This window comes from Tatumella ptyseos ATCC 33301 (genome assembly GCF_000735525.1).
Lineage (GTDB): Bacteria > Pseudomonadota > Gammaproteobacteria > Enterobacterales > Enterobacteriaceae > Tatumella > Tatumella ptyseos.
This window is the reverse complement of sequence record NZ_JMPR01000004.1, coordinates 173,015-288,357: the sequence shown is the minus strand read 5'-3', so window position 1 is coordinate 288,357 and position 115,343 is coordinate 173,015. Positions and strand designations below refer to the sequence as shown.

Sequence of the window (115,343 nt, the reverse complement as noted above, 5' to 3'; positions counted from 1 at the left end):
ATTCTTTAAACGGTTTATTCATGTTCAGGGCCCTTCCGGGTGGCATCGGTGCGGGGTTACAGGGTGGCCAGCTTTCTGCCGACAGAGTACCAAGTATAGCCAGCGATTTTTCTGCGCGGGGAAGGCGGGAACGTAAAGAAATGTGTTTGCCATGAGTTATCACTGCAGAGAGGAAAGGCTTGTGTTATTTTCGCTCAACGGTCAGCGGGATGCTGATATTATCTTATTCTGGATCGGTTTCAGTCACCGGGAGCACAGGGATGCGTTCAACGACACGGCTTACCGCACTCATTACTTTTGTCAGTATGCTGGCGATGTTATTGATGTTATTCGGCTGTATCGCCAGTTTTCTCTGGCTCAATAAACAGCGTATTGAGCATCAGTTTAACACGCTTGCGACTTCTATTGATCAGGCGCTTTTTGTTCGCCCCCCTTCGGAAATGACACGATGGCTGCGTGGAGTGATGCCGGTTGTCAATATTGAGCGACTTGAATTATATGACGGAAAACATGCTGTCATTAATCTTTCCCGTCATGAGTTCCCACTGGTTGAAGCTACCCCCAACCATTTTTACCATTTTTCCACCGGGTTACTGCACCATCCTTCCCTGACGTTACGTATTACTATCCTGAACCCTGTCCAGACCTGGCTTGTGTCGTTTGCCGGCATTTCTACTTTTATCGTCATGGGGGTCGTTGTACTGGTGATGTCTGCGCTCTTATTGTTGCTGCATTTCTGGCTGGATCGGCAGTCTTCAGGGATGGGGTTACTGGAAGCCAGAAGTCAGCGGATTTTACTGGGTGATCGCACTAAAGCATTAACTCCTGAGATAACTGAGTGGCCGCCGAAAGTGAGTCAGGCGATTGATACACTTTTACAGGAGATAGAACAGGCCGGGGTTCAACGTGTGCGGATAGATACCCTGATCCGTGAATTTGCGTCGCTGGATACCGAAAGCGGGCTTAATAACCGCCTTTTCTTTAACAGTCGTTTCGCCACTTTACTTGATCCGCAGGAAGAGGCCGCAGAGCATGGCTGTATTATGATGCTTCGCTTCACCGGGACAGAGGGGGTTTCGGCAGCGAATGAAGCAGAGCGAAATAATCAGCGGCTGTTTGAGTTTGTTCATAGTGTGTCAGCGCTGATCAGTTGTTACCCCGGGGCATTGCTGGCCCGGTATTTTCAGAATGATTTCACCGTGTTATTGCCTCATCGATCGCTCAAAGAAGCCGAGGGGATCGCGGCAAAACTGGTGACTGCCGCGGAAGCCTCTGCACCGTTCGGAGTCTATAATAAAGACGATTTTGTGCATATTGCGATCAGTGACTGGCAGCGTGGCCAGAGTATGGCACAGGTGATGGAGCGGCTGGATCTGGCAATGCGCAGGGCGACGCTTCTTGGCAGCAATAACTGGGCAATAGAAGAAAGCCCTCACCTGAAGCCGGACCGTGGCAGTGTTCGCTGGCGGACCTTACTGGAAAGTACCTATCAGCGAGGTGGCCCGTTACTCCTGCAAAAAGCAGTCACTGACTGGCAAGGGCAGATACATCACCGGGTATTACAGGGGCGTATTAAGGATAAGGATCAATCCATTCTGCCCGCAGAATATATGCCAGTGGTCTGTGATATAGGAATGGCTGCACTCTGGGATCGCCAGTTTCTGACCCGGGGGTTTTTGCTGGCAGCAGAAAGCGGGACGGGCGACTGGTCGTTTCCGTTAACGATAGATGCCTTGTTACAACGCCCTTTTGCGAAATGGCTCTACAAAATGCTATTACAGATACCTCGCTCTAAAAGAAAAAATTTTTTATTTGAACTTGCTGAGGCAGATGTGTGTCAACACATCGACCGGTTATTTACCGTATTGCATGACCTGCGGGCCTTCGGTTGCCGGATTATTATCAGTCAGGCGGGTCAGACCCTGGTCAGTAGTGCCTATCTGTCACGGATTAAAGCAGAGGTCATCAAACTGGATAGCGGACTGGTACGCAATATTGAACGCTGTCCGGAGAATCAATTACTGGTGAGTAGCCTGGTTGAGAGTTGTCATGCGGTATCAACGTTAGTATTCGCTACCGGTGTCAGAACGCGTGAAGAGTGGATGATGCTGATTAATTTAGGTGTTAGCGGTGGACAAGGCGATTTTATTGCGCCACCCTTACCGGCATAAATTTATGCGAAATGATTCCGGCTGGAAAAGGCCGCAGGAAATACAGTGAAACACAGGCGAACCGGGTTTCATGAGGGATTATCTGGCTGTCTTTTCAGAGTCTGTCTGCTTGAAAAGCAGGCTATAAATGTTAGATTTTGTTTCCGTTAGCGATTTACGTAAAAAATGGCTGGCGGAAAAATGTCGGGTTTACAGTGCTGTGATGATGCTTGCAATAAATCATGCTGGCATAAATGTACAATTGTTTGTTTTTTCACCGAAGCAGAATGTTGTTGCGCCTTGTGGCGGCTTCGTGTGGTTGGTAAAGTAAGCGGATTTTATTTTCCGCCCCCAGCTTGCAGGATTACCCCTTAGATATGTTTAAAAAATTTCGTGGCATGTTTTCCAATGACTTGTCCATTGACCTGGGTACCGCCAATACCCTGATTTATGTAAAAGGGCAAGGCATCGTGCTGAACGAGCCTTCTGTGGTCGCTATCCGTCAGGATCGTGCCGGCTCTCCGAAGAGTGTTGCTGCCGTCGGCCAGGAAGCTAAGCAAATGCTGGGTCGTACGCCTGGTAATATTGCCGCTATCCGCCCGATGAAAGATGGTGTGATTGCTGACTTTTTCGTCACTGAAAAAATGTTACAGCACTTTATTAAACAGGTACACAGTAACAGTTTTATGCGCCCGAGTCCGCGCGTACTGGTTTGTGTCCCGGTGGGTGCGACTCAGGTTGAGCGTCGTGCCATTCGTGAATCCGCACTGGGTGCGGGTGCGCGTGAAGTTTTCCTTATCGAAGAACCTATGGCTGCCGCTATCGGTGCCGGATTACCGGTTTCTGAAGCCACCGGCTCAATGGTGGTTGATATCGGTGGCGGTACGACTGAAGTGGCAGTGATCTCTCTGAACGGCGTGGTCTACTCATCTTCTGTACGTATCGGCGGTGATCGCTTTGATGAAGCTATTATCAATTATGTGCGCCGTAACTATGGTTCATTAATTGGTGAAGCTACGGCTGAACGCATTAAACACGGGATAGGGTCTGCCTATCCGGGTGATGAAGTGCTGGAAATTGAAGTTCGTGGCAGAAACCTGGCTGAAGGTGTTCCTCGCGGGTTTACGCTGAACTCCAATGAAATACTGGAAGCATTGCAGGAGCCTCTCACCGGTATCGTCAGTGCGGTAATGGTTGCCCTGGAACAGTGCCCACCGGAACTGGCTTCTGATATTTCAGAACGCGGTATGGTATTAACCGGCGGGGGAGCGTTATTACGTAATCTCGAACGTTTACTGATGGAAGAAACCGGCATTCCTGTGGTCGTCGCTGAAGATCCTTTAACCTGCGTAGCCCGTGGCGGCGGTAAAGCGTTAGAGATGATCGATATGCATGGCGGGGATCTCTTCAGCGAAGAGTGATAGTCCGGCCGTACCCTGAGCTTTTTACCGGCTACGCTGAATAGCCGGATATTGCTGTCTGAACACCCAATGATGACGTGTCCAGCCTAAGGGAGTGCAGGCTAAACGCACTCCCTTAATATTTGTTGAGGAACACGCAGGATTTATGAAGCCGATTTTTCGCAGAGGTCCGTCTCTGCAGTTACGCTTAGTTTTAGCAGTGGTTGCCGCGATAGCCATTATCATTGCCGATAGTCGTCTGGGAGCTTTCCGCGAGATCCGTAGCTACCTGGATACTTCTGTAAGCCCGTTTTACTTTCTGGCAGATGGACCCGGACGCTTTCTGGATAGTGCTGCTGAAACATTTGCGTCGCGGAAAATGCTGGAACAGCAGAATACGGCATTGCGCCGTGAACTGATGCTGAAAGAGAGTCAGTTGTTGCTGTTGGGACAGTACAAGCAGGAAAATATTCGCTTGCGGGAATTACTGGGGTCACCGTTACGTCCCGGTGAACGTAAAATGATTACTCAGGTAATCTCTGCGGGGGCAGATCCTTACAGTGATCAGGTCATCATTGATCGTGGCAGCGATAATGGCGTCTATGAAGGGCAGCCGGTGATCAGCGAAAAAGGCGTGGTGGGTCAGGTGGTCTCTGTGGGGAAATTTACCAGTCGCGTCATGCTGATTTGTGATGCCTCCCATGCATTACCCGTGCAGGTATTGCGTAACGATGTCCGCGCCATAGCTTCAGGTGCCGGATGTGCTGAAAATCTGCAGCTGGAAAATATCTCCGGCAATCCGGATATCCGGGTCGGCGATGTGCTGGTCAGTTCCGGTTTGGGGGGGCGTTTTCCGGAAGGCTATCCGGTAGGTGTGGTTTCTTCGGTGTCTGTAGATACCCGTAGTGCAGCGACAATTATTCAGGCGAAACCTGCAGCGGGTTTACAACGCCTGCGTTATCTTCTGCTTCTCTGGAACAGTAATACGACTGACGGCACCCATATTTCACCCGAAGCCGTACATCAGGCCGCTGATGAACGACTCATGCAGGTGATGCCACAGGTTTTACCGCCAGCAGGCGAGGCCGGTCGGGTAGAGGGGAATAACGACCCCGCTGCCCCCACGTCTTCTGCTCATGGAGAACGTCCTTGACTAGTCATTACAGGAGTCAGGGGCGTTGGATTATCTGGTTATCCTTTCTGGTAGCTCTTATCCTTGAAGTCATGCCATGGCCGGATCAGTTTTATATGTTCCGGCCTTCCTGGCTATTGCTGATCCTGCTGTACTGGGTATTGGCTTTACCGCATAGGGTCAATGTCGGTACTGCTTTTTTCCTTGGGGCGGTAATGGATCTGATCGTCGGGTCTACACTGGGAGTGCGGGCACTGGCACTCAGCCTGGTGGCTTATCTGGTGGCTTATAAATTTCAACTGTTCCGCAATCTTGCCCTGTGGCAGCAAGCTTGCATGGTGACCGTCTTATCACTTTTTGTTGATGTGGTGGTATTCTGGGCAGAATTTATGGTCAGCGATGTCTCTTTCCGGCCGGAGATTTTCTGGGGCGGTATCGTTAATGGTATTCTCTGGCCGTGGCTGTATTTGCTGATGCGGAAAATTCGTCATCAGTTTGCCATTCAGTAAGGATGATTATGCCCGACTTATATCTGGCTTCCGGTTCACCCCGCCGACAGGAATTACTCGCTCAGGCAGGATTGCGTTTTGAACGTCTGATAACGACGGTCGAAGAGTCCAGACACCCGGGCGAGACGGCAGAAGCGTATGTTTGCCGCCTGTCGTTAGATAAAGCACTGGCAGGTGTGCGTATCGCACCGACCGATTTACCGGTGATCGGTGCGGATACGATTGTGGTTGCTGACGGCGAGGTCCTTGAAAAACCTGCCAATGAAGCGCATGCACGGCAGATGCTGACAACGCTGTCAGGAAAAACGCATCAGGTAATGACCGCGGTGACGGTGGCAAGCCGTAAGGGAACCGTCACCGAAAATGTTATTACCCATGTCACCTTCCGTGAGCTGAGTTCTGCCGATATTGAGAGTTATATTGCCAGCGGTGAACCTATGGACAAAGCCGGTGCTTACGGGATCCAGGGAAAAGGCGGGCGTTTTGTTCGTCGTATTGATGGCAGCTTCTATGCTGTCGTCGGACTCCCGCTGGTTGAAACAGAAGAGCTGCTCGCCCGGTTACAGGTGTTAACGGCGGAAAAGGAGCAGTATGACCACTGAATTACTTGTGAATGTCACCCCTTCTGAAACCCGTGTCGCCTATATTGATGGCGGGATCCTGCAAGAGATCCATATCGAAAGAGAGTCCAGACGGGGCATTGCCGGTAACATTTATAAAGGCCGGGTCAGCCGTGTCTTGCCCGGTATGCAGGCTGCTTTCGTCGATATTGGTCTGGATAAGGCTGCATTCCTTCACGCCTCTGATATTGTCCCTCATACTGAATGTGTGGCGGGGGATGAACAAAAGAAATTCCATGTCCGTGATATCGCTGAACTGGTCCGTCAGGGCCAGGATCTGATGGTTCAGGTGGTGAAAGATCCTTTGGGGACCAAGGGCGCCAGACTGACCACCGATATTACGTTACCTTCCCGTTATCTGGTTTTTATGCCGGGAGCCTCGCATGTGGGCGTTTCCCAGCGTATTGAAAGTGAAAAAGAACGGAACCGGCTGAAAAAAGTCGTTGCAGATTACTGTGACGAAAATGGCGGATTTATTATTCGTACTGCTGCCGAAGGTATCGGTGAAACTGAACTGGCACAGGATGCCGCATTTCTGAAACGGCTTTGGGGCAAAGTCTCAGAGCGTAAAAAACGTCATCAGACACGCTCGCTGTTATATGGTGAGCTGGCACTGGCACAGCGGGTACTACGCGATTTTGTGGAAGCAGAATTAGATCGCATCCGGATAGATTCCCGTCAGACCTATGAATTGCTGCTCGGGTTCACGGCAGAATATATGCCGGAAATGACACAAAAACTTGAGCTCTATACCGGCAAACAGCCAATTTTTGATCTATTCGACGTTGAAAACGAAATTCAGCGGGCGCTCGACCGTAAGGTCGAACTCAAGTCTGGCGGCTATCTGATCATCGATCAGACGGAAGCAATGACCACCATTGATATCAATACCGGGGCCTTTGTTGGTCACAGAAACCTGGATGAGACGATTTTCAATACCAATATTGAAGCGACCCAGGCGATTGCCCGCCAGCTGAGATTACGTAACCTCGGGGGGATCATCATCATCGACTTTATTGATATGGCGAATGATGACCACCGCCGTCGTGTTTTACACTCTCTGGAAAATGTATTAAGTAAAGATCGGGTGAAAACCGGGATCCATGGCTTTTCGGCGTTGGGGCTGGTGGAAATGACCCGTAAGCGAACCCGTGAAAGTCTGGAACATGTGCTGTGCGGCGGTTGTCCTACCTGTAGCGGACGCGGAACAGTAAAAACCGTTGAAACCGTTTGTTATGAGATTATGCGTGAGATTGTGCGCGTGCATCACGCCTATGATACTGACAGCTTTCTGGTGTATACCTCGCAGGCCGTGGGAGATGCTCTCAAAGGAGAAGAATCCCACGCACTGGCCGAACTGGAAATATTCATCGGTAAGCAGGTAAAAATCCATGCTGAGCCGTTATATATCCAGGAACAATTTGATGTGGTCATGATGTAAGGACTTACCCCTGTCGCTGTACCCGGAGGATTATCAGGATGATGATCCCGGGTTCAGCTATAATATGCATCAGAGCTTTTACTGCTGGCACCGGCTTGCCCTACCGGGGTTATTACTGAATTAATCAAGGAGAAGTGTGTGAGGCGTTTGCCCGGGATCTTGTCGCTGATAGCCGCTACGCTTATCGTTATCGTTGCTCTGCTTATCAGTGGATTACGACTCCTGATGCCGCATATGAATGAGTACCGTACAGAAATTCTGTCGGCGGTCTCTTCTCTGAGTGGCACCTCCCTCCATGCTGATGAACTCACCGGTCGCTGGGAGAATTTTGGCCCGGTGGTTGAGATCCGCGGTCTGCAAAGTACCCTTGGCGACGGTACGACCCTCGGGGTTTTCCATGTCCGGCTGGCGCTGGACGTCTGGCAGTCATTACTGCACGCCCGGTTACAGTTCCGCGATCTGACCTTCTGGCAATTACAGCTGTCGACCCGTACCTTACCCCGGTCTTCTTCCGGATCCCGTCAGTCGCTGGGCCTCGGCCAGGTAGAAAATCTCTTTCTCCACCGCTTTGACCACTTTATTTTGCGGGACAGCCAGATAAGCTTCCCGTCGCTGTCAGGACAGCAGGTTCACTTAGCTATCCCGCAACTGACCTGGTTTAATGAGGGTAAACGTCATCGTGCTGAAGGTGAAGTCAGCCTGAGCAGTATCACTGGCCAGCATGGCGTCGTTCAGGTCAGGCTGGACCTGAACGATCTTAACGGCATGATTGATACCGGCAGAGTCTGGTTACAGGCAGATAGCGTCGATGCGAAACCCTGGCTGGGGCGCTGGATGAAAGATAACACCACACTCCGTACTGCCGATTTCAGCCTGAAGGCCTGGGTCAACCTGAAAGCCGGGGTGCCGGACTCCGGGGATCTGTTACTCACCAAAGGCACTGCCCGCTGGCAGGCAGGTCAGGATCCGCACCAGCTTACTGTCGATAATCTTACCGCACATCTGTTCCGTACAGGTAAAGGCTGGGCGCTGACTATTCCGCGGACCGGGCTTGCAACAGACGACATTCCCTGGCCGCAAGGCTCACTCTCCTTCTACTGGCAACCGGAACAGAATAATTTACTGCGCGCAGCAGAGACCTCCGAAATTCGTCTGCGGGCGACCCGGCTGGATTTACAACGGATCGCGCCGCTGGTACCGCTACTGGCACCGCTGGCCCCCGGACTGGCCGAACAATGGCGCGTTCTGCAGCCTGAAGGGAATATAGACAGCCTGGCGATCGACTTTTCCTTACCGTACCCTCAGCAGAGCCGCTTTCTCGCCAGCTGGCACAACCTGAGCTGGCAGGCGACACAAGCGCTGCCTGCCGTCAGTGATCTTTCCGGCAAAGGCAGCGGCAGTTTTGACCAGGGAGAAATCAACCTGTCAGCCGGCCCGCAGGATCTGGCGGTCGGGGATACCTTTAAAGCTCCTCTGGAAATGCAGGGCGTTACCGGTACCTTCCGCTGGGATACCCGGAACGGTGATCTGTTATTGTCCGGAGAGAATGTGATCGCCAGTGCACGATCGCTGAAAGCGGCAGGTAACTTCCGTTATCAGCAGCGAAAAGGAGGCCAGCCACGTCTGGATATCCTTGCCGGCATGGACGTGACCGATGCCGGGGATGCCTGGCGATATTTCCCTCACCATCTGATGGGGAAAGGTCTGACGGATTATCTGAGTGGTGCAATCAAAGGGGGACAAACCCGTAATGCGACGCTGATTTTTGCCGGTAACCCGCACAACTTTCCGTTCCGTCACCATGACGGAGTGTTTCAGGTCTATGTTCCGCTGCGTGACGCCACCTATGCTTTTCAGCCGGACTGGCCAGCTCTGCAGCACCTGGATATTGACCTGAATTTCGTCAATGACGGCTTATGGATGAAAGCGGCCCATGCCCGGCTGGGTAACGCGGTGGCTGAGAACCTGACGGCTGATATCACTGACTATCGTCAGGAAAAGTTAATTATCAACGGCGATGTCAGTGGGAGCGGCCAGGACATTCATGACTATTTCCGTCAGACGCCGCTGGCTAAATCCCTGGCGGCAACGCTCGCACAATTACAGATCCAGGGAAACGTCGCCGGTCATCTCAACCTGGATATTCCGCTGGATGGCAAACAGGTGACAGCGACCGGGGATGTCAGACTGAACAATAATGGTCTCTATATCAAGCCTCTAAAAACCCGGCTGACAAATATGAACGGCCGGTTCCGGTATCAGAATGGTGCCCTGGACAGTGATACTCTGCATGCCCAATGGTATGGACAACCGGTCGAATTCACGTTCAATACCCGTGAGCAGGAAAAAGACTTTGCGGTTAATATTGCACTGCAGTCGCAATGGAACCCTGCGGCCTTGAAATTACTCCCGGCGTCACTGCGCTCACGACTGAGCGGGAAATTACCGTGGCAGGGGAAGGTCAGTATCAGCCTGCCGTATCACGGGGGCGCTGATTATCAGGTCGCGATACAGGGAGATGCAAAGGATGTAAGTAGTCACTTACCATCGCCGCTTTTGAAAGATTCAGGCAGTGCATTTCCGTTTGAGATTAATGTCAAAGGGGACTTAAAAAGTTTCCTGCTCAGTGGCCGCGCCGGTAAGGACCAGAGATTTATCAGTCGCTGGTTGCTTGAGCCGGAGTTCCGGCTGGATAGAGGACAGTGGCAGGACCAGACCACGAAGCTGCCAGCACTTCCGGATTCCCCCTCCATGATACTGAACCTGCCGGCGCTACAGGGTGAAGAGTGGCTGGCGTTATTTGGCGGAAATCATTCTGATAACAATGCGTTGAAAACGTCCGGAGAGCCGTTTGAACTGCCCGGAAATATCACTCTGCATACACCCTCACTGGCGCTGGGTGGCCAGAACTGGAACGACCTGACGGTATTACTGTCACGGAGTGTGGATGGTGCGACACGGGTGACGGCAAACGGTAAAGAAATTCGGGGCCAGTTACAAATAAACCCGAACCGTCCGTGGCAACTGAATCTCGACTACCTGTACTACAATCCACAGTGGCCGGCCGGGAACAACATCTCTTCACCATCGACCACGACACAGAAATACAGTTTTGCACAATGGCCGGCATTGCAACTGCAATGTCATCAGTGCTGGTTTGCCGGTCAGAACGTCGGAAAAGTTTCCGCACGTTTAACGCCCTCTCGTGAAAAGTTAGTGCTTACTGATGGGTTGCTGGACTCCGCATATACACATCTGAAAGTCAGCGGTGAATGGGATCAGTCAGGTACGCATTCCCGTACCTCTCTGAAGGGGGAAATTACCAGTGACAACATCAGCCGGACATTACAGTGGTTCGGTGTGACTTCTCCTGTGCAGAGCGCACCAGTGAAACTGGACTATGATCTTCACTGGCAGAAGGCCCCCTGGCAGCCGGATCTGCCGACCCTCAGTGGTCTGCTGAAACTGGAAACCGGTAAAGGAGATATCACCAGTGTCAATACCGGGACAGCCGGACAGCTGTTGCGCCTGGTCAGTGTGGATGCCTTGCTGCGTAAATTACGTTTCGATTTCAGAGATACCTTCAGCAATAAAGGGTTCTATTTTGACTCGATCAAAGGGACCGCCTGGATTGAAAAAGGGGTATTACGTACCGATAATCTGTTTATTGACGGGTTGGAAGCCGATATCACGATGCAGGGGAATGCGGATTTTGTTCGCCGTCGGCTCAATCTGAATGCCAGTGTCGCACCTGAATTGTCAGCGTCTGTGGGTGTGGCGACGGCATTTGTCATTAATCCCGTGGTCGGGGCGGCCGTGTTTGCCGCAAGTAAGGCCCTGGCCCCGTTATGGAATAAAATCTCCCTGCTGCGTTACCATATTGGCGGAACCCTGGATGACCCGCAAATCCATGAGATACTCCGCAAACCCCGGACTGATAAATGATGTCTGAATTGACGGCATCACGGAATTACAGCAGGCTATAGCTAAACGCGATAATACGAGTGAGAAACGATGACACTGAATCTGGTAAGTGAGCAGTTACTGACTGCCAATAATATTACACAGCAGGATATTTCTTCCCTGTTAGGCCAGCTTTCAGAACGCCGTCTGGATTATGCCGATCTCTATTTCCAGTCGAGCTACCATGAATCATGGGGTCTGGAAGACAGCATTATTAAAGAAGGCTCATGGAATATTGACCAGGGTGTGGGTATCAGGGCTATCAGCGGCGAGAAAACAGGATTCGCGTATGCTGACCAGCTAACGCTGAATGCCCTTCAGCAAAGTGCTGAAGCTGCCCGCAGCATTGTGCGTGAATCCGGTAACGGACAAGTGAAAACGCTGGCCGCGGTGAACCATAAGCCGTTGTATGCGGCAGTTAACCCGCTGGATAGCCTGAGCCGTGAGGATAAAATCACCCTTCTGCACCGTGTTGATAAAGTTGCACGTGCACAGGACTCTCGTGTACAGGAAGTCAGTGTCAGTCTGACAGGTATCTATGAGCAGGTACTGGTCGCAGCAACCGACGGAACGTTCGCGGCAGATATTCGCCCTCTGGTCCGCTTATCTGTCAGTGTGCTGGTGGAGGATCACGGTAAACGTGAACGGGGTGCCAGCGGCGGGGGCGCGCGTACCGGGTATGAGTTCTTCCTGGCCGATGAAGAGGGTGAAGTCCGGGCTGATGCCTGGGCGAAAGAAGCTGTGCGCATGGCTCTGGTCAATTTGTCTGCGGTTGCGGCTCCGGCAGGAACTTTGCCGGTAGTACTGGGTGCGGGCTGGCCGGGAGTTCTTCTGCATGAAGCTGTAGGTCATGGGCTGGAAGGGGATTTTAACCGCCGCGGGACCTCGGTCTTCAGTGGACAGATGGGGCAAAAAGTGGCGTCTGATCTGTGTACGGTCGTGGATGATGGTACGCTGTCCGGACTGCGCGGCTCTCTGGCAATCGATGATGAAGGTGTACCGGGTCAGTACAATGTCTTGATCGAAAACGGCGTGCTGAAAGGTTATATGCAGGATAAGCTGAACGCCCGTCTGATGGGGGTTCCGCCGACCGGAAATGGTCGTCGTGAATCTTATGCACATCTGCCAATGCCCCGGATGACCAACACTTACATGCTGGGCGGCCAGTCAACGCCACAGGAGATTATCGAAAGTGTTGAATATGGCTTATATGCACCGAATTTCGGTGGAGGCCAGGTCGATATTACCTCCGGTAAATTTGTTTTCTCAACTTCTGAAGCTTATCTGATCGAAAAAGGGAAAATTACTTCGCCGGTGAAAGGGGCGACGCTGATAGGTTCAGGTATTGAAGCAATGCAGCAGATTTCTATGGTCGGTAATGATCTTGCGCTGGATAAAGGTGTGGGTGTGTGTGGTAAAGACGGACAGAGTGTCCCTGTCGGTGTCGGTCAGCCGACATTGAAGCTGGATAAACTCACGGTCGGTGGTACCGCCTGATCTTCTGCAGTATCTGAGTACGCACCGTCAGTCACGGGGGTGCGTACTAATTTCTTGCCCGGTTTTCCTGATATTTTTTTGCCATTTCACTGAAATATTCGGTCAGATAATCAATACAGACCTGAACCTTGAGCGGTAGCTTATTCCTTTCCGTATAGAGTGCGTACACCGGGCGTGGTTTCGCATGATACTGCGGGTAAAGGATCTCAATTTCACCGCGGTTAATCTCATCCAGTATCCACATTAACGGCACATAAGCGATGCCTGAGCCCGCTTTCAGCCAGCCAATCAGTGTCAGTGGATCATTTGTGGCAAAACGCCCCTTCGGTGTCAGTGTCAGCGTCTGCCCGTCCGGTGAAACCAGCTCAAATTCATTGTAGGGATACACACTATATTCCAGCCACGCAAAACTTTCTAACTCCTCCGGACGGCCGGGTAACTCATGCAGTCCCGGAAAATGCCTTGAGGCACACAGCACCATTGGCATACTTCCCAGGCGCCGGGAAAAGAGTGCGGAATTTTCCAGAGTACCGGAGCGGATCACCAGGTCCAGTCCATGAGCTATCAAATCAGGCGCAGGGTTACCGGTAATAAGATTGACGCTCAGACCGGGGTAATCATGCAGCAGCTGAGCGGTCATCGGCGAAAGGACATTCTGCGCCATGGTTGTGGTACTGCCGATGCGCAGCATACCGATAGGGGTATTATTAAAGGCGTAGAGCTGCTCATGGACCTGATTAGCTTCATGCAGCATGCGTCGGCAGCCCTGATAATAGATCCTGCCGGCTTCGGTCAGGCCGATACTCCGTGTACTTCGGTTAAGAAGTTTAACCTGAAGCTCATCCTCCAGCTTTGCGATTGTCTGGCTCACAGAAGATACGCTAAGGTGTAATTGCCGTGCTGCTGCAGTGAAAGAACCGAGATCGACAACTTTCACAAAAACAGACATTCCTTTCAATCTTTCCATTATTAACTCTGGCTTAAAAGTGATTTGCGTCACATTTTGTAGAAAACTAACTATCAGACACGTTACTATAGTCTGATCGCATCGATAATTTTGTGCTGCAGTAACGTCTGAAAATTATACAAAATCGCTTTTGTTGACATATGCTTGTGGTTCACCCGCCATCAGGTCGAGTTCATCCTGATGTTGATGGCCGTGATCATCAGGTATCCGAGTGCCTTTTGATTTATGGTCTTGATTCTAAAGGATTTTTAATGAGTGTTCACCCGGTACTAGTCGTTTTCGGGCTATCGTTTCCGCCCGTTTTCGTTGAACTCATTCTGTCACTGCTGTTGTTCTGGGTGGTGAAAAGAATTCTGACGCCCACCGGTATTTATGACCTGGTCTGGCATCCTTCACTTTTTAATACGGCTCTTTATTGCTGTGTCTTTTATCTTGTTTCCAGTTTAATGGTCTGAGGTTTCAGTGAAAACGCTTTAAAAAAAGTCGCACGTTATGCGATAACCCTGATCCTGGTGGCCGTTGCCATCGTGATTGTTTTTCGCGCCTGGGTCTACTACACCGAATCGCCGTGGACAAGGGACGCTAAATTTGCCGCCGATGTCGTGGCGATTTCTCCTGACGTCACCGGGCTCATCACTGATGTCAAAGTGCATGATAACCAGTTCGTGAAAAAAGGCGACACGTTGTTTGAAATTGACCGTCCACGCTTCCAGGAAGCGCTGGATGAAGCGCAGGCGAATGTTGACTATTACCAGTCGGTCGTGGACGAGAAGCGCCGCGAAGCCGCACGTCGTAACCAGTTGGGTGCCGTTGCGTTGTCGAAAGAAGCGGTAGAACAGGCAAATAACACTCTGCAAACCAGCGAGCAGCAACTGGCTCAGGCGAAAGCTGCCCGTGATTTAGCGCAGATTGATTTAACCCGTACGGATGTCAGGGCGCCGGCAGATGGCTGGGTGACTAACCTGACGGTGTATGGCGGAGAATTTATCAGCCGTGGCTCTGTGGCTGTGGCGTTGGTGAAGGCTCGCACATTCTATGTCATTGCCTATATGGAAGAAACCAAACTCAGTGGTGTTAAACCGGGTTACCGGGCAGAAATTACTCCGCTGGGTAGCAATACCGTCCTGCGAGGATCCGTCGACAGTATTGCCGCCGGGGTGACGAACAGTAGCAGCAGTGTTGACTCCAAGGGCATGGCGACGGTCGATTCTAACCTGGAGTGGGTCCGTCTGGCACAGCGTGTTCCGGTGCGTATTCATCTGGATGTGCAACCTGGCAATCGTTTCCCGGCAGGGACGACGGCGACGGTTGTGGTTACCGGAGATAAAGACCGGCCTGATGAAAAACCCTCTCCGGCGACAGATTTACTGAACCGACTACGTGAGTTTGGTTGATTGTGGGGGCGGTGATTCAGTTTTTACGTTTCCCGGTTAAGCTGACATTTGCCGTCTTACTGGCACTGATGCTGGGGTTCTTCTGTAATTTAGAAACTCCGCGTTGGGCGGTAATGACGGCAGCGATTGTAGCAGGCGGACAAGCGTTTGCTACCGGCGGAGACCCTTACTCCGGGGCTCTGCGGCATCGGGGAATATTAAGGGTCATCGGTACCTTCCTTGGGTGCATTGCAGCGCTGACTATCATGATCTTCACTGCCCGCGCGCCCGTCGTTATGTTGATGTTGTGTTGTCTGTGGGCCGGAATTTGTGTCTGGCTCTCTTCGCTGATGCGTGCTGAGAATGCCTATGCATTAGGGCTGGCCGGTTACACCGCCTTAATTATCATGGTGACGGTCGCGGCCAATGGTTCACTGGCACTGGTTCCTCGTTTTGCGGTTGAGCGTTGCAGTGAAATCAGCATCGGGATTTTTTGTGTGATCCTGGCCGATATAATCTTTTCTCCCCGTTCGATTAAGAAAGTGATCGACCATGAAACCGAATCGTTACTGATAGCTCAGTACCAGCTGCTGCAGATTTGTGTCAGGCAGGCGGATAAAGAAGAACTGGATAAAGCCTGGGGCGCATTAGTCCGTCGTACCACTGCGCTGGGGGGAATGCGTCAGCAACTAAGAATGGAATCGACTCACTGGCATCGTTCCGGTCGCCGGATGAAGATGCTCAATACACTTTCTTTGACCATGATAACCCAGGCTGCAGAAACCTTTCTAATCAGCACCACCCGGCAAGAGTATATCCCTTCTGAATTTTATGAGGTGATCAACCGTGATGTCAGTAACTTTTCTGAACTGTATCAGCAGTTGAAAGCGTTACGGCGTCTGGTGACATTAACGGGGAACCGCCAGGTGCCGGAAACGATCAGCACATGGATAGGTGCCGCCAGTGAATATCTGGTGTTACTGAAAGGGCTGAAAACGAATGCCAGGATCAGCCATATTGAAGAAGCTATCCTGCAACGTGAAATTGTTGTGCATGTGCGTTCTGCCGAGACGCATCCGGCGATGATAAACGGGATCCGTACCTTTGTTGCTACTGCACTGGGGTCACTTTTCTGGCTCTATTCCGGCTGGAATGCCGGCAGTGCCTGTATGGTGATGCTGGCGGTTGTGACCGCATTAGCCATGCGATTGCCCAATCCACTGATGCTGGCAAAAGATTTTCTGTACGGTATGTCAGTGGCCGTTCCGCTCGGAGCACTGTATTACATGTTCCTGCTACCAGGGACACAACAAAGCATTTTTCTGCTCTGTCTTATCATGGGCAGTATGGCTTTTGTTGCCGGTATTTTTATTCAGCGTCGGCAGTTGGGTACTCTTGGTGCATTTGTCGGTACGCTAAATATTCTGGTTTTGAGTAATCCGATGGATTTCGGTATTAATACTTTCCTTGATAGTGCACTGGGGCAGGTTATTGGCTGTTTCCTGGCGATGATGGTGATTTTACTTATCCGGGATAAATCTAAAGCCCGTACCGGAAGAAAAATTCTTAATCGCTTTATTTATGCTGCGGTATCGGCATTGACGACGGATCCTGAAAGGCGCCGGGAAAATCATCTGCCGGCACTCTATCAGCAGTTATTCCTGCTGCTTAACCTTTTCCCGGATGATATTAATAAATATCGTCTGGCATTAACGCTGATTATTAGCCATCAACGTTTGCGAAAGGCAAATATCCCGCCTGCGGCTGAGTTATCTGAATTCCATCGCAGATTGCGACATACCGGAGACAGAGTTATTTCATCACATAATGATGAGAAGCGGAGCCATTATTACAATCAGCTATTACAGGAACTGGAAATTTACCAGCAGAAGCTTCATGAGCACTCGGTGCCGGTTTCTGTGATCGAGCCGGTGCACCGTCTGGAGGACATCCTGATACGCTACCGAAACACATTGATTAACCTGTAATTAAAGAAGGCTACGTCATGTCATACATCCGGAAGAGGTTTGACGACTGACGATTAGGACAAATAAAAAAAGCCCCCGAAAGGGGGCTGAAATGACATTTTTCAGGGGATAGAACTTCTTTCCGGGAAGGCCCGGTCGTTATAATATTATTCTTATCTTATGGTCCGGAACCGGTATAACAGTCTGCAGACTGTCACCTTAATAAGGCTGACGGAGAACTAACGTTACCGCAGCGATTAGCCTTATTTTTTTTCGTCGTAATTATCCTGTTATCAGGAAAGAGTATTTTGCAGTCATTGCCTTACATGGAAAGTTACTGTGTTATTTAAAAACTACTGCAGTCGCGTGATAATTACCATTCATATAGTTTTCGGTAATTTCATACGCACGGGCACCCATTGCATCAGCTTTGCTATTTAATTGTTGATTAATATCTGACGGTGCCGAATTAATGCCACTGACGGTGATAACCCCGATGGAGTGCATACCTTGTGCCTGCTCGCTATTAATTGATTGTGCAGCAGATGCGGTAAATGAAAGAACAGTTAATACACCCATCATAGCCAGTCCGGCTTTTATACTCACGATTGATTCCTCAGTTAATAATTTTCAATTTTTTGTGATGTTGATCACGGAAAGCATTATAGTACTGGTAACCTGGGAAATTAATACATTGCTAATAATACTTTGGTTGAATGTAACCGTTTACTTGATATTTTTTATAACAAATTCAACTAACAGATGAATATTATTTAACCTTTGACTTTTTTTTGTCACTACAAACAACAGGATGCAACGATTTGTCATTTTGTGCTATTTCCTCTGCTCCTTCATTTTTGTTTCATTATTGTGATGTTTTATGCTGCGGGAATGCGGGAATGCGGGAATGCGGGAATGCGGGAATGCGGGAATGCCCCTGCCGCTATGACAGTGGCGGCAGGGAAGTGGTGTGCTGTATTAAAGTTCCTGCTCGAATAATGTCAGGATAGCATCATAGAGTTTCTTCACGGTGAACCCCCGGGACGGAGTAATGAAGATAGTGTCATCACCCGCGATGGTACCCAGGATCCCTTCGGCTTTACCTAATGAATCCAGCAACCGCGCTATCAACTGTGCAGCACCGGGACTGGTATGAATGACGACCAGTGCATCATTGAAATCGATATCCAGAACCAGGTTCTTTAACGGGCTGGTCGTGGTGGGTACCCCGAGTTCGGCAGGCAGGCAGTACACCATCTCCATTTTCGCATTACGGGTACGAACGGCTCCAAACTTGGTCAGCATCCGCGACACTTTAGACTGGTTAATATTATTAAAGCCTTCGTCCTGAAGCGCAGTAACAATCTCGCCCTGTGAACTAAACTTTTCTTCTTTCAGCAGGGCCTTGAATGCCCTGATTAAATCTTCCTGTTTAGAAGCGATTCGCATAGGCTACCATTTTTTATATGAGTGGAAATCCGTAAAAGGGTTACATTATTATGCATGCTGATGAATTTTTATGCAATGCGTAACCTGTTATCCAGCCCTGGTGTGAGCAGGGCGCGGATTTTATCAAAGAATCCAGAATAGTCCAAATCGCTATTTAACTCTGTACCCCTGGTTATTTATGTTGTTCATCTTTTTTTTGCGGTGTTTACGTCTTTTCCGCTCTTCAGAGGAAGGGCTGGCGACCACGGCAAAGAGATTCACTGGCGGGGGATCAACAGGACATGACTGACCGTCAGGGATTATTCATCGGAAGATCAGAAGATTACTGTCTCCGGGGGCAGGATCCCCGCGGCAACTGATGGCTGTAAGAGTGTTTCAGGACGGAAATAAGAACCGGCAGCGGATACCTGTTTCGTTCTCCGTGCCAGTTCGCTTTGTCCTGCTTAGTTGTCGTGAGGGAATTCCTGAATCGTCACCGGCAAGGTCAGCTTTTTATCATTACGTAATACCTGCACCTGTATCACCGAACCCGGCCTGATTTCCGCGACCTGGTCCATGGTTTCCTGAGCCGATAACGCAGGCTTTCCGTTCACACTGAGCAACAGGTCGTTAGGCTGGATACCTGCCTTTTCGGCCGGTCCGCCGGGGGCGACTTCACTGACCACCAGTCCCTGAATTTTATCCAGACTTGTCCCCTGGGTATGGAAAGCCGGGATTTCGCGGGCCGTGATCCCGATAAAGCCCCGGATCACCCGACCATAACGAATAAGTTTATCCATAATCTTGGTCGCCAGCGCGGTAGGAATAGCAAAACCAATGCCTTCAGGCGTCTCACCGTCGCTGCTTTTATCAAAGGTCAGGGTATTGATACCCACCAGTTCGCCCTGCGAGTTAATGAGTGCGCCACCGGAGTTACCCTGATTGATGGAGGCATCGGTCTGTAAGAAATTCTGGCGGCCTGACGAACTCAGCCCGACCCGGCCGGTGGCACTGATAATTCCCTGAGTCACGGTTTGTCCCAGATTATAAGGGTTACCGATGGCCATCACGACGTCACCGACATGCGCGATGCGTTTGGTATTAATCGGGATCACGGGCAGGTTAGAGGCGGAAATTTTCAGCACGGCCAGATCGGTCATCGCGTCTGAGCCCACCAGAGTCGCTTCATAAAACCGGCCATCCTGCAGAGCAACAATAATTTGTCCGGCGTTATTGATCACATGTTTATTGGTCAGAATATATCCGCGGGAATTCATAATGACCCCGGAACCCAGAGTGGTGATCCCCTGATTATTATTCGCCTGGGTGTTACGGTTATAGACATTAACCACTGCGGGGGCAGCACGCCTCACTCCCTGGCTAAAGCTGACAATAGGCTCCTCAGAGGCGTCAGAAGAATGGCCAAAAAGTCCTGACAGCCAGCTTCCGGTATGGAATCCGGGCATGACCAGTAACAGCACCACAGCCACAATAAGGCCGATAATCACCGAACGTAATAATTTGATTAACATGCCGATCGTTTTGCAGGGAAAGGGGAAGTAAGGATAACATGATAACGACCGGGACGGGTATCAGCTTGTGCCGGTCGTTATCTGCTTTTTAACGCATTAACAGATAGATACTTTCCTGGCCACGAATGACATTCAGCGCGATAACATCCGGTTTGGTTTCCAGTACTTTGTGAAGTTCTGCCAGATTTTGTACCCGTTGGCGGTTAACGCTGATAATGACATCGCCGGGATGCATTCCCACCTGCGCAGCCGGACTCTGTTTTATCACCTCTGCTACTTTTATCCCTTTCTCTTTGCTGACCGTTTCACCATCAGTAAACGTCGCTCCCTGGAAGGCGGGTTCAGCCAGACGGGTCACTGCGGATACGTTGGCACCGCTTTGCTCAAGTGTGACCACGATAGCCAGAGGCTTGCCGGCACGCAGTATACCCAGTCGTAATTTATCTCCAGGAGAGTGGGTACTAACTTTCACTCTCAGCTCTGCAAATCCGGACAGGGATTTATCATCGAGGGTGGTAATAATGTCACCGGCCTTCAGCCCGGCGTTTGCGGCGGCAGATCCCGGAAGCACTTCTGCTATAAATGCGCCCCGGCTGACATTCACATTGAAGGCCTTCGCCATCTCCGGGGTCAGTTCAGTGCCTTTGATACCGAGTTGTCCGTGTTTTACCTGACCGTATTTAATCAGCTGGTCGGCAATATTCATGGCCATATTCCCGGGGATGGCAAAACCGATACCGATGTTACCGCCATTCGATGCCAGGATAGCCGTGTTGATACCAATCAGTTCACCGCGCAGATTGACCAGTGCACCACCGGAGTTGCCCCGGTTGATGGCAGCATCGGTCTGGATAAAGTTTTCCAGTCCTTCAATATTCAGGCCACTGCGTCCCAGTGCTGAAATAATGCCGGATGTTGCGGTTTGTCCTAAGCCGAACGGGTTACCGATAGCCACTGCAAAATCACCGACCTGCAGTTGATCAGAGTTTGCCACGCTAATCTGTGTCAGATCTTTCGGGTTTTTCACCTGTAATAATGCGATATCGGTCGGGGTATCACTGCCCAGCACTTTGGCATCAAACTGGCGTCCGTCACTCAACTGTACGGTGATTTTTGTCGCATCCCTGATGACATGATGGTTAGTAAGGATATAGCCCTTTTCCGCATTGATAATCACCCCTGAGCCCAGGCCTTCAAAAGGCTGTGGCTGTGTACTTTGCGGGGAGGGCTGACCCGGGAACTTTTTCAGTGGCTGAGGGGTATTTTGATCACTGGCCGGCGCTTGTATGCCACTGACCTGAACACTGACGACAGCAGGTAACACGCGGGAGAGCATCGGTGCCAGAGAAGGTAACTGCTGGCCCTCCACTTTCACAGGCAAAGTGGCGTGGGCCAGCGGTGAAAGTGATAAATTCAGTCCGGCACTCAATGAGAGGGCTAAAAATAATGGCGATAGTTTTTTCATTCTGAAAGTATTCCCGCGGTTAAAAGATGGAGCAAGCCCGGAGACGACCGGTCAATAAAAAGAGCCGGGTGCGATCGCACCCGGGGAGATTACTTACGACTCGCGGGGCCGTTTCTTAGTAATCCTGATGCGCCTTCTGAATAGTCCCGCGGGATTTGTACCGGTGCCTGATCGTTATCGGCTTCTGCTTCTGTAACCTGCCAGGTGAAAGGATTCTGATCACCAGGTAAATCCGGCAGCAGCTCATTAGAACCTTTCGCCATGTGCTGATAGAGCTGACGATAATCGTGGGCCATATTGTCCAGTAACTCTGCACTGCGTGCAAAATGGCTGGTCAGTTCTTTGCGGTATTCTTCCAGTTCAGCTTTGGATTTTTCCAGCTCATACTGAACCGTGTGCTGCTCACGCAGTTTCTTATTACCGAAGCGCATCACGACTGCGCCAATGACCAGCCCAACCACTAATCCGATAATTCCGTATTCCCAGGTCATAATAACTCCCCTAATTTCCGTTGTTATTCAGGGTACAACGGTTTCTTCTTCATGATAATCAGTTAACAACAAGAAGATAACCTACTTCAATGACAGTCACTATACCCGTTAATCTGATGGATGTGGAATCCTGAGTCAGGCTGTCGTACTGTATAACGGTTTTTTTTTCGTCAAACACCCCTGACGGGGCTTTTCTGAAAAGCTGAGAAAAATGCAAATGACATCTCCTCTGGCCCTATACCAGCAAGAGCTTAACCGCGGCGATTACCAGCCTGATGATGTACAACAATCAGCGGTGACTTGCCTTGATGAGATTTATCAGTCCCTTACTGAACGAATGCCGCAGCCCCCGGTCACCCGGCCGGGTTTGCTGGCCCGCTTATCCGGCTTATTTGGTAAGACCTCTTCTGAGGACGTTAGCCCTGTTCGCGGACTATATATGTGGGGAGGTGTCGGGCGAGGAAAAACCTGGATCATGGACCTGTTTTTTCAGTCTATTCCGGGTCAGCGTAAACTCCGGTTGCATTTTCACCGTTTTATGTTGCGAGTGCATCAGGAGCTGGCTGAATTACAGGGGCACAGCGACCCGTTACTGATTATCGCTGATCGCTTCAAAGCGGAAGCAGATTTATTGTGTTTTGACGAGTTCTTTGTCTCGGACATTACCGATGCCATGCTACTGGGTACGCTGATGGAAGCGCTGTTTGCACGCGGGATTACTCTGGTCGCAACATCCAATATTCCTCCGGATGATCTCTACCGCAACGGACTGCAGCGCGGACGCTTTTTACCTGCCATCGAACAAATTAAGCGCCACTGCAGCATTATGAATGTGGATGCCGGCATCGACTACCGGTTACGCACTCTGACGTCAGCACACTTATGGAAAACGCCGCCAGGTGATGCCAGTGAGCAGGAAATGGCGGTGATGTTTGGTGCGCTGGCCGGGTGTGACTATCAGGCGGCGGAATCGCCGGTGCTGGAGATCAACCATCGTCCGCTGGCCACGCGAAAATCCTGCGGCGGGGTGGTTGCGATAAATTTTTCCACCCTGTGTGGTGAGGCGCGTAGTCCGCGGGATTATATCGAGCTTTCAAAGCGCTATCATACTGTGCTGCTGTTTAATGTTCCGGTCATGACTCAGGCGATGGAAGACCAGGCAAGACGTTTTCTGGCATTAGTCGATGAGTTTTATGAACGGCATGTTAAACTGGTCGTCTGCGCAGAAGCGGCGTTGGGTGATATTTATCGGGGTAACCAACTGAATTTTGAGTACCAGCGCTGTCTTTCACGTCTGCAGGAAATGCAGAGTGAGGAGTATCTGCGCCGCCCGCATTTGCCCTGAATGCAAATGCCGGGAAGAGGGTAAGCAATTTTATCGCAAAAAGGGTCGACCTTTGCGGGGGACTTCTCTATAATCTTGCGACCCCACGTTACGGCAAATGGTTTTTTTTCCCAAAAACCTTTGTGATCCGGTAACTCTATCCGAAGGGGTAGGCTTACTGGCAAAATAGTCGTGTGAGCCTCAATCGTTTACTTAAGCGTTTGGGATTTCACCAACGTGTAACTTATATTTGGGTAAGCTTTTCAATGAAAACTTTTACAGCTAAACCAGAAACCGTACAGCGTGACTGGTATGTTGTTGACGCGACAGGCAAAACTTTAGGTCGTTTAGCGACTGAACTGGCTCGTCGTCTGCGTGGCAAACATAAAGCGGAATACACTCCGCACGTTGATACCGGTGATTACATTATCGTTCTTAACGCCGAGAAAGTTGCTGTTACTGGTAACAAGCGTAGCGATAAGATCTATTACCATCACACTGGCCACATCGGTGGTATCAAGCAAGCGACCTTCGAAGAGATGATTGATCGCCGTCCTGAGCGTGTGATTGAAATCGCGGTTAAAGGCATGCTGCCAAAAGGCCCACTGGGTCGTGCTATGTACCGTAAACTGAAAGTTTACGCAGGTAACGAGCACAACCATGCGGCACAGCAACCGCAAGTTCTTGACATTTAATCGGGATTACAGGCAATGGCTGAAACTCAAAACTACGGCACAGGTCGCCGCAAAAGCTCATCCGCTCGCGTCTTTATCAAGCCGGGCAGCGGAAACATCGTTATCAATCAGCGTTCTTTAGAACAGTATTTCGGTCGCGAGACTGCACGTATGGTCGTGCGTCAGCCGCTGGAACTGCTTGATATGGTAGGTAAGTTTGATCTGTACATCACCGTTAAAGGTGGTGGTATCTCTGGTCAGGCAGGTGCGATCCGTCACGGTATCACACGCGCTCTGATGGAGTATGACGAATCTCTGCGTTCAGAACTGCGCAAAGCGGGCTTTGTTACCCGTGATGCACGTAAAGTTGAACGTAAGAAAGTCGGTCTGCGTAAAGCACGTCGTCGTCCACAGTTCTCCAAACGTTAATTCTTTGCTGCTTATGCAGCATTGCAATTGGCCTCAAAAACCCGCTTCGGCGGGTTTTTTGTTTTCCGACGCTCAGAGGCCTGCAGTTCAGGACTATTTATTGGTAAATCTTTAATCACCCCCCACAAACAGGTGAAGATCTGGTAGACTATGGCCCTGATTTATACCTGTCGGCAAGAGCGATGCCCCGGGGGCCTGAGGGCCTGTAACAGGGTATCTGAGCAGACTGACAGGTTTTATGCATACTGGCTAGTCGGCTGTTGTTGGCTATTCGTAGTATCTTTTTGAGCTAAGTGGAGGTTTTCATGGCTGTCGCTGCCAACAAACGTTCGGTAATGACACTGTTTTCCGGACTCAGTGATATTTTCAGCCATCAGGTACGTATCGTACTGGCCGAAAAGGGCGTTAGTGTGGAGATCGAACAGGTCGATATGGATAACCTTCCGCAGGATCTTATTGACCTGAATCCGTATTGTACGGTGCCGACTCTGGTTGACCGTGAACTGACGTTGTATGAATCACGTATTATCATGGAATACCTGGATGAGCGTTTTCCTCATCCGCCATTGATGCCTGTGTATCCTGTCGCCCGGGGTGAAAGCCGCCTGATGATGCATCGCATCGAGCAGGACTGGTACAGCCTGCTGTTCCGTATCGAGAAAGGAACTGCTCAGGAAGCTGATGATGCCCGTAAGCAACTGCGTGAGCAGTTACTGGCAATTGCGCCTTTATTCGCCCGTACACCTTTCTTCATGAGCGAAGAATTCAGCCTGGTTGATTGCTATCTGGCTCCGTTACTGTGGCGTTTACCTTCAATGGGTGTAGACCTGAGCGGCACAGGCTCTAAAGAGCTGAAAGGCTATATGACACGCGTCTTCGAACGTGACTCTTTCCTGGCCTCTCTGACCGAAACTGAACGCGAAATGCGTCTGCAATTTCGGGGCTGATTATGGAAATGACTGAACTGAGTGCACGTCGTCCTTATCTGTTACGGGCATTCTATGAATGGCTGCTGGATAATGATCTGACGCCACATCTGGTGGCTGATATTAATCTGCCGGGCGTGATGGTTCCGCTGGAATATGCGCGTGATGGACAGATTGTACTGAACATTGCTCCGCGTGCTGTCGGTAATCTTGAGATGACCAATGATGCCGTGCATTTCAACGCCCGTTTTGGTGGCGTTCCTCGTCAGGTCGTTGTGCCGATGAATGCGGTGATGGCCATCTATGCACGTGAGAATGGTGCCGGAACCATGTTTGAACCTGAGCCTGCCTATGACCAGTTATCAGAAGATGATGCTGAGCCGCAGGCTGCTCCGTCAGAAACTATCATGTCAGTCATTGAGGGTGATTTGCCTGAGGGCACGACCGACTCAGAGACTGATGGCGATGATGAACCCCCTCATCCTCCGCGCGGCGGCGGACGTCCGGCGCTACGCATTGTTAAGTAAGTTATCAGGATGTCATGAAAACCGGCCCGCAGGCCGGTTTTTTTATGCCTGAAACAAGCTATTGGGCAGTATATCCGCCATCGACCAGCAACGATGCACCATTGATAAACCCGGCCTGGTCACTGGCAAGAAAAAGGACCGCGGCGGCGACTTCCTCAGGACGCCCCAGGCGGCCCTGCGGGTGAAGCTTAATCAGCTCTTCTTTCTGTGTTGAGGAAAGTTTGCTAAGTAACGGGGTATCGATATAGCCCGGACAAACCGCATTCACGCGGATATTTTTCCCGGCATAATCTGCGGCCAGTGTTTCGGTCAACAGTTTGACCCCGCCTTTGGCGGCGGCATAAGCGGTGACGTGGCGTTTACCGACAAAGCTATGGATGGAGCCGCAGTTCACGATAACCCCGGGGAGGTTATGTTCCGTCCAATGCCGGAGCGCATATTTATTACTGAGAAACACCCCGGAAAGATTGATATCGATTGTTTTCTGCCAGTCGGTGAATAAGAGATCTGCTGCGACACCATCGCGGGCGATACCGGCATTGGCAAACACAATATCCAGCCCTGAAAAATGCCGGAGAGTCGTTTCGATCAACTGCTGCTGGTCCGCCTCACTACATACGTTTGTCTGGCAGAAGATCACGGACATTCCTTGTTGCTGAAGTTCGCGGGTGATCTGTTCGCTGTCAGGGGCAATATCCGCAATGACCACAGATGCCCCGGCAGAAGCAAACGCTTTGACCGTTTCGAGACCAATACCGCTGGCTCCGCCGGTAACAATGACGACCTTTCCTGAGAAATCCATATCAGTTCCTTTTTCTGGCTACGGGATATTCCGTAAGCAAAAGGCAGGATAACGGAAGGGTTGGCTAAAATATGTACATAAAAAGCCTGACTCCGGACATTTGCAGGCGGGGGAGCCGGGGGGCGGGCGAAAAAAAAAGGCACAATACTGTGCCTTTTCAGGATGGAAACCGGAAGTCTGTCAGACCTCCAGGTAATCCATAATACCTTCAGCCGCCTTACGGCCTTCAGCGATAGCGGTAACGACCAGGTCAGAACCACGGACGATATCGCCCCCGGCAAAGATCTTAGGGTTACTGGTCTGGAAAGCGTTATCACTGTTCTCAGGTGCAATAATACGTCCCTGAGCGTCAAGTTCGACGCCGAAGCTTGCCAGCCACTCCATACCATGCGGACGGAAACCGAATGCCATGACTACGGCATCCGCCGGAATGATGTGCTCAGAACCTGCGACGATCTCTGCCCGGCGGCGTCCTGCCGCATCTTCAGGACCCATTTCGGTACGTGCCATCTTAACGCCACAGACGCGACCCTGGCTGTCGATCTCGATACCTAAAGGTTGCAGGTTAAACCGGAACTCAACCCCTTCTTCACGGGCATTTTTCACCTCGCGGCGCGAGCCTGGCATATTCTCTTCATCACGACGGTAAGCACAGGTCACATGACTGGCACCCTGACGAATGGACGTACGCACGCAGTCCATCGCCGTATCCCCGCCACCGAGCACGACAACGCGTTTACTCTGCATGGTGATATAAGGCTGCTCTTCCAGTGGCTCAAAGCCCATGGTGTGACGTGTATTCGCAATCAGGAAAGGCAGGGCATCAAATACACCCGGCGCATCTTCATTTTCCAGGCCACCACGCATTGACTGGTAAGTCCCGACACCCAGGAACACAGAATCGAATTCATCCATCAGGTCGCTGAGCTGAACATCGCGTCCCACTTCAGTATTCAGACGGAATTCAATGCCCATTTCGGTGAACAGTTCGCGACGTTTGATCATCACTTCTTTTTCTAATTTGAAAGAAGGAATACCAAAGGTCAGCAAACCACCAATTTCCGGGTGACGGTCAAAGACCACTGCCTTTACACCATTACGGGTCAGGACATCCGCACAAGCCAGACCGGCAGGGCCGGCGCCAATGACGGCGACACGTTTACCGGTAGGCGTGACATGCGACATGTCCGGCTTCCAGCCCATCTCCATCGCTTTATCGTTGATATAGCGCTCGATATTACCGATGGTGACGGCACCAAACTCCGCATTGAGCGTACACGAGCCTTCACACAGGCGGTCCTGTGGACAAACACGGCCACAGACTTCCGGCAAGCTGTTGGTCTGGTGTGACAGATCTGCCGCTTCCATAATCCTGCCTTCATTGGCCAGCTTCAGCCAGTTAGGAATATAGTTGTGAACCGGACATTTCCATTCGCAATACGGGTTACCGCAGTCCAGGCAGCGATCGGCCTGAGCTTTAACCTGCCCTTCAGAGAAGGGCTCATAAATTTCTACAAATTCAATTTTCCGAAGTTTCAGCGGTTTTTTCGGCGGATCAACACGCTGCAAGTCGATAAACTGATAAACATTCTGACTCATCGTGACCTCTTACTGCGCCTGAACCCGCAGTTCTGCTGCGGAGCGACTACGGTGGCCCAGCAATGCTTTGACATCACTGGACTTAGGTTTAACCAGGGTGAATTTAGCAGACCATTCCGGCCAGTTGGCCAGGATCTCTTCACCGCGACCGGACTGGGTATACTGAACGTGTTCAGTAATCAGCCCGCGCAGATGCTCTTCATGGATCGGTAATTGCTCAACATCCAGCACTTCTACCAGTTCAGCATTCACGCGTTTACGGAATTCACCGTCTTCATCCAGAACGTAAGCGAATCCGCCGGTCATCCCTGCGCCAAAGTTAACGCCGGTGCGCCCCAGGACGCAGACAATGCCACCGGTCATATATTCACAGCCATTGTCACCGATACCTTCAACCACGGTAATGGCTCCGGAGTTACGGACGGCAAAACGTTCACCGGCACGACCTGCGGCAAAAAGTTTACCGCCGGTGGCGCCATACAGACAGGTGTTACCGGCAATGGTCGCTTCCACGCTGCGGAAGGCAGAACCTACCGGAGGACGGATAGCCAGTAACCCGCCAGCCATGCCTTTACCGACATAGTCGTTAGCATCCCCGGTCAGGATCATTTCCAGCCCACCGGCATTCCATACCCCGAAACTCTGACCAGCGGTTCCGGTAAAGTAAACGCGGATAGGATCTGCCGCCAGTCCCTGGTCACCGTGAATCATGGCGATAGCACCGGAAAGCGTGGCGCCGACGGAACGATCGGTATTCCGGATGTCGAAATAGAATGTTTTACTCTGACGCTGCTCAATAAAGGGGACAGCCTGTTCCAGCAACGCTTTGTTAAGCACGCCTTTATCAAACGGCGGGTTGCTTTCGGTACAGTACATGGCTTTACCTGGCATTGGCTGCGCAGTCTTCAGCAGTGAAGAAAGATCCAGCTTCTGCTGTTTTGCCGTAAATCCGTCCAATTCTTTCAGCAGATCGGTGCGGCCGATCAGGTCAGTCAGACGGGTTACCCCCAGTGAGGCCATAATTTCACGGGTTTCCCGGGCAATAAATTCAAAGTAATTGGTCACTTTAAACGGTAAGCCATGGTAATGATGGGTGCGCAGCTTATCGTCCTGAGTTGCCACACCGGTAGCACAGTTATTCAGGTGGCAAATACGCAGGTATTTACAGCCCAGCGCGACCATCGGACCGGTCCCGAAGCCGAAGCTTTCGGCACCCAGGATCGCGGCTTTAATGATATCCAGGCCGGTTTTCAGCCCGCCATCGATCTGTAAGCGGATTTTATGACGCAAGCCATTGGCCACCAGTGCCTGCTGAGTCTCTACCAGCCCCAGTTCCCAGGGGCAGCCGGCATATTTAACCGAGGACAACGGACTGGCACCGGTGCCGCCATCATAGCCGGCGATAGTGATTAAATCCGCATAGGCTTTTGCCACCCCGGTCGCAATGGTTCCGACACCCGGTTCGGAAACCAGTTTGACCGAAATCATCGCCTTCGGGTTGACCTGCTTGAGGTCGAAAATCAGCTGCGCCAGGTCTTCAATGGAATAGATATCATGATGTGGCGGAGGTGATATCAGTGTGACGCCAGGTACAGAGTAGCGGAGTCTGGCAATATACGGAGTCACCTTGTCACCCGGTAACTGTCCGCCTTCACCCGGTTTCGCCCCCTGAGCGACCTTGATCTGAATAACATCCGCATTCACCAGGTAGGCCGGTGTCACACCAAAGCGACCGGAAGCGACCTGTTTGATCCGTGAAACTTTATTGGTGCCGTAACGTGCAGGATCTTCACCGCCTTCTCCGGAGTTGGAGAAGCCGCCGATACTGTTCATGGCTTCAGCCAGTGATTCATGTGCTTCCGGGCTTAACGCACCGATAGACATTGCCGCACTGTCAAAACGTTTAAACAGCTCACTGGCTGGCTCGACATCGTCGATAAGAATACTGTCAGTGCCGGGCTGTAACTGTAACAGGTCACGCAACGTGGCGACCGGACGGTTATTGACCAGTTCTGCATACTTCCTGTAGTCATCGAAATCGCCGCTCTGAACCGCCTGCTGCAGCGTGCCTACGATATCCGGGTTATAGGCGTGGTATTCACCGCCATGGACGTATTTCAGTAATCCTCCCTGTTCCAGCGTCTTACGCTGTAACCAGGCGCGTTTCGCCAGATTCGTTAAATCCTGCTGGAAATCACTGAAGCTGGCACCGCCGATCCGGCTGGTGACATTCTGGAAACAGAGGCGGGTCACATCCTGATGTAAACCGACAGCTTCGAACAGCTTCGAACAGCGGTAAGAAGCGATAGTCGAAATGCCCATTTTGGACATGATTTTGTACAGACCTTTATTGATGCCGTTACGGTAGTTCAGCATCACACTGCGATAATCTTTTCCGATAACACCGCTGTCTGACATCTGTGCCAGAGACTCATAGGCCAGCCATGGGTAGACCGCCGTTGCGCCGAAGCCGAACAGCACTGCAAAATGATGCGGATCACGGGCTGACGCCGTTTCAACAATGATGTTGGCATCACAGCGCAGATTTTTTTCAACCAACCGCGCCTGGACTGCTCCGACGATCATCGGAGCCGGTACCGGCAGACGACCGATACTGATCGCCCGGTCAGACAGCACCAGCAGAACGGTCCCTTCACGCACCAGTTCTTCCGCCTGATCATTCAGACGGTGGATAGCCTGCTCCAGCGTTTCGCTTTCCGGCTCAAAAGTACAGTCCAGGGTATCGGCACGATAGTACTTACCTTCCAGCGTCGTCAGCTGAGTAAAGTCAGAGTAGAGCAGGATAGGGGATTTAAAGCTCACCCGGTGGGCCTGTCCTTCCGCTTCACAGAAGACATTCATCTCCTGGCCGATACTGGTTGCCAGTGACATCACGTGGTTTTCACGCAACGGGTCAATCGGCGGGTTAGTCACCTGCGCAAATTGCTGACGGAAATAGTCATAGATAATGCGCGGGCGGCTGGAGAGCACGGCAAAAGGCGTATCATCACCCATCGACCCCACGGCTTCCTGGCCATTCTCGCCCAGTACCCGCAGAATGCTGTCCAGTTCTTCACTGCTGTAACCAAACTGCTTGTGGTAAGTCGCCAGCATCGTATCGCTGAGGTGACGTTTACCCACCTGCTCATCCGTCAGCTCTTCAAAAGGGACTAAGCGTTTAACATTCTTTTCCATCCATTCTTTATAAGGATGGCGGCTTTTCAGATCGTTATCGGTTTCTGACGAATGGAGGATACGGCCTTCACGGGTATCGATCACCATCAGCTCGCCGGGACCGACACGGCCTTTTTCGACCACTTCATCGGGCTGATAATCCCAGATACCGACTTCAGAGGCGCAGGTAATTAATTTATCACTGGTAATAACATACCGGGCAGGTCGCAGACCATTACGGTCCAGGTTACAGGCCGCGTAACGTCCGTCAGACATGACGATACCGGCGGGGCCATCCCACGGCTCCATATGCATGGAGTTAAAGTCAAAGAAGGCGCGTAACTCAGGATCCATATCCGGATTGTTCTGCCATGCCGGCGGTACCAGCAAACGCATTGCGCGGACCAGGTCCATACCACCGTTGAGGAAAAGCTCCAGCATGTTATCCATTGAACTGGAATCTGAACCGGTTTCGTTCACAAACGGAGCGACGGTCTGCAGATCAGGGATCAATGGGGTATTGAATTTATATGCACGTGCACGTGCCCACTGCCGGTTCCCGGCAATGGTATTAATTTCACCATTATGTGCCATATAGCGGAAAGGCTGGGCCAGTGGCCAGCGAGGCACAGTATTGGTTGAGAAGCGCTGGTGGAATAAGCATATAGATGATTCTAAACGCAAATCCGCCAGGTCGAGATAAAACCGGGGCAGGTCAGTGGGCATGCAAAGCCCTTTGTAGATATTCACCTGATTGGAGAAACTACAAATATAGAAATCACTGTCATTCAGGGCTTCGACACGCTTTTCTATCCGGCGGCGAGCCATGTACAGACGGCGTTCCATATCACGCGGACGCCATCCGGCCGGGGCGTTGATAAAGACTTGTTGGATCCCTGGCAATGACGACAGGGCAATCTCCCCCAGAACGTCCTGATTAGTAGGAACTTCGCGCCATCCGGCCACAGAAAGTGTTTCACGGATAATCTCTTCTTCGACAATAGCACGGGCAGCACTGGCCCTGGCTTCATCAGTACTCAGGAAGAGCATACCGACAGCGTAGTTCTTCGCCAGACGCCAGCCTTTTTCTTCCGCAACAATACGGAAGAAACGGTCAGGCTTCTGTAACAGAAGACCACAGCCATCACCGGTTTTACCGTCAGCCAGAATTGCACCGCGATGTTGCATTCTGGCGAGTCCATGAATGGCCGTACGTACTACTTTATGGCTCGGTTCACCTTCTATATGGGCGATCAGTCCAAAACCACAGTTATCCTTTTCAAGGGATTTATCATACAACATTTAGTGAACCTCCCCGGGCTCTAGAGACTCTTGTTATTCCGGCAGTCAGACATGCGCAACAGCAGCGTAAGAATGCGGCATATGGAGATGCACAAACATGTCTTATATCGCTTCTTCTGCCATGGCGGGCTTCGTCGATGTGACAAGTGTCGGGAACTTGTTACAGGGAACCTCTGCTACTGCATAAATATGGCGGACAATGGATCCGCACAGAAAGCTTCCAGTGGATTTCCAACTTATCGGGAAAGCGAAGTCAGGTCAAATAGTGACTCTTTCTGTGACGAGGGCGGGTGTTTTTTTGTATCTGATTGAATGTTAAGTAGTTAATAGGTTTTTTATCCGGTTGTGCACAATCAGGATGCAGAGGTAATTGTGAACTGTCTCACTATAGTGCGGCATCTCAATAGCTGCACCATGCTGGTGCCGGAGTGATTTTTAGCACAAAACTCCGCTTATTCGCAGATTGCTGCATAATATATCTGTTTTAGGAATAAACCTTTTTTTCTGCGTGTTCTCAGGGATCATTAAAAAAATTAATAGGATTGCTTGTTGAGTTAAGATTCACTTCTTGTGAATTTATATTCATTTATTGTTTTATCTTATGACGTCTTACCCTCACGCGGTGGCGGCAGAGGATTGCGGCATCCTTCGGGAAAATACGTCTGTGATTCCTATCAACCTGTTTCTGCGTTAAAAAGGTAGGCTATGATGGGAGTTCACAGTCAGGGAGTGTATATGAAACAGATCAGATTACTGGCGCAATACTATGTAGATTTGATGGTCAAACTTGGCCTGGTCCGGTTTTCTTTGTTGCTGGCCTCAGCCTTAGTTGTGCTGGCAATGATTGTCCAGATGGCCGTTACGCTGGTATTACAGGGCAGAGTGGAAAGTATCGATGTCGTCCGTTCGGTATTTTTTGGATTACTGATCACGCCCTGGGCAGTGTATTTCCTCTCTGTGGTCGTTGATCAACTGGAAGACTCCCGTCAGCGGTTAGCCCGGCTGGTGGATAAGCTCGAAGAGATGCGTCACCGGGACTTACAACTTAACCAGCAGTTGAAAGAAAATATTCAGCAACTCAATCAGGAAATTAATGATCGTGAAAAAGCGGAACAGGCCCGTGAACATGCTATGGATAAGCTCAAGGATGAAATGGCCAGCCGTGAAAAGACTCAGATAGAACTGGAACAGCAGTCCAGTTTCTTACGTTCATTTCTTGATGCCTCTCCTGACCTGGTCTTTTATCGCAATATTGACCGCAAGTTTTCCGGTTGTAACCGTGCCGTCGAATTGCTGGCGGGGAAAAATGAGAAACAGCTGGTCGGGTTATCACCGCTGGATATCTATGACGCCGATACCGCAGCCAAAATACTGGAAACGGATGAGAAGGTGTTCCGTCATAATGTTGCGCTGACTTATGAACAGTGGCTGCAGTATCCGGATGGTAAAAAAGCCTGTTTTGAAATCCGTAAAGTTCCTTACTATGACCGTGTCGGAAAGCGCGCCGGTCTGATGGGGTTTGGTCGTGATATTACCGAGCGTAAGCGTTACCAGGAAGCACTGGAAAATGCCAGCCGCGAAAAAACGACCTTTATCTCGACCATCAGTCATGAACTTCGTACACCGCTGAACGGCATTGTCGGCCTGAGTCGTATCCTGCTGGATACCGAACTGAGTCAGGAACAGCTGAATTATCTCAAAACCATCCATGTGTCAGCGATCACACTGGGAAATATTTTCAACGATGTGATCGAAATGGATAAAATTGAACGTCGCCGTGTCAGGCTGGACAATCAGCCTATCGATTTTACCGGCTTCCTGGCTGATCTTGAAAATCTCTCCGGACTGCTGGTTCAGCCCAAGGGACTGAAGTTCATTATGTCTGCACAGCAACCCTTGCCTGAAACGATCGTCGCCGACGGGACCCGGTTGCGTCAGATCCTATGGAACCTGATTGGTAATGCCGTGAAGTTCACCCGCGAAGGCGAAATTATCGTCACCGTCACCTATGATGACACCGCGCAGAAACTTCGCTTTGATGTCAAAGATTCCGGGATCGGTATTCCGAAGGCGGAGCAGGACAAAATTTTTGCCATGTACTACCAGGTGAAAGATCAGCATGGGGGTAAACCGGCGACCGGCACCGGTATCGGACTGGCGATTTCTTACCGTCTGGCACAGGCGATGGGGGGCGATATTACGGTCAGCAGCCTTCCCGGAGAAGGTGCCTGCTTCAGCGTGGTAATTGATGCGCCAGCCCTGACGATCATAGATGAGCCTGCTGATGAGCCGGAGGCCATGCCTCTGCCGGCTCTGCATATTTTACTGGTCGAGGATATCGAACTAAACGTAGTGGTGGCCCGTTCAGTACTGGATAAACTAGGGTGCTCAACCGAGGTGGCGATGACTGGTGCTGAGGCGCTGGAAATGTTCGATCCCGGGGAGTTCGATATGGTATTGCTGGATATTCAGCTGCCGGATATGACCGGCCTTGATGTCGCACGCACACTGCATCAGCGCTTTACCGGGCAGGAACTTCCTCCGCTGGTCGCTCTGACGGCTAATGTGCTGAAAGATAAGCAAGAGTATCTGGAAGCCGGGATGGATGATGTGCTGAGCAAACCGCTGGCCGTCCCTGCGCTAACTGCCGTGATCAGTAAATACTGGAACCCGCATCAGGATGAGGAAGAGCAGATCCCTGAACCGGCATCTTCCGCTGAACAGAAGCACCTGGATATCGTCATGCTGGAACAATATCTTGAGCTGGTAGGGCCAAAACTTATCTATGACAGTCTGAGCATGTTTGAAAAAATGATGCCGGGCTATCTTGATGTCCTCGACTCCAACATGATGGCAAAAGATCAGAAAGGCATTGCGGAAGAGGGCCACAAAATTAAGGGAGCGGCTGGCTCTGTCGGATTAAAATACCTGCAGGAGATTGCGCGGCAGATTCAGACCCCGGAACTCCCGGCCTGGTGGGACAACGTCCAGGAATGGATCGATGAACTGCGACATGAATGGCGTCATGAAGTAGATACGCTAAGAAAGTGGGTAGAGAACAGGGAAGCAGAAAAGTAACCGGGGCGGCAGAGCAAAAAAATGACCCCGGATAAACCGGGGTGCGCGAAGATTGCGCCAACACCAGGGAAACGGTCACTCTGTAGCCGGATACGTCAGTCGTTATCCGGTCGGAACCGGGGCTACAGGGGGTATTGGATTACTGCTGCACTTACCTTAACAAAAACTGAGGTCACTTTTCCACAATTCATTAAGATTTATGAAGTTGAAATCCTTCTGAGGCATCTGTTGTCAGAGAGGTTTCTGTTGCTCTGCACCGTTTAAGGGCAATCGATGGACAGGCAGAATGAGCCGATTCATCGGCGGAATAGCAAAACTTACTCCATGATCATTCCCGCAAAAACCTTTCATTTGATGATGTTTTTATTTGCAACTCGCCTGATGCGGGACTTTAGTAATATTTATGCACAAAAACAATAAGTAAGAATGCGAGTTCCGTCCCGTTAGCTTCCCGGAGAAGCTGCAAGGTACCCGGAGAATGATAAAGTTGCAGCGTTATACCAGAGAGCGCAAGGAACCAGGTTTATCGATAGTCATGCGCTCCTGACTGATACCAGGCTATCACCGGCCGGAGCGGCATCTGCTTTTTTCCCTTTGAATGATAAGTTATGTTTAATTTATTGTTAATAAAATGGTCAGGGTGAATAGGGTGAAATGATTAATTTATCTTAACAGTTAAACGAAAGCTGAACAGCCTGGAACCGATTCCTTATTTTTTGAAGTGATTGATGTTATTGGGATTATTCTTGTAAAGCAGAGTCATTCTTACTCTGTTTTTGAAAATATTCACAATAACCGGCGATTTTTTGCAAAAAATAGGATTGGAAATTTAATACAAACACCCGGTCGGATGATAATTAATGAACCACGGTTATATCAAAACAGGCCCGCTGCAGGAGCAGACTGATGACAAGTAAAAAGGGATTCCGGTACAGAGTTAAACGGTGTTTTCTGCTGACCGTCAGTGGGATCATTGCCATGATGATTGCCGTTATCCTGATATTTTCCGTCGTGCCGGTCCCCTTTTCCGCGGTGATGGCAGAGCGGCAGGTCGGCGCATTCGTCTCGGGGAATACGGCCTATCGTGCCCGTTCCCATTGGGTCAGTATGTCGGAGATTTCCCCCTGGATGCCGTTGGCAGTGATTGCCGGTGAAGATCAGAAATTTCCTGAGCATTGGGGCTTTGATTTTGCGGCAGTACAATCAGTGCTGGATAGCCGTCAACGGGGAGAGATGCGCGGGGCTTCGACATTGTCCCAGCAAACGGCAAAAAATATGTTTCTCTGGGATGGGCGTAGCTGGTTACGCAAAGGATTGGAGGCCGGGCTGACAGTAGGGCTGGAAACTCTCTGGGGTAAAAAAAGAATACTGACGGTCTATTTGAATATTGCTGAGTTCGGGCCTGGGATTTTTGGGGTGGAAATGGCCTCAGAAACCTATTTCCATAAACATGCCAGCCAGCTCACCGGGCAGGAAGCTGCATTGCTGGCTGCGGTCTTACCTAACCCGATTATCTATCATGCCAGTGCTCCCTCGGCCTATGTCCGCGGACGGCAGCAGTGGATCTCGCGGCAGATGGAACAGTTAGGGGGTACCGGCTTTCTGGAAAAGTATCACCTGTACTGAGTTGATGCCGGTTTAGTCTTCATCAAAACCAGCGTTGAAAAGTTCGATCACCGCCTGTAGTGCCCGGGCTTCGTCCGGGCCATTTGCTTCGACTTCAATCTGACCACCTTGCGCTGAATCCAGCATCAGCAGTGCAATGACACTACTGGCATCGGCTTCAGTGCCTGCTTCGTTGCGCAGGATCACCTCACAATCAAAACTCCGGACCAGTTCGAATAACTTCATCGCCGGTCTGGCATGAATACCCAGCTTATTTCTGATTTTTACTGATTCTTTCACTGTCATTTTCTTTTCTTTTCCAATGTACGATGCCGTGACTGAACATTTTTACCCCGTGAACGGAAATAGTCCGCCAGTTGCTCTGCAATATAGACGGAACGGTGTTTTCCGCCAGTACATCCGATAGCGACTGTCAGGTAACTGCGGTTGTTGGTTTCCAGCATCGGAAGCCAGAGTTCAAGATAACTGCGGGTCTGATAAATAAAATTATGGACTTCAGTATGGCGGTCAAGAAATTCGATCACCGGGCGATCAAGGCCAGTAAAAGGCCTGAGCGTTGGGTCCCAGTGGGGGTTTGGCAGGAAGCGGACGTCGAAGACATAATCGGCATCAATCGGAATACCGTATTTAAAGCCAAAGGACTCGAACACAATGGTCAGTTCGCGCTCACGTTTACCCAGCAGACGCGCCCGCAGCATTTCTGCCAGTTCGTGCACCGACATCTCAGAGGTGTCAATAATCAGGTCTGCTCTGGAGCGCAGTGGCTCAAGCAGATCGCTCTCCTCGTCTATAGCACTCTCAAGCGACAGGTTTCTGCCTGAAAGCGGGTGCAGCCGGCGGGTATCACTGTAACGGCGGATCAGTGTATTGCGGTCAGCATCCAGGAACAGCAATTGTGGTGTAAATTTGTCAGACAGGCGGTTAAAAGCATTTTCGAAAATTTCCGGAGATTCCGGCATATTACGCACATCAATGCTCACTGCTGCAGAAATATCCTGCTTTGCCAGTGAGTTGGCCAACTCCGGCAACAAATCAACGGGTAAGTTATCAACACAATAAAACCCCATATCCTCAAGGGCTCTGAGTGCGACAGATTTACCCGATCCGGAACGACCACTGACGATCATCAGAACCATGACTTTTCTCCCGTAATGATCCTGGCTAATGATAACAATTGGCCGGAATTATTCTTCCGTACGCTGCTGCTCATCCATAATAATGTCATAGAGTTCCTGATCGCTTTGTGCCGCCCGCAGACGCCTGCAGATATTCTTTTCTGCCAGGCGCTTAGCGACCTGGGATAAGGTATGCAAGTGAGTTTTACATTGATCTGCCGGAACCAGCAGGGCAAATAGCAAATCGACGGGCTGATTATCAACAGCATCAAATGAAATAGGATGCTCAAGATGGATGAACACACCAATGGTGCGTAAGGTATCTTCTTCCAGTTTTCCATGAGGGATGGCAATACCATTGCCGATGCCCGTGCTGCCCATCCTTTCACGATTCAGGATAGTTTCAAAAATGGTCTGGTGTGGCAGATTCAGCTGTGCTGCCGCCAGCTCGCTGATAATCTCCAATGCCCGTTTTTTACTCTGGCAGTGTACATTATTACGTGTACATTCCGGGGTAAGGACCTGGCTAAGTTCAAGTGTCAGTTCACTATTCATATAATTTCACTTGCAGATTTATCTGGCCACTATTGTGGTTATCGGTTGATCTTTATCCCGCGACGGTTGCCTTTACTGCACTGAGCCAATACTGCCTGTACGGCCGTCGCGTATCATGATCACGGCCTTCATCGTGGCAAACCGCGAGTCCATGCCGGCAATCATTCACCCTTTACAGCCATCCACAGGCACAGAGTGCCTCTGTTGTTGAAAGTACATGGACAACCGCTGAGATCAGGAGTTCAGGGTGGATAGCCGGAAATTAACGCTTCAGCGTAGCAAACTTTTGTTCGCTAAACTGATGCAGAGGTTCCGTTATTTCCACCTGGTGACCTGCAAAGGTGGTGACACAGGTCCGCGGTTCTGTAACGTCAAAGCAGTTGTTTTCGCTGATTTGATGGCGGTATAGATAAAGACTCGCGATACTTAGCGACGGTTCGTCTTGCGACCATAATGCCCTGTTCAGATAACATAGTAGTGAGTTTACTGTCACTCAAGGGCTTTACAGGGTTTTCCGTCGAAATTAATTTTTTAACCAGCGCTCTGATTGCCGTGGAGGACGCTTCACCGCCACCTTCAGTATTCACATGGCTTGAGAAAAAGTACTTCAGCTCAAAAATGCCCCGCGGACTGTGCAGGTATTTCTGAGTGGTAACGCGTGAAATCGTGGATTCATGCATTTCCACGGCCTGGGCAATATCTGCCAGTACCATTGGCCGCATATGTTCTTCACCCTGCTCGAAAAAGGCCTGTTGCTGCTCGACAATACAGCGGGAAACTTTAAGCAATGTGTCGTTACGGCTTTCAAGGCTCTTAATCAGCCAGCGGGCTTCCTGTAAATTATTGCGGATAAACTGATTATCGCTGTCGTTACGGGCACCGCCGCTCATCGCGGCATATTGCTGATTAATGCGTAGCCTCGGCAGGCTGTCGGTATTGAGTTCGACGGTCCACTGGTTGCCTGACTTACGTACCAGGACATCCGGGATCACATACTCTGACTCACCGGTATTAATAGACTGCCCTGGTCGCGGGTCCAGCGACTGGATCAGGAGCATCGCCTCTTTCAGTACATCTTCTTTGAGCCGCGTCACGCGCATCAGACTGCGGAAGTCATGGTTTGCCAGCAGATCCAGATGCCCGCGAACAATCATTCGCGCTTCTTCAAGCATCGGGGTTTCAGGAGCAAACTGAGAGAGCTGGATCAGCAGACATTCTTTTAAATCTCTGGCACCCACGCCGATAGGGTCAAAATGCTGGATACGCTTTAAGACCGCTTCGACCTCTTCGGGGGCCAATTCATCATCACCAATGCTTTCCAGAATGTCATCCAGCGGAACGGTCAGATACCCTGTGGTATCAATCGCATCGACAATCGACGTGGCTATCGCGCGATCTGTATCGCTGAAGGGGGTAAGCTCCATTTGCCATATCAGGTAATCCTGCAGGGATTGTGTGGTTTCGCCCTGATAGAGAGGTAATTCATCATCCTGATAATCTGTGCCTGTTCCGGAAGGGGTACCTGCGGTATAAATTTCATCCCAGGTGGCATCCAGAGGAAGCTCTTCCGGCATATCTTTTTGTTCCAGGGCTTCCCGTGTATCCAGGGATGCGGTTTCACCTGACTCCTCAGCATCAACTTCGTTGAGTACCTCTGTTTGTTCCAGTAACGGATTACTTTCCAGAGCTAATTGTAATTCTTGTTGTAACTCGAGCGTTGACAGTTGCAACAGCCGTATCGCCTGCTGCAACTGGGGGGTCATGGCCAGTTGTTGGCTGAGTCTGAATTGCAAACTTTGCTTCATAGTGAGGCGTGTATTTCCTGAAAAAATATCAATAAGAACACATTAACAGAATCAGAGTCGGAACTCTTCACCGAGATAAACGCGTTTTACCTGCTCGTCTGCCAGAATCTCTTCCGGGGTGCCGTGAGCGATTAATTTACCCTGACTGACGATATAGGCGCGTTCACAGACCGCGAGTGTTTCACGGACGTTATGGTCAGTGATCAGTACGCCCAGACCGCTGTCACGCAGGTGCTCGATAATTTTTTTGATATCAATGACCGAAATAGGGTCAACGCCGGCAAAAGGCTCATCGAGCAGGATAAATTTGGGGTTAGCGGCCAGTGCGCGTGCAATTTCAACACGGCGACGTTCTCCGCCGGAAAGGGCCTGTCCCTGACTATCCCGCAGATGTTCAATATGGAACTCTTCCATCAGCTCGTTGGCACGATCTTCCCGTTGCTCTGCGGTCAGATCTTTACGGATCTGCAGGACCGCCATCAGGTTATCGTAAACACTCAGGCGACGGAAAATTGAGGCCTCCTGGGGCAGATATCCGATACCCAGGCGGGCACGGGCGTGCAGCGGCAGTAAACTAATATCATCACTATCGATAACAATCCGGCCTGCATCGCGGGGGACAATACCGACAACCATATAGAAGGTCGTCGTTTTACCCGCCCCGTTAGGGCCCAGCAGGCCGACAATTTCACCTGATTTCACTTCCAGGCTCACATCCTCAACCACACGTCGGCCTTTGTATGCTTTTGCCAGGTTCTCTGCAATTAAAGTCGCCATAAGTATTATTGACTCTGTTTAGGGGATTTCGTGGTTTTAGGGGTCTGTAATTCAGAAGGTACCAGAACGGTAGTCACACGTTGCTGTTGCCCCTGACTGTAAGCCTGCATTTTTTGCTGTTTCACCAGATAAGTAATGCGATCACCCTGAATATTACTGTTTAACTGCTGAATATACGCATTGCCGGTGAGCTCAATCATATCTTTCGCCAGATCATAATGTAATTTGGCGGCATGGCCTTTGACCGGTTTGCCATTGTCCTGCATCTGATAAAAGGTGGCCGGATTGCCATAGGCATCCACCAGGGTTTTCTTGCTGTCACCGCCCGGACGGGTCACAACCACCTTATCTGCGGTAATTTTGATCGTTCCCTGAGTAATAACGACATTACCGGTAAAGGTCGCCACATTGCCCTGCATATCCATTGACTGGTTTTCAGAGGTGACATTCACGGGCTTCTCCGAATCACCTGTTACCGCCAGAGCCGGCAGGCTACAAGCGAGCAATGTACTGATCAGCAGTAACCTGATGCTATTAGTTTTGGTGTTGAATTTCATAGTAGGTTTTGACCTTTTCAATTAATTCGGCTGTTTTTGCGCGTAAATTACCCCGCATCTTCATCCCTGTAGAGTGGAACCCCTGGCCGTACAGCGTGACCTGGTCATCGGAGGTCACATCCTGGGTGGCAAGGTTAATCCGGGCATTATCCGTCGTTATACGTTCGATTTTCGCGTCCGGGCTTAAGGCCCGAACTTCCACATGCCCGTAAAGATACAGCATACGGTTTTGCGTTAATTTGGCTTTATCTGCCTTGACTGACCATGCCGGTGCTTTTTGCGGGTCATACGTGGTCATGACAGGGTTATCAAACCAGCTCTCACGGGTGGCATCAAAGTAAGTGACTTTTGCTGAATCAAGCGTATACGCCAGCCCTCCCTCCGGGTTATAGACCACGGTATGGGTACTGGCCGTGGTATAGGTCGGGCTTTGATCATCGGTTGCCACCGAAGGTGAGGGGGAGCCCTGATTGGTCAGGTTCCAGCCAATCAATACCACCGCAATAATGGCCAGCAGGAGGGTGATCCAGCATCTGGTTTTACTCATATCGATAACCCTTTGGCATCCTCGAATTTATCTTGTGCCATCAAAATAAGATCACAAATTTCCCTTACCGCACCACGGCCACCGTTGATACGTGTGACATAGTCTGCGCGCTGGAGTAATAAGGGATGGGCATCCGCCACAGAAACACTGAGACCGACCTGTGCCATGACCGGCCAGTCAATCAAATCATCGCCAATATAGGCGACCTGATTCGGACGGAGCGACAGTTTATCCAGAAGATCGTGAAAGGCCAAAACCTTATCTGATTGTCCCTGATAAAGATGGCTGATACCCAGTGTTCGGCAACGATCTTCCAGTAATCCGGCTTTACGCCCGGTAATGATCGCCACTTCAACCTCATTGGTTAACAGGCAGCGGATCCCATAACCGTCACGGACATTGAAGGCCTTCAGTTCTTCACCGCTGTTTCCCATATAAATCAATCCGTCAGACATCACACCATCGACATCACAGATTAGTAATTTTATTCCGGCTGCACTGGCCATAACGGCCTGGCTGACAGGCCCGTAACAGGTTTCAACGGGTAATTCAGTTTTCATTCTCTTATCCTGTTCAGACGACACCGGCACGCAACATATCATGCATATGTACCACACCCACCAGACGATTGTTATCCGCAACCAGTAACGAGGTTATATTTTTACTTTGCATAACATTTAGCGCATCAACAGCCAGCATATTGGGTGTTACGCGGATACCACCCGGCGTCATAACTTTCTCTATCAGAGTCGATTGGAAGTTGATCCCCATATCGATCACCCGGCGCAAATCGCCGTCGGTAAAAATACCGGCTATCGTCATATCTTCCTCAACGATCACCGTCATACCCATTTTCTTGCGGGTAATCTCCAGCAATGCGTCACGTAGTGAGGCATGGCAGGGGACGCAGGGCATTTCCGTACCGGCATGCATGACATCGCTGACATGCAGTAAGAGTTTCCTGCCCAATGCCCCCCCGGGATGTGAAAGGGCGAAATCATTTGCCGTAAAACCCCGGGCTTCCAGTAAGGCAACAGCCAGAGCATCTCCCATCACCAGCGTTGCCGTGGTACTGCTGGTGGGGGCCAGGCCCAGCGGGCAGGCTTCCTGAGGCACTCTGACGGTTAAGTGCAAATCGGCGGCTTTTGCCATGGCACTCTCCGGCCGACTGCTCAGGCAGATTAACGTAATTTTCAGCCGTTTGATCACCGGAACCAGTGCCAGAATTTCATGGGATTCGCCGCTGTTAGAGATGGCGAGGACCACATCGCCAGGGCTTACCATCCCCAGATCCCCGTGGCTGGCTTCTGCAGGATGGACAAAAAAAGCCGGTGTGCCGGTACTGGCAAAGGTTGCTGCCATTTTACGGGCGATGTGACCCGATTTCCCCATCCCCATCACCACCACTTTCCCGCGACAATGGTAAAGGATTTCACAGGCACGTGAAAAATCTTCGTTAATGTACTGGTCCAGCTGTTCGAGGCCCTCTCGTTCAATGCGCAGAACGTTTATTCCTGCTGTTCTGAAATCAAAACCAGAGCTTGTCAGTTGTTCAGACATTCCAGAGTCCTTTTATTGATTATTCATCATCGGAAAAAACCAGAGCATGGCGGCCCAGATAATAAATCCGCACAACAGAAACGCTCCGGTGAGACGGTCGATACGCCGGTGCTTTCTCAGGCAAATGACTGCAAAAATCACACTGACCCCGAGCATGACCCAATAATCCCGGGTAAAAGCATTGCTGTCGATTCTGCCCGGGCTGACCAGAGCCGGAAGTCCCAGCACAATCGCTGTATTGTAGATGTTAGCACCCAACAGGTTGCCAACGGCGATATCCCCTTCACCTTTCAGAGTCCCGGCAATCACCGTCGCCAGTTCCGGCAGGCTGGTCCCGATTGAGATAAAAAACAGTGACATCAGCAGTTCGCTGATCCCCAGGTAGTCCGCCACCACGACTGCGTTATCAAGGATCATCCGCGTGGCGACCGGCAACAGAACCAGAGCCACTCCCAGCCACAGGCAGGCCACTGTATTACCTGCATCTTCGCCGGGGAGTTCGGCTAACTGTTCATGAGTCAGAGGATCCCCGGTGAGTGGACGGGTGTTGTTGGCCAGCCGGATAATACCCCACAGATAAATGACCGCCATGGCTAACAGACAAAAACCTTCGCTTCGGGTCAGCTGATTATCGGCCAGTAATAGCCCACAAAGCAGTGCCACCAGTAGCATCAGTGGCAGTTCACGGCGCAAAAGCGCCGAGCTTATTTTCAGAGGATGGATCAATGCTGCGCCACCCAGAATTAATAAAATATTGGTAATATTGGAACCCAACGCAATACCGACGGAAAAATCACGCATGCCATGCTGTACTGCGGATAAAGAGAGAATAATCTCCGGCAGCGAGGTCCCGATACCGACCACTGTCATGCCAATCACTAACGGGGGAATACCCAGTGAACGGCACAAAATGGAGGCGCTGAATACCAGCCGGTCGGCACCATACGCCAGCAGCAGTAAACCAAGAACCAGCAGGACAATCGCGACAAGCATGGGTATTCCTTTGCCAAAGTGGCCATGATGCCGGGGCGCAGCATGATGGCAAAAACGGAGATCAACATTATCAGGCGCTGATTTTGACTGCCGGAGGGCGAAAAGTAAATTTTATGACTGAATTACACAAACTTTGGCTGTAATTTTCTGTAAAAATAACGCAGTGCTATCCTCCGGGCTGGCATGATAACAAATTAAAATGCCCGAACACCTGTAAGGGGTCACTATGGTTCAGCAACAAAAAGGATTAGTGGAAATCCGCGGGATGAGCTTTTCCCGGGGGACCCGAAAAATCTTTGACGATATCTCCCTGACTGTCCCTGAAGGGAAAATCACCGCCATTATGGGGCCGTCAGGTATCGGTAAAACGACATTATTACGTCTTATCGGCGGGCAATTAGCGCCGGATAACGGGGAAATTCTCTTCCGTGAAGATAATATTCCGACGTTATCGCGCAGGAAGCTATACGACGTCCGTAAAAAGATGGGTATGCTATTTCAGTCAGGGGCACTGTTTACAGACCTCACCGTCTATGAAAACGTGGCCTGGCCTTTGCGTGAACATACCCGGTTACCCCCGGAATTATTACACACAACGGTGATGATGAAGCTGGAAGCGGTAGGGCTGCGCGGGGCTGAGCAGCTCACTCCTGCAGAATTATCGGGCGGGATGGCGAGACGTGTTGCGCTGGCACGCGCGATTGCACTGGACCCTGAACTGATCATGTTTGATGAGCCTTTCGTCGGGCAGGACCCCATTACGATGGGAGTACTGGTAAAATTGATCGATGAGCTGAATCATGCACTGGGTCTGACCTGCATTGTGGTTTCTCACGATGTGCCTGAAGTACTGAGTATTGCTGACTATGCTTATATTGTGGCAGGGCAGCATATTATTGCGCAGGGTAGCCCCGAAACATTACGGGAAACGCCTGATCCCCGTGTCCGACAGTTTATCGACGGGCATGCAGATGGTCCGGTACCTTTCCGGTATCCGGCCGGTGATTATCTCACCGATTTGCTAAGCGCCGGGAGGCATTAAACCTATGTTGTTAAAGGCAGTGGCGTCATTAGGACGTTGGGGAATCAATAGCTGTGCATCCTTTGGCCGGGCGGGCCTGATGTTATTTCATGCACTGGCAGGCAAGCCACAGTTTGTAAAACATGGCCGGCTGGTTATCCGGCAGATTTACAGTGTGGGTGTACTTTCTTTGCTGATTATCCTGGTTTCCGGTTTGTTTATCGGCATGGTGCTGGGATTACAGGGATACCTGGTCTTAAAAACCTACGGCGCAGAAACGAGCCTGGGTATGGTGGTTGCGCTCTCTTTATTGCGTGAACTGGGGCCCGTGGTGACGGCATTACTGTTCGCCGGGCGTGCCGGGTCGGCACTCACTGCGGAAGTCGGGCTGATGAAAGCCACAGAGCAGTTATCCAGCATGGAAATGATGGCGGTTGATCCGTTAAGGCGTGTGGTCGCTCCCCGCTTCTGGGCCGGGGTAATTAGCATGCCGTTACTGGCAATAATGTTCACTGCGGTCGGGATCGCCGGAGGAGCCTTGGTCGGGGTGGACTGGAAAGGGATCGATTCAGGTTTCTTCTGGTCAGCCATGCAGGGTGCCGTTGATTTTCGTATGGATATTATTAATTGCGTGGTGAAAAGTATCATCTTCGCCATCGCTGTTTCCTGGATAGCGCTATTCAACGGCTATGACGCTATTCCGACGTCTGAGGGGATCAGTCGGGCAACCACCCGTACGGTTGTTCACTCTTCTCTGGCCATACTTGGGTTAGATTTTGTGCTGACAGCACTGATGTTTGGGAATTAACGCAATGCAAAGTAAAAAAAGTGAAATCTGGGTAGGTATTTTCCTGTTGCTGGCTCTGGTTGCTGCGCTGTTTCTCTGCCTGCGCGTCGCAAATCTGAAATCCCTTGGTGCAGAACCTACATGGAAATTGTATGCGACCTTCGACAATATCGGGGGGCTTAAAGCCGGCTCTCCGGTTGAAATCGGTGGTGTAGTGATCGGCAGAGTCACAAATATCTCTCTGGATGACAGCACGCTTTCACCGAAAGTGACTATGGCGATTGATGATGCCTATGCCGGAAAAATTCCGGATACCAGCTCACTGGCTGTACGTACCCAGGGTCTGTTGGGTGCGCAATTCCTGGCGCTTAACCTGGGGTTCAACGATCCGGATTTGGGATCTGCTATTCTTAAGAATGGCGATACGCTGCGCGATACCAAATCAGCCATGGTGCTTGAAGACCTGATTGGACAGTTCCTGTACAAAAGTGGCAACGGTAGCAGCAGCAAAGATCAAAGTGCATCGTCTGACAGCAATGCTCCATCTACGCCGACGCCAATTCACTAAAAGGAAAGTTTATATGTTAGTCAAACGTTTGTTACTGACCGCTATGCTGGTAGCTCTGCCGGTAGCGGCGGTGAATGCCGCGGAGACCACCACTGCGACCAGTCCGGTGGATCAGAGTAATCCTTATACCCTGATGGATCAGGCGGCGGCGAAAACCTTTACCCGTCTGAAAAATGAACAGGGGAAAATTAAACAGAACCCGGATTACCTGCGCGAAATTGTGCAGCAGGAACTGATGCCCTATGTACAGGTTAAATATGCCGGTGCGCTGGTACTGGGACGTTTCTATAACCAGGCAACGCCTGCACAACGTGATGCGTACTACAAGGCCTTCGGTGATTACCTGGACCAGGCCTACGCCCAGGCACTGGCTCTGTATCACGGACAAACTTACCAGATTGAATCCCCGCAACCGCTGGGGGATGCAAATCTGGTGGCTATTCGTGTCACTATTATCGACCCGAATGGTCGCCCGCCGGTCCGGCTGGACTTCCAGTGGCGTAAGAATACCCGTACCGGTGCATGGCAGGCCTATGACATGGTCGCCGAAGGTATCAGTATGATCACCACAAAACAGAATCAGTGGGGTGACCTGCTGCGTACCCAGGGTATTGATGCGCTGACGGCACAACTGAAACAGTATGCAGCCCAGCCTGTTTCACTGAATCAGCAAAACTGATGAGTGATTTGTTACATTGGCAGCAACAGGATCGGTCGTTGCTGCTCAGTGGCAAACTGGACCACGAAACACTGCTCCCGTTATGGCAGCAGAAAGAACATGTGGTCCGGGGAGTTTCAGAGATTAATGTTTCCGGGCTGAAGCGGGTCGATTCGGCGGGGCTGGCGCTGCTGGTTCATCTGCAAAATATCGCCACCCGCTCAGGTCAGCCGGTAGTATTTCACGGCATCTCTGATAAATTACAGTCACTGATTACCCTGTATAATCTTCAACAGATTATTGTTTCTGCTGAAGAAAGCCGATAGATATCGCGGTGTTGATGAAAAGCCCCTGCCTCCGGCAGGGGCTTTTGTGTATTTAAGATAAAGCTGCTTTCTACTAAGATATGGGCTGATTATGATTAACGGAAGCTGAATGCAATGGAAAATAATGAGATTCAGGCAGTATTAATGCAGGCTTTGTCGCTGGATGAAGTCCATGTCAGCGGTGACGGCAGCCATTTCCAGGTGATCGCCGTCGGTGAACTTTTTGAACCGATGAGCCGGGTGAAAAAGCAGCAGGCTGTGTATGCCCCGTTGATGGAATATATTGCGGATAACCGTATTCATGCGTTATCCATCAAAGCATATACCCCTGCTGAATGGGCCCGTGATCGTAAGCTGAATGGTTTCTGATTCAGGCTGCGTAAGTACAGGCTGGCAGGTCTTGCCTATTATGATTGTTAATTGAGAGCCGTGTGAATGGATAAGTTTCGAGTACAGGGTCCAACCCGTTTAAGTGGTGAAGTTACCATTTCCGGTGCGAAAAATGCCGCATTACCTATTCTTTTTGCCGCATTGCTGGCAGAAGAACCGGTAGAAATAAAAAATGTACCTAAACTGCGTGATATTGATACCACCATGAAGTTGCTGAGCCAGCTTGGGGTAAAAGCAGAACGCAATGGTGCTGTCCATCTGGATGCCAGTGGCGTTAACATTTTTTGCGCTCCGTATGACCTTGTAAAAACAATGCGTGCATCCATCTGGGCATTGGGACCTCTGGTGGCTCGCTTTGGTCAGGGACAGGTCTCTTTACCGGGAGGGTGTGCTATCGGGGCACGGCCGGTAGACCTGCATATCAGCGGCCTGGAGCAACTGGGTGCTGAGATCAAACTGGAAGAAGGCTATGTCAAAGCGTTTGTCGATGGGCGTCTGAAAGGGGCTCATATCGTGATGGATAAAGTCAGCGTGGGTGCGACAGTGACCATCATGAGTGCTGCGACACTGGCAGAAGGTACGACCATCATTGAAAACGCTGCACGTGAGCCGGAAATTGCTGATACAGCGAACTTCCTGAACACCATCGGTGCGAAGATCACCGGTGCCGGCACAGACCGAATTGTGATTGAAGGCGTTGAACGACTGGGCGGTGGTAGCTATGAAGTGGTGCCTGACCGCATCGAGACCGGAACCTTCCTGATTGCAGCAGCGATTTCAGGAGGCAAAGTACTCTGCCATAAAACCCGTCCCGAAACGCTGGATGTCGTACTCGCTAAGCTGCGTGAAGCGGGTGCTGATATCGAAACCGGTGAAGACTGGATAAGCCTGGATATGCACGGACGTCGTCCGAAAGCGGTTAATATTCGTACCGCGCCACATCCCGGCTTCCCGACAGACATGCAGGCACAGTTCACACTGCTGAATCTGGTGGCAGAAGGGACCGGTGTGATCACCGAAACCATTTTCGAAAACCGTTTTATGCACATTCCTGAGCTGATCCGGATGGGAGCTCATGCCGAAATCGAGAGTAATACCGCCATTTGTCACGGTGTGGAAAAACTCTCCGGTGCACAGGTGATGGCGACCGATCTGCGTGCTTCCGCGAGTCTTGTACTGGCAGGGTGTATTGCTGAAGGTGAAACGCTGGTGGATCGTATTTATCATATTGATCGCGGGTACGAGCGCATTGAAGATAAACTTCGTGCATTAGGTGCCAGGATCGAGCGTGTACGCGGTGAAGAAGAGTCTTCACACGCGGAATAACCGCCGGTAATTTGTGAAAAAGGCCTGACGCTTCTGTTCAGGCCTTTTTTATTACGCTTCCGCGGTGCCCGTTTTCCCGGAAAACCGGCATTTGTGGCCGGTCCTGTTAACCGTGAGGGTTACTGATGTCCGGCAGGGTGCATGTCCGGAAGCCTTCTTTGTTATGGCGTACTGTTTGTGGTTGGCGTGGTGGTTTTCCGCTCATTATGAGGCAGGCGTCGCATCAGCTTTTCCCGATCCAGTAGCTCATGAGTCACCGGATGATAGTATCGGCTCGGCCAAATCTCTGCCGGATGGACATCAATGGCGCGGGCGATCAGCCATTCTCCTTTAGGCCATGGGCGTGATAATGCATTGGCCAGGGTAGAAGAACTCAATCCGGCATTTCGTGAGACTTCTGCCAGAGACGTTCCTTTTTTCCTCAATGCGGCAATAATGTCTGCTGTGTGCCAGTCCGTTTTTTGCATATTCATCCTCTCTCCTTTTCAGATGTTGTTGATGCTCTCGAAATATCTATCGCATCTGCTTACACGATAAAATTACACCTCTTTAGGAAATAGGTATATCAAAAACAGTCGTATAATTTTGCAAAAGTAGTCAGAAAAACTGCTGATTTGAAGCATACGTCGCAAAAAATGAGGAAATTTAATGATAAACCACCCATATTTTTTGGAAATATTCCGAAATGAAGGGCCGGAAGTCTCTATGCAGAGGCGTAAAAAAAGCCCGCATGGGGCTTTTTGCTGAACGGTGAGGATGATCGTTCGGGATCACTGACTCAGTCAGGATCCTTTCGCAGGATCAATAGTCGCGCTGAACGGACATATGTGCCAGTGACTCGAGTGCCTGACGCCAGGGAGTCTGTGGCAGAACCTGTAAAGCAGCGATGGCTTTATCCGCTTCAGCTTCAGCACGCTGACGGGTCCATTCCAGTGAACCGCATTGCTGCATCGTTGCCTGAACCTCTTCTAACAGGTGACGGCCATTACCCTGTTCAATGGCCTGGCGGATCATCGCGGACTGTTCGGCATTTCCGTGTTTCATCGCATGTAACAGCGGAAGGGTAGGTTTACCTTCACTCAGGTCATCACCGACATTTTTACCCAGCGCGGCGTTATCAGCGCTGTAATCCAGCAGATCATCAATCAGCTGAAATGCGGTACCGATATAGCGTCCGTAGTCACGCAGGGCTTGTTCCTGCGCATCGGTAGCCTCTGCCAGGATAGCGGACGTCTGAGCAGCCGCTTCAAACAACCGGGCCGTTTTACTGTAGATAACCCGCATATAGCTTTCTTCAGTGATATCCGGATCGTTACAGTTCATCAGCTGCAGCACTTCACCCTCGGAAATGACATTCACCGCTTCAGACATTAATGCGAGGATCCTTAAGGATCCCAGTGAGGTCATCATCTGAAAGGCACGGGTGTAGATAAAATCCCCGACCAGGACACTGGCAGCATTTCCGAAAGCAGCATTGGCGGTGGCTTTGCCACGGCGCATATCGGATTCATCGACCACATCATCGTGAAGCAATGTCGCGGTATGAATAAATTCGATCAGCGCGGCATTAAGAATGTGTTGATCGTTCTGATAGCCCAGTGCCCGCGCAGACAGTACCGCAATCATCGGACGAATACGTTTACCACCACCGCTGACAATGTAGTGACCTAACTGACTGATAAGCGCGACATCGGAGTCAAGCTGGTCAAGAATGGTCTGATTGACGGCCGCCATATCTGCGGAAGTAAGTTCTGTAATTTGTTCTAAGTTCATACGTCTGTTCAGTTTTGACCCGGTTTTAGCCCTTACAGGGCTTTTTAAACAAGAGTGCTCAGATAGCGTAATTGGTCTGTATCTGAATAAATTTCTCTGTCGGCAGTCGTGGCAGTCTCAGGCAGGATGAACACTGTGCCAGTGAACCACTGATGGTACCCATTGTACTTGAAAATCGATTACAGGAAACACCCGGCTGCACCCTGTGTTTTTTTTCTGCAATACAGCGCAAAGTAGGCTTGTCTTCTGTCGGATATTTGCGTAGAATTCGCGCCCTATTGTGAATATTTATAGCGCCGCCTGATTTTATCATAAGGGCTAGCGCAGAAGCGGAGTTTATATGTACGCGGTTTTCCAAAGTGGTGGTAAACAACACCGAGTAAGCGAAGGTCAGACCGTTCGCCTGGAAAAGCTTGACATCGCAACCGGTGAAACTATCGAGTTTGACCAGGTTCTGATGATTGCAAACGGCGAAGAAGTTACCATTGGTGCGCCACTGGTTTCTGGTGGTGTTATCAAAGCTGAAGTCGTTGCTCACGGTCGTGGCGAGAAAATTAAGATTGTTAAGTTTCGTCGTCGTAAACACCACCGTAAGCAGCAGGGTCACCGTCAGTGGTTCACTGATGTGAAGATCACTGGCATCAGCGCTTAATAGGAGATTTGACAAATGGCTCATAAAAAGGCTGGCGGCTCCACACGTAACGGTCGCGATTCCAATGCAAAACGTCTGGGCGTAAAACGTTTCGGCGGTGAAACTGTACTGGCTGGTAGCATCATCGTTCGTCAGCGCGGAACCAAGTTCCACGCAGGCGCTAACGTAGGTTGTGGTCGTGACCACACCCTGTTTGCTACTGCAAACGGTCAGATTAAATTCGAAGTTAAAGGTCCTGACAACCGTAAATACGTAAGCATCGTTGCTGAGTAATTATGGCAAGACCCGGACAGTCTGATGACTGTCTGACACAACGAATTAAAGCCCCGCAGCTTTTGCGGGGCTTTTTACATTCTGCTGTCATACCCGCAGAAATTCCGCGGTTTGCAGCAGAATGCTGTACACTTGACAGATACATACAGAATACTGATATCACTGGTTTGAATACCGGTATTATCCGCCGCCGGTCAGCAGAGTCGACCCTGGCGGGCCCGTCTGGCAGGCTATCGGCCTGACAGGCGCAAGAGTGACGGAGAAGAAAGATGAAGTTTGTTGATGAAGCGACAATCCTGGTCGTTGCCGGTGACGGCGGTAATGGTTGCGTCAGCTTCCGCCGGGAAAAATACATTCCCAAAGGTGGCCCTGATGGCGGTGATGGCGGAGACGGCGGTGACGTCTGGCTGCTGGCCGATGAAAACCTTAACACCCTGATTGATTACCGCTTTGAAAAGGCCTTCCGCGCCGAGCGTGGCCAGAATGGCCAGAGCCGTGACTGTACCGGTAAGCGTGGTAAAGATGTCATCATCAAGGTCCCGGTCGGTACCCGTATTATCGACCAGGATACCGGGGAAACCATGGGCGATATGACCCGTCACGAACAGCGCCTGATGGTGGCTAAAGGTGGCTGGCATGGCCTGGGTAACACCCGCTTCAAATCCTCCGTTAACCGTACACCTCGTCAGAAAACGATGGGGACACCGGGTGAAAAACGTGACCTGCAGCTGGAGCTGATGCTGCTGGCCGATGTCGGGATGCTGGGCTTGCCGAATGCCGGTAAATCGACCTTCATCCGTTCGGTCTCTGCGGCTAAGCCGAAAGTAGCCGATTACCCGTTTACCACCCTGGTACCGAGCCTGGGCGTGGTACGTATGGATCACGAGCAGAGCTTCGTTGTGGCCGATATCCCGGGTCTTATCGAAGGGGCTGCCGATGGTGCCGGATTAGGGATCCGCTTCCTGAAGCACCTGGAGCGTTGCCGCGTGCTGCTGCACCTGATTGATATCGCGCCTATCGATGAGTCCGATCCGGTAGAGAATGCCCGTATCATCCTCGGAGAGCTGGAAAAATACAGCGATAAACTGTACAGCAAACCACGCTGGCTGGTTTTCAATAAAACTGACCTGCTGGATAAGGAAGAGGCAGAAAGCCGCGCTAAAGCGATTGCAGACGCCCTGGGCTGGGACGATAAATATTATCTGATCTCTGCTGCCAGCCGTGACGGTGTGAATGCCCTGTGCTGGGATGTCATGAGCTTCATTAAAGCTAACCCGAAAGAGGCAGAGCTTGAAGAGAAGCAACCCGAGAAAGTGGAATTCATGTGGGATGACTATCACCGTGAAGCCCTGGAAAGCGGCGCGCAGGAAGTTGAAGAAGATGATGAAGACTGGGATGACTGGGACGAAGATGATGATGAAGGGGTAGAGATCATCTATCAGCGTTGATCTTCAACGATCGTCGCCTCTCTCAGGATCATAAAGCCGGGTTATCCCGGCTTTTTTATGTCTGCGGTTTAGCCCTGAACGGAGACTGTGAGTCGGGCGGTACAGCATAACTTTGCCCGATCGTTACGGATCTCTGTCTGCCAGACCTGTAATTGTCCGCCGATATGCAGCGGAAAGCACTTCGCGTGTACCCACCCCTGAGAGACCGCCCGGTGATGGCTGGCGTTGACTTCAATCCCGACCACACTCTGCCCGGCCTGAGTCGCCATGTAGCCAGCGACCGACCCCATGGATTCGGCCAGCACGACAGACGCCCCGCCATGCAGCAACCCGAAGGGCTGACGGGTGCGCTCATCGACCGGCATGCTGGCCTCCAGATGCTGTTCGCCTATCAGAGTAAAGACGATGCCCAAATGGCTGACCAGGTTTCCCTGGCCCAGCGCATTCAGTTCATCCAGCGTACAGACCCGCTTCCAGAGTTCGGCCATACTTCAGCTCCCCAGGGTTGCGCCGCCATCCACCACAATATCCTGCAGGACCACGTGGCTTGCACGGTCAGAGGCCAGGAACAGGATAGTATCGGCAATCTCCTGCGGCTTTGCGATCTTCTTCAGCGGAATACCCAGCTTAAACTGTTCCGGGAAGCCCTCAATCGTCTGCTGCTCTGCCTGTGGTGTTTTCCAGAGGCTGCGTTGCATTTCGGTATCGGTGGAGCCAGGCGAAACGATATTACAGCGAACCCCGTACGGGGCCATTTCCAGACCGACCGTCAGGCACAGGCTGCGTAAAGCCGCTTTCGAGGCGCCGTAAGCCGACATGCCCAGACGCGGCGCATGCGCGGCATTAGAGGCCACGGTGACGATCGCGCCGTGCTTCTGCCGGCGGAAGTGTGGCAGGGTTTGGCTGAACAGATTGAATGCGCCCCCGGCATTTACGTTCAGGCACTGTTGCCAGTCTTCAAAGCTCAGTTCATCGGTGGCACCGATACGCAGAATACCGGCGGCATTGACCAGCACATCCAGTTGCGGTTGACGGGAGAGCAACTGCTGGCAGACGTCTTTGACCTGAACGGGATCAGCGACATTCAGTAGCTGGCAGTGAAACGGGTACTCCTGCTCACCAAACTTAATATCAAACGCAGTGACAATGGCGCCCGCCTGATGAAAAGCTAATGCCGTATGATAGCCGATACCCTGGCCTGCGCCGGTCACCCACACATGTTTAGCGTGAAAGTCCTGCTGAACGGTCATTGTGTTTTTCCCTGTGACAGAAGTGCCCACCAGCCATCAATAGAGGCATTTTTGGCGAGGGCAACAAAATCAATCGCCGGGACGGCCTGACGCCAGCGGCCAGCCAGCGCCATCATCCGCACGGAGTCCAGCCCGTAGTCGATCAGGTTTTCATCATCTTCCGGAATATCATCATCTTCCAGCAGTGGTAACACCAACATGCGTAACGCCGCTTTACTTTCCGGCAGGATCAGCAAATCTTCACAGCGGACAACTTTACCGCAACGGCCGGCGGTATATTTCAGTGCCATCATGTGTTCTTCGCGGGTGAAATCTGCCAGCGCATCGGCCACCATAAAGGGCTTAATATCGCGCATAAAGGCATCCGTGGCCGTGGTCAGGCAACCGATGTGGGCATACACCCCGGTAATAATCAGCTGGTCACGCCCCATGTCATGTAACTGCTGCTCCAGCGGTGAACGCTGAAATGCACTATAACGCCATTTGGTCAGCACAATGTCATCGGCCTCCGGCGTTAATCCGTCAACCACCCGCTGCTGCTCCGGATGGCGGTTTAATCCGGGCCCCCACATATCGTTCAGCAGTGCACGATCTTTCTCGCTCTGCTCTGCAGGCTGCGCAGTATAAAACACCGGGATCCCCAATGCTTTGCATTGCGTCCGCAGACGGGCGATATTCCCGATCACTTCCCTGACCAGAGCACTGTCCTCCTCCCAAAAACGGAGAAAGTAATTTTGCATATCATGGATAAGCAGGGCGGCTCGCCCGGGTTCAAAGGCCCATTTCACCTTATTATCAGGAAGTTCATCTGCTGTCGGCAGGCGATAAGATTCAGGTTTAGGGATACTCATAAGGACTCCATTTGCCGGGTCTGAACCGGACTACTTTTGTTGTTCTGTCAGCCATTGACGTAAGGCTTTTTTATCGACTTTACCCACCGGGGTCAAAGGCAGGCTCTCCTGCTGAATGACCCGGTCAGGTAACTTAAATTCGGCGATACCTTGTTCACGTAAGTGGCGGCGAAGATGGGCAGGTTTAACGGGCTGGCTGGCCACGATAAACGCACAACTTTTTTCGCCCATCAGTTCATCATCCATCGAAACCAGTGCTGCATGGATAATGTCCGGATGGCGTTGCAGCAGGTTTTCTATCTCTTCTGCGGCAATTTTTTCTCCGCCACGGTTTATCTGATCTTTCTCGCGGCCCTCAACCCTGATATTCCCCTCAGCGGTGATCGAGATAAGATCCCCGGAGGCGTAGAACCCCTCTTCATCAAAGCAGGTAGCATTATGGGAGGGGTTACGATAATACCCGCGGAACGTATAGGGACCGCGGGTCATCAGGCGGCCGGTAGTTCCCGCAGGGACGGGCCGGTGATGCTCATCAACCACGCGGATTTCATCATCTTCAGAGATGGGGCGTCCCTGAGTGGTGGTGATCACCTCTATCGGGTCATCCGGGCGTGTGTAGTTCACCAGGCCTTCGGCCATGCCGAACACCTGCTGTAACTGACAGCCAATTTCTGAGAGCACCCGTCTGGCCAGCGACTCACTCAGTCGTGCCCCGCCGACCTGCAGTAAAGTCAGGGACGAGAGCTCGCGGGCGTGCCCGTTTTCTTTTATGGCTTGCAGCCACAGACTGACCGCCGGCGGTACCAGCGCGGTGACGGTGATCCGGTGGCGAGCTATCAGCGGGAAACAGAGCGTCGCACTCGGATCCCGCGCCATAACGACCTGCCCCCCGGTATAGAACACCCCCAGGCAACCCGGCGAACTCATCGGGTAATTGTGAGCAATGGGCAATGCACAAAGGTAGCGGGTCTGCCGGGTAAAGCCGCAGATATCCACGCTACCGCGAATGCTGTAGTAATAGTCGTTATGTGTTCTGGGGATCAGCTTCGGCGTGCCGGTGCTGCCGCCGGAAAGCTGGAAAAAAGCCACCTCATCGGCCGCCGACGGGGTGGGTGTAAAACCGGCCGCTGGTGTGTTGTACAAGCCGGAAAGACTGAGATCAGCCGGAGTCGCGTTATGCATGACCACGGTCCTGAGTGACGGGATTTGCGCTGAAAATGCCTGCAGAAACTGGTCATCGGTAAACAGATTATGCTGACGGTCGGCAATAAACAGGACCGGCTCTGTCTGGCTGGCGTAAGAAAGCAATTCGCTTTTCTGATGGCTGAACAGCGCATTGACCGGGGCGACACCGAGCTTCAGTAAGGCGAAGAACACCAGATAAAATTCGGTGCCGTTACCCAGTTGTACCAGTGCCGTGTCGCCCTGTTGCAGACCACGTTGTTGCAGTTGTGCGGCCAGTTGATCACTGAGGGTATCCAGTTGCTGATAGGTCAGCGTTCTTTCTCCGTCAAGGATAGCGATGGCCGGATTATCTTTCTGCCGCCCGCAGATATCACTGAGGGGCTTATCTATCCAATAGCCTTTACGACGATAGCGTTCTGCCAGCGCGTCCGGCCAGCGGGTATAAGGGAGCGTCATACAGTTACCTTTCTGTTCTTTCAAGGCCGAAAGCCCGCAGCATCGTATTCAGTTTGATGCCGGTTTCCCGCCATTCGGAATACGGGTCGGAGGCAGGAATGATCCCTGCGCCGGCGAACAGGGTGACCGTTTTCTCTTTCACCGTGGCACAGCGGATGGTCACTACCCATTCGCCATTACCCTGGTCGTCACACCAGCCCACCATGCCGCCGAACAGTTTCCGGTTAAACGGCTCCAGCGTTCTTATCAGATCCAGTGCCTGCCGGTGAGGGTAGCCACTCAGCGCCGGTGTCGGATGGAGCAGGGCCGCCAGCGATAAGGCTGACGTGTCAGTGTGTTGTAAAGTGCCCCGGATATCGGTCGCCAGATGCCAGAGTGTGGATGTCGTCAGCAGATGCGGTACGTCCGGCACCGAGAGCGTTTTACTGACCGGCTGCAGTGTCCTGCGCATATCATCCGTGACCAGCTGGTGTTCCCGGCGATCCTTTTCCGAGTTCATCAAATCCCGGCCCCGCAACGTATCTTCTGCCGGATCCGCTGAGCGTCCGGCAGACCCGGCTAACGGACAGGAATAAAAATTCGCCCCCTCTTTTCTGAGTAATAACTCAGGGCTGGCGCCCAGCAGGGTGGCTCCGCAGGATAACGGAAGGTGGAAGTGATAGTTATCCGGGTTCTGTCGCACAATCTGTGACATCAGTCCGGTCATATCGATAGCGTCACGACTGCAAATTTCCTGCAGGCGGGATAGCACAACTTTATCGGCCTCACCGCGCTCCATCGCTTCAATGGCTTGTGACACCATCGCCATAAACGCCGGTTGTTCCGGGATCAGGCGGGAGCCCGTGACCTCTCCGCCGGCAAAGTCCGGAGACGTTTTCGCCGCCCTTACCAGGTGATCGCGGTCAATAAACCGGTAGCTTTCAGGAATAAAGAGTTCTGAAGGTTGACAGGGATCAAAAGGGATCGCTCCGGCAATGACAGGATGCCGGATACCGGCAAGACGGGCTTCCCGCAAGGCTGCTTCTGCCTGCACCGAAAACCGCGCGCCTGGTGTGCCATCTTCAGTTAACGGGGATGTCAAACGTCGGAAACAGCCATCGGTTAACAGGCTTTTCCAGCGGGAGGTAAACAGGAAACGGTCTGACAGAGAAGGAAAATCATACACGGAGGGATTTTCAAACTGTTCCATTTCTACCATAATCTAATCCTGGAATGATAAGATAATTAATAATGATTATCATTTGTATTATTCGTGTAAACTAACCGGATCCCCGGAATGTGTCAATGGGATCGTCATTTGCAGAGGAAAATCCGCGCGCTATGCGACAGTTCATTTCCGGCAGGGCCATAAAAAGCACCTTAAAATCACAGCCGCAGGTTTACATTCTGCGGGCTGCGTTACTCCTGTTATTTATCGTTTTTCGTGCTGACGCCAGCGACGGGTGGCCACGGCAGATCCACAGTGAAACAGGTACCGTGACACTTCAGCAGCCTCCGCAGCGGATAGTCTCTACCAGTGTGACGCTGACCGGAGCCCTGCTGGCGATAGATGCACCGGTTGTCGGCAGTGGTGCCGGTGCTCCGGGAGGACGCTTTACGGATGCGGAAGGTTTTTTACGCCAATGGGGGGATATCGCCCGGCAGCGGCAGGTGAAACGACTCTATATCGGGGAGCCTAACGCCGAGAGCATTGCCGGCATGATGCCGGACCTCATTGTGGTCAGTGCGACGGGGAATGACAGTGCTATCCGTCTGGTGAGCCAGTTACAGGCGATCGCGCCGGTCCTGGTGGTCAATTATGACGATAAAAGCTGGCAACAGGTGATGACATTGCTCGGACGCGCTACCGGACATGAAGCGCTGGCCGGAAAGCGGGTTGCGGAGTTTGACCAGCGGGTTGCCGGCTTAAAACCACAGCTGAAGTTACCGCCGCAACCGGTCTCTGCCATGATCTGGAACGGCGGCGGCCGCGAAGTGAATCTCTGGACCGCGGCGTCTGCTCAGGGTGAACTGTTGCAGGCTCTGGGGTTTACGCTGGCGACGCCGCCGGCTCAGGTGAAAGGCAATATCAGTATGGGGCACCGTAAAGACATTATTCAGCTGTCAGGTGAAAATGTTGCCCGCGGGCTGAACGGGAAAAGCTGGCTGCTCTTTGCCGCCGCCGGAAACACCGTACCGGACGTCCTCAGCGATCGTTTTCTGTCGCAGTCGGATGCGGTACTGAATAAACAGGTTTATGCCCTGGGCAATGATAATTTCCGGCTGGATTACTACAGCGCCAGTCACCTGCTGGATACACTGCAGAAGTTATTTACTCACTGAGTTCTCCGGGACACCGGTTTCCTGCCGGTGCCCTGATTAATGGCGGGCTTTCCCGCCGTGTAAGGTCCGGAATGTTATGCGTCAATCCTGCTTACTGATCCTTCTGGTGATCTGCCTGCTGTTACTGGTTATGCTCAGCCTGAGTGCCGGGGCCGTGCCGGTCTCTTTTCGCGAAAGCTGGCAGGCCCTTTTTTCTCCTGATCCCTGTCTGTCGCAGAACTGTACCCTTATCCGTTATGCCCGGTTACCGCGAACCCTTGCCGGTATTGCGGCGGGGGCTTCTCTGGGACTTGCCGGCGCATTACTGCAGACACTGACGCGAAATCCTCTGGCCGATACCGGTATCCTTGGCATAAATTCAGGGGCATCATTTGCGATTGTCCTGGGGATGGCTTTTGCCGGTGCAGACACGCCTCTGGCCTGGCTCGGGTTTGCTTTTGCGGGCGCATTGATTGCATTGCTGATCATCTCTCTGGCCGGTGCCGCCGCCGGGGGAAACATTAATCCGTTACGCCTCACTCTGGCCGGGGTGGCGCTGGCCGCGGTACTGGAAGGCATGACGAACGGTCTGTCGCTGATGAACCCGGATATCTATGATCACCTTCGCTTCTGGCTCAGTGGTTCGCTGGATATTCGCCAGTTTACCTCGTTACTTATTCTCAGCCCGGCGATGATCACGGGGGGAGTGCTGGCTCTGCTGCTGGCCCGCTCTCTGAATAATATCAGCATGGGCGGGGAGGTTGCGGTAACACTCGGGACCCGGGTGGTACGGACGCGGATCCTCGGGCTGATCTCGGTGGCATTACTGGCCGGGGCAGCCACCGCATTAACCGGGCCTATCGCCTTTATCGGGCTGATGGCCCCTCATCTGAGCCGCTTCCTGGCGGGATCCGATCACCGGCGGATGTTACCGGTGACGCTGCTGCTGACTCCCTGCCTGTTACTGATGGCCGATATTGCCGGGCGTTTCCTGGCGGCCGGTGAACTGCGGGTTTCTATTGTTACCGGCTTTATTGGCGCACCGGTACTGATTTTTCTGGTCCGGAGACAGTCTCAGGGAGCGATATTATGAACCGGCAACTCACGGGCGGGCTGTTGTTAATCGCAGTGCTGGTGACGGTCAGTTTTCTTGCCCTGACGCAGGGGACGTTTACGCTCAGTGCCGGGCAATTCGGGCAAGTCCTGTTGGGGAAAGCGCCAAAGGCGATGACGATGGTGGTACTGGACTGGCGTTTACCGCGAGTGTGTGCCGCCATGGTGACCGGTGCGGCGCTGGCGCTGAGCGGCGCTATCTTCCAGTCACTCCTGCGTAACCCGCTGGGGAGTCCGGATGTGCTTGGTTTTAATACCGGCGCGTTTTCTGCGGTGTTACTGATGATGGTTTTCCTGCCGGGGGAACCCGCATTACTGGCGCTGGCAGCACTGGCCGGAGGGTTACTCACCGCGCTGATGGTCTGGTTATTTGCCTGGCGTAACGGCATTAATACCTTCCGGCTTATTCTGGTGGGGATCGGGATCCGTGCGTTACTGATGTCGCTGAATAGCTGGATAGTCACTACAACCTCGCTGGATACGGCGTTATCGGCCGGGTTATGGAGTGCCGGATCCCTGAATGGCGTCAGTTGGCAGGGGTTGCTGCCGGTGGCGGGGGTGCTGATCCCGGTTGCTGCGATTGCAGGGCTGATGGCCCGGAGAATGCGTCTGCTGGAGATGGGCGATGAGATGGCTATCGCGCTGGGCGTCCCCGCCGAACGCAGCCGGATGATTTTACTGGTGCTGGGCGTCATCCTGACGGCGGTTTGTACGGCGCTAATCGGTCCGGTGTCTTTTATTGCGCTGGTAGCACCGCAGATTGCGGCCCGCTTTACCCCGGGACGGCGCGATTCCCTGGCACTCAGCATGCTGTGTGGTGCCGCTCTGATGCTGACCGCGGATTATCTGGCGACTCACCTGTTTGGGGCCTATCAGTTACCGGTAGGTGTCGTTACTGTCAGCCTGGGGGGCATGTACTTAATGAGTTTACTGATCCGTGAGACGCGTTATCGATGAAGACATTGACTTCCCCCCTGGCAGGTGAACACCTGACGCTGGGGTACGACAAAAAAATAATTATCCGTGATCTGTCGGTTGCGATACCGGCCGGAGAAATTACGGTGATCATCGGGCCGAATGCCTGCGGAAAGTCCACGCTGCTGAAAACACTGAGCCGCCTGATCACACCTGTTGCCGGGAATGTGCTGCTGAACGGTAAAGATATCAAAACGTATCCGACGAAAGAGATCGCCCGTCAGTTGGGGTTATTACCTCAGTCACCCGCGGCGCCCGCCGGGATCACGGTACGCGAACTGGTGTTCCGCGGTCGTTATCCGTACCAGACGTTGTTTAACCGGGCAGGCGCGCAGGATAATGACGCTGTCATGCGTGCGATGCAGGCGACCCGGGTGGATCACCTGGCTTGCCAGGCGGTAGATACTCTTTCCGGCGGACAGCGTCAGCGGGTGTGGATTGCGATGGTGCTGGCGCAGGAAACACCGCTGTTACTTCTGGATGAGCCCACGACCTGGCTGGATATTACCCACCAGATCGAGCTGATGGAACTGATGCGTGACCTTAACCGCCAGCATGGCAGAACGCTGGTGGTGGTGTTGCATGAGCTGAACCATGCCTGCCGTTATGCCACTCATCTGATAGCAATGCGTGACGGGCAGATTGTGGCGCAGGGTAAACCATCGGAGATTGTGACCCCGGCACTGATTGAACAGGTCTATGGCCTGAAAGCGATGATTATCAGCGACCCGGTCGCCGGAACCCCGATGGTGATCCCCACCGGAAGAGAGTGATCATGGACGGCAGCGGTCACCGTCAGTGACCGCCGCCGTCACAGAACCGCTAGCGCAGAGCTGCCGACAATATTCTGTCGAGTTCCGGCCCTATCCGTGCAAACACATCTTCAGCAAATATTTCTGCATGTGCACACTGGACGGGGATAATTTCTGTCCGGCCGATATACGGTGCCCAGCACTGGTCAGCTTCCATCCCCGGCTGGCGGGTTTTCTCCGCGACAAACAACGTGGCTTTCCCCCCGAAACGGGCGCTGGTCGCGGTCCCCAGTAGCCTGACCGCACTGCTATAGTTAGCACTGATGATATCAAACATCACCGACATATCTTCGCCGGCCTGGTTCCGCTGGCTGGCCATAAAGGTTTCCCGCTCCCGATCCACTTCGGCCAGCACGGCCGGGTCCGGCAGATTTTCACCCTGTCGCTGATCCCAGCGCTGAGTTTCCGGCGGCCAGGTATCAAGTAACCCGAGGAATGCCACGTCTTCGCCGGCGGCTTCCAGGCGTGCCGCGATCCCCTGTGCCAGCGTTCCCCCAAGAGAGTAGCCGGTAAGGTAATAGGGGCCGTGGGGCTGATGCTCACGCAGTCGCTGCAGATGGTCATCGCAGAGTTCATTAATGTCCCGGCTCCGGTTGAGAATACCGTCGGCAGACGGGGACTGAACACCGATGACTGACCAGCGCGGGTCCAGATACCTGCGCAGTACACTGAACTGCCAGGCAAAGCCGGAGGCCGGATGGAAGCAGAATAAGGTCGGGCCGCTACTCTGACGCAGCGGCAGCAGAGGTTCATAACCGGCACGGCGGGCAGGATCCTCTGCGGGCTCACTGATCAGTGCAGCCAGTTTTTCCACGCTCGGAGCCACCATAATCTGACCGACCGTGACCTGACGTTGCAGTACCCGACGCAGCCGGGCAGCAAGGCGCATCGCCAGCAGGGAATGGCCGCCCAGCGCAAAGAAATCATCGCCGGCAGAGACAGAGTCACAGTTCAGCAGTGCAGCAAACTCTGCCGCCAGCTGGCTTTCCAGCCCGGGGGCAGGGGCGCGCCGGACCGTATCGCATTGTACAGAAGGCAGAGGCAGGGCTTTACGATCCAGCTTTCCGTTAGGACTCAGCGGGAAGGCATCGACCTGCATAATGGCGACCGGCACCATGGGCGGTGGCAGGCAGGCTTGCAGAGCTGTCATTATCTGCCCGCTGTTCACCGGCACCGGGCTTATCACATAGGCGATCAGCTGACGTGAGTCTTCCCATCCTTCGCTCTGTGGACCCAGGGTTCTTGCCAGCGTCACCGCCTGATCAATGCCCGGCAGTTGCAGTAGCTGGTGGTCTATTTCTGTCAGTTCAATGCGCTGGCCACGAATTTTCAGCTGATCGTCATTACGGCCCAGGTATTCAATGGCGCCGCTGGCCAGACGACGTACTACATCTCCGGTCCGGTACATCCGTTCACCCTCGCCACCGGGCAGTGCCACAAAGCGGGAGGCGGTCAGCCCCGGGCGACCCAGATAGCCTTTCGCCAGTTGCACTCCACTGAGCCAAAGCTCCCCGGCCACACCGGCAGGGAGCGATCTGAAACGGTTGTCGAGCACATGTAAACCGGTGTTCCAGACCGGATAACCAATCGGTACGCTGTTACCGGTGACGGCGGCTAACTCCGGCCCGAAGGCCGGATAACTGCTGACATCCACCGCGGCTTCGGTCGGTCCATAGAGATTATGCAGAGGGGCACCGCAGACAGACTCCCACTGACGTGCCAGTGCAGTCGGCAGGGCCTCACCGCTGCAAAATACCCGTTGTAACTGGTTTCCCAGGCGACGTGCACTTTCTGCACAGAGTGTGGTGATAAAGGCCGATAACATCGACGGAACAAAATGCAGCGTGGTGATACGGTAATCAAGCATCAGTTGCAGCAGAATATCCGGCTCACGATGGGCCTCCGGAGGGGCCATCATCAGGCGGGCCCCGGTGATCAGTGGCCAGAAAAACTCCCACACCGAGACATCAAAGCTGGCCGGTGTTTTCTGTAAGACCACATCCTGAGCCGTGAGCGGATAACTGTCCTGCATCCACAGCAAGCGGTTAACAATGGCCTGGTGTCCGACCAGCACTCCTTTCGGCCGACCGGTCGACCCTGAGGTATAGATCAGATACGCACCATCCTGCGGGGCCGGTGGCTCAAACGTGATATCCGGTGACGGTTCCGGAAGTAACGACTGATAGTAACAGGCCGGGACGGTGCTGAGTTTCCGGAATCGCTCAGCCAGAGCACTTCCGGTGATCAGCAAGGCCGGTGCGGCATCCTCCAGCATAAACTGCAAACGTTCATCCGGATAACCGGTATCCAGAGGCAGCCAGACGGCACCGACGCAGACGATCGCCTGCAATGCCAGCGAAAGGAAAACGGAGCGGGGCAAAGCCACCGCAACAATATCCCCGCGCCTGACTCCGGCATCGTTCAGTTGTTGTGCCAGAGCGAGTACCTGCCGGTGCATCTCATGGTAGGTCAGTGTGTGATGAATATCTGCCAGCGCCACGGCTTCCGGTGTACGTTCGGCCTGCCGGCGAAGCAGGCTGTACAACGTTTCCGGCACTAACGGGACCTGTGTCTGGTTGAGATCACGGATCTGACGGGCTTCATCCTCCGTCAGAAGTCCGGCATCGCCGCACTTCAGTCCGGGCCTTTCCCCGAAACGGGCCGCCAGCAGAGGCAGACGTTGCAGATAGCCTGCCAGTTGTTGCGGCGTATAACGTTCGGCGTTAGCCAGCAGTTCGATGGTCAGGTCCCCGTCTTCGCCGGGATACAGCGCAATTTCAAGATCACGCACCGGCCCCGATGCCAGATGCTCTGTTTCTGCGGTCACGCCGTCAAAATCCAGACGGTAGTCAAACATTTTGACGTTGATCACCGGTCCGTACAGGGGGTGATGATCTGCATTCAGACCGGCATCCCGCATAATTTGCTCAGCGTTGAAACGCTGGTGCCGGCGATTTTTTTTGATTTCCGCGGCAAGGCGGGATGCCAGCGCCGGCAGAGTCAGTTCCGGATCATAATCGACCGCCATCGGTAAGACGTTAATGACCGGTCCGGTGGCACACAGGGCTGCTGAGCCAAGACGGCGCATAAAGATAAACCCGGCGCTGAACGGTTGTTGTCCTGTCAGTCGGGCCAGCCACAGAGATACCAGAGCGATAGCGCCATCGGTCAGTGTTAACCCGTGAGCGGTAAATTGTTCACTGAGCGGTTGTAATCCGGCAGCGGGCAGCACCTGTTGCTGACGTATCAGTCGGATGCCCGGGACCTGCCCGGAGAGAGTCTGTTCCGATAACGTCACCGGAGACGGAAGTGTGGCCAGCTTTTCCTGCCAGTAGCGGCTGTCGCGTTGCCATGCGGGAGAATCCTGATACTGCAGGTATTCGTCGACGACGGCAGAGAACGGAATAAAAGGTGATGATGTTTCCGGCGTTTTCTGCATCCTTGCGGTATACAGCCCGGCGATATGCCGGGTCAGTGCGGCAAAACTGAAGCCATCCACGGCGATATGGTGATAACGCTGGTACCAGAGCCAGTGCGTATCGCCAATCTGTAATAACAGATGCCGGTACAGAGGTTTTCCGGAGGTGATACGCAGATCGCTATCGAGATCCCGGCGAATGTAGTCTTCAGCGACGGCCCGGGGGTTTGTTTCCTGCCGTAAATCATGATATTCCGGGACGATAGCCGGGAGCGGACCAGGAATTTGTACCGCTTCGCCGTCCTGCTCTTCATACCGCATCCGGAGAGTATCGGCGCTGGCCATAGCGCTGATAATGGCCGCACTGAGCACCGGCTGAGAAAGTTCGCCGGGAATATCTATCAGGTGGGCAACAGCGTAGGCATTGCGGTGGGGGGACAGCTGATCAGCCAGCCAGATCCCCGGCTGAGCGGCTACCAGCGGTAACGTATTTTGTTTCTCAGTCATGATGATTTTCCCGGGCGGTAAATGACGCGGGACGAAGCGTATCCCCGTTCTTTTCCAGCCAGAGCAGGCACTGTTCCAGTGTGTCCGGGCCCGCGACCTGTTCCCAGCCGGCCGGGATTTCCATCCGGTCAGGCCACACGCTGTACTGTTGCTGGTGGTTTTTTAAAACACAGGCCGTTGCCTCTGGCTGGTCAAAAGGATGCAGATGATCCACGTCAGGCTCCTTATTCGTCGCTTTCAGGGAAGGGGGATGACTCACCGGGGCCGAGCAACGCCTGTAACCCGCTCAGCAGCCCTCCGCGCCAGCATAGCGCATCGTGCCCGCCCTCAATCTGCGTCAGGGTTGCCTCGATATTCCGGCGTTGTAATGCCCGGAAAAGTTCATCACCGGCCTGCCAAACCACCGGTTCACGGCGGCCCGCCTCAAGATAGATTTTTCGCGGATGAGAGGAGAAATGGCCTTCGTCCAGTTCGCGGGTCAGAACACCCCGGGTGCCTCCGCGCTGAGGCCACCAGAACGACCCGGACAGGCTGATAGCATTGCCGAAAACGTCCGGCCAGGTTAGCGTGGCATAGACCGCGGCAAGGCCACCGAAACTCTCTCCGGCAACCAGAGTGCGGGCGGCGTTGTGCTGCCAGCCGGTCTGCCGGGAAATCAGCGGCAAAAGTTCCTGCTGCACCGCTAACCAGAAATCTTCATTACAGGGCAACTCATGACTGCGGTGCTGACGATCGATGGTATCTATCATGACGTAGATGGCAGGTGGTAGTTTTTGCCGATCTGTCAGGGACTGCAGGGGGGCTGCCACCGGCATCTGTTCAGCCCAGAACTGTCCGTCGAGCAGCAATACCAGGGGGCGGTTCGGGGCTTCAGGCCGGCCTGTCTCGCAGAGCCAGACAGTGCGTTGATTATTCAGTCGCTGACTGTGCCACTGTAACCGGCGGATGTTCAGGGGTAAGACGTGCCCCTGATCCAGCGGAGCCCAGTCGGCCTGGCAGGGTGCCTCCGGCATATGCAGCGGAGAGACTGACATGCCCCGTCCACCCTGCCAGGGGCGCAGCGGGTTCAGCGGGTCATGACCGGCGATGGCAAACTTTTCGCGCCACCAATCCTTGCGCTGACCAAGGTCGGTTAACCTCTCCGGCGATTCGGCAGACGTATCCGGGATCAGGCAATAGCTGCCGCGCCAGTCGGCCGGGAGTTCGGTCTGCCAGTACCAGACATCGCTGCCGGTGATCCGCTGTAAGGAGCGGGGGGGGGCCGGCTGATGATGATCCGTAATACCGGTGATATTAATCCAGACATGCCGGAAGGCTGACGTTTTTTCGCTACCCTGCGGGTCACGCCAGAGGAAGGTGACCCGGCAGAGCGCGTTTTCCAACCGCTCGATCAAGGGTAATCCTCGTTGTTGCTGTTGTTGCCACCAGAAGTCAGTTCCGGGAGAGATAAGCCATTCAGGGGTCACCATCGGCACCGTGTTCAGATCAATAAAGGGTAATAGTATTGATAATACTATTGATAACTATTTCCATTTGCAATAGTCTGTTTCACCGCCTGCCGTTGTCGCACTTAATCAACTGTTCGTTGCCTTTGAACCTTTTTCAGGCGCACAGAGCATAAGCAGTTGTCCGTCGCGGACTGCAGCTAAAACTTTTTAAAATAGTGGCTAAATAAGCGGTTCCTCGCCATCACATTCCCCATGGCAGAGGACCAGGATCCCCATAATGAAAAAATTATCCCGACTTTCAACTGCGATTTGTCTTGAGCTGGGCGTCAGCGCCTTTTTTTCTTTTCAGGTGATGGCGGCAGAGACCGCGGCTGTGACAGGGATGTCGGCCAGCCAGCAGCAAGTGACAACTCAGGCGCAAGACAGTAAGACGCAGGCCGGGAGTGGCACGCTTCTTGTGACCGCCAGACTACAAAATCTACAGGCACCCGGTGTGTCGACCATTACTGCGGATGAAATCCGTAAACATCCGCCAGCCCGTGATGTGTCAGAAATCATCCGCACCATGCCGGGCGTCAACCTGACCGGAAACTCCACCAGTGGTCAGCGCGGAAATAACCGGCAGATCGATATTCGTGGTATGGGGCCGGAAAATACCCTGATCCTGATCGATGGTAAACCGGTGTCCAGTCGCAATTCTGTCCGCTTTGGCTGGCGGGGCGAGCGTGATACCCGCGGTGACACCGGCTGGGTACCGCCGGAAATGATCGAACGTATCGAAGTCATCCGTGGCCCTGCGGCTGCCCGTTACGGTAATGGTGCGATGGGAGGGGTGGTCAATATCATTACCAAACAAGCGACCAGTCAGTGGCACGGTTCCTGGGATACCTATCTGAATGCCCCGCAGCACAAGTCTGAAGGTTCCACCAAACGGACTAACTTCAGCCTGATGGGGCCGGTATCTGACAGCCTGACATTCAGTCTCTGGGGCAACCTGGATAAGACGCAGGCAGATGCCTATGATATCAATGAAGACCATACCACTCCCCGCAGTGGTTCCTATGCAGGTAGCTACCCGGCAGGACGCGAAGGGGTTATTGATAAAGAATTGCACGGCAAACTGAACTGGGAATTTGCCCATAATCAGCACCTTGAATTTGAAGCTGGCACCAGCCGTCAGGGTAACCTCTATGCCGGCGATACGCAGAATACCAATACCTCGGCCTACGTGAAGTCTATGTACGGTAAAGAAACTAACCGTATTTACCGTCAGAACTATGCGCTGACATGGACAGGGGTCTGGGACAACGGTATCAGCACCAACACTTATGCCCAGTACGAAAGAACCCGTAACTCCAGGATCACCGAAGGGCTGGCCGGCGGTACGGAAGGTATTTTTAATACCAATGCCGGCTTCTCGGATATCGATTTAAGTGATGTTCTGCTGCACAGCGAAGTCAGCATTCCGTTTACCGCGCTGGTTAACCAGAACCTGACGCTGGGAACGGAATGGAACCAGCAAAAAATGAAAGACGGTATTTCCACCAGTCAGGCACTGACAGGGGACCGTACCGGGGGCGCTATTGACGGCGTGACTACCGGTACCCGTAACCCTTACTCCAGCGCCGATATTTTCTCGCTGTTCGCTGAAGATAATATGGATATTACCGACAGTACTGTGCTGACCCCGGCATTGCGTTTTGATCATCATACCATTTCAGGGACTAACTGGAGTCCGTCCCTGAACCTGTCGCAGAACCTGACAGATAATGTCACCCTGAAAATGGGGATTGCCCGGGCTTATAAAGCGCCGAATCTGTATCAGACGAACCGGAGTTATATCCTCTACAGTAACGGGCAGGGATGTAATGGATATGCCGGTTCGGGACCCGGATGTTATCTGATGGGTAACGATAACCTGAAAGCCGAAACCAGCGTCAATAAAGAAGTGGGGCTGGAGTACAAAGATGATGCCGGTTTGCAGGCGGGTATCACCTGGTTCCGTAATGACTATCGCAACAAGATTGAGGCGGGTACACATTCTATCGGAACCAGCAGTACCGGAACCTATATCTACCAATGGCAAAACGTCCCGAAAGCGCTGGTGGAAGGATTGGAAGGCACATTGAATATTCCGGTGACTGACACACTTAGCTGGAATAATAATATGACCTGGATGTTGCAGAGCAAAAACAAAACCACCGGTGATCGCTTATCTGTTATCCCGCAGTTTACGCTGAACTCCGGTCTGACCTGGCAGGCGCGCGAAGACCTGTCTTTAGCGACAACCCTGACCTGGTATGGTCGTCAGAAACCTAAACGGCTTGATTACCGCGGTAATGTGGTGAGTTATCCGGATACCCGCGAAGTCAGTCCGTACAGCATTATTGGTGCCAGCGCGACCTGGGATGCGACGAAAAATGTCAGCCTGACCGCCGGCATCGAAAATATCTTTGATAAACGCCACTTCCGTGAAGGAAATGCCCAGTCGACCGGCACTATCACCTCTACGGGCGTGGTCGATCCGATCACTATCTACGGTGCAGGTGCCAACACGTACAATGAATCAGGCAGAACCTTCTATATGAGTCTGAATACTCACTTCTGATCCTGTTCTGATAATGCATCACCCATAAAAAAGCCGCTTTCATGACTGAAAGCGGCTTTTTCTTTGCCCGTTAGTATTGCTGATATAAATCGCGATACAGACGACTTTCAAACCGTACCAGCGGGGCACGGCGGGTTCGCTGGTCCTGAGGCGGTACTGCGTAACCGGAAAGGTACTGCACAAAGGCAATCCGGGTACCGCTGGCCGTGGTCAGGAATCCGGCCAGGTTATAAACCCCTTGCAGTGAACCGGTTTTCGCAGACAGCTTACCGTCAACACCGGCTTCATGCAGTCCGCCACGATACTGCAGTGTGCCGTCATGGCCGGACAACGGCAGCATACTGATAAAGTCCAGAGTGCTGTCATTTTTACCGATATATTGCAGGGCCTGCATCATCGTTGCCGGAGAAACCAGGTCATGACGTGATAACCCTGACCCGTCCATCTGAACGGTATTGCCTAAATCAATACCCGCTTTTTCCCGCAGAATACGTCTGACCGCATCTGAACCGGCACGGTAGGTTCCCGGGACATTGAAATAGTAGTGGCCGATCGTCCGGAAAATGGTATCCGCATACATGTTATCGGACACCTTCAGCATATGGTGCAGCAAATCATGCAGAGGTGCCGAGTCATGGCTGGCCAGCAGCGTCGCCGGAGGCGTCGGCTGCGTGCGACGCAGAAGATGGCCGGTATAGTCGATATCCGCCTGACGTAATTCATCACGCAGGATCTCTCCTGCCCAGGCCGCGCCGTTCTGTACGGCAAACGCTAACGGTAACGGGTCTGCCCGTTTACGCAGACAGCCGGTCAGGGTGTAGCGGTTCAGTTCGCCCGGCACGACATCCAGCTCGCAATATTGCCCTTCACCGGAGTCAGGGGCAATCGTCCGTACTTCACTGAACATATGCGCAGGATAATAAGACGCGATACGGATATACGCATTTTTCCCCGGCGTATCAGCGCTGTACAGCGCCACTGAGAAACAGTTTTTATCGATAATTGCAGCCCCCGGTGGGGCATCAAAACATTGTGTCAGGTCATTCCAGGGCCAGCCCGGCGCCGCATCATGGCTGGCGAACACAGAGGTATCGATCACCAGGTTGCCATCAATATGGGTAATACCCTGTTTTTTGAGGCTGCTGACCATGGCCCGCAGATCCTGGCGGGTAAAGCTCGGGTCGCCGGCAAACCGGGCGACCAGATCCCCTTGTAATGTTCCGTTACTGATTTTCCCGGAGGTTTCAAACGTGGTACGGAATCTGAAATCTTTGCCCAGCTCCAGCAAAGCGCTCAGCGCCGTGAAAATTTTCATGGTACTGGCCGGCAGCGCCATTTGCTCACCATGATAGTTGACCAAAGGTTCCTGCGAGCCGACTTTTTCTGCCAGAAATGCCAGACTGGCCCCGGTCGGCAGATATTGTGTATATTGCTCTACAGGAATAGCTGCCTGGGCCTGCAGAGTAAAAGCGAGAGTCAATCCTGATATAAGTCGTAAAAATCGCATAATCTCGGGCTAAGTAACGGAGGAAGTCGCAATACTACGTCCCCTTATAGGGCAAAGTAAACGATGACCCATAGGGAACTCCGGGGTAAAATACGTATCAAAATGAAAAATTGATCCTTGTCTGTGGTGAATATTGCCCCGGACAGGGTTGTTTTATTCTGAAATTAACGCGTTGCAGAACGTTGTTTTCTGCAGTCATCAGTCAGGATGACACTTCTACACATAAGATAACGAGGAGTTTAAGATGAGTCAGGTTCCTATGACGCTGCGTGGGGCTGAGAAACTGCGTATAGAACTGGAAGAATTAAAAACAGTTAAACGTCCGCGGATCATTGCCTCAATCGCGGAAGCCCGTGAACACGGGGATTTAAAAGAGAATGCCGAATATCATGCAGCTCGTGAAGAGCAGGGTTTTTGTGAAGGGCGTATTCAGGAAATCGAAGCGAAATTATCAAACGCACAGATCATTGATGTGACTAAAATGCCAGCCACAGGACGGGTTATTTTTGGTTCAACTGTGACGGTTTATAACACCGCGACCGATGAAGAGTCGACTTACCGCATCGTGGGTGATGATGAAGCTGATTTTAAGCAAAATCTGATTTCTGTGAATTCACCTATGGCACGTGGTTTGATTGCAAAACAGGCAGATGATGTCGCCATTATCAAAACGCCGGGCGGCGATGTGGAATATGAGATCCTGCGGGTGGAATACCTGTAATCTCTTGCTACGCTTAAATTACTTGCGGTGAACCCTACAGACATCCCGGGCAGTCATTGCCATGAAATCTGAGCGTTAAAGCGACACCGGGACCTTGAGCGTGGTAACATAAGTTGTTCTGCAGGAATGTAAAGAACAGAAAAGGCCGCGGTGCGGCCTTTTCACCCACACCGGAGCGTGGCAATTTCTTTGGCGCCGGAATCAGCGTGGCAGAGAAATTTTGTTTTCTTTAGAACGGCGATACAGCACCAGTATTTTGCCGATAACCTGAACTTCACAGGCTTTGGTCTCACGGACGATTGCGCTAACAATTAAGTTTTTTGTTTCGCGATCTTCGCCGGCAATTTTCACCTTGATCAGCTCATGGTGTTCCAGTGCACTTTCGATTTCCGCCAGAACACCTTCAGTCAGGCCGTTGTTACCTAACATGACAACGGGTTTCAGGGGATGTGCCAGACCTTTGAGGTGCTGTTTTTGTTTGGTACTCAGATTCATCGTATTATTTACTTACTCAGGGATTGAAAACAGGTCATTGTACCGCCATCTCTGGGTTATCGCCAAATCAACGCGACATTTACGTGATGTTTTATCGCGAGGATGTGGAATTAGTTGGAAAAATTATGACCGGTAAGAAGCGTTCAGCCAGTTCAAGTCGCTGGCTACAGGAACACTTTAGCGATAAGTATGTGCAACAAGCACAAAAAAAAGGGTTGCGTTCGCGCGCCTGGTTTAAACTGGATGAAATTCAGCAGGGTGACAAATTATTTAAACCCGGCATGACTATTGTCGATCTGGGGGCAGCCCCCGGCGGTTGGTCCCAATATGCAGTACAGCAAATAGGATCGAAAGGACGCATTATTGCTTGCGACCTGCTACCGATGGACCCTATTGTAGGGGTAGACTTCCTTCAGGGGGATTTCCGTGATGAAGCTGTCCTTGCGGCATTGCTGGAACGGGTCGGTGATAATAAAGTTCAGGTCGTCATGTCTGATATGGCACCGAATATGAGTGGTACCCCGGCAGTGGATATTCCACGTTCGATGTATCTGGTAGAACTGGCGTTGGATATGTGTCGGGATATTCTGGCGCCGGGTGGTAGTTTTGTAGTGAAAGTGTTTCAGGGAGATGGCTTCGAGGAATACCTGCGGGAAATTCGCTCCCTGTTTACGAAAGTGAAAATTCGGAAGCCTGACGCTTCACGTTCACGTTCACGTGAAGTGTACATTGTAGCGACTGGGCGCAAACTATAGTACCCTACGCTGTCTGTTAACATCGTTGTAATATGAGGTTAATCCCTTGAGTGACATGGCGAAAAACCTGATTCTCTGGCTAGTCATCGCGGTCGTACTGATGTCGGTATTCCAGAGCTTTGGGCCCAGCGAGTCGAATGGCCGGCGGGTTGATTATTCAACTTTCCTGTCGGAAGTGAACCAGGATCAGGTCCGCGAGGCACGTATTAACGGGCGTGAAATTGACGTAATTAAAAAGGACAGTGGTAAATATACGACCTATATCCCTGTCAACGATCCCAAGTTGCTCGACAACCTGCTGACTAAAAATGTGAAAGTTGTCGGTGAGCCACCTGAAGAGCCAAGTCTGCTGACTTCAATCTTTATTTCGTGGTTCCCGATGCTGTTACTGATAGGCGTGTGGATCTTCTTTATGCGCCAGATGCAGGGCGGTGGCGGTAAAGGCGCTATGTCTTTCGGTAAAAGTAAAGCGCGTATGCTTACCGAAGACCAGATCAAAACGACGTTTGCTGATGTTGCCGGATGTGATGAGGCAAAAGAAGAAGTCAGTGAGTTGGTTGAATATCTGCGTGAACCCAGCCGTTTCCAGAAACTGGGCGGGAAAATTCCTAAAGGCGTACTGATGGTAGGTCCTCCGGGGACCGGTAAGACCCTGCTGGCAAAAGCGATTGCGGGTGAAGCCAAAGTACCTTTCTTTACTATTTCCGGGTCAGACTTCGTCGAAATGTTTGTGGGTGTGGGTGCGTCCCGTGTCCGTGATATGTTCGAGCAGGCGAAGAAAGCCGCACCTTGTATCATCTTTATCGATGAGATTGATGCTGTAGGCCGTCAGCGTGGTGCAGGTCTGGGTGGCGGACACGATGAACGTGAACAAACGCTGAACCAGATGCTGGTTGAGATGGATGGTTTTGAAGGTAACGAAGGTATTATCGTTATTGCCGCGACTAACCGTCCGGATGTTCTCGACCCTGCGTTACTGCGTCCGGGACGCTTTGACCGTCAGGTTGTCGTCGGTTTACCGGATGTCCGTGGCCGTGAGCAGATCCTGAAAGTTCATATGCGTCGTGTTCCTCTGGCAACAGATATTGATGCAGCAATCATTGCGCGCGGGACGCCTGGTTTCTCCGGGGCAGACCTGGCGAACCTGGTCAACGAAGCCGCACTGTTTGCAGCCCGTGGCAACAAACGTGTCGTCTCCATGGTTGAGTTTGAGAAAGCGAAAGACAAAATCATGATGGGAGCGGAACGTCGCTCAATGGTCATGACCGAAGCTCAGAAAGAGTCCACGGCATACCACGAAGCAGGCCATGCAATTATCGGTCGTCTGGTGCCGGAACACGACCCGGTACACAAAGTGACCATTATTCCGCGCGGACGCGCATTGGGTGTCACCTTCTTCCTGCCGGAAGGCGATGCTATCAGTGCCAGCCGTCAGAAACTCGAAAGTCAGATTTCGACCCTGTACGGTGGTCGTCTGGCTGAAGAGATTATCTATGGTGCTGAACGTGTTTCGACCGGTGCGTCTAACGATATTAAAGTGGCCACTAATCTGGCACGTAATATGGTAACGCAGTGGGGCTTCTCAGAAAAACTGGGGCCATTACTGTACGCAGAAGAAGACGGTGAAGTCTTCCTGGGCCGCTCAGTGGCTAAAGCGAAACATATGTCAGATGAGACAGCACGTATTATCGACCAGGAAGTGAAACATCTGATCGACAGCAACTATGATCGTGCCCGCACGCTTCTGAATGAAAACATGGACATCCTCCATGCCATGAAAGATGCGCTGATGAAGTACGAGACCATTGATGCTCCTCAGATTGATGATCTGATGGCCCGTCGTGATGTTCGTCCGCCAGCCGGTTGGGAAGAGCCGAAAAACAGCGGTTCTTCATCCGACGGTAACAGCGGTACGCCTGCACCTCAGCCTCCGCGTCCGGTTGATGAACCGCGCACTGAGGATCCAGGTAATACAATGTGTGAATCATTCGATAAATAAGATGATTTCGCGTTAAAATGAAACCCCGGCTTGTCCGGGGTTTTTTATTGCCGTTTTTTGCTGCAGGGAGAAGTTGCTCAATGAAGCTGTATGCCCGGGATTCCGAACTCGACCTCTCATTCCCCCATGTGATGGGAATACTCAATGTGACTCCGGACTCATTCTCAGACGGCGGAAGCCATGTCACCCTGTCTGACGCTATTACTCATACCAACGAAATGGTGATTGCCGGAGCCACTATCATCGATGTCGGCGGTGAGTCTACCCGGCCAGGCGCGGCAGAAGTCAGCGTTGAGCAGGAACTTGAGCGGGTGATCCCGGTCGTCACCGAAATTGCCCGTCGCTTTGAAGTCTGGATATCCGTGGATACGTCACGCCCGGAAGTGATCCGCGAAGCGGCCCGGGCGGGAGCGCATCTCATTAATGATGTGCGTGCCTTACAGGTGCCCGGGGCATTATCTGCGGCAGCAGAGACCGGGCTGCCGGTCTGTCTGATGCATATGCAGGGGCAACCGGAAACCATGCAAAACGCGCCAGGCTACACCGATGTGATTGCCGAGGTGGATCGTTTTTTTACGGAACATATTGCACGCTGTATTGAAGGCGGAATAAAAAAAGAGAATCTCCTGCTCGACCCGGGCTTTGGTTTCGGTAAAAATCTCGGGCATAACTATCAGCTACTGGCCAGTCTGCACCATTTCCATCATTTCGGTCTGCCCCTGCTGGTCGGAATGTCACGTAAATCGATGATTGGACAGTTGCTGAATGTCGGACCGAACCAGCGTCTGAGCGGGAGCCTGGCATGTGCGGTGATTGCTGCAATGCAGGGGGCACAAATCGTCCGTGTCCATGATGTTAAAGAAAGTGTTGAGGCGCTGCGGGTTGCGGAAGCCACATTAAGAGCGAAAGGATAACAGTATGAGTGAGCGCAAATATTTCGGCACCGATGGGATTCGCGGCAAGGTTGGTGAAGCGCCGATTACGCCAGACTTTGTACTCCGTTTAGGCTGGGCGGCCGGTAAGGTATTAGCTCGCCATGGTTCAAAGAAAATTATTATCGGTAAAGACACGCGGATTTCCGGCTATATGCTGGAATCTGCGCTGGAAGCGGGCCTTGCGGCTGCCGGACTGTCGGCGGCCTTTACCGGGCCAATGCCCACGCCGGCCATTGCCTACCTGACCCGTACCTTCCGCGCAGAAGCAGGTATTGTGATCTCAGCGTCCCATAATCCTTTCGATGATAATGGTATTAAGTTCTTTTCGACCGAAGGGACAAAACTGCCTGATGATGTCGAAACGGCTATCGAACAGGAAATGGAAAAAACGATCACTTGTGTGCCTTCCGCTGAACTGGGCAGAGCCAGTCGTATTGTGGATGCCGCAGGTCGTTACATTGAGTTCTGTAAGGGGACCTTCCCGAGTGAACTGAACCTGAATGGTCTGAAAATTGTGGTCGACTGTGCAAACGGGGCGACTTACCACATTGCTCCCAATGTATTGCTGGAACTGGGGGCGGAAGTCATTACCATTGCCGCACAGCCGGATGGGATGAATATTAATAAAGAGTGTGGTGCGACCGACCTGCGTTTATTGCAGCAGCGGGTACTGGCAGAAAAAGCCCATGCAGGGATCGCTTACGACGGTGACGGTGACCGTATTATGATGGTTGACCACGAGGGCAACCAGGTCGATGGTGACCAGATCCTTTATATTATCGCCCGCGAAAAACTGCGCCAGGGGAACCTGCGTGGCGGCGTCGTCGGCACGCTGATGAGTAATATCGGCCTGGAGCTGGCCCTTAAGCAGTTAGGGATCCCGTTTGCCCGAGCGAAAGTGGGCGACCGCTATGTGCTGGAAAAACTGCAGGAAAAGGGCTGGCAGCTGGGTGCTGAAAACTCAGGCCATGTTATTTTGCTGGATAAAACCACCACCGGAGACGGTATTGTGGCCGGTCTGCAGGTATTAACGGCAATGGTGCGTAATCACATGAGTTTGCATGACTTATGCAGCGGCATGAAATTATTGCCTCAGGTACTGGTGAATGTGCGCTTTAGCGGGGATTCTGATCCGCTTACGGCAGCCTCCGTGAAAGCGGTGACTGAAGAGGTCGAAAAGGAGCTGGGCAGCCGGGGCCGTGTACTGCTGCGTAAATCAGGCACAGAACCTCTGATTCGTGTCATGGTGGAAGGCGAAGATCGTCAGCAGGTCACCTTGCTGGCTAACCGGATTGCTGATGCGGTGAAAGCGGTATAATTCATTCTGCAAAAAGCCACTGCCGATAAAATCACCAGAGTGGTGTTTTTATCGGCAATCGGAATCTGCGAAGAAAATTGCTCTTGCAGAGAATCACGCCATTGGTTAGTATTCAGACCCGCTTCTGATAGGTAAGTATTTATTTATCGGCGCAAGGTGAAGCTTTAACTGTACGGTGGCGTACAAGGAAACAGGTCAATTATGTACGAAGCTCTTTTAGTTGTTTTCCTTCTGGTAGCACTTGGCCTTATCGGCATGGTAATGCTGCAGCAAGGTAAAGGCGCTGATATGGGAGCATCTTTTGGTGCTGGTGCGTCAGGTACACTGTTTGGTTCGAATGGGTCTGGTAACTTTATGACTCGTACAACCGGCATTCTGGCTGCGCTGTTCTTTATATTGAGTCTGCTCCTTGGCAACATGAACACCAACAAAAGCGCCAGAGGAAGTGAGTGGGAAAATCTGAGTGCCCCTGCGAAGTCTGAACAGACCCAGCAACCGGCTAAACCGGCAGCACCAGGTAGCGACATCCCGCAGTAAGTAGTAAAGCAGTAAACAAAGTAATATCAGCAGTACCCTTACTTTCGACGACTGGTTTCTCCGGCGTCTTAAGCAGTACCGAGGTGGTGGAATTGGTAGACACGCTACCTTGAGGTGGTAGTGCCCAATTGGGCTTACGGGTTCAAGTCCCGTCCTCGGTACCAATTCAGTTTAACTTGCAATTATTGCATGTTCGGCGTAATATTCGCCACGTTTCGGACGCGGGGTGGAGCAGCCTGGTAGCTCGTCGGGCTCATAACCCGAAGGTCGTCGGTTCAAATCCGGCCCCCGCAACCACTTTCCCTTAGAGTTGTTTTTCAAAAGACCAGCAGGTATCCTTTCTCACCTGATTTTGAAAAAAACTCTTTTGGTATGTGCTTTTTCGCATGGCGAAAAACACAGGGTCCAGTGATAAAAAGCCCCGAATATTCGGGGTTTTTTGTTATCAGGTAATCGTAATTTTGGGCTTCAGGCCCTTTTTTTATGTCTTGGGGGTGGGCTTGTCCACATTAGAACAAAAATTAACAGAATTAATCACTGCTCCGGTAGAAGCGCTCGGCTACGAACTGGTTGGTATTGAGTTCGTCCGCGGTCGTACCTCGACTCTGCGTATCTACATTGATAGTGAGGATGGCATCAATGTTGATGATTGTGCTGATGTCAGCCGCCAGGTAAGCGCTGTTATGGATGTCGAAGACCCGGTGACAGTCGCTTATAACCTTGAAGTTTCCTCACCAGGTCTTGAAAGACCACTGTTCACTGCCGCACACTACCAGCGTTTCATCGGCGATGAAGTCAGCCTGGTATTGCGTATCGCGGTGCAGAACCGCCGTAAATGGCAAGGTATCATTAAAGCCGTAGAAGGTGAAATGGTGACCGTGACCGTCGAGGGTAATGATGAAGTATTCGCGCTGAGCAATATTCAGAAAGCGAATCTGGTCCCCCATTTTTAAACGTCCGGATTGAGGCTAACCAGGATGAACAAAGAAATCTTAGCTGTTGTAGAAGCCGTTTCTAACGAGAAATCTCTGCCGCGCGAAAAAATTTTTGAAGCGCTGGAAAGTGCGCTTGCAACAGCCACAAAGAAAAAATACGAACAGGAAATTGATGTTCGTGTTTGTATTGATCGTAAAAGTGGTGACTTTGATACCTTCCGTCGTTGGCTTGTCGTTGAAGAAGTGACGCTGCCTACCCGTGAAATCACACTGGAAGCGGCGAAATTCGAAGACGAAAACCTCAATCCAGGCGATTTTGTTGAAGATCAAATCGAGTCAGTCACTTTTGACCGTATCACCACCCAGACCGCGAAACAGGTTATTGTTCAGAAAGTACGTGAAGCTGAACGTGCGATGGTCGTTGACCAGTTCCGTGAGCAGGAAGGTGAAATCATCACCGGTGTGGTGAAAAAAGTTAACCGTGACAATATCTCACTGGAAGTCCGCCCGACCGATGGTTCTATTACCAGCGCGGAAGCGGTGATTATCCGTGAAGATATGCTGCCACGTGAAAACTTCCGTCCGGGTGACCGTATTCGCGGTATTCTCTATGCCGTCCGTCCGGAAGCCCGCGGAGCGCAACTGTTCGTCAGCCGCTCTAAACCTGAAATGCTGAAAGAACTGTTCCGCATTGAGGTGCCGGAAATCGGCGAAGAAGTGATCGAAATTAAAGGCGCGGCCCGTGACCCGGGATCCCGTGCGAAAATCGCAGTAAAAACGAATGACAAACGTATCGATCCGGTGGGTGCCTGTGTAGGTATGCGCGGAGCTCGTGTGCAGGCCGTTTCCAGTGAACTGGGCGGTGAGCGTATCGATATCGTGCTGTGGGATGATAATCCGGCACAGTTTGTTATCAATGCCATGGCCCCTGCTGATGTCGCATCCATTGTTGTGGACGAAGATAATCACACCATGGATATCGCTGTTGAAGCCGGTAATCTGGCTCAGGCGATCGGCCGTAATGGCCAAAACGTACGTTTAGCTTCACAGCTGAGTGGCTGGGAACTGAACGTGATGACAGTTGATGACCTGCAGGCTAAGCATCAGGCAGAAGCTCATGCAGCCATCGATATGTTCACAAAACACCTCGATATCGACGAGGAATTTGCCACTGCACTGGTAGAAGAAGGGTTCTCTACTCTGGAAGAACTGGCCTATGTGCCGGTCGATGAGCTGCTGGAAATCGATGGGCTCGATGAAGAGATGGTAGAGGCTCTGCGTGAACGAGCTAAAAATGCGTTGACCACCCTGGCGTTAGCGAAAGAAGAGAGTTTAGGCAACCAGAAACCTGCGGATGACTTACTGGCACTGCAGGATATGGATAAAGACCTGGCCTATCGTCTGGCAGCTAAAGGCGTCTGCACTCTGGAAGATTTGGCTGAACAGGGTATCGACGACCTCGCAGATATTGAAGGGCTTTCCTCAGAGAAAGCCGGTGAGCTTATTATGGCTGCACGTAATATCTGCTGGTTTGGCGGCGACGCATAACAAACAGGAAGGAACAGCATGACTGATGTAACTGTAAAATCGTTAGCTGCAGAAATACAGACCCCTGTCGATCGTCTTGTACAGCAACTGGCTGATGCAGGGATTTCCAAGTCTGAAAATGACTCTGTGACAGAGCAGGAAAAACAACAGCTCCTGTCACATCTGAATCGGGAGCATGGTACTGCCGATTCAGGTAAACTGACTCTGCAACGCAAGACGCGTAGCACCTTGAATATTCCGGGCACCGGCGGTAAAAGTAAATCGGTGCAAATTGAAGTCCGCAAAAAGCGTACCTATGTGAAAGATGATGCCGAGGCAGAACGCCAGGCAGAAGCAGAAGCACAGGCACAGCGTGAAGCGGAAGAGGCGGCACGCCGTGAGGCTGAAGAAGCAGCCAAACGCGAGGCCGAAGAAAAAGCGAAACGTGAAGCTGAAGAAAAAGCGAAGCGTGAAGCCGAAGAAAAAGCTAAGCGTGAAGCTGCGGAAAAGACAAAAGTGACAAATCAACAAAACAACGATATGACCAAGGCAGCGCTGTCAGATAAAGCTCGCCGCGAAGCGGAAGCCGCTGAACTCAAGCGTAAGACCGAAGAAGAAGCCCGCCGTAAACTGGAAGAAGACGCGAAACGTATCGCGGAAGAAGCCCGTCGCCTGGCTGAAGAGAAAGGTGAAGAGTGGCAGAAGCCAGTTGAAACTGAAGATTCTTCTGACTACCACGTCACCACCTCGACGCATGCCCGTCAGGCAGAAGACGAGAACGACCGTCAGGTTGAAGGTGGCCGTGGCCGTACCCGTACCGCAACGAAGAGCCCGCGTGCCAAAAAAGGCAACAAGCACTCTGAAGCGAAAACTGACCGTGAAGAAGCCCGTGCCGCTATCCGTGGTGGTAAAGGTGGTAAGCATCGTAAAGGCAGCGCACTGCAGCAGGGCTTTAACAAGCCGGCACAGGTCGTTAACCGCGATGTTGTTATCGGCGAAACGGTAACTGTTGCTGAACTGGCGAACAAAATGGCCGTTAAAGGCTCTCAGGTCATCAAAGTGATGATGAAACTGGGTGCGATGGCCACCATTAACCAGGTGATTGATCAGGAAACTGCGCAGCTGGTTGCTGAAGAGATGGGTCATAAAGTTATCCTGCGTCGTGAGAACGAGCTGGAAGAAGCCGTAATGAGCGACCGTGATCTGGGGGGTAACACCGAAGCAGAATCACGTGCGCCGGTAGTGACCATCATGGGTCACGTTGACCACGGTAAAACCTCTCTGCTGGATTACATTCGCTCTGCGAAAATTGCCTCCGGTGAAGCGGGTGGTATTACCCAGCATATCGGTGCTTACCACGTTGAGACCGGTAACGGAATGATCACCTTCCTGGATACCCCGGGCCACGCCGCGTTTACCGCAATGCGTGCTCGTGGTGCTCAGGCGACCGATATCGTTATCCTGGTGGTGGCTGCAGACGATGGTGTGATGCCTCAGACTATCGAAGCTATCCAGCACGCCAAAGCGGCTAACGTACCTGTCGTGGTTGCGGTGAACAAGATTGATAAGCCGGAAGCCGATGCGGACCGTGTTAAGAACGAACTGACTCAGTACGGGATCATTCCGGAAGAGTGGGGCGGCGAAAACATGTTCGTCAATGTATCTGCGAAAGCCGGTACCGGTGTTGACGATCTGTTGCAGGCTATCCTGCTGCAGGCGGAAGTTCTGGAACTGAACGCAGTACGTAGTGGCATGGCAAGCGGTGTTGTTATTGAATCCTTCCTGGACAAAGGACGTGGCCCTGTGGCGACCATCCTGGTGCGTGAAGGGACTCTGAACAAAGGCGATATCGTCCTGTGTGGCTTTGAATATGGTCGTGTTCGTGCCATGCGTAACGAACTGGGCCAGGAAGTCCTGGAAGCCGGTCCGTCTATCCCTGTGGAAATCCTGGGTCTGTCAGGTGTTCCTGCCGCCGGTGATGAAGCGACAGTGGTTCGTGACGAGAAGAAAGCCCGTGAAGTTGCACTGTATCGTCAGGGTAAATTCCGTGAAGTTAAACTGGCTCGTCAGCAGAAATCTAAACTGGAAAACATGTTTGCGAACATGAGCGAAGGTGATGTTTCTGAACTGAACATCGTTCTGAAAGCGGACGTACAGGGTTCTGTGGAAGCTATCTCTGACTCTTTACTGAAACTGTCTACCGACGAAGTGAAAGTGAAGATTGTTGGTTCCGGTGTCGGTGGTATCACTGAGACGGATGCTACGCTGGCCGCAGCCTCTAACGCTATCGTACTGGGCTTCAACGTCCGTGCCGATGCGTCAGCGCGTCGTGTTATCGATACTGAAAGCCTGGATCTGCGTTACTACTCCGTCATCTATCACCTGATTGACGAAGTTAAAGCAGCGATGAGCGGTATGCTGGCACCTGAATACAAACAGCAGATTATCGGCCTGGCCGAAGTCCGTGATGTCTTCAAGTCACCGAAATTTGGTGCGATTGCTGGTTGTATGGTGACCGAAGGTATCGTGAAACGTCACAACCCAATCCGTGTTCTGCGTGACAACGTGGTTATCTACGAAGGTGAGCTGGAATCTCTGCGCCGCTTCAAAGATGACGTTAACGAAGTCCGTAACGGTATGGAATGTGGTATCGGTGTGAAGAACTATAATGATGTTCGCGCCGGCGATGCTATCGAAGTGTTTGAAATCATCGAGATCAAACGGACCATCGATTAATCGTTATCGGATTACGACGATTCGGGAGGCCGCTGGCCTCCCGAATTATTTGAGAGGAGCAAAATATTATGGCAAAAGAATTCGGTCGTTCTCAGCGTGTGGCTCAGGAACTGCAAAAAGAAATTGCCCTGATCATTCAGCGTGAAATCAAAGATCCACGTCTTGGAATGATGGTCACCGTCTCCAGTGTTGAAGTCTCCCGGGATCTGGCCTACGCCAAAGTCTTCGTGACCTTCCTGAATGACAAAGACGAAGACGCAGTAAAAACCGGTGTCAAAGCCCTGCAGGATGCTTCCGGGTTTATTCGTACTCTGCTGGGGAAAGCGATGCGTCTGCGTATCGTGCCTGAACTGACATTCTTCTATGATAATTCCCTGGTTGAGGGGATGCGGATGTCTAACCTGGTCTCAAGCGTGGTCAAAAACGACAACGAACGTCGTGGTCATACTGCAGAAGAGAACAAGGAGGACTGATGGGCCGTCCCCGTCGCCGTGGTCGTGATATACACGGGGTACTGTTGCTGGATAAGCCCACCGGTATTTCCTCAAATGACCTGCTGCAGAAAGTAAAACGTATTTATAACGCCAATCGTGCCGGGCACACCGGTGCGCTTGACCCTTTGGCGACGGGGATGTTACCCATCTGTCTGGGGGAAGCGACCAAGTTTTCCCGTTATCTGCTGGACTCTGATAAGCGTTACCGTGTTATTGCCCGATTGGGGCAACGGACAGATACGTCTGATGCCGATGGTAACGTCGTTGAAGAGCGTCCTGTGACCTTTTCTGCAGACGAACTTGCTCAGGCGCTGGAAAGCTTTCGCGGGGATACGCAGCAAGTCCCTTCGATGTTCTCTGCACTGAAGCATCAGGGACGCCCGCTGTACGAGTATGCCCGCCAGGGGATCACTGTCGAGCGCGAGCCGCGGCCGATCACGGTATACGAGTTACAGTTTATCCGTCATGAAGGTGATGAACTGGAGCTGGAAATCCATTGTTCGAAAGGGACATACATCCGGACCATTATCGATGATCTGGGTGAAAAGCTGGGCTGCGGAGCGCATGTCATTATGCTGCGTCGCGTACAGGTCGCCCGTTATCCGATGGATAATATGGTGACTCTGGAACAGTTACAGGCACTGGCCACCCCGGATGAGCAAGGGCAGGTGAATACCGCGCCGCTGGATGCGTTACTGATGCCTATGGATAGCCCGGCCGCGGATTATCCGTTAGTGAATCTGCCTGAATCGGTCAGTTACTGGTTTAAACTGGGACAGCCGGTACAGATAGCCGGAGCGCCTTCTGACGGGCTGGTGCGTGTCAGTGAAGGTGAGGCTAAAAAATTCATCGGCATGGCAGAAATTGATGATCAGGGCCGTGTTGCGCCGCGCCGACTGGTCGTTGAAAATTTCGACTGAGTTATTTGCACTCATCTCTGGCGCAGAGTAGAATGGCGCGGCTTTAAAGTGGGAAGCTGAATTAGAGATCGGCGACCTGAAATCAAACATATACTGGAGTTTATTATGTCTCTAAGCGTAGAAGCTAAAGCAGAGATCGTTGCTAAATACGGTCGTGGTACTAATGACAGCGGTTCAACTGAAGTTCAGGTTGCTCTGCTGACTGCTCAGATCAATCACCTGCAGGGTCACTTCTCTGAGCACAAAAAAGATCACCACAGCCGTCGCGGTCTGCTGCGCATGGTTTCCCAGCGTCGTAAGCTGCTGGACTACCTGAAGCGTAAAGATGTTGCACGTTACACCAGCCTGATCGAAAGCCTGGGTCTGCGTCGCTAAGTCTGACGAATTTTTTCCAGGGCCAGAATTGTGCCTCGGTATCATTCTGTTTCCGGCGAAAAAATTTGAGCGAGTTTCGCGAAAAGGGGGCCTTTACGGCCCCTTTTTTTGGGTGACTGGCAGTATTTCTGTTAAAACTCATGTATTGTTACTGTGAGTGATCTTTATTTGCACGATTCGCGCGGCTAATGAGAAACCTTATCCGCCCTGAGTATCGGGACGTGAGCTTTGTCATTAGTCGCGAGGATGCACAAAAGATCAAAACCAAAATTCAGGCAGCCCGAACGCGGCGTCTGATAAAATTAAAGGATCTAAATTTTGCTGAATCCGATTGTACGTAAATTCCAGTATGGCCAGCATACGGTCACTCTGGAAACCGGAATGATGGCTCGCCAGGCGAGCGGTGCCGTAATGGCAAGCATTGACGACACTTGTGTCTTTGTGACCGTCGTCGGTCAGAAAAAAGCGAAGCCAGGCCAGGACTTTTTCCCGTTAACCGTGAACTACCAGGAGCGTACTTACGCTGCCGGTCGTATCCCGGGAAGCTTCTTCCGCCGTGAAGGTCGTCCGAGTGAAGGTGAAACCCTGATCGCTCGTCTGATCGACCGTCCGGTACGTCCGCTGTTCCCTGAAGGTTTTGTTAACGAAGTCCAGGTCATTGCGACCGTGGTTTCCGTTAACCCACAGGTAAGCCCGGATATCGTTGCGATGATTGGTGCCTCTGCAGCACTGTCTCTGTCAGGTGTTCCTTTCAATGGCCCAATCGGTGCGGCACGTGTAGGTTATATCAATGACCAGTACGTTCTGAACCCGACCCGTGATGAGATGGCAGAATCCCGTCTGGATCTGGTGGTTGCCGGGACAGAAAATGCCGTACTGATGGTTGAATCAGAAGCGGATATCCTGAGCGAAGAGCAGATGCTGGGTGCAGTCGTGTTTGGTCACGAGCAGCAGCAGGTTGTTATCGAGAACATTAAATCTCTGGTGGCTGAAGCGGGTAAACCTCGCTGGGACTGGCAGCCAGAGCAGGCAAACGAAGCCCTGAATGCACGTATTGCTGCACTGGCTGAAAGCCGTCTGAGCGATGCTTACCGCATCACTGAGAAGCAGGAACGTTACGAGCAGGTTAACCTGATCAAGAGCGAAACGACTGCAGCATTACTGGCAGAAGACGAAACGCTGGACGAAGGCGAAATCAGTGATCTGCTGCATGCCATTGAGAAAGACGTTGTACGTGTTCGTATCCTGAACGGTGAACCACGTATCGATGGTCGTGAAAAAGATATGGTTCGTGGTCTGGATGTCCGTACCGGTGTTCTGCCACGTACTCACGGCTCTGCGCTGTTTACCCGTGGTGAAACTCAGGCGCTGGTTACCGCGACACTGGGTACTGCGCGTGATGCACAGAACCTGGACGAGCTGATGGGTGAGAAGACCGACAGCTTCCTGTTCCACTACAACTTCCCTCCATATTCTGTCGGTGAGACCGGAATGGTTGGTTCGCCTAAGCGTCGTGAAATCGGTCACGGTCGTCTGGCGAAACGTGGTGTGCTGGCAGTCATGCCAAAACAGGATGCGTTCCCGTACACCGTTCGTGTTGTTTCTGAAATCACAGAATCAAACGGCTCATCTTCAATGGCTTCTGTCTGTGGTGCTTCTCTGGCGCTGATGGATGCCGGTGTTCCTATCAAAGCTGCCGTTGCCGGTATTGCGATGGGTCTGGTAAAAGAAGGTGATCGTTACGTGGTACTGTCCGATATTCTGGGCGATGAAGATCACCTGGGCGATATGGACTTTAAAGTTGCCGGTAGCCGTGAGGGTGTCACTGCCCTGCAGATGGATATCAAGATTGAAGGTATCACTCGCGAAATTATGCAGGTTGCACTGAACCAGGCTAAGGGTGCGCGTCTGCACATCCTGGGCACCATGGAACAGGCTATCAGCACCGCACGTGTTGAAATTTCTGAATTCGCACCGCGTATTCACACTATCCGTATTAACCCGGATAAGATCAAAGACGTCATCGGTAAAGGTGGCTCTGTGATCCGTGCCCTGACCGAAGAAACCGGCACCACCATCGAAATCGAAGATGATGGTACCGTGAAAATCGCTGCAACCGACGGTGACAAAGCGAAAGAAGCCATTCGCCGTATCGAAGAAATCACCGCAGAAATCGAAGTGGGTCGTATCTATAACGGTAAAGTGACCCGTATCGTTGATTTCGGTGCTTTCGTTGCGATCGGTGGCGGTAAAGAAGGTCTGGTACATATTTCTCAGATCGCTGATAAGCGTGTAGAGAAAGTGACAGACTATCTGCAGATGGGTCAGGAAGTACCGGTTAAGGTACTGGAAGTCGACCGTCAGGGTCGTGTCCGCCTGAGCATCAAAGAAGCGGTTGAAAAGCCGCAGGCAGAAGAAAATACCGCGGCGAACCCGGCTGACGCTGGTTAATCGTCCGATGATTATCCTTCCCTCTGAGTATTCAGGGGGAAGGATTTATGTTATCGCGAGGGCAGGATTCCTTTGCACGGCAGGCGGATGAAAGGATATTCATCCTAATGTTTGTATTCGGGAGTGGGATAATGAAGCCTTATTTGCGTTGGGGTTTTGTTGCAGCAGCTTTAGTGCTTGCAGGATGCAGCAGCTCTGACAACTGGCGTCAGAATGAAGTTCTTGCTGTCCCTTTGCAACCCACATTGCAACAGGAAGTGATTCTGGCAAGGATGGAACAAATACTTGCCACTGGTGCCCTTACAGATGATGAACGCGCACAGCTTTTATATGAGCGCGGAGTGTTGTATGATAGTCTTGGTCTGCGGGCACTTGCACGGAACGATTTTTCCCATGCATTGTCTATAAGACCAGATATGCCGGAAGTGTTTAACTATCTTGGCATATATTTAACCGAGGCAGGTAATTTTGATTCTGCCTATGAAGCGTTTGATTCTGTACTAGAGCTTGATCCAACTTACAATTATGCGCATTTAAACCGAGGTATCGCCCTCTACTACGGTGGACGATACAAGTTAGCGCAAGATGATCTGCTGGCGTTTTATCAAGACGATCCTAATGATCCGTTTCGTGCGCTTTGGCTCTATCTCGCAGAACGTGAGATTGATGCGAAAAAAGCGAAAGTCGCGCTCAGACAGCGTTATGACTCTGCGAATAAAGATCAATGGGGATGGAATATTGTCGAGTTCTACCTGGGCGATATCAGTGAGAAAACACTGATGCAACGACTACAGGCAGATGCAACGGATAACACCTCGCTCGCTGAACATCTCAGTGAAACCAACTTCTATTTAGGTAAGTACTACCTAAGTCTGGGGGAGAAGGACAACGCAGAAGCGTTGTTCAAACTGGCGGTTGCCAACAATGTGAATAACTTTGTTGAACACCGATACGCATTGTTGGAACTGGCAGAACTCGGCCAGGCACAAGACGACCTATCAGAATCTGACCAGCAATAGCTGACGAAAATTGACACCCTTTTTTTTTCCTGTCATCCTTCGGGGTGAGGGGTGTTTTATTCGTCAAAAACTTCTAATTTGAGCCGGTTCACACTTTTCAATGAAAATAACTGAAAGTTTTCATGACGAGTTATGTAGACTGGCCGCCGTAATCTAAGAGGCACGTGTACTACATGACTGATATTCAAACCACTTTTTCCGATCTGGGCCTTAACGAATCCATCCTGTCTGCGCTGAATGACATGGGATACGTTAAACCATCACCAATCCAGGCTGCCTGTATTCCACACCTGCTTGCAGGTCGTGATGTCCTGGGTATGGCTCAGACCGGTAGTGGTAAAACAGCGGCATTTTCTCTGCCATTGCTGAACAACATTGATCCTGCCCTGAAAGCACCTCAGATCCTGGTGCTGGCGCCAACGCGTGAGCTGGCGGTACAGGTAGGCGAAGCCTGTAATGAATTCTCTAAACACATGCGCGGTGTAAACGTCCTGGCCCTGTACGGTGGTCAGCGTTACGACGTCCAGCTGCGCGCTCTGCGTCAGGGACCACAGATTGTTGTGGGTACACCTGGCCGTCTGCTGGATCACCTGAAACGCGGTACCCTGGATCTGTCCAACCTGCGTGGTCTGGTACTGGATGAAGCTGACGAAATGCTGCGCATGGGCTTTATCGAAGACGTAGAAACTATTATGGCCCAGATCCCTGAAGGCCATCAGACTGCGCTGTTCTCGGCGACTATGCCTGAAGCGATTCGTCGCATCACCCGTCGCTTTATGAAAGATCCGCAGGAAGTGCGTATCCAGTCAAGCGTGACTACGCGTCCTGACATCAGCCAGTCTTACTGGACTGCTTATGGCCGTAAGAGTGATGCGCTGGTGCGTTTCCTGGAAGCTGAAGATTTTGATGCTGCAATCATCTTCGTTCGTACCAAAAATGCAACGCTGGAAGTGGCTGAAACGCTGGAGCGTAACGGCTACAGCAGTGCTGCCCTGAACGGTGACATGAACCAGTCACTGCGTGAGCAGACTCTGGAGCGCCTGAAAGATGGTCGCCTGGATATCCTGATTGCAACCGATGTTGCTGCACGTGGTCTGGATGTTGAACGTATCAGCCTGGTCGTGAACTACGACATCCCGCTGGATGCTGAATCTTACGTTCACCGTATCGGCCGTACCGGTCGTGCGGGTCGTGCGGGTCGCGCTCTTCTGTTCGTAGAGAACCGTGAGCGTCGTCTGCTGCGTAACATTGAACGCACCATGAAGCTGACTATCCCTGAGGTAGAACTGCCGAATGCGGAACTGCTGAGTACCCGTCGTCAGGCGAAATTTGCTGAACGTGTTCAGCAGCAGCTGGAAAGCAGCGATCTGGATCAGTACCGTGCACTGCTGGAGAAATTATCTCCTCAGGAAGATCTGGATATGGAAACTCTGGCCGCAGCTCTGCTGAAAATGGCTCAGGGTGAACGTCCGCTGATCGTTCCTGCTGATGTCCCTCGTCCTGCGCGTCGTGAATTCCGTGACCGTGATGAGCGTAGTGATCGTGGTGGTCGTGACGACCGTCGTGGTAACCGTGAACGTGACGGTGGTGACCGTCCGCGTCGTGAACGCCGTGATGTGGGTGATATGCAGATGTACCGCATTGAAGTTGGCCGTGATGATGGTGTTGAAGTACGTCACATTGTTGGTGCTATTGCCAACGAAGGTGATATCAGCAGCCGTTACATTGGTAACATCAAACTGTTCGGTACTCACTCAACGATTGAGTTACCGAAAGGTATGCCGGGTGAAATCCTGCAGCACTTCACCAAGACGCGTATTCTGAACAAACCGATGAATATGCAACTGATTGGTGATGTACAGCCACAGTCCCGTGAACCACGTCGTGGTGGCGGTCGTGATGGTGGCCGTGAAGGTGGTCGTGAAGGCGGCGGACGTCGTTTCTCTGACCGTCGCGAAGGTGGTGGCCGTGGTTCTTTCAGCGGTAACCGTGAAGGCCGTGGCCCGCGTCGTGAAGACGGTGCAGCACCGGCTCCGCGTCGTCGCGAGTACTAATCCGCAGGACGGGCAGAGACAGATCATTCTCTGAATTTGCCTGCTATCCTGAATAAAAAAGCGAGGGGATTATCCCCTCGCTTTTTTTTTAACTGTCTCCGGAATACCTGTCTGCATTACTGCATCAGTGACTGTGCCGCCGCCATCGCCAGAGAGAAGGAATAAATTCTGGAATCAGGGTCAAAAATCTGACCGTTAACGATGATCTCATCAGCCTGATATTGCTGCTGTAAGGCAGCCATCCCCTGCGTGACCGAATGTTGATCACCGACCAGTGACATTCCTAATGCACGCTCCACCCCGTATTTTTCTGCCGGTGACCAGAGCGGCTCCATGGTTTCTACCGGTTCGGGCAGGGGGCCTGGCATACCGCGCCGCAGGTTAATAAACTGCTGTTGCTGTGACGTAAACAGGAAGCGCGCTCTGGCTTTACTTTCCGCCGCAATCACATTTACTCCGATAACCACATAGGGTTCCGCCAGCCGGGCGGAAGGTCTGAATTTTTCGCGGTAGAGCGTGAGTGCGTCGGCGAGCATATCCGGGGCGAAATGCGAGGCAAAAGCAAACGGCAAGCCCAGCTGCGCAGCAAGTTGTGCGCTATAGAGGCTGGAGCCTAATAACCATACCGGGATCTGTAACCCGACTCCGGGCACCGGCTGAACGTCAAAATGGCTGCCTGCCGGCGCATCAAACCAGCGGATCAGTTGTTCAATATCCTGCGGGAAATTCTCTTCATGACTGGCTGACATATGACGGCGTAAGGCCATCATCGTGCGCTGGTCTGACCCTGGCGCCCGGCCGATCCCGAGATCAATTCGTCCGGGATAAAGGGTTGCCAGCGTCCCGAACTGTTCAGCAATCACCAGCGGGGAATGGTTGGGGAGCATAACTCCGCCTGATCCCAGGCGCAGGTGTTTGGTATTGGCTGCCAGATAACCAATCAGTACTGACGTTGCTGCACTGGCAATGCCCGTCATATTATGGTGTTCGGCCAGCCAGTAGCGGTGATATCCCGCGGATTCCGCATATTTTGCTAACGCCAGTGAGTTGGCGAATGCAGCCTGTACAGAAGCGTGAGCCGGGACCGGAGAGAGATCTAATACAGAAAGCTTAAAGGGTTTGAGACGGGACATAAGTATACCTTTATCATACCGAAGCACCTGGCCGTCGCCAGCAGGGTGATGCTGAAAAGCATCCCCCTGAATGTAGCTTTTTTCAACGGCGAATACCTACGCGGATTGTGCCCCTAAGGTCGTGCCCAGTGCCATACCCTCGATATGATGCCAGTAGCCATTACAGTACGTTCGTTTATCCAGCGTAAAAGGTGTCTTTATGTGCAGATGGTTGCGGAATTCGCTGATTAAGGCGGGGGTATCCTGATCCTGCGGAGATAACCGCAGTACATCGACCAGGGACTGCATTGCCTGCTGTTCATTACCCAGATGGTAACAAGAGCTGCTCAGGGTCTGGATACCATTAAGCACAAAGACCGGTTGTCCTTCCTGTGACAATACCTGACGGCCCTGCGGGTAACGCAGGCAGCAGGTTTCACAGTGGTCTTTATCACGGTTTTCTGAACGTGCAGTGAAGCAGCGTGCTGAAAGCGCCAGCGGCAAATGACCGTAACCGAACACTTCCACTTCAAACTGATCCCGGAAGCCGTCCCGCTCACACGCTTCCAGCAGTGCTTTCAGCCAGTCGCGGGAAAGTTCTACCGGCATGCACCAGCGCACCATACCCTGTTTCAGCAGTATTTTCAGGCTGGCGGCATTATAGATGTTCAGCGCATAACCCGCGACGAAAGGTAACCTGTGGGTAGCCGCCAGATTAACGGTGCCCATATCATTCGCTTCCACCATAAATTCGCCGTTATCCACATAGCGTCTCAGCTCTTTCAATTCAGAAGGTGACTGTAATAAGGCCAGTGTACTGAGAACGACTTGTTTTCCGGCCGCCGCCAACGGCCTTGCCATCTCCATCCATTGAGAAAATGACGTCGCACGGCGTTTACTGCAGACGGTTTCCCCCAGATAGATAATGTCCGCGTCACTGCTGGCGGCCTGTTGGTAAAAGGTGTTCAGTTTTTCTGTCGGCCAGTACCACAACACCGGCCCGAGCGAATATTTCATGGTTGTTTCCTATTGCCATTGGCGGTGCAGAGCACCCAGTGTGGTTTGCGTACCTTCCGCCAGTTCACCCAGTTGCTGCATCCAGCGCGGGTCGACATTAAAGGTCGCCGGAGATTTCAGACAGTGGTCGATGGCTTGCCGCCAGACGGTCGCTATCTGCCTGACATAGGCGGGGCTGCGCTGTCGTCCTTCAATTTTTACCGAGACAATACCCATCTTTTGCAGTTCCGGCAGTAAGGCCAGCGTATTCAGGCTCGTGGGCTCTTCCAGCACGTGGTAGCACTGACCGTCAACCTGATAGCGTCCTTTACAGAGTGTGGGGTAACCTGCATTTTCGTGTGGCGGATAGCTATCGATAAGCACCTCGTTAAGCCTGGCCTCCATGCCTTGCCTGGTGGTTTGCCAGCGAACAAATCTGGCCGGTGAGCAGGCACCCGCGGTATTCGGGGATTCACCTGTCATCCAGGAAGAAAGATAGCAGCGTCCTTCGGCCATAATACACAGGCTGCCGAAGGCAAAGACTTCCAGCGGGACGGTGGTTTCCCGCGCCAGTTGCCGGACCTGGTGTAATGACAGGACGCGCGGCAGAACGACACGATGAACAGCGAACTCACGTTGATAAAAGAGAATGGCTTCGGTATTGGTGGCTGACGCCTGGACCGATAAGTGCCGCTCCACGGTCGGGTGGTGGGTACAGGCGTAATCCAGCAAGGCGGGGTCGGCGAGGATCAGTGCATCCGCGCCGCTGTCTGCGGCAATATCAATTGCCTGTTTCCAGCGATTGAACCCCTCCGGATGAGCGAACGTGTTGACCGCGACATGCAGCTTTTTCTTTCGCTGATGCAGATACCGGGCCGCTTCTTTCAGCCGGACAGGTGTGAAGTTAAGCCCCGTAAAATGGCGGGCATTGGTATCATCTTTCAGGCCGACATAGACAGCGTCAGCCCCGTTATCTGCGGCGACTTTCAGCGCGGGTAAATTTCCCGCCGGGCACAGCAGTTCCATAGCGTTCTCCCTGTAAAGACCAGGGAGAAAAGTGTAGGGAAATTTATCCACCGAAAAGTTGATACAGGGCAGTGTATGGCGGGTTAATCACAAAAATTGTCGCAGCGATAGTTAAAATAGCAGCCGTCTTCCTACTACCGATTTGAGGAAAAATATGCTGCAGCGATTACATCATCATCTGGTCAGTGAAATGCCGAACCTCCTGGCCGGGCCTCTAGGTCTGGTTCCTTTCTCCTGTAAAAAGGCCTTATTACGGCAACTGATAAACTGGCAATACCGGCAGCTGATCACGGCCGGTGACATTGACTTTCTGCATCAGCGCCGTCTGGGCATTGATATCCGTGACCTGCGGCTGAAGTGGGTGATGACGCTGGAAAACAACCGGATTATGATCACTGACGGGCAGGACGCGGATGTCTGGTTTCGTGCGGATACTAATGATTTGATTTTACTCGCGGCAGGCCGGAAAGACCCGGATATGTTATTCTTTCAGCGTCGGCTGGTTGTGGAAGGCGATACAGAATTAGGACTGGCAGTAAAAAACCTGATGGATGCTATCGAGCCCGAATCTATGCCGGCAATATTACTTAAGGGGTTGCAGCATCTGGCTGCATTTACAGAAGCAGGAATGACACAGGACGCCAGCGTAATAACGGTGCGCGAAGAGAACTCATGCTAATTCGGACTGAAATTGGTATTGATGCGCCAGGCATCGACCGTTTATTGAAAAACTGCTTCGGCTCAGAGCAGGAAGCGGAACGGGTCAGACAGCTACGTGAGCAGGGGTTACTGACCCTGGGGATGGTGGCTACCGATGACGAAGGCCAGATTCTGGGATATGCAGCCTTCAGCCCGGTCACTCTGGCGGGAGAAGACAAAGGCTGGGTGCTACTGTCTCCTCTGGCTATCGATGCCGCCTGCCGGTCACTTGCGCTTGATGAACAGCTGGTCCGGGAAGCCCTGGATACCCTGAATGAGTTTGGCTATGGGGCTGTGGTTGCCAGAGAAAACCTGCCCTGCCTGACACAGGTCGGGTTCCGGCCGGGTGAAAAACTGCATTATCAGTTACCGGCCGATAACCGGCAGCAGACGTTGCTTATTTATCCGCTGGCGAACGATCCGGTCGGGGATGAAGCCGGCGAGTTACAGCTTTCCGCGCCGTTTTACGGGTGATCGATAAGCCAGGGTGACAGGTCGGCGGGCTGGTCGCTGACCAGTAACAGCTTATCCGCCCGGGTCCGTTGCTTTACCTGGTATTCCAGTCGTGATGCCTGTGACCGGTCACCGGCAGGGCACTGAAATACCAGCGTCAGCGGACCTTTACCCCGTAACGCCCTCGCACCTGTACCGCGCTGATGTTGTAAAAATCGCCGTGCGACATCGGTAGTAATCCCGGTATACAACGCACCGGTGGCTGTACGCACCATATAAAGAAACCAGCGATTTTCCATCCTGATAATTATCCTGTTCAGTTCAGAGCGGGCAGTGTAGCGCGCAATGTCTGCGAATGTCATGATTTCATCACCCGGGGATGCCTATGTCGGATCTGCACCATTGCCTTAACTATCTGAAAAAAAACCATGTGCTGACACTCTGTACCGGTAGCGGTGACACCTTATGGGCAGCCAACTGCTTTTATGTGCTGGATGAAACCGGCATTGCGTTCTGGCTGATGACGGAGGAGACCACCCGGCACGGTGAATTAATGCGCCTCAACCCCCGTGTCGCAGGTACGGTGACCACACCCACCCGTTCTGTCATGAAGATTCAGGGCATCCAGTATGCGGGAGAGATATTCCGTCCTGAAGGTGAAAGGGAAAAGCAGGCGCTGGCCTGTTATCAGCAACATTTTCCGATTGCCCGGGCGATGAAAGCCCCGTTATGGGAGATACGGCTGGATGAACTGAAGATGACCGATAACACTCTGGGTTTCGGAAAAAAAGTCCACTGGTCCCGTTCTTCCTGAGTACCATTCATGGCGTCTGCAGGACGCCATTCCCTTCCGCTATTCTGATCCTTTTTGTGCTGATTCCGGCTATCCCCCGGCGTTAATTTTCGGATATCTGAATACCCGTTGCGGGTGATAAATTAAAAACACTGACAAGAAATGTTAATTTCTTTAATCATTTTTGCTTGCAATTAACAGGGCTGGCGAACCATAGTGAAGGCCGGCAGTATGAAAGTGAATACCCGTTCTGCACTTAATGCTTCAGAGCCATCATAAGGAATTACTGTCAGATAAGCGCGTTAAAGCTCCTCACTTGCATGAGACAACCAGTCCATATTATACGTTAATTTAATTTATTAAAATTAACGTGTTATCTAACGGTTTCTGTTTTACCCGGGGGATATATGCACAATGAGACATTGCCGATACACTCATCTCAGCCATCTACTGCACACCATATTGTTCAGCGTAACGAAAAGGGCATGTTGCCCAACCTGACCTCCCTGAACGGTATCCGCTTTATTGCAGCCATCGGAGTATTCTTTTTCCACTCTTCACTCAACGCCATACTGGCACCCTTTGCCAGCCCACGTGTCAGTGACGTATATTCCTTTATCTTTAGCATTTCAGGCTGGGTCAGCGTTTCCCTGTTTTTTATTCTCAGCGGTTTTGTGATGGGCTGGTCATCCCGTCCGGTCGATCACCCTTTGCGTTTTTACCGGCGGCGCCTGGCGAAAATCTATCCGATGAATGTGGTCGTCATGCTGATAGCGCTACTTTGTGGTGTAGTCAGCATCCATCGTCCGGATATCTGGGTGCCTAACGTCCTGCTGGTGCAGGCCTGGATCCCGAGGGTAGAAAATTATATCGGCGGGAACACCCCCAGCTGGTTTCTCGGTGCCATTGTGCTGTTTTATCTCCTCTTCCCGGTTGTGTTCCGCTGGGTAAAAGCACTACCGGCAGACAAACTCTGGACCACCGTTTTTCTCTGCTATGCCGGGATGATTATCAGCCAGTCCGTCATCTACTACTTTACGCATAATGAACCGCTGCTCTCCGGCTGGCCTTTTCCGATCGGTGAAATTCAGTTCTGGCTTTCTTATACATTGCCGATCACCCGGATTTTCGAATTTGTGATCGGCCTGGTACTGTCCCGAATTATTCTGGAAGGGTATTTTATCCGCATCAGTACCGGCGTGAGTTTTTCGCTGGTGGTGCTGAGTTATATTATTGATTTATATGTTCCTTTCCAGTTCAGCTTTAATCTCGTGATGTTACTGCCGCTGGTTTTATTGCTGGGCTCGCTGGCGGTCAGCGATATTCAGGGGAAGACCTCATTCCTGAACTGGCCGGTGATGCAATGGCTGGGCGATATTTCCTTCGGGTTTTATATGATCCACTTTACCCTCCTGATGCTGCTTAACCGCTGGATCGGCGGAGAGAAATACACTACGCCGGAAGCTGTACTGTTACTGGTGCTGGCGATCATTGTCAGTGTGTTCTGTGGCTGGCTTCTGCATAAATATGTCGAAATTCCGTGCGGTAATTACCTTAATTCCCGTTCCAACGCCGCAAAACCGCTATCCCGCAGGGAAGGTGTGCGCTGAAAGCTCTGCTGACGGCCCGGGCAATCAGGGCTCCCGGGCCTGACGCAGATACCAGATCCGTTGATTCCGGCTACCGCGCCATTTGAGTGACAGATCCTTTTCAGATTCGATGAAGGGACCATCCACCAGCACGTGAATGTGCCGCGTGACTTCGCGCTGGGCAGCGGTCAGCCATTGAAAATGGTATCCGGTCCACAGCCAGATATCCTTTTCCGGACATTCACTGACGACGCGCTTCACCAGTTGTAACACGGCAGTGACATTGGCCGGGTGGAGCGGATCGCCGCCGGATAAGGATAATCCCTGGCGTGGGATGCGTATGTCGTTAAGATCCGCGATGATCCTGTCTTCCTCCTGACGGGTAAACGGCTGGCCGGAATCCACCCGCCATGTGGACTGGTTATAGCATCCCCGGCAATGATGTTCACAGCCCGCGACAAACAGAGTACAGCGGGTCCCCGGTCCGTTGACCACATCCAGCGGATAGTAGCGATGATAATTCATGGCATGATCAGGCCAGCCCGTCGGGCATATGTTTTACCCGGCGTCTGACTTCTTCCTGTTTTCCGTGATTAAAGGGGCGGGCATCGGGACTGCCCAGGTAACCGCACACTCGCCGGGTCACAGAGACTCTGGCCGGCTCATGATTGCCGCATTGCGGGCAGGTAAATCCTTTGCTGGTACAGTTAAACTCGCCTTTAAAACCACAGTCATAGCACTCATCGATCGGGGTATTGGTGCCGTAATAAGGGATACGGGAATAGCTGTAGTCCCAGACATCTTCCAGGGCTTTCAGATTATGGCGCAGGTTCGGATACTCACCATAGCAGATGAAACCACCGTCAGAGAGAGCCGGATAGGGAGATTCAAAATCAATTTTATCGTAAGGATTGGCGGCCTTTTCCACATCCAGATGGAAACTGTTGGTGTAATAGCCCTTATCGGTGACTCCCGGAACCACACCAAATTCAGCAGCATCCAGCCGGCAGAAACGATCGCACAGGTTCTCACTCGGCGTGCTGTAAAGACTGAACCCGTAACCGGTCTCTGCCTTCCATAAGTCGGTCGCCGCGCGTAACCGGCTGACAATCGCCAGGGCTGTCTGCTGCAACTCTGCGGAGTCAAACAGATGCTGCTGCTGACCTTTCAGCGCGTTAATCGTTTCATGCAGGCCGATAAAGCCCAGTGAGATCGAGGCCCGGCCGTTCCGGAATATCTTGCCGACGTTGTCATCCGCATTGAGGCGGACACCACAGGCCCCTTCCATATACAGGATCGGCGCAACTCTGGCACAGGTATTCTCCAGCCGGTGGATACGGGTCAGTAACGCCTGCCGGGCGATCTCCAGGCGTTCATCGAGCAATGACCAAAAGCGCGTCTCATCGCCTGCCGCTTCCAGAGCGATCCGCGGGAGGTTCAGACTGACCACACCGATATTGTTCCGTCCTTCGTGGATCTGCCGGCCTTCTTCCTCATAAACGCCCAGAAAACTGCGGCAGCCCATCGGGGTCTTAAAGGACCCGGTAATTTTTACTACCTGGTCGTAATTCAGAATATCCGGGTACATCCGCTGGCTGGCACATTCCAGCGCCAGTTGTTTAATATCGTAGTTACAGTCTCCGGGCCGGTGGTTGATCCCGTCGCGGATGGCGAATACCAGTTTCGGGAACACCGCCGTTTTATGGTTTTTACCCAGCCCGGCGATGCGGTTTTGCAGAATCGAGGTCTGGATCATGCGGGAGGCAGCAGATGTCCCCAGTCCGAAACCGAAAGTCACAAACGGCGTCTGGCCGTTCGCGGTGTGCAGGGTATTCACTTCATATTCCAGTGCCTGAAACGCGTCATAACACTCTTTACGTGTCCGGGCCTCGGCATAGGCTTCAACATCGGCAACCTGCCATTCCCGGCCCGTATCACGGTGACGTTGCAGGCTGGCTTCCACATAGGGCGCGAGGACTTCATCAATACGATTAATCGTGGTACCGCCATAAATATGGCTGGCGACCTGAGCGATGATTTGTGCGGTCACTGCGGTTGCCGTGGCAATGGATTTGGGCGGCGCAATTTCGGCATTACCCATTTTAAATCCCCGGGTCAGCATTCCTTCCAGGTCAATCAGCATGCAATTGAACATCGGGAAGAACGGAGAGTAGTCCAGGTCGTGAAAATGGATTTCTCCGCGGTCATGCGCCTTCATCACCCGGGCCGGTAAAATATGCTGCCGCGCATAATGTCTGGCGACGATCCCTGCCAGTAAATCCCGCTGCGTCGGGATCACTTTACTGTCTTTATTCGCATTTTCGTTCAGCAGAGACGTATTCGTCTGTTCAATTAGCCCGCGGATCTCCCGGTAGAGCTGGCTGCGCTGTTCGCGACGGGTATCCCTGTCATGACGATATTCAATATAGCAGCGGGCCACATCCGGCCACGGACCTGTCATCAGCGTATCTTCTACCACCTGCTGGATCCGGCTGATATCCAGCTCCGGGTTTTGCAGTAACTCTGCACAGACCTGGTCGGCCATCTGCTCACAATACGCGGGATCGGTCACTCCGGCGGCACTGGCTGCGGCCCGGATGGCATCCACGATGCGCTGCCGGCAGAAGGGTACTTTGCAACCATCCCGTTTTACAACGATAGTATCCATCAAGATCACCTATATATAGTGTTAGATATAATTCTAAACACTATATGTGGTATTTTCAGTGAAATAAGTGATTGGAGTTTGATTCAGAACAAAGAAGCTTAAAAAGGCAAATGAAGGTGTCAGGACGGTAGTGAAGGCAGCACAGGGGAGAAATAAAGTGCGGAAGCGGCTCCCGGAGGAGCCGCTATCGGTATCAGCGACGGACGGCAATCGCTTCAATTTCAATTTTTACGTCTTTTGGCAGACGAGCGACTTCCACGCAAGAGCGCGCAGGAAAGCCGGACTGATTTTCAGTAAAGAAGGCTTCATACGCGGCATTGACGGTGGTGAAATCGTTTAAGTCTTTGACGAAGACGGTGGTTTTTACGATATCGCCAACGGTCAGTCCGGCTTCTTCGATAATAGCTTTGACGTTTGCCAGAGACTGGCGGGTCTGAGCAGTAACATCCTCAGGAACATCACCGGTTTTTGGATCAACCGGGATCTGGCCGGAAGTAATGATCATATTGCCGAGATCGACAGCCTGTACATACGGGCCGATAGCAGCCGGTGCATTTTCGGTACTGATGACGCGGGACATAACTTCTCCTTAATGAATATACGAGGACGACTCAGCCCTCAGGCGGATGCATCCCCATTATAAAAGGGTGAGTGATGATTACCAGTGCCCCATGACGACATGACGGGCAAATTCTTTTTCACAGTATTTGCAGGTCAGCATAATGTCCTGTGGCCGCTGACGCACCGTAAATGATGAGCTGACCGGTTCGTTATGGCTGATGCAGTTACTGTTCGGGCAACTCAGTACCCGCTCTATTCTGTCAGGTAATTCCGGCACTCTTTTGGCGACGACATCATAGTTGTCGATACGGTTGACGGTGGCATGAGGAGCATAAAGCGCCAGCTGGTTGATCTGTTCCTCTGTCAGAAAGGTATTTTCGATTTTAATCAGATCTTTCTGCTGCATTTCACCGGAAGGCAGGTTAAGACCAATGGTAATCCGCTGATCGGTTTCTGTCAGGCGGAACAATGAAAGTAACCGGAAGCCGACACGGGCCGGAATATGGTCAATGACAGTACCGCATTTGATGGCTTCAACCTGTAATTTATTATCCTGAGTCATCTTTCTGTTCCCCCGTTATGCAGTGAGTTCTTTATTTAACACCAGAGCCAGTAATGCCTGGCGGGCATAGATACCATTCCCGGCCTGGCGGAAGTACCAGGCATAGGGCGTCGAATCGACATCGGTATCAATTTCATCCACGCGGGGCAAAGGATGCAGCACCTTCATCGTCTCACGGGCACCGGTCAGGTCGGCCGCCCGCAGGATAAACTGGGCTTTTACGTTGGCATATTCGGAAGGGTCCAGGCGCTCTTTCTGGACACGGGTCATATATAAAATATCCGTCTGCGGGATCACTTCCTCAATAGAAGCGTGGCGCGACCAGGTAATGCCCTTTTCGTCGAGCAGATCCGTAATATACGCAGGCATGGTCAGGGCTTCCGGCGCAATAAAGAAGAAACGGTTATTGTCGAATTTAGAGAGGGCCTGAGTCAGGGAATGGACGGTCCGGCCATATTTCAGGTCGCCCACCATGGCAATATTCAGATTATCCAGCCGTTGCTGTGTTTCACTGATGGTGAACAGATCGAGCAGGGTCTGAGTCGGGTGCTGGTTTGCACCATCGCCGGCATTCAGTACCGGGATATCACCGGCGAATTCGGTGGCCAGCCTGGCGGCACCTTCCTGCGGGTGGCGCATCACGATGGCATCCACATAGGTGCTGATGACGGAAATCGTATCGGCCAGCGTTTCTCCTTTTTTGCCCAGTGAAGTATTACCGCCGTCAGAAAAACCGACCACGGAAGCCCCCAGCCGGTGGATAGCCGTTTCAAAAGAGAGGCGGGTACGTGTCGATGCCTCAAAAAAACAGCTGGCAATCACCTTATGCTTCAGCAGCTCTGGTTGCGGCGATGCCTTCAGCCGTGCAGCGGTCTCTAAAACCAGCTCCAGCTCATCACGGTTCAGGTCATTAATGGAGATAATATTTTTTCGATAGAGGGGGTTAGCCATAAGTAATATCCTCGGCACGAGCAGATGACAGGCAAAAAAAAGCCCCTGAAACAGGGGCTTTTTTTATGAAATAGACATTGATGCGGGAAAAAAACGGGCTGCCACCTGCGTTCGGGCAGGTACGGATCTCATGTTGTGTCATGATCTGTGGCATGCGATTTCCCGGAAAATTTTCGCGCATTATACCGGCCACAGAATTCCTGACAAGAGAAGCCGGCATAAAATGCAGGGCCGGTAGCGATGATTCAGGGAACCTTCAGCAGAGTACAGATTTCCTCATAAAGCGCAGAAATCTGCCTGCACTGTCGGGGCGCAATCCAGACATTATCGCTGCCGGCGACCACGCCCATTACCGGGGCCAGGTCCTGACAATCAAGGATCCGTGCGACTGCACGGCCATAACCTGCGGCCGTATGGATCAGAATAAATTCATTGTTGCAGACAATATCGATCACCATCTCTGCAATGGTTCTGCTGGCGCGCGGCGCTAACTGCAACAGGGGGTTAAGGGTATAGATCCGTTGCCCCCGGCCATTACGGATTTTGATAGCACCGAGCATTTTCAGTAAACGCGACACGGTTGACTGGCTTATCAGGGCATAGCCGTTACGTTTCAGATCACGGCGCAAGGCTTCCTGGGAAAGATAACTGTTTTGCATAATCAACCGCTGGCAGAGGGCCAGCTGTCTGAGTTCTTTCTGACTGGCGGGGGTGAGAACAGGCATAATGACATCTCCATTGTCAGCCGGGGATGGCCCCGGACCGGACGTCGGCGGCAGTGACAGCGCCCTGGCTGGCGTCCACTGAGTCAGGGGCCTTTGTCAGTTATAGTAACGCAGAGACACTGAGCAGGACTATATTCAGTATCACAAGGATCACCATCAACGGTGCGACCCATTTCAGGTAACGGACATAAGGTACTCTGGCAATCGCCAGCCCGCCCATGACCACCGCTGACGTCGGTGTTATCAGGTTAACCAGCCCGGAAGCTGACTGATAGGCACTGACGACTATCTCGCGCCCGGTGCCTGTGAAGTCGGCCAGAGGAGCCAGTACCGGCATACTCAGTACCGCCAGTCCGGAAGACGATGGCACCAGGAAGGACAGCACCACTTCAATAAGCCAGGTGACGTTGATAAAGATGACCGCCGGTAAGCCGCTGACCATATGCTCTGCAGCGTTCAGCAGAGTATGGGTGATCATGCCATTATCCATGATCACGACAATGCCGCGGGCGATACCGATAATCAGCGCGACTCCCAGCAGATCGCGAGCCCCGTCGATAAAGGTGGTAGTGAAGGTTTCTTCACTCATACCTGCCACCAGAGCCACAAGAATGGCCGCCGCGAGGAACATGGCGGAAATTTCTCCCATCCACCAGCCCTGTACCGCGACACCGTAAATCATAATGACAAACGCCACCGCGAACAGCACCAGAATGATCTTCCGTTTCAGAGTGAATTCCAGACTCTCTCCGGTCTGCTGAGACAGAAAGTAGCGGCGGTTTTCGTCAGCCTGGTCGGCAACGATGGAGAGCCCGGGGTCTTTGCGGATCCTGAGTGCATAGCGGCGTACCCACCACACACACAGCAACCAGCCGCTGACCAGCATCGCCACCCGCAGCATAATCCCGTCAGTGAACGGTATTCCTGCGGCGTTAGAGGCAATCACGGTAGCAAACGGGTTGATGGTGGACCCCAGCGTGCCGATACCGGCCCCCAGCAATACGGTAGATGCGGCGACCAGCGGATCAAAACCGGCGGCCATCATGACCGGGACCAGCAGAGAGTAAAATGGCAGGGATTCTTCTGCCATCCCGTAGATAGTGCCGCCCAGCGCGAACAGCCCCATCAGAATTGGGATCATCCACTCTTCTTTTCCCTTCAGTCGTAACATGACTCGCTGGATCCCGGCATCGATCGCCCCGGTTTTATTGGTGACTCCCAGAAAGCCACCAATGATGAGAATAAAGAGTGCAACATCAATGGCACCGGCTTCCCCTGTCTTGTGATCCCAAAGCCCGTCTATCGGTGCCAGAAAAATATCGGTGATCCCCTGAGGGTTGGAGGCGACGGTATGATAGGTTCCGGCGACAGGGACTTCCTGCTCCAGACGGGGATTCATCTCCATCCGGTACTGACCGGCGGGAATTATCCAGCTCAGTCCGGCCACCAGAATAATCAGCCCGAACAGAATGGTATATGCAGAAGGGAATTTAAGTTTTTTCATGTCACTCTCCCTGCAGGTACGCCGGACAAGCCGTACCTGCGTTCGGTCAGTTAATCGGCCAGGGTTGCCACCATCACGGCTTTAATCGTGTGCATACGGTTTTCTGCTTCATCGAAAACAATCGACCGGGCAGACTCAAAAACCTCCTCACTGACTTCCAGCCCTTTCAGCCCGAAAGTCTCTTCGATTTCCCGCCCGACCGTCGTTTGTTCGTTATGGAACGCGGGCAGACAGTGCATAAATTTCACCTGCGGATTGCCGGTAGCTTCAACCACCTGCTGATTGACCTGGTAGGGAGTCATCAGGCTGACACGCTCCGCCCAGGCCTCTTTCGGTTCACCCATCGATACCCAGACATCGGTGTAGAGAAAGTCGACATCTTTCACACCCTCAGCCACCGATTCGGTAAGAGTGATACGGGCTCCGCTGGTGGCTGCAATGTGACGACACCGGCTGACCAGTGCTTCGTCCGGCCAGAAAGCCCGCGGAGCGACCAGACGAATATCCATACCCATAATGGCCGCGCCGGCCATCAGGGAATTCCCCATGTTGTTGCGGGCATCGCCCAGATAAGCAAACCGTAACGAGTTAAGCGACCGGCCGGGCGCATGTTCCAGCATGGTCATTAAATCCGCCAGGATCTGGGTGGGATGGAACTCATCGGTCAGGCCGTTCCAGACCGGTACGCCGGCATTATCTGCCAGTTCTTCGACTATCTTCTGCCCAAACCCACGGTACTCGATACCGTCATACATACGCCCCAGAACCCGGGCCGTGTCTTTCATCGATTCTTTGTGGCCAATCTGGGAACCGGAAGGCCCCAGATAAGTGACCTGTGCTCCCTGGTCGAAAGCCGCGACTTCAAACGCACAGCGGGTGCGGGTGGAACTCTTTTCGAAGATCAGCGCGATATTTTTACCGGTCAGTCGGGGACGTTCCTGACCACAACGTTTGTCATGTTTAAGCTGACGGGCCAGCGTCAGCAGGTAATGAATTTCATCGGCGCTATAATCCAGCAGTTTCAGGAAGTGACGGTTTTTCAATGTGACTGACATAGTGAATATCCTTATTTTCAGGGGAAGACTGTCTGCCGGATGAAGGCAGACAGCAGGGAGTAAAGCGGGGCATCAGCCCGGAATGATCAGCGTTCCTTTCTGTCCGCTGAGGATCCTGCCGCCGTCCTGCAGAGAACCGATACCGGCATACCCGCCACAGGTTCTGACAAACTGACAGCAGGCATCCACTTTCGGCCCCATGGAACCGGCATCAAACCGGGTGCCTGCCAGCGAACTGACGGTGACCTGCCCGATAGCCTCCTGAGAGGGTGTTCCCCAGTCCCGGTAGACGGCATCTGCATCGGTCAGGATCAACAGTGCATCGGCCTGTAGTTGAGTGGCGAGCAGGGCAGCAGAAAGATCTTTATCGATCACCGCTTCGCAGCCCGCCATTGTCTGCCCTGTCTGCACCACAGGGATCCCTCCGCCGCCATTGCAGATGACCAGATGATCATGCTGCAATAGAGTATGGATGGCCGCGCTTTCCGAAATAGCCAGAGGGGCAGGCGAGGGTACGACGCGGCGAAAACCTGTCCCGTCCTGCTTGATACGCCATCCCTTTTCAGCGGCCAGGTCAGCGGCCTGCACGGAGGTATAGACCGGGCCTATATATTTACACGGGTCCTGAAACGCCGGATCAGCGGGATCCACGGTCACCCGGGTCAGCAAGGTCGTGACTTCCTGAGAGGGCAGTGCATTCCGCAATGCCTGTTGCAGCATATACCCCACCATTCCCTGACTTTCTGCGACCAGAATATCCAGCGGATAGGGTGCGACGTCAGAATACGCCGCATTCTGTAAGGCAAGCAGGCCGACCTGCGGGCCGTTGCCGTGCACCAGAACCACCCGCCACTCATCGGTCAGACGAGCAATGACACCGGCAGCAATAAGAATATTTTGCTGCTGAATACCGGCTTCCAGTGGTTCACCCCGTTTAAGGAGTGCATTACCACCAAGCGCTACGACCAGAACAGGTTTTTTCTCCATCTGTTTTTCTCCTTGTTATTCAGATCCCGTCTCTTTCCAGCGGGCAGCTCATACACCTTGCTCCGCCACGGCCACGTCCGAGTTCATCACCGGCAATTGGCAGTACAGTGATCCCGGCCTGGTCATACTTTTCATTGGTCCGTAAATTACGCTCGTAGCTGACGACGACGCCCGGACGCAGGGTGAGGACATTGTTGGCATCGTTCCATTGCTCCCGTTCTGCTTCAAAACGGTCGCCGCCGGTAGTGATCACCCGTACCTGATCGATCTCCAGGGCTTTTTCCAGCGCGATAAGGTAATTCGCTTCTGCTGTACGGATTAAGCCGCCTTTACCGTCAGGCGTTAAGATCCAGCAAGGCATGCCGGTATTAATGATTTGCGGATAGACGGAGAAAGTGTCCATATCCAGGTGGGTCATCACGGTGTCGAGATGCATACAGGAGCGTTGTTTCGGTAGCTCCATAACGACCACGCGTTTTGCCTGATGGTGACGGAAGAGGGAGAGAGCCAGAAATTCGATTCCCTGAGCCGTGGTACGTTCTGAAAGACCGATAAGGACACTGCCACGACCTGCCACCAGCACATCGCCACCTTCCAGTGTGGCATGGTCATAGTGACGATCTTCATCACCGTAATATTTAATAAAGTCACCACCCGCAAAGGCCGGGTGCCAGCGATAGATAGCCCGCAGATTATAGGTTTCACGCTGTCTGGCAATTTTTGCCATCGGATTAATGCTGACCCCCTGATAAATCCAGCATGAGGTATCGCGGGTAAATAAATGGTTGGGCAAAGGGCGGGTAATAAAGTCATCCGTCGTGCTACTGCGACCGGTAATACTGCAGATTTCCTGAGGGACTTCATCCCGGGTCAGTCCCCCGGTCAGATGACGGGCAAGCTCCCGGTGAGACATCTGACCCAGCCAGTTGCGGATCTCTTCAGCAAAGCCCGGGCCTAAGCGGTAGTCGGAAATCTGTTGCTGCAATAACCAGCGTTTTGCTTCAGGAACATCCAGTGTCCGGGTCAGTAAATCGGTCAATAATAATACTTCCACCCCCTGTGCCCGCAGGACTGCGGCAAAGCGGTCATGTTCTTTTCCGGCCCGTTCGACGTCTAATACATCATCAAATAATAAATCCTGACAATTTTCCGGAGTCAGCCGTTGCAGGCTAAGGTTCGGACGATGCAGCAGAACGCTGCGTAATGTGCCAATCTCTGAACCGACATAATGCCTTTCCATAGATACTCCTTATCGGTGGAAATACCCAGCGTAACCGGAAAAATTATCCGGTGCTGATACTGAAAACATCCAGAAAATAATCAAACAGAGAGGGGGGAGATGTGATGAAAATCAAATAAAAACAGCGAACCGTCACTGGTTAACCTGTTTATGATTCACGTCATTAATTAGTGTTTTTTCTGTTTTTATAAAATGAAAATATATTCATTAAACAGGAGTAAATATTGATATGGGTATGAATAAGGGGATGTGTTTTAAAGCTTATTTATTCTATCTGTTTGAATAATAATGACTTAATTTTGTGGGGTGAATAATAATGCATTTTTCAGAGTGATTATTTTTTCTCGCGGGACGTCAGTGGAATAGTTATTCGTTCTTTTCCGGAAGAATTGTTTTTTATATTTATGATCAGAAGAGGATATTTAAAATTATGTTTTAATAAACAACTCGTTATCCACCCTGGATAAGTCTGTAATGTTCAGGTTATGCAGGAGTAATGAATAGTATTCACGAAATGTTGAGAAAGAAACAGGGAGGAAAAAAATAATTATGCGTTGATCAACTCAGAAGATCATAAAAAAGAACGGACCACGGTAAATCCCGTCGCCCGTCTGTTCAGCGGGTTATTGCTGGCCCAGCGTAGCTACCATCACCGCTTTAATGGTATGCATCCGGTTTTCGGCCTGATCAAAGACAACACTGTGCTCTGATTCAAACACATCGTTAGTGACTTCAATCCCTGAGCTGAAACCGTATTGCTCAGCCATTTGTTTACCCATGCTGGTCTGATCATCATGGAACGCAGGCAGACAGTGCAGGAATTTGACGTCAGGGTTGCCGGTCAGTGACAGCATCTGTGCGTTCACCTGATAAGGGCGGAGCAGAGCAATCCGTTCGGCCCAGGTTTCTTTGGGTTCGCCCATCGACACCCAGACATCCGTATAGATAAAGTCAGCGCCTTTGACGCCGTCTTCGATAGATTCTGTCAGCGTGATTTTACCGCCGGTCTTTTGTGCTGCGTGGCGACACTCTTCGACCAGGGCCTCTTCCGGCCAGCAGGCTTTTGGTGCCACCAGGCGTAAATCCAGACCGGTCAGTGCTGCCGCTTCCAGCATACTGTTGCCCATATTGTTACGGGCATCACCGACGTACACCAGCGTCATGTCTGTCCAGGCTTTGCCTGGCAGATGCTCCTGCATCGTCAGCAGATCGGCCAGCAGCTGGGTCGGGTGAAATTCAGTGGTCAGTCCGTTCCATACCGGGACACCGGCATATTCTGCCAGTGTTTCAACAATTTCCTGCTCATATCCACGGTACTGGATGCCGTCATACATGCGGCCCAGTACACGGGCAGTATCTTTAATCGATTCTTTATGGCCAATCTGGTTGCCGCTGGCACCCAGCCAGGTAACTCTGGCTCCCTGATCGTAAGCGGCAACTTCGAAAGAGCAACGGGTACGGGTCGAATCTTTTTCGAAGATGAGCGCGATGTTCTTACCTTGCAGAGACGGGGACTCTTTGCCCTGCTTCTTATCCTGCTTTAGCCGGGCGGCCAGTTGCACCAGTTCATTCAGTTCGGCAGGGGTAAAATCTAACAGTCTCAGGAAATGGCGCTGATACAGCTTACTCATACATCACTCCGGGTAGCGATAAATTATCTGAATTAATATTCAATCTATATGTATGAATATTCATTTTCAACCTTATTTTCAGGGATCGTGTGCTTTAGTGTAGTGCCACGCGTAATGCTGTGGGAAAATACCCTTCTATCCGGGGAATATTACCCCTGAACGTACTGAGGAATTTCCCTATGACATTCGAAGCATTTATGGAAGAACAGCGTGAAGAGACACGCGAAATCATTGAAGAATTACTGGAAGACGGTAGCGATCCGGATGCGCTCTATACCGTAGAACATCATTTATCCTGCGACAGCTTTGACGCACTGGAAAAAGCCGCCGTTGATGCATTCAAACTGGGCTACGAAGTCACTGACCCGGAAGAGCTGGAACTGGAAGATGGCACCACCGTGATGTGTGTGGATATCATCAGTGAAATTGCACTGAAAGATGAGCTGATCAATGCCCAGATCGAACAGCTGGTCAAAGTCGCCGGAAAATATAACGTTGACTACGATGGCTGGGGCACCTACTTCGAAGATCCGGATGCTGAAGACGAAGATGAAGAAGGCGATGACGAAGATACCTCCGCAGAGGATGCCCCCGTCCGCCACTGACCGGTCTCTTCTGACGGTATTTTTCCCCTGGTCTGACGGTATCGTGAGGCCAGGGCGTTTTATCTGCCCTGATTTTCAAAGTCACTGAACCATGAATTACGCCGCTCTCGTTGCTCCCCTGTTACAGTTTTTACATTGCCGGACGCCACAGGCCTGGATTGATGAAGCATCCAGACCGGAAAACCTGCCGCTATTATTAACCGATCACCTGACCTGTGAACTGAAAGCGGCCCAGACTGCGGCGTGGCTTATCCGTAAATACGTTGCCGATAAACCCGGCGCGGAAACCCTGATGCGCTGGCTGGCACCGTACGAAAATTTTGTCTACCGTGAGCATCCGGACAGTGATTTTATTCATGCCCATCGCCATCTGGGGAAAAACATTACCCGGCATGACGCTTTTCCCGGCGCAGATGACCTGATTGATAAAATGGTGTTGTTAATTAAAGAAGAATTACATCACTTTTATCAGGTACTGGAGATCATGCAGTCCCGTGGCATTGAGTATCATAAAATCACCGCCAGCCGTTATGCGAAGGGATTATTGCGTGAAGTGACAACGCATGAACCAGACACGCTAATCGATAAGCTTATCTGTGGTGCCTATATTGAAGCACGCTCCTGCGAACGCTTTTATGCGCTGGCTCCTTATCTGGAACCCGGGCTGGCCAGCTTTTATCGGTCGCTGCTGCGTTCCGAAGCCCGCCATTATCAGGATTACCTCGCACTGGCCTGGCAGATTTCGCCTTATGATATTACGGCCCGGATACAAACGATTGGTGAAGCGGAAGCCCGGCTGATCACTGACGCTGACAGTGAATTACGTTTCCATAGCGGCCCCGTGATCACGGCCTGAAGCGTTCTCTGTTCCCGGGAACGCCCTCTGGCTGCAGATCTTGCCCGTGATAGCACAGAGACATTCATTTTATTTGAATAAGATCAGCAAATCGTTCAGCTTTTAAGCGTACCTTTGCCGGTCTATCATGCAGCGCATCGGGGCCATACCGGCCCTTATCGTGAAAATGAATAAAGGTAATCCTTATGAACTCTGTCAAAACTTTCGTTGCAGTTGCCGCCCTTTCTCTGATTTCTTTCGGCACCTTTGCTCAGACTATCACCACCACCGCCGGGACACTGGATGATGCTGAAGCACAAATCGCGGCGCAGGCGCATAAGAGCGGTGACTCTTACAGAATTACCGAAGCGACCGTGAAAAACTGTGTGCATATGACGGCTGAACTGAATAAATAAGTTTCTTTCCTGCCAGTGAGTTAACCACGGGCTGCCTGCCGGCAGCCTGGTAGCAGACCCACTCTCCCTGCGAACTCAATGTCTTTCACTCTGTATTTTTTCCTTAAACCACCGGTGATGCACTCACGCCAGGCAGAGCCATGGCCGACTGAGGGTGATCTTTATCCGGTATTCAGAAAGTCAGTATGCATACCGGCAAGGGATAACTGCGGAGTTGCGGGTGGCCCGGGCACAATAAAAAAGGCTGCGATAGCAGCCTCTGACAAAATACCCGGGGTTCAGATCGTCGCTGAGCCGCGTAAGATGTTACCTTCCAGTACCGGTTGCTGGCGATCCTTACCATAGACTGACCAGCTGACGCCCTCATCACTGAGTTCAAACAACGCTGTCGCCAGGGTATTTTCCTGATCCGGGTCATCTGCCGCCAGGCGGTAAACCGGAAGTGCCTCCTGACTCTGGTCAGAAAGGATCATCAGGCTACGCTTAGCCGACAGTGTCTCGTCTGTAGCCAGCAATGCTTCAATCACCTGCTGACGCGCCGCAGAACTGTCGGTGATCACCTGTTCCGTCGCCTGCTGTTGCGGATGGACCAGATGATTCGCGTGTCCGGTACTGACTTTTAACGGCAGAATACTGCAGCCAGTGCCGGTCGCTTCAATACTGAAGATCCGCGAATCACCGGCACTGGCCAGCATGTGATGGAATGCGCCTGCCCGGTCCGGAGAGGTAAGAACTGCTACCGCCTGGTCCAGGCTCACAGCATTCAGCGCCGCTCTGGCCAGCACCTGACGAGGCAGTCCCTCAGGGCGTTCAATCGCACGGATATTATTGACGGTATTGACAATGCCGTACTGATTTACAGAAAACGTATGTCCGCACAGAGAGCCAGGGTAGGCGAAACTCAGGTAAGACACGCCCTGATCCGGTATCACCTCTGCCAGGAAACACGCATCACGTAACTGCGGGAAGCCATCTTCATTATGTGCAATGACGATGTCATCATGTTCATTACGCCCGGCCAGGGTGGTACAACCATCGGACGTGGAACGTACCAGATCCCCGCGACAGTTCCAGGCAAACACTTCATCAGTATCCGCCTCCAGCCCGCAAGCCAGGCCCTCAATTTCAAGCCAGATGTCCGGATAGTGCTGCTTTACTGCCGCCGCCATGACCTGTGCCTGTGCGGAATCTTTAAGGGCGGTGACAGTCTGCCACAGAGGCGTCAGCGTAAGCTCCTGGTGCCAGGCAGTGTGCCCCGCCTGGCCCAGTTGTTTTCCGATAGTGAAGGTATCGCCACGGAATGTGAGTTTTTTCATAAACGGGTGCCTGTCCGGAAAGATTACGATACGTGCTGCAGGAATTCCTGCAAACGCGCGCAGCCTTTACCGCTCTCGATCAGTTCTGCCGGCTCGCCGTCTTCTGCAATCGTTCCGCCATCAATAAAGATCAGGCGAGAGGCAACATCGCGGGCAAAGCCGATTTCATGGGTAACAATCACCATGGTCATGCCTTCTTCGGCCAGAGAGCGCATCACCTGCAGCACTTCATGGCGTAATTCAGGGTCCAGTGCAGAGGTTGGTTCATCAAACAGCATCATCTGGGGTTTCACCGCCAGGGCTCTGGCGATGGCAACACGTTGCTGCTGGCCGCCGGAAAGCTCTGAAGGGTAGTGATCGGCCCGGCTTGCCAGACCGACACGTGTCAGCAGTGCCATCGCCTGCTCACGGGCTTCCGCTTTGCTGGTATGGCGGACACGAAGAGGGCCAAACATCACGTTTTCCAGCGCCGTCAGATGCGGGAACAGGTGAAACTGCTGGAAGACCATGCCGGCTTCACGACGAATATCACATTCATTCACGTGCGGGTCGGTCATATGCATTCCGGCGACGATAAGTGCGCCGGAAGAGATCTCTTCCAGTTTGTTGATACAGCGTAATAACGTTGATTTACCGGACCCGGACGGGCCAATGATCACCACGACTTCGCCGGCATCAATCTTCAGATTGATATCATGCAGCACCTGTGTTGAGCCAAAATTTTTCGAGACATTTTGAAATTCAACCATACTCATAAGATATGCATCCTTTTTTCCAGTCTTTTAAGCAGGAAGCTCAGACACAGAGTCACAATCAGATAAAGTGCTGCTACCGCTGTCCATACTTCGAGTGCGCGGAAGTTTCCGGCAATAATTTCCTGGCCCTGACGGGTCAGTTCAGCCACCCCAATCACGATAAACAGTGAGGTGTCTTTAATACTGATGATCCACTGATTACCGAGCGCCGGGATCATACGACGCAGAGCCAGGGGCATGATGATATGCCATGTGGTGGCGCGGGAAGATAATCCCATGGCCAGTCCGGCTTCTTTAAAACCTTTATTAATCGATAAAATCGCGCCACGGGTGATCTCAGCAATATAAGCGCCGGAGTTAATCATAATCGTGACGACAGCGGCGGTGATCGGTTCAATGTGAACCGGCAGCGCTAACGGCAGGGCGAAGTAAATAAACATCACCTGCACCATAATCGGGGTGCCGCGGATAAGTTCGACAAAAACCAGTGATAACGCTTTTGACACCCTGCCGCCCAGTGCGCGACAAACACCGGCAGCCAGGCCGATAACAAAGCCGCCCATCAGGCCGACAATAGAAATAAAGAGGGTCAGCTTTAACCCTTGCAAGAGTATTGGCACGGCTTGCCAGACATA

General features: G+C 52.1%; 106 protein-coding genes and 2 tRNA genes (2 of these 108 running past the window's edge). 58 read left to right on the top strand and 50 right to left on the bottom strand.

Annotated features, from left to right (window positions below; translation table 11 throughout):
* Positions 1–22, bottom strand: the 5' end (the start) of a protein-coding gene (msrP, locus tag GTPT_RS01370; RefSeq protein WP_029990426.1) for a protein-methionine-sulfoxide reductase catalytic subunit MsrP. The gene continues 983 nt to the left of window position 1, outside the view; only the first 22 of its 1,005 coding nucleotides appear in the window; its start codon is at positions 20–22; the stop codon falls past the left edge of the window.
* Positions 23–260: 238 nt separating this feature from the next.
* On the opposite strand from msrP, the gene csrD reads away from it, so the two are divergent.
* The 8 genes from csrD to tldD all read left to right on the top strand — a co-directional run bounded on the left by csrD (position 261) and on the right by tldD (position 12,712).
* Positions 261–2,171: an RNase E specificity factor CsrD gene (gene csrD, locus GTPT_RS01365; RefSeq protein ID WP_029990425.1), complete on the top strand. Its 1,911-nt coding sequence runs from the start codon at positions 261–263 to the stop codon at positions 2,169–2,171.
* Between the two features lie 356 nt (positions 2,172–2,527).
* Positions 2,528–3,571, top strand: a complete 1,044-nt coding sequence (gene mreB / locus GTPT_RS01360; protein WP_025903794.1) for a rod shape-determining protein MreB — start codon at positions 2,528–2,530, stop codon at positions 3,569–3,571.
* Between the two features lie 145 nt (positions 3,572–3,716).
* The gene (mreC, locus tag GTPT_RS01355) at positions 3,717–4,703 is read left to right on the top strand and encodes a rod shape-determining protein MreC (RefSeq protein WP_025903795.1); all 987 of its coding nucleotides are present in this window, start codon (positions 3,717–3,719) and stop codon (positions 4,701–4,703) included.
* Positions 4,700–5,191, top strand: coding sequence for a rod shape-determining protein MreD (gene mreD / locus GTPT_RS01350; RefSeq protein ID WP_029990423.1), 492 nt, complete (start codon positions 4,700–4,702; stop codon positions 5,189–5,191). Before mreC ends, mreD begins: the two co-directional genes overlap by 4 nt.
* Before the next feature lie 8 nt (positions 5,192–5,199).
* Positions 5,200–5,793, top strand: a complete 594-nt coding sequence (locus tag GTPT_RS01345) for a Maf family protein (RefSeq protein WP_025903797.1) — start codon at positions 5,200–5,202, stop codon at positions 5,791–5,793.
* Positions 5,783–7,252 (top strand): ribonuclease G, encoded by a 1,470-nt coding sequence (rng, locus tag GTPT_RS01340; protein ID WP_025903798.1) that lies wholly within the window; start codon positions 5,783–5,785, stop codon positions 7,250–7,252. Before GTPT_RS01345 ends, rng begins: the two co-directional genes overlap by 11 nt.
* A 138-nt stretch (positions 7,253–7,390) precedes the next feature.
* A complete protein-coding gene (yhdP, locus tag GTPT_RS01335) occupies positions 7,391–11,197 on the top strand; it encodes an AsmA2 domain-containing protein YhdP (RefSeq protein WP_029990422.1) in 3,807 nt (1,268 codons plus the stop codon).
* A gap of 69 nt (positions 11,198–11,266) precedes the next feature.
* Positions 11,267–12,712: a metalloprotease TldD gene (gene tldD / locus GTPT_RS01330; protein WP_025903800.1), complete on the top strand. Its 1,446-nt coding sequence runs from the start codon at positions 11,267–11,269 to the stop codon at positions 12,710–12,712.
* Between the two features lie 46 nt (positions 12,713–12,758).
* On the opposite strand, the gene aaeR is transcribed toward tldD, so the two are convergent.
* The gene (gene aaeR, locus GTPT_RS01325; protein WP_025903801.1) at positions 12,759–13,679 is read right to left on the bottom strand and encodes an HTH-type transcriptional activator AaeR; all 921 of its coding nucleotides are present in this window, start codon (positions 13,677–13,679) and stop codon (positions 12,759–12,761) included.
* Positions 13,680–13,930: 251 nt separating this feature from the next.
* Here aaeR and aaeX point away from each other — a divergent pair, with 251 nt between their 5' ends.
* From aaeX to aaeB, 3 genes are read left to right on the top strand one after another with little or no spacing between them, the layout of a single operon-like run.
* Positions 13,931–14,134 (top strand): p-hydroxybenzoic acid efflux pump operon protein AaeX, encoded by a 204-nt coding sequence (gene aaeX / locus GTPT_RS01320; RefSeq protein WP_025903802.1) that lies wholly within the window; start codon positions 13,931–13,933, stop codon positions 14,132–14,134.
* 42 nt (positions 14,135–14,176) lie between these two features.
* On the top strand, positions 14,177–15,073 hold the full coding sequence (gene aaeA, locus GTPT_RS01315) for a p-hydroxybenzoic acid efflux pump subunit AaeA (protein ID WP_051845726.1): 897 nt from the start codon (positions 14,177–14,179) through the stop codon (positions 15,071–15,073).
* An 11-nt stretch (positions 15,074–15,084) separates the two neighbouring features.
* Positions 15,085–17,040, top strand: coding sequence for a p-hydroxybenzoic acid efflux pump subunit AaeB (gene aaeB, locus GTPT_RS01310; RefSeq protein WP_025903804.1), 1,956 nt, complete (start codon positions 15,085–15,087; stop codon positions 17,038–17,040).
* A gap of 321 nt (positions 17,041–17,361) precedes the next feature.
* Here the strand turns inward: aaeB and GTPT_RS01305 are convergent, their stop codons facing one another.
* The 5 genes from GTPT_RS01305 to zapG form a co-directional block, all read right to left on the bottom strand.
* The gene (locus GTPT_RS01305) at positions 17,362–17,625 is read right to left on the bottom strand and encodes a YdgH/BhsA/McbA-like domain containing protein (protein WP_025903805.1); all 264 of its coding nucleotides are present in this window, start codon (positions 17,623–17,625) and stop codon (positions 17,362–17,364) included.
* Between the two features lie 372 nt (positions 17,626–17,997).
* Positions 17,998–18,468, bottom strand: a complete 471-nt coding sequence (gene argR / locus GTPT_RS01300; RefSeq protein ID WP_025903806.1) for a transcriptional regulator ArgR — start codon at positions 18,466–18,468, stop codon at positions 17,998–18,000.
* A 443-nt stretch (positions 18,469–18,911) separates the two neighbouring features.
* Positions 18,912–19,979, bottom strand: a complete 1,068-nt coding sequence (degS, locus tag GTPT_RS01295; RefSeq protein WP_025903807.1) for an outer membrane-stress sensor serine endopeptidase DegS — start codon at positions 19,977–19,979, stop codon at positions 18,912–18,914.
* Positions 19,980–20,067: 88 nt separating this feature from the next.
* On the bottom strand, positions 20,068–21,444 hold the full coding sequence (locus GTPT_RS01290) for a Do family serine endopeptidase (RefSeq protein WP_025903808.1): 1,377 nt from the start codon (positions 21,442–21,444) through the stop codon (positions 20,068–20,070).
* Between the two features lie 89 nt (positions 21,445–21,533).
* Complete coding sequence (zapG, locus tag GTPT_RS01285; protein ID WP_025903809.1) at positions 21,534–21,935, bottom strand: Z-ring associated protein ZapG; 402 nt, start codon at positions 21,933–21,935, stop codon at positions 21,534–21,536.
* 211 nt (positions 21,936–22,146) lie between these two features.
* On the opposite strand from zapG, the gene zapE reads away from it, so the two are divergent.
* The 5 genes from zapE to sspB all read left to right on the top strand — a co-directional run bounded on the left by zapE (position 22,147) and on the right by sspB (position 25,815).
* A complete protein-coding gene (zapE, locus tag GTPT_RS01280; protein WP_025903810.1) occupies positions 22,147–23,280 on the top strand; it encodes a cell division protein ZapE in 1,134 nt (377 codons plus the stop codon).
* A 245-nt stretch (positions 23,281–23,525) separates the two neighbouring features.
* On the top strand, positions 23,526–23,954 hold the full coding sequence (gene rplM / locus GTPT_RS01275) for a 50S ribosomal protein L13 (RefSeq protein WP_025903811.1): 429 nt from the start codon (positions 23,526–23,528) through the stop codon (positions 23,952–23,954).
* Between the two features lie 15 nt (positions 23,955–23,969).
* A complete protein-coding gene (rpsI, locus tag GTPT_RS01270) occupies positions 23,970–24,362 on the top strand; it encodes a 30S ribosomal protein S9 (protein ID WP_025903812.1) in 393 nt (130 codons plus the stop codon).
* A 305-nt stretch (positions 24,363–24,667) separates the two neighbouring features.
* Positions 24,668–25,309, top strand: coding sequence for a stringent starvation protein SspA (sspA, locus tag GTPT_RS01265; RefSeq protein WP_025903813.1), 642 nt, complete (start codon positions 24,668–24,670; stop codon positions 25,307–25,309).
* 2 nt (positions 25,310–25,311) lie between these two features.
* Positions 25,312–25,815 carry a ClpXP protease specificity-enhancing factor gene (sspB, locus tag GTPT_RS01260; protein WP_025903814.1) on the top strand — a complete coding sequence of 168 codons (504 nt, stop codon included), beginning with the start codon at positions 25,312–25,314 and terminating at the stop codon, positions 25,813–25,815.
* A 58-nt stretch (positions 25,816–25,873) separates the two neighbouring features.
* Here sspB and GTPT_RS01255 read toward each other — a convergent pair whose 3' ends face one another.
* The 3 genes from GTPT_RS01255 to gltB all read right to left on the bottom strand — a co-directional run bounded on the left by GTPT_RS01255 (position 25,874) and on the right by gltB (position 32,692).
* On the bottom strand, positions 25,874–26,617 hold the full coding sequence (locus GTPT_RS01255; protein ID WP_025903815.1) for an SDR family NAD(P)-dependent oxidoreductase: 744 nt from the start codon (positions 26,615–26,617) through the stop codon (positions 25,874–25,876).
* A 180-nt stretch (positions 26,618–26,797) separates the two neighbouring features.
* Complete coding sequence (locus tag GTPT_RS01250) at positions 26,798–28,216, bottom strand: glutamate synthase small subunit (RefSeq protein ID WP_025903816.1); 1,419 nt, start codon at positions 28,214–28,216, stop codon at positions 26,798–26,800.
* 9 nt (positions 28,217–28,225) lie between these two features.
* Positions 28,226–32,692, bottom strand: coding sequence for a glutamate synthase large subunit (gene gltB / locus GTPT_RS01245; protein ID WP_025903817.1), 4,467 nt, complete (start codon positions 32,690–32,692; stop codon positions 28,226–28,228).
* A 735-nt stretch (positions 32,693–33,427) separates the two neighbouring features.
* On the opposite strand from gltB, the gene arcB reads away from it, so the two are divergent.
* Both arcB and mtgA read left to right on the top strand, forming a co-directional pair.
* Positions 33,428–35,770, top strand: a complete 2,343-nt coding sequence (gene arcB / locus GTPT_RS01240; protein WP_029989664.1) for an aerobic respiration two-component sensor histidine kinase ArcB — start codon at positions 33,428–33,430, stop codon at positions 35,768–35,770.
* 906 nt (positions 35,771–36,676) lie between these two features.
* Positions 36,677–37,396 (top strand): monofunctional biosynthetic peptidoglycan transglycosylase, encoded by a 720-nt coding sequence (gene mtgA / locus GTPT_RS01235; RefSeq protein WP_025903819.1) that lies wholly within the window; start codon positions 36,677–36,679, stop codon positions 37,394–37,396.
* 12 nt (positions 37,397–37,408) lie between these two features.
* Here mtgA and npr read toward each other — a convergent pair whose 3' ends face one another.
* The 10 genes from npr to GTPT_RS01185 form a co-directional block, all read right to left on the bottom strand.
* Entirely contained in the window at positions 37,409–37,681 is a 273-nt protein-coding gene (gene npr, locus GTPT_RS01230; protein WP_025903820.1) for a PTS phosphocarrier protein NPr, read from the bottom strand.
* Positions 37,678–38,532, bottom strand: a complete 855-nt coding sequence (gene rapZ / locus GTPT_RS01225; RefSeq protein ID WP_025903821.1) for an RNase adapter RapZ — start codon at positions 38,530–38,532, stop codon at positions 37,678–37,680. Before rapZ ends, npr begins: the two co-directional genes overlap by 4 nt.
* A gap of 48 nt (positions 38,533–38,580) precedes the next feature.
* On the bottom strand, positions 38,581–39,066 hold the full coding sequence (gene ptsN / locus GTPT_RS01220; RefSeq protein ID WP_025903822.1) for a PTS IIA-like nitrogen regulatory protein PtsN: 486 nt from the start codon (positions 39,064–39,066) through the stop codon (positions 38,581–38,583).
* Between the two features lie 371 nt (positions 39,067–39,437).
* Positions 39,438–40,871 (bottom strand): RNA polymerase factor sigma-54, encoded by a 1,434-nt coding sequence (gene rpoN, locus GTPT_RS01215; protein WP_029989666.1) that lies wholly within the window; start codon positions 40,869–40,871, stop codon positions 39,438–39,440.
* Between the two features lie 51 nt (positions 40,872–40,922).
* A complete protein-coding gene (gene lptB / locus GTPT_RS01210) occupies positions 40,923–41,648 on the bottom strand; it encodes an LPS export ABC transporter ATP-binding protein (protein WP_025903824.1) in 726 nt (241 codons plus the stop codon).
* 5 nt (positions 41,649–41,653) lie between these two features.
* Complete coding sequence (gene lptA / locus GTPT_RS01205; RefSeq protein ID WP_025903825.1) at positions 41,654–42,205, bottom strand: lipopolysaccharide ABC transporter substrate-binding protein LptA; 552 nt, start codon at positions 42,203–42,205, stop codon at positions 41,654–41,656.
* Positions 42,183–42,752, bottom strand: coding sequence for an LPS export ABC transporter periplasmic protein LptC (lptC, locus tag GTPT_RS01200; protein ID WP_025903826.1), 570 nt, complete (start codon positions 42,750–42,752; stop codon positions 42,183–42,185). The genes lptA and lptC overlap by 23 nt, the downstream gene beginning before the upstream one ends.
* Entirely contained in the window at positions 42,749–43,312 is a 564-nt protein-coding gene (kdsC, locus tag GTPT_RS01195) for a 3-deoxy-manno-octulosonate-8-phosphatase KdsC (RefSeq protein ID WP_025903827.1), read from the bottom strand. The genes lptC and kdsC overlap by 4 nt, the downstream gene beginning before the upstream one ends.
* A gap of 13 nt (positions 43,313–43,325) precedes the next feature.
* Positions 43,326–44,312 (bottom strand): arabinose-5-phosphate isomerase KdsD, encoded by a 987-nt coding sequence (kdsD, locus tag GTPT_RS01190; RefSeq protein WP_025903828.1) that lies wholly within the window; start codon positions 44,310–44,312, stop codon positions 43,326–43,328.
* Positions 44,313–44,324: 12 nt separating this feature from the next.
* Positions 44,325–45,305 (bottom strand): calcium/sodium antiporter, encoded by a 981-nt coding sequence (locus tag GTPT_RS01185; protein WP_025903829.1) that lies wholly within the window; start codon positions 45,303–45,305, stop codon positions 44,325–44,327.
* A gap of 226 nt (positions 45,306–45,531) precedes the next feature.
* Between GTPT_RS01185 and mlaF the strand changes: the two genes are divergently transcribed.
* The 7 genes from mlaF to murA all read left to right on the top strand — a co-directional run bounded on the left by mlaF (position 45,532) and on the right by murA (position 50,381).
* The gene (gene mlaF, locus GTPT_RS01180) at positions 45,532–46,347 is read left to right on the top strand and encodes a phospholipid ABC transporter ATP-binding protein MlaF (RefSeq protein WP_025903830.1); all 816 of its coding nucleotides are present in this window, start codon (positions 45,532–45,534) and stop codon (positions 46,345–46,347) included.
* Between the two features lie 4 nt (positions 46,348–46,351).
* Positions 46,352–47,134 (top strand): lipid asymmetry maintenance ABC transporter permease subunit MlaE, encoded by a 783-nt coding sequence (gene mlaE / locus GTPT_RS01175; RefSeq protein WP_025903831.1) that lies wholly within the window; start codon positions 46,352–46,354, stop codon positions 47,132–47,134.
* 4 nt (positions 47,135–47,138) lie between these two features.
* A complete protein-coding gene (mlaD, locus tag GTPT_RS01170) occupies positions 47,139–47,681 on the top strand; it encodes an outer membrane lipid asymmetry maintenance protein MlaD (RefSeq protein WP_029989668.1) in 543 nt (180 codons plus the stop codon).
* 13 nt (positions 47,682–47,694) lie between these two features.
* On the top strand, positions 47,695–48,360 hold the full coding sequence (gene mlaC, locus GTPT_RS01165; RefSeq protein ID WP_025903833.1) for a phospholipid-binding protein MlaC: 666 nt from the start codon (positions 47,695–47,697) through the stop codon (positions 48,358–48,360).
* Positions 48,360–48,665, top strand: a complete 306-nt coding sequence (mlaB, locus tag GTPT_RS01160; protein ID WP_025903834.1) for a lipid asymmetry maintenance protein MlaB — start codon at positions 48,360–48,362, stop codon at positions 48,663–48,665. Before mlaC ends, mlaB begins: the two co-directional genes overlap by 1 nt.
* A gap of 114 nt (positions 48,666–48,779) precedes the next feature.
* Positions 48,780–49,034 carry a BolA family iron metabolism protein IbaG gene (ibaG, locus tag GTPT_RS01155; RefSeq protein WP_025903835.1) on the top strand — a complete coding sequence of 85 codons (255 nt, stop codon included), beginning with the start codon at positions 48,780–48,782 and terminating at the stop codon, positions 49,032–49,034.
* Between the two features lie 66 nt (positions 49,035–49,100).
* Entirely contained in the window at positions 49,101–50,381 is a 1,281-nt protein-coding gene (murA, locus tag GTPT_RS01150; protein ID WP_025903836.1) for a UDP-N-acetylglucosamine 1-carboxyvinyltransferase, read from the top strand.
* A 161-nt stretch (positions 50,382–50,542) separates the two neighbouring features.
* Here the strand turns inward: murA and GTPT_RS01145 are convergent, their stop codons facing one another.
* The gene (locus GTPT_RS01145; RefSeq protein ID WP_025903837.1) at positions 50,543–50,854 is read right to left on the bottom strand and encodes a helix-turn-helix domain-containing protein; all 312 of its coding nucleotides are present in this window, start codon (positions 50,852–50,854) and stop codon (positions 50,543–50,545) included.
* Between the two features lie 328 nt (positions 50,855–51,182).
* Entirely contained in the window at positions 51,183–52,154 is a 972-nt protein-coding gene (gene ispB, locus GTPT_RS01140) for an octaprenyl diphosphate synthase (RefSeq protein ID WP_029989716.1), read from the bottom strand.
* Between the two features lie 340 nt (positions 52,155–52,494).
* On the opposite strand from ispB, the gene rplU reads away from it, so the two are divergent.
* The 3 genes from rplU to cgtA all read left to right on the top strand — a co-directional run bounded on the left by rplU (position 52,495) and on the right by cgtA (position 54,527).
* Positions 52,495–52,806 carry a 50S ribosomal protein L21 gene (gene rplU / locus GTPT_RS01135; RefSeq protein WP_025903839.1) on the top strand — a complete coding sequence of 104 codons (312 nt, stop codon included), beginning with the start codon at positions 52,495–52,497 and terminating at the stop codon, positions 52,804–52,806.
* A gap of 15 nt (positions 52,807–52,821) precedes the next feature.
* On the top strand, positions 52,822–53,079 hold the full coding sequence (gene rpmA, locus GTPT_RS01130; RefSeq protein WP_025903840.1) for a 50S ribosomal protein L27: 258 nt from the start codon (positions 52,822–52,824) through the stop codon (positions 53,077–53,079).
* Between the two features lie 269 nt (positions 53,080–53,348).
* Positions 53,349–54,527, top strand: a complete 1,179-nt coding sequence (gene cgtA, locus GTPT_RS01120) for an Obg family GTPase CgtA (RefSeq protein ID WP_025903842.1) — start codon at positions 53,349–53,351, stop codon at positions 54,525–54,527.
* 68 nt (positions 54,528–54,595) lie between these two features.
* Here the strand turns inward: cgtA and GTPT_RS01115 are convergent, their stop codons facing one another.
* From GTPT_RS01115 to GTPT_RS01095, 5 genes are read right to left on the bottom strand one after another with little or no spacing between them, the layout of a single operon-like run.
* Positions 54,596–55,015, bottom strand: coding sequence for a hotdog fold thioesterase (locus tag GTPT_RS01115; RefSeq protein WP_029989717.1), 420 nt, complete (start codon positions 55,013–55,015; stop codon positions 54,596–54,598).
* A 3-nt stretch (positions 55,016–55,018) separates the two neighbouring features.
* Positions 55,019–55,777 carry a 2,3-dihydro-2,3-dihydroxybenzoate dehydrogenase gene (dhbA, locus tag GTPT_RS01110; RefSeq protein ID WP_025903844.1) on the bottom strand — a complete coding sequence of 253 codons (759 nt, stop codon included), beginning with the start codon at positions 55,775–55,777 and terminating at the stop codon, positions 55,019–55,021.
* Positions 55,774–56,628 carry an isochorismatase family protein gene (locus tag GTPT_RS01105; protein WP_025903845.1) on the bottom strand — a complete coding sequence of 285 codons (855 nt, stop codon included), beginning with the start codon at positions 56,626–56,628 and terminating at the stop codon, positions 55,774–55,776. The genes dhbA and GTPT_RS01105 overlap by 4 nt, the downstream gene beginning before the upstream one ends.
* Positions 56,629–56,658: 30 nt before the next feature.
* Positions 56,659–58,269, bottom strand: a complete 1,611-nt coding sequence (locus GTPT_RS01100) for a (2,3-dihydroxybenzoyl)adenylate synthase (protein WP_029989718.1) — start codon at positions 58,267–58,269, stop codon at positions 56,659–56,661.
* Between the two features lie 4 nt (positions 58,270–58,273).
* Positions 58,274–59,467, bottom strand: coding sequence for an isochorismate synthase (locus tag GTPT_RS01095; RefSeq protein ID WP_025903847.1), 1,194 nt, complete (start codon positions 59,465–59,467; stop codon positions 58,274–58,276).
* Between the two features lie 86 nt (positions 59,468–59,553).
* Between GTPT_RS01095 and fepB the strand changes: the two genes are divergently transcribed.
* The 4 genes from fepB to GTPT_RS01075 all read left to right on the top strand — a co-directional run bounded on the left by fepB (position 59,554) and on the right by GTPT_RS01075 (position 63,431).
* A complete protein-coding gene (gene fepB, locus GTPT_RS01090; protein WP_025903848.1) occupies positions 59,554–60,591 on the top strand; it encodes a Fe2+-enterobactin ABC transporter substrate-binding protein in 1,038 nt (345 codons plus the stop codon).
* Positions 60,592–60,667: 76 nt separating this feature from the next.
* A complete protein-coding gene (locus tag GTPT_RS01085; RefSeq protein WP_029989721.1) occupies positions 60,668–61,663 on the top strand; it encodes an iron chelate uptake ABC transporter family permease subunit in 996 nt (331 codons plus the stop codon).
* Complete coding sequence (locus tag GTPT_RS01080; RefSeq protein ID WP_029989722.1) at positions 61,660–62,640, top strand: iron chelate uptake ABC transporter family permease subunit; 981 nt, start codon at positions 61,660–61,662, stop codon at positions 62,638–62,640. The genes GTPT_RS01085 and GTPT_RS01080 overlap by 4 nt, the downstream gene beginning before the upstream one ends.
* Positions 62,637–63,431 (top strand): ABC transporter ATP-binding protein, encoded by a 795-nt coding sequence (locus GTPT_RS01075; protein WP_025903851.1) that lies wholly within the window; start codon positions 62,637–62,639, stop codon positions 63,429–63,431. The genes GTPT_RS01080 and GTPT_RS01075 overlap by 4 nt, the downstream gene beginning before the upstream one ends.
* Positions 63,432–63,480: 49 nt before the next feature.
* Here the strand turns inward: GTPT_RS01075 and GTPT_RS01070 are convergent, their stop codons facing one another.
* From GTPT_RS01070 to fes, 3 genes are read right to left on the bottom strand one after another with little or no spacing between them, the layout of a single operon-like run.
* Positions 63,481–67,395 (bottom strand): enterobactin synthase subunit F, encoded by a 3,915-nt coding sequence (locus GTPT_RS01070; RefSeq protein WP_029989723.1) that lies wholly within the window; start codon positions 67,393–67,395, stop codon positions 63,481–63,483.
* A complete protein-coding gene (locus GTPT_RS01065) occupies positions 67,388–67,609 on the bottom strand; it encodes an MbtH family protein (RefSeq protein ID WP_025903853.1) in 222 nt (73 codons plus the stop codon). Before GTPT_RS01065 ends, GTPT_RS01070 begins: the two co-directional genes overlap by 8 nt.
* A 10-nt stretch (positions 67,610–67,619) precedes the next feature.
* Entirely contained in the window at positions 67,620–68,864 is a 1,245-nt protein-coding gene (gene fes / locus GTPT_RS01060) for an enterochelin esterase (protein ID WP_051170704.1), read from the bottom strand.
* A 256-nt stretch (positions 68,865–69,120) separates the two neighbouring features.
* Between fes and GTPT_RS01055 the strand changes: the two genes are divergently transcribed.
* The gene (locus GTPT_RS01055) at positions 69,121–71,451 is read left to right on the top strand and encodes a TonB-dependent siderophore receptor (RefSeq protein WP_029989725.1); all 2,331 of its coding nucleotides are present in this window, start codon (positions 69,121–69,123) and stop codon (positions 71,449–71,451) included.
* 70 nt (positions 71,452–71,521) lie between these two features.
* Here GTPT_RS01055 and dacB read toward each other — a convergent pair whose 3' ends face one another.
* Complete coding sequence (gene dacB / locus GTPT_RS01050; protein WP_025903856.1) at positions 71,522–72,958, bottom strand: serine-type D-Ala-D-Ala carboxypeptidase; 1,437 nt, start codon at positions 72,956–72,958, stop codon at positions 71,522–71,524.
* A gap of 244 nt (positions 72,959–73,202) precedes the next feature.
* Here dacB and greA point away from each other — a divergent pair, with 244 nt between their 5' ends.
* Positions 73,203–73,679, top strand: coding sequence for a transcription elongation factor GreA (gene greA / locus GTPT_RS01045; protein ID WP_025903857.1), 477 nt, complete (start codon positions 73,203–73,205; stop codon positions 73,677–73,679).
* Positions 73,680–73,880: 201 nt separating this feature from the next.
* On the opposite strand, the gene yhbY is transcribed toward greA, so the two are convergent.
* Positions 73,881–74,174 (bottom strand): ribosome assembly RNA-binding protein YhbY, encoded by a 294-nt coding sequence (gene yhbY, locus GTPT_RS01040; RefSeq protein WP_025903858.1) that lies wholly within the window; start codon positions 74,172–74,174, stop codon positions 73,881–73,883.
* A gap of 125 nt (positions 74,175–74,299) precedes the next feature.
* Between yhbY and rlmE the strand changes: the two genes are divergently transcribed.
* From rlmE to GTPT_RS00960, 17 genes are all read left to right on the top strand, one after another.
* On the top strand, positions 74,300–74,929 hold the full coding sequence (rlmE, locus tag GTPT_RS01035; RefSeq protein ID WP_025903859.1) for a 23S rRNA (uridine(2552)-2'-O)-methyltransferase RlmE: 630 nt from the start codon (positions 74,300–74,302) through the stop codon (positions 74,927–74,929).
* Positions 74,930–74,984: 55 nt separating this feature from the next.
* A complete protein-coding gene (gene ftsH, locus GTPT_RS01030; RefSeq protein ID WP_025903860.1) occupies positions 74,985–76,928 on the top strand; it encodes an ATP-dependent zinc metalloprotease FtsH in 1,944 nt (647 codons plus the stop codon).
* 80 nt (positions 76,929–77,008) lie between these two features.
* Positions 77,009–77,842, top strand: coding sequence for a dihydropteroate synthase (gene folP, locus GTPT_RS01025; RefSeq protein WP_025903861.1), 834 nt, complete (start codon positions 77,009–77,011; stop codon positions 77,840–77,842).
* 4 nt (positions 77,843–77,846) lie between these two features.
* Positions 77,847–79,181 (top strand): phosphoglucosamine mutase, encoded by a 1,335-nt coding sequence (gene glmM / locus GTPT_RS01020; protein WP_025903862.1) that lies wholly within the window; start codon positions 77,847–77,849, stop codon positions 79,179–79,181.
* A 201-nt stretch (positions 79,182–79,382) separates the two neighbouring features.
* Positions 79,383–79,718 (top strand): preprotein translocase subunit SecG, encoded by a 336-nt coding sequence (gene secG, locus GTPT_RS01015; protein WP_025903863.1) that lies wholly within the window; start codon positions 79,383–79,385, stop codon positions 79,716–79,718.
* Positions 79,719–79,795: 77 nt separating this feature from the next.
* Positions 79,796–79,882: transfer RNA gene (locus GTPT_RS01010), tRNA-Leu, on the top strand.
* A gap of 56 nt (positions 79,883–79,938) precedes the next feature.
* A tRNA-Met gene (locus GTPT_RS01005) sits at positions 79,939–80,015 on the top strand.
* 203 nt (positions 80,016–80,218) lie between these two features.
* Complete coding sequence (gene rimP, locus GTPT_RS01000; protein WP_025903864.1) at positions 80,219–80,671, top strand: ribosome maturation factor RimP; 453 nt, start codon at positions 80,219–80,221, stop codon at positions 80,669–80,671.
* A gap of 24 nt (positions 80,672–80,695) precedes the next feature.
* On the top strand, positions 80,696–82,201 hold the full coding sequence (gene nusA, locus GTPT_RS00995; RefSeq protein WP_025903865.1) for a transcription termination factor NusA: 1,506 nt from the start codon (positions 80,696–80,698) through the stop codon (positions 82,199–82,201).
* 18 nt (positions 82,202–82,219) lie between these two features.
* The gene (gene infB / locus GTPT_RS00990) at positions 82,220–84,916 is read left to right on the top strand and encodes a translation initiation factor IF-2 (protein WP_025903866.1); all 2,697 of its coding nucleotides are present in this window, start codon (positions 82,220–82,222) and stop codon (positions 84,914–84,916) included.
* A gap of 68 nt (positions 84,917–84,984) precedes the next feature.
* Positions 84,985–85,389 carry a 30S ribosome-binding factor RbfA gene (gene rbfA, locus GTPT_RS00985; protein WP_025903867.1) on the top strand — a complete coding sequence of 135 codons (405 nt, stop codon included), beginning with the start codon at positions 84,985–84,987 and terminating at the stop codon, positions 85,387–85,389.
* Positions 85,389–86,330, top strand: coding sequence for a tRNA pseudouridine(55) synthase TruB (truB, locus tag GTPT_RS00980; protein WP_025903868.1), 942 nt, complete (start codon positions 85,389–85,391; stop codon positions 86,328–86,330). Before rbfA ends, truB begins: the two co-directional genes overlap by 1 nt.
* A gap of 105 nt (positions 86,331–86,435) precedes the next feature.
* Positions 86,436–86,705 carry a 30S ribosomal protein S15 gene (rpsO, locus tag GTPT_RS00975; protein ID WP_025903869.1) on the top strand — a complete coding sequence of 90 codons (270 nt, stop codon included), beginning with the start codon at positions 86,436–86,438 and terminating at the stop codon, positions 86,703–86,705.
* A 318-nt stretch (positions 86,706–87,023) separates the two neighbouring features.
* Positions 87,024–89,156, top strand: coding sequence for a polyribonucleotide nucleotidyltransferase (pnp, locus tag GTPT_RS00970; protein WP_025903870.1), 2,133 nt, complete (start codon positions 87,024–87,026; stop codon positions 89,154–89,156).
* 131 nt (positions 89,157–89,287) lie between these two features.
* Positions 89,288–90,175 (top strand): lipoprotein NlpI, encoded by an 888-nt coding sequence (gene nlpI / locus GTPT_RS00965; protein WP_025903871.1) that lies wholly within the window; start codon positions 89,288–89,290, stop codon positions 90,173–90,175.
* 100 nt (positions 90,176–90,275) lie between these two features.
* Positions 90,276–90,332, top strand: a complete 57-nt coding sequence (yrbN, locus tag GTPT_RS18020) for a protein YrbN (protein WP_111678723.1) — start codon at positions 90,276–90,278, stop codon at positions 90,330–90,332.
* 16 nt (positions 90,333–90,348) lie between these two features.
* Entirely contained in the window at positions 90,349–92,229 is a 1,881-nt protein-coding gene (locus tag GTPT_RS00960) for a DEAD/DEAH family ATP-dependent RNA helicase (RefSeq protein ID WP_029989726.1), read from the top strand.
* A gap of 116 nt (positions 92,230–92,345) precedes the next feature.
* Here GTPT_RS00960 and GTPT_RS00955 read toward each other — a convergent pair whose 3' ends face one another.
* The 3 genes from GTPT_RS00955 to ubiU form a co-directional block, all read right to left on the bottom strand.
* The gene (locus GTPT_RS00955; protein ID WP_029989727.1) at positions 92,346–93,362 is read right to left on the bottom strand and encodes a luciferase-like monooxygenase; all 1,017 of its coding nucleotides are present in this window, start codon (positions 93,360–93,362) and stop codon (positions 92,346–92,348) included.
* A 96-nt stretch (positions 93,363–93,458) separates the two neighbouring features.
* Positions 93,459–94,358, bottom strand: a complete 900-nt coding sequence (locus tag GTPT_RS00950) for a U32 family peptidase (RefSeq protein WP_029989728.1) — start codon at positions 94,356–94,358, stop codon at positions 93,459–93,461.
* 9 nt (positions 94,359–94,367) lie between these two features.
* Complete coding sequence (ubiU, locus tag GTPT_RS00945) at positions 94,368–95,363, bottom strand: ubiquinone anaerobic biosynthesis protein UbiU (RefSeq protein ID WP_029989729.1); 996 nt, start codon at positions 95,361–95,363, stop codon at positions 94,368–94,370.
* A gap of 154 nt (positions 95,364–95,517) precedes the next feature.
* On the opposite strand from ubiU, the gene ubiT reads away from it, so the two are divergent.
* The gene (ubiT, locus tag GTPT_RS00940) at positions 95,518–96,042 is read left to right on the top strand and encodes a ubiquinone anaerobic biosynthesis accessory factor UbiT (RefSeq protein ID WP_025903876.1); all 525 of its coding nucleotides are present in this window, start codon (positions 95,518–95,520) and stop codon (positions 96,040–96,042) included.
* Positions 96,036–96,536 carry a GNAT family N-acetyltransferase gene (locus GTPT_RS00935; protein ID WP_025903877.1) on the top strand — a complete coding sequence of 167 codons (501 nt, stop codon included), beginning with the start codon at positions 96,036–96,038 and terminating at the stop codon, positions 96,534–96,536. Before ubiT ends, GTPT_RS00935 begins: the two co-directional genes overlap by 7 nt.
* Here the strand turns inward: GTPT_RS00935 and GTPT_RS00930 are convergent.
* Positions 96,527–96,814 (bottom strand): GIY-YIG nuclease family protein, encoded by a 288-nt coding sequence (locus GTPT_RS00930; protein ID WP_025903878.1) that lies wholly within the window; start codon positions 96,812–96,814, stop codon positions 96,527–96,529. The two genes, GTPT_RS00935 and GTPT_RS00930, sit on opposite strands and share 10 nt — an antisense overlap.
* 86 nt (positions 96,815–96,900) lie before the next feature.
* Here GTPT_RS00930 and GTPT_RS00925 point away from each other — a divergent pair, with 86 nt between their 5' ends.
* Both GTPT_RS00925 and GTPT_RS00920 read left to right on the top strand, forming a co-directional pair.
* Positions 96,901–97,329: a YhbP family protein gene (locus GTPT_RS00925; RefSeq protein ID WP_025903879.1), complete on the top strand. Its 429-nt coding sequence runs from the start codon at positions 96,901–96,903 to the stop codon at positions 97,327–97,329.
* A gap of 386 nt (positions 97,330–97,715) precedes the next feature.
* Positions 97,716–98,918, top strand: coding sequence for an acyltransferase family protein (locus GTPT_RS00920; RefSeq protein ID WP_051170705.1), 1,203 nt, complete (start codon positions 97,716–97,718; stop codon positions 98,916–98,918).
* A gap of 24 nt (positions 98,919–98,942) precedes the next feature.
* Here GTPT_RS00920 and nrdG read toward each other — a convergent pair whose 3' ends face one another.
* From nrdG to argF (GTPT_RS00860), 11 genes are all read right to left on the bottom strand, one after another.
* Positions 98,943–99,422, bottom strand: coding sequence for an anaerobic ribonucleoside-triphosphate reductase-activating protein (gene nrdG, locus GTPT_RS00915; RefSeq protein ID WP_029989731.1), 480 nt, complete (start codon positions 99,420–99,422; stop codon positions 98,943–98,945).
* Positions 99,423–99,429: 7 nt separating this feature from the next.
* The gene (gene nrdD, locus GTPT_RS00910) at positions 99,430–101,565 is read right to left on the bottom strand and encodes an anaerobic ribonucleoside-triphosphate reductase (protein ID WP_029989732.1); all 2,136 of its coding nucleotides are present in this window, start codon (positions 101,563–101,565) and stop codon (positions 99,430–99,432) included.
* Between the two features lie 193 nt (positions 101,566–101,758).
* The gene (gene ridA, locus GTPT_RS00905; protein WP_025903883.1) at positions 101,759–102,145 is read right to left on the bottom strand and encodes a 2-iminobutanoate/2-iminopropanoate deaminase; all 387 of its coding nucleotides are present in this window, start codon (positions 102,143–102,145) and stop codon (positions 101,759–101,761) included.
* A gap of 78 nt (positions 102,146–102,223) precedes the next feature.
* Positions 102,224–102,688, bottom strand: coding sequence for an aspartate carbamoyltransferase regulatory subunit (pyrI, locus tag GTPT_RS00900; RefSeq protein WP_025903884.1), 465 nt, complete (start codon positions 102,686–102,688; stop codon positions 102,224–102,226).
* A 15-nt stretch (positions 102,689–102,703) separates the two neighbouring features.
* On the bottom strand, positions 102,704–103,639 hold the full coding sequence (pyrB, locus tag GTPT_RS00895) for an aspartate carbamoyltransferase (RefSeq protein WP_025903885.1): 936 nt from the start codon (positions 103,637–103,639) through the stop codon (positions 102,704–102,706).
* A 245-nt stretch (positions 103,640–103,884) separates the two neighbouring features.
* Entirely contained in the window at positions 103,885–104,364 is a 480-nt protein-coding gene (locus GTPT_RS00885) for an arginine repressor (protein WP_025903887.1), read from the bottom strand.
* A gap of 100 nt (positions 104,365–104,464) precedes the next feature.
* Positions 104,465–105,868 carry a YfcC family protein gene (locus GTPT_RS00880; RefSeq protein WP_025903888.1) on the bottom strand — a complete coding sequence of 468 codons (1,404 nt, stop codon included), beginning with the start codon at positions 105,866–105,868 and terminating at the stop codon, positions 104,465–104,467.
* A gap of 50 nt (positions 105,869–105,918) precedes the next feature.
* Positions 105,919–106,923, bottom strand: coding sequence for an ornithine carbamoyltransferase (gene argF / locus GTPT_RS00875; protein ID WP_029989735.1), 1,005 nt, complete (start codon positions 106,921–106,923; stop codon positions 105,919–105,921).
* A gap of 72 nt (positions 106,924–106,995) precedes the next feature.
* Positions 106,996–107,910: a carbamate kinase gene (arcC, locus tag GTPT_RS00870; RefSeq protein WP_025903890.1), complete on the bottom strand. Its 915-nt coding sequence runs from the start codon at positions 107,908–107,910 to the stop codon at positions 106,996–106,998.
* Positions 107,911–107,929: 19 nt separating this feature from the next.
* Complete coding sequence (gene arcA, locus GTPT_RS00865) at positions 107,930–109,150, bottom strand: arginine deiminase (protein WP_029989737.1); 1,221 nt, start codon at positions 109,148–109,150, stop codon at positions 107,930–107,932.
* A gap of 623 nt (positions 109,151–109,773) precedes the next feature.
* The gene (gene argF / locus GTPT_RS00860) at positions 109,774–110,781 is read right to left on the bottom strand and encodes an ornithine carbamoyltransferase (RefSeq protein WP_029989738.1); all 1,008 of its coding nucleotides are present in this window, start codon (positions 110,779–110,781) and stop codon (positions 109,774–109,776) included.
* Positions 110,782–110,960: 179 nt separating this feature from the next.
* Between argF (GTPT_RS00860) and rraB the strand changes: the two genes are divergently transcribed.
* From rraB to GTPT_RS00845, 3 genes are all read left to right on the top strand, one after another.
* The gene (gene rraB, locus GTPT_RS00855) at positions 110,961–111,386 is read left to right on the top strand and encodes a ribonuclease E inhibitor RraB (RefSeq protein WP_025903893.1); all 426 of its coding nucleotides are present in this window, start codon (positions 110,961–110,963) and stop codon (positions 111,384–111,386) included.
* 91 nt (positions 111,387–111,477) lie between these two features.
* Complete coding sequence (miaE, locus tag GTPT_RS00850) at positions 111,478–112,242, top strand: tRNA isopentenyl-2-thiomethyl-A-37 hydroxylase MiaE (protein WP_025903894.1); 765 nt, start codon at positions 111,478–111,480, stop codon at positions 112,240–112,242.
* Between the two features lie 185 nt (positions 112,243–112,427).
* A complete protein-coding gene (locus tag GTPT_RS00845) occupies positions 112,428–112,637 on the top strand; it encodes a YdgH/BhsA/McbA-like domain containing protein (protein WP_025903895.1) in 210 nt (69 codons plus the stop codon).
* Positions 112,638–112,915: 278 nt separating this feature from the next.
* On the opposite strand, the gene GTPT_RS00840 is transcribed toward GTPT_RS00845, so the two are convergent.
* The 3 genes in view from GTPT_RS00840 to glnP are tightly spaced (at most 23 nt apart) and all read right to left on the bottom strand, a layout consistent with a single transcriptional unit that may run on beyond the window.
* Positions 112,916–113,953 (bottom strand): acyl-CoA--6-aminopenicillanic acid acyl-transferase, encoded by a 1,038-nt coding sequence (locus tag GTPT_RS00840; RefSeq protein WP_029989740.1) that lies wholly within the window; start codon positions 113,951–113,953, stop codon positions 112,916–112,918.
* 23 nt (positions 113,954–113,976) lie between these two features.
* The gene (glnQ, locus tag GTPT_RS00835) at positions 113,977–114,702 is read right to left on the bottom strand and encodes a glutamine ABC transporter ATP-binding protein GlnQ (RefSeq protein WP_025903897.1); all 726 of its coding nucleotides are present in this window, start codon (positions 114,700–114,702) and stop codon (positions 113,977–113,979) included.
* Between the two features lie 2 nt (positions 114,703–114,704).
* Positions 114,705–115,343, bottom strand: partial view of a glutamine ABC transporter permease GlnP gene (gene glnP, locus GTPT_RS00830; protein WP_025903898.1) — the 3' portion only. Its footprint extends 18 nt past the window's final position; 639 of the gene's 657 nt are visible here — the last part of the coding sequence; its start codon lies beyond the right edge, outside the window — the gene reads right to left on this strand; its stop codon occupies positions 114,705–114,707.

Coding starts and splice junctions, on each gene's coding strand:
- argR (WP_025903806.1), bottom strand. CDS start 18,468: ATGCGAATCGCTTCTAAACAGGAAGATTTAATCAGGGCATTCAAGGCC.
- sspB (WP_025903814.1), top strand. CDS start 25,312: ATGGAAATGACTGAACTGAGTGCACGTCGTCCTTATCTGTTACGGGCA.
- ridA (WP_025903883.1), bottom strand. CDS start 102,145: ATGTCCCGCGTCATCAGTACCGAAAATGCACCGGCTGCTATCGGCCCG.
- GTPT_RS01145 (WP_025903837.1), bottom strand. CDS start 50,854: ATGAATATGCAAAAAACGGACTGGCACACAGCAGACATTATTGCCGCA.
- GTPT_RS01055 (WP_029989725.1), top strand. CDS start 69,121: ATGAAAAAATTATCCCGACTTTCAACTGCGATTTGTCTTGAGCTGGGC.
- rpoN (WP_029989666.1), bottom strand. CDS start 40,871: ATGAAGCAAAGTTTGCAATTCAGACTCAGCCAACAACTGGCCATGACC.
- ubiT (WP_025903876.1), top strand. CDS start 95,518: ATGCTGCAGCGATTACATCATCATCTGGTCAGTGAAATGCCGAACCTC.
- GTPT_RS01115 (WP_029989717.1), bottom strand. CDS start 55,015: ATGGCCGAACTCTGGAAGCGGGTCTGTACGCTGGATGAACTGAATGCG.
- tldD (WP_025903800.1), top strand. CDS start 11,267: ATGACACTGAATCTGGTAAGTGAGCAGTTACTGACTGCCAATAATATT.
- secG (WP_025903863.1), top strand. CDS start 79,383: ATGTACGAAGCTCTTTTAGTTGTTTTCCTTCTGGTAGCACTTGGCCTT.
- GTPT_RS01080 (WP_029989722.1), top strand. CDS start 61,660: ATGAACCGGCAACTCACGGGCGGGCTGTTGTTAATCGCAGTGCTGGTG.
- GTPT_RS01345 (WP_025903797.1), top strand. CDS start 5,200: ATGCCCGACTTATATCTGGCTTCCGGTTCACCCCGCCGACAGGAATTA.
- cgtA (WP_025903842.1), top strand. CDS start 53,349: ATGAAGTTTGTTGATGAAGCGACAATCCTGGTCGTTGCCGGTGACGGC.
- zapG (WP_025903809.1), bottom strand. CDS start 21,935: ATGACCTGGGAATACGGAATTATCGGATTAGTGGTTGGGCTGGTCATT.
- GTPT_RS01085 (WP_029989721.1), top strand. CDS start 60,668: ATGCGTCAATCCTGCTTACTGATCCTTCTGGTGATCTGCCTGCTGTTA.
- GTPT_RS01250 (WP_025903816.1), bottom strand. CDS start 28,216: ATGAGTCAGAATGTTTATCAGTTTATCGACTTGCAGCGTGTTGATCCG.
- nusA (WP_025903865.1), top strand. CDS start 80,696: ATGAACAAAGAAATCTTAGCTGTTGTAGAAGCCGTTTCTAACGAGAAA.
- rplM (WP_025903811.1), top strand. CDS start 23,526: ATGAAAACTTTTACAGCTAAACCAGAAACCGTACAGCGTGACTGGTAT.
- aaeX (WP_025903802.1), top strand. CDS start 13,931: ATGAGTGTTCACCCGGTACTAGTCGTTTTCGGGCTATCGTTTCCGCCC.
- mreB (WP_025903794.1), top strand. CDS start 2,528: ATGTTTAAAAAATTTCGTGGCATGTTTTCCAATGACTTGTCCATTGAC.
- glmM (WP_025903862.1), top strand. CDS start 77,847: ATGAGTGAGCGCAAATATTTCGGCACCGATGGGATTCGCGGCAAGGTT.
- GTPT_RS00925 (WP_025903879.1), top strand. CDS start 96,901: ATGTCGGATCTGCACCATTGCCTTAACTATCTGAAAAAAAACCATGTG.
- GTPT_RS00930 (WP_025903878.1), bottom strand. CDS start 96,814: ATGGAAAATCGCTGGTTTCTTTATATGGTGCGTACAGCCACCGGTGCG.
- lptA (WP_025903825.1), bottom strand. CDS start 42,205: ATGAAATTCAACACCAAAACTAATAGCATCAGGTTACTGCTGATCAGT.
- zapE (WP_025903810.1), top strand. CDS start 22,147: ATGCAAATGACATCTCCTCTGGCCCTATACCAGCAAGAGCTTAACCGC.
- mreC (WP_025903795.1), top strand. CDS start 3,717: ATGAAGCCGATTTTTCGCAGAGGTCCGTCTCTGCAGTTACGCTTAGTT.
- rraB (WP_025903893.1), top strand. CDS start 110,961: ATGACATTCGAAGCATTTATGGAAGAACAGCGTGAAGAGACACGCGAA.
- rpmA (WP_025903840.1), top strand. CDS start 52,822: ATGGCTCATAAAAAGGCTGGCGGCTCCACACGTAACGGTCGCGATTCC.
- ispB (WP_029989716.1), bottom strand. CDS start 52,154: ATGAACTTAGAACAAATTACAGAACTTACTTCCGCAGATATGGCGGCC.
- mlaD (WP_029989668.1), top strand. CDS start 47,139: ATGCAAAGTAAAAAAAGTGAAATCTGGGTAGGTATTTTCCTGTTGCTG.
- GTPT_RS00840 (WP_029989740.1), bottom strand. CDS start 113,953: ATGAAAAAACTCACATTCCGTGGCGATACCTTCACTATCGGAAAACAA.
- miaE (WP_025903894.1), top strand. CDS start 111,478: ATGAATTACGCCGCTCTCGTTGCTCCCCTGTTACAGTTTTTACATTGC.
- pyrI (WP_025903884.1), bottom strand. CDS start 102,688: ATGACTCAGGATAATAAATTACAGGTTGAAGCCATCAAATGCGGTACT.
- GTPT_RS01075 (WP_025903851.1), top strand. CDS start 62,637: ATGAAGACATTGACTTCCCCCCTGGCAGGTGAACACCTGACGCTGGGG.
- yhbY (WP_025903858.1), bottom strand. CDS start 74,174: ATGAATCTGAGTACCAAACAAAAACAGCACCTCAAAGGTCTGGCACAT.
- rpsI (WP_025903812.1), top strand. CDS start 23,970: ATGGCTGAAACTCAAAACTACGGCACAGGTCGCCGCAAAAGCTCATCC.
- sspA (WP_025903813.1), top strand. CDS start 24,668: ATGGCTGTCGCTGCCAACAAACGTTCGGTAATGACACTGTTTTCCGGA.
- folP (WP_025903861.1), top strand. CDS start 77,009: ATGAAGCTGTATGCCCGGGATTCCGAACTCGACCTCTCATTCCCCCAT.
- GTPT_RS01095 (WP_025903847.1), bottom strand. CDS start 59,467: ATGGTAGAAATGGAACAGTTTGAAAATCCCTCCGTGTATGATTTTCCT.
- GTPT_RS00955 (WP_029989727.1), bottom strand. CDS start 93,362: ATGTCCCGTCTCAAACCCTTTAAGCTTTCTGTATTAGATCTCTCTCCG.
- fepB (WP_025903848.1), top strand. CDS start 59,554: ATGGGATCGTCATTTGCAGAGGAAAATCCGCGCGCTATGCGACAGTTC.
- GTPT_RS01255 (WP_025903815.1), bottom strand. CDS start 26,617: ATGGATTTCTCAGGAAAGGTCGTCATTGTTACCGGCGGAGCCAGCGGT.
- rpsO (WP_025903869.1), top strand. CDS start 86,436: ATGTCTCTAAGCGTAGAAGCTAAAGCAGAGATCGTTGCTAAATACGGT.
- gltB (WP_025903817.1), bottom strand. CDS start 32,692: ATGTTGTATGATAAATCCCTTGAAAAGGATAACTGTGGTTTTGGACTG.
- pyrB (WP_025903885.1), bottom strand. CDS start 103,639: ATGGCTAACCCCCTCTATCGAAAAAATATTATCTCCATTAATGACCTG.
- csrD (WP_029990425.1), top strand. CDS start 261: ATGCGTTCAACGACACGGCTTACCGCACTCATTACTTTTGTCAGTATG.
- kdsC (WP_025903827.1), bottom strand. CDS start 43,312: ATGAAAACTGAATTACCCGTTGAAACCTGTTACGGGCCTGTCAGCCAG.
- rplU (WP_025903839.1), top strand. CDS start 52,495: ATGTACGCGGTTTTCCAAAGTGGTGGTAAACAACACCGAGTAAGCGAA.
- mlaE (WP_025903831.1), top strand. CDS start 46,352: ATGTTGTTAAAGGCAGTGGCGTCATTAGGACGTTGGGGAATCAATAGC.
- arcC (WP_025903890.1), bottom strand. CDS start 107,910: ATGGAGAAAAAACCTGTTCTGGTCGTAGCGCTTGGTGGTAATGCACTC.
- GTPT_RS00880 (WP_025903888.1), bottom strand. CDS start 105,868: ATGAAAAAACTTAAATTCCCTTCTGCATATACCATTCTGTTCGGGCTG.
- GTPT_RS01105 (WP_025903845.1), bottom strand. CDS start 56,628: ATGAGTATCCCTAAACCTGAATCTTATCGCCTGCCGACAGCAGATGAA.
- GTPT_RS01070 (WP_029989723.1), bottom strand. CDS start 67,395: ATGACTGAGAAACAAAATACGTTACCGCTGGTAGCCGCTCAGCCGGGG.
- ftsH (WP_025903860.1), top strand. CDS start 74,985: ATGGCGAAAAACCTGATTCTCTGGCTAGTCATCGCGGTCGTACTGATG.
- ubiU (WP_029989729.1), bottom strand. CDS start 95,363: ATGGAACTGCTGTGCCCGGCGGGAAATTTACCCGCGCTGAAAGTCGCC.
- GTPT_RS00845 (WP_025903895.1), top strand. CDS start 112,428: ATGAACTCTGTCAAAACTTTCGTTGCAGTTGCCGCCCTTTCTCTGATT.
- mtgA (WP_025903819.1), top strand. CDS start 36,677: ATGACAAGTAAAAAGGGATTCCGGTACAGAGTTAAACGGTGTTTTCTG.
- degS (WP_025903807.1), bottom strand. CDS start 19,979: ATGTTAATCAAATTATTACGTTCGGTGATTATCGGCCTTATTGTGGCT.
- GTPT_RS01290 (WP_025903808.1), bottom strand. CDS start 21,444: ATGAAAAAACTATCGCCATTATTTTTAGCCCTCTCATTGAGTGCCGGA.
- mlaF (WP_025903830.1), top strand. CDS start 45,532: ATGGTTCAGCAACAAAAAGGATTAGTGGAAATCCGCGGGATGAGCTTT.
- GTPT_RS01185 (WP_025903829.1), bottom strand. CDS start 45,305: ATGCTTGTCGCGATTGTCCTGCTGGTTCTTGGTTTACTGCTGCTGGCG.
- GTPT_RS00935 (WP_025903877.1), top strand. CDS start 96,036: ATGCTAATTCGGACTGAAATTGGTATTGATGCGCCAGGCATCGACCGT.
- nlpI (WP_025903871.1), top strand. CDS start 89,288: ATGAAGCCTTATTTGCGTTGGGGTTTTGTTGCAGCAGCTTTAGTGCTT.
- glnQ (WP_025903897.1), bottom strand. CDS start 114,702: ATGGTTGAATTTCAAAATGTCTCGAAAAATTTTGGCTCAACACAGGTG.
- nrdG (WP_029989731.1), bottom strand. CDS start 99,422: ATGAATTATCATCGCTACTATCCGCTGGATGTGGTCAACGGACCGGGG.
- lptB (WP_025903824.1), bottom strand. CDS start 41,648: ATGGCGACTTTAATTGCAGAGAACCTGGCAAAAGCATACAAAGGCCGA.
- murA (WP_025903836.1), top strand. CDS start 49,101: ATGGATAAGTTTCGAGTACAGGGTCCAACCCGTTTAAGTGGTGAAGTT.
- rapZ (WP_025903821.1), bottom strand. CDS start 38,532: ATGGTTCTGATGATCGTCAGTGGTCGTTCCGGATCGGGTAAATCTGTC.
- truB (WP_025903868.1), top strand. CDS start 85,389: ATGGGCCGTCCCCGTCGCCGTGGTCGTGATATACACGGGGTACTGTTG.
- npr (WP_025903820.1), bottom strand. CDS start 37,681: ATGACAGTGAAAGAATCAGTAAAAATCAGAAATAAGCTGGGTATTCAT.
- GTPT_RS00885 (WP_025903887.1), bottom strand. CDS start 104,364: ATGCCTGTTCTCACCCCCGCCAGTCAGAAAGAACTCAGACAGCTGGCC.
- arcA (WP_029989737.1), bottom strand. CDS start 109,150: ATGGAAAGGCATTATGTCGGTTCAGAGATTGGCACATTACGCAGCGTT.
- fes (WP_051170704.1), bottom strand. CDS start 68,864: ATGGTGACCCCTGAATGGCTTATCTCTCCCGGAACTGACTTCTGGTGG.
- GTPT_RS00960 (WP_029989726.1), top strand. CDS start 90,349: ATGACTGATATTCAAACCACTTTTTCCGATCTGGGCCTTAACGAATCC.
- rbfA (WP_025903867.1), top strand. CDS start 84,985: ATGGCAAAAGAATTCGGTCGTTCTCAGCGTGTGGCTCAGGAACTGCAA.
- GTPT_RS00950 (WP_029989728.1), bottom strand. CDS start 94,358: ATGAAATATTCGCTCGGGCCGGTGTTGTGGTACTGGCCGACAGAAAAA.
- greA (WP_025903857.1), top strand. CDS start 73,203: ATGAGTCAGGTTCCTATGACGCTGCGTGGGGCTGAGAAACTGCGTATA.
- rlmE (WP_025903859.1), top strand. CDS start 74,300: ATGACCGGTAAGAAGCGTTCAGCCAGTTCAAGTCGCTGGCTACAGGAA.
- ibaG (WP_025903835.1), top strand. CDS start 48,780: ATGGAAAATAATGAGATTCAGGCAGTATTAATGCAGGCTTTGTCGCTG.
- kdsD (WP_025903828.1), bottom strand. CDS start 44,312: ATGTCTGAACAACTGACAAGCTCTGGTTTTGATTTCAGAACAGCAGGA.
- infB (WP_025903866.1), top strand. CDS start 82,220: ATGACTGATGTAACTGTAAAATCGTTAGCTGCAGAAATACAGACCCCT.
- arcB (WP_029989664.1), top strand. CDS start 33,428: ATGAAACAGATCAGATTACTGGCGCAATACTATGTAGATTTGATGGTC.
- nrdD (WP_029989732.1), bottom strand. CDS start 101,565: ATGGATACTATCGTTGTAAAACGGGATGGTTGCAAAGTACCCTTCTGC.
- dhbA (WP_025903844.1), bottom strand. CDS start 55,777: ATGACCGTTCAGCAGGACTTTCACGCTAAACATGTGTGGGTGACCGGC.
- argF (WP_029989738.1), bottom strand. CDS start 110,781: ATGAGTAAGCTGTATCAGCGCCATTTCCTGAGACTGTTAGATTTTACC.
- mlaC (WP_025903833.1), top strand. CDS start 47,695: ATGTTAGTCAAACGTTTGTTACTGACCGCTATGCTGGTAGCTCTGCCG.
- aaeR (WP_025903801.1), bottom strand. CDS start 13,679: ATGGAAAGATTGAAAGGAATGTCTGTTTTTGTGAAAGTTGTCGATCTC.
- rng (WP_025903798.1), top strand. CDS start 5,783: ATGACCACTGAATTACTTGTGAATGTCACCCCTTCTGAAACCCGTGTC.
- GTPT_RS00920 (WP_051170705.1), top strand. CDS start 97,716: ATGCACAATGAGACATTGCCGATACACTCATCTCAGCCATCTACTGCA.
- dacB (WP_025903856.1), bottom strand. CDS start 72,958: ATGCGATTTTTACGACTTATATCAGGATTGACTCTCGCTTTTACTCTG.
- ptsN (WP_025903822.1), bottom strand. CDS start 39,066: ATGAATAGTGAACTGACACTTGAACTTAGCCAGGTCCTTACCCCGGAA.
- argF (WP_029989735.1), bottom strand. CDS start 106,923: ATGTCAGTCACATTGAAAAACCGTCACTTCCTGAAACTGCTGGATTAT.
- lptC (WP_025903826.1), bottom strand. CDS start 42,752: ATGAGTAAAACCAGATGCTGGATCACCCTCCTGCTGGCCATTATTGCG.
- mlaB (WP_025903834.1), top strand. CDS start 48,360: ATGAGTGATTTGTTACATTGGCAGCAACAGGATCGGTCGTTGCTGCTC.
- GTPT_RS01100 (WP_029989718.1), bottom strand. CDS start 58,269: ATGACGCTCCCTTATACCCGCTGGCCGGACGCGCTGGCAGAACGCTAT.